94 protein-coding genes, 6 pseudogenes and 3 riboswitches (2 of these 103 running past the window's edge) are annotated in these 113,383 nt (G+C 73.6%); of the genes and pseudogenes, 62 read left to right on the plus strand and 38 right to left on the minus strand.

The window, feature by feature from the left end; translation table 11 throughout:
• The 3 genes from ACGFXC_RS02425 to ACGFXC_RS02435 all read left to right on the plus strand — a co-directional run.
• On the plus strand, positions 1-1,450 hold the 3' portion of the coding sequence (locus ACGFXC_RS02425) for a cation-translocating P-type ATPase (protein ID WP_393708665.1). Its footprint begins 1,124 nt before the window's first position; the window shows 1,450 of its 2,574 coding nt (coding positions 1,125-2,574); its start codon lies beyond the left edge, outside the window; it ends in the stop codon at positions 1,448-1,450.
• A complete protein-coding gene (locus ACGFXC_RS02430; protein ID WP_393708667.1) occupies positions 1,447-1,731 on the plus strand; it encodes a DUF1918 domain-containing protein in 285 nt (94 codons plus the stop codon). The genes ACGFXC_RS02425 and ACGFXC_RS02430 overlap by 4 nt, the downstream gene beginning before the upstream one ends.
• Positions 1,732-1,806: 75 nt before the next feature.
• Positions 1,807-3,537, plus strand: coding sequence for a GAF domain-containing protein (locus ACGFXC_RS02435; RefSeq protein WP_393708669.1), 1,731 nt, complete (start codon positions 1,807-1,809; stop codon positions 3,535-3,537).
• 15 nt (positions 3,538-3,552) lie between these two features.
• Here the strand turns inward: ACGFXC_RS02435 and ACGFXC_RS02440 are convergent, their stop codons facing one another.
• The 3 genes from ACGFXC_RS02440 to ACGFXC_RS02450 form a co-directional block, all read right to left on the minus strand.
• Complete coding sequence (locus ACGFXC_RS02440; RefSeq protein WP_393708671.1) at positions 3,553-4,251, minus strand: response regulator; 699 nt, start codon at positions 4,249-4,251, stop codon at positions 3,553-3,555.
• Between the two features lie 88 nt (positions 4,252-4,339).
• On the minus strand, positions 4,340-4,978 hold the full coding sequence (locus tag ACGFXC_RS02445; protein WP_393708673.1) for a CBS domain-containing protein: 639 nt from the start codon (positions 4,976-4,978) through the stop codon (positions 4,340-4,342).
• Positions 4,979-5,004: 26 nt separating this feature from the next.
• Positions 5,005-5,469, minus strand: a complete 465-nt coding sequence (locus tag ACGFXC_RS02450; RefSeq protein WP_393708674.1) for a Crp/Fnr family transcriptional regulator — start codon at positions 5,467-5,469, stop codon at positions 5,005-5,007.
• A gap of 273 nt (positions 5,470-5,742) precedes the next feature.
• On the opposite strand from ACGFXC_RS02450, the gene ACGFXC_RS02455 reads away from it, so the two are divergent.
• Both ACGFXC_RS02455 and ACGFXC_RS02460 read left to right on the plus strand, forming a co-directional pair.
• Positions 5,743-6,213, plus strand: a complete 471-nt coding sequence (locus ACGFXC_RS02455) for a pyridoxamine 5'-phosphate oxidase family protein (protein ID WP_393708676.1) — start codon at positions 5,743-5,745, stop codon at positions 6,211-6,213.
• An 87-nt stretch (positions 6,214-6,300) separates the two neighbouring features.
• Positions 6,301-8,004, plus strand: coding sequence for a SulP family inorganic anion transporter (locus tag ACGFXC_RS02460; protein ID WP_393708677.1), 1,704 nt, complete (start codon positions 6,301-6,303; stop codon positions 8,002-8,004).
• 504 nt (positions 8,005-8,508) lie between these two features.
• Here the strand turns inward: ACGFXC_RS02460 and ACGFXC_RS02465 are convergent.
• Complete coding sequence (locus ACGFXC_RS02465) at positions 8,509-9,663, minus strand: hypothetical protein (RefSeq protein ID WP_393709623.1); 1,155 nt, start codon at positions 9,661-9,663, stop codon at positions 8,509-8,511.
• Positions 9,664-9,821: 158 nt separating this feature from the next.
• Positions 9,822-10,049: pseudogene (locus ACGFXC_RS02470) on the minus strand (DUF6221 family protein); the annotation flags it as partial.
• Positions 10,050-10,144: 95 nt separating this feature from the next.
• On the opposite strand from ACGFXC_RS02470, the pseudogene ACGFXC_RS02475 reads away from it, so the two are divergent.
• Positions 10,145-10,911, plus strand: a pseudogene (locus tag ACGFXC_RS02475) (transposase).
• 185 nt (positions 10,912-11,096) lie between these two features.
• On the opposite strand, the gene ACGFXC_RS02480 reads toward ACGFXC_RS02475, so the two are convergent.
• The 3 genes and pseudogenes from ACGFXC_RS02480 to ACGFXC_RS02490 form a co-directional block, all read right to left on the minus strand.
• Positions 11,097-12,344, minus strand: coding sequence for a multidrug effflux MFS transporter (locus ACGFXC_RS02480; RefSeq protein ID WP_393708679.1), 1,248 nt, complete (start codon positions 12,342-12,344; stop codon positions 11,097-11,099).
• 985 nt (positions 12,345-13,329) lie between these two features.
• Positions 13,330-13,845 (minus strand): annotated as a pseudogene (locus ACGFXC_RS02485) (ECF transporter S component); the annotation flags it as partial.
• A 158-nt stretch (positions 13,846-14,003) separates the two neighbouring features.
• A riboswitch (cobalamin riboswitch) is annotated at positions 14,004-14,078 on the minus strand.
• Between the two features lie 155 nt (positions 14,079-14,233).
• On the minus strand, positions 14,234-15,154 hold the full coding sequence (locus ACGFXC_RS02490; protein WP_393708681.1) for a cobalamin-binding protein: 921 nt from the start codon (positions 15,152-15,154) through the stop codon (positions 14,234-14,236).
• Positions 15,155-15,202: 48 nt separating this feature from the next.
• Positions 15,203-15,388, plus strand: a riboswitch (cobalamin riboswitch).
• Between the two features lie 191 nt (positions 15,389-15,579).
• On the opposite strand from ACGFXC_RS02490, the gene ACGFXC_RS02495 reads away from it, so the two are divergent.
• The 5 genes from ACGFXC_RS02495 to ACGFXC_RS02515 are packed head-to-tail and all read left to right on the plus strand — an operon-like array spanning position 15,580 to position 20,984.
• Entirely contained in the window at positions 15,580-17,079 is a 1,500-nt protein-coding gene (locus ACGFXC_RS02495; RefSeq protein WP_393708683.1) for a CoA-acylating methylmalonate-semialdehyde dehydrogenase, read from the plus strand.
• A 5-nt stretch (positions 17,080-17,084) separates the two neighbouring features.
• Positions 17,085-18,230, plus strand: coding sequence for an acyl-CoA dehydrogenase family protein (locus ACGFXC_RS02500; protein WP_393708685.1), 1,146 nt, complete (start codon positions 17,085-17,087; stop codon positions 18,228-18,230).
• On the plus strand, positions 18,227-19,312 hold the full coding sequence (locus tag ACGFXC_RS02505; RefSeq protein ID WP_393708687.1) for an enoyl-CoA hydratase/isomerase family protein: 1,086 nt from the start codon (positions 18,227-18,229) through the stop codon (positions 19,310-19,312). Before ACGFXC_RS02500 ends, ACGFXC_RS02505 begins: the two co-directional genes overlap by 4 nt.
• Positions 19,309-20,211, plus strand: coding sequence for a 3-hydroxyisobutyrate dehydrogenase (gene mmsB / locus ACGFXC_RS02510; RefSeq protein WP_393708688.1), 903 nt, complete (start codon positions 19,309-19,311; stop codon positions 20,209-20,211). The genes ACGFXC_RS02505 and mmsB overlap by 4 nt, the downstream gene beginning before the upstream one ends.
• A complete protein-coding gene (locus tag ACGFXC_RS02515) occupies positions 20,208-20,984 on the plus strand; it encodes an enoyl-CoA hydratase (protein WP_393708690.1) in 777 nt (258 codons plus the stop codon). The genes mmsB and ACGFXC_RS02515 overlap by 4 nt, the downstream gene beginning before the upstream one ends.
• A gap of 54 nt (positions 20,985-21,038) precedes the next feature.
• Here the strand turns inward: ACGFXC_RS02515 and ACGFXC_RS02520 are convergent, their stop codons facing one another.
• Complete coding sequence (locus ACGFXC_RS02520) at positions 21,039-21,713, minus strand: S1 RNA-binding domain-containing protein (protein WP_393708692.1); 675 nt, start codon at positions 21,711-21,713, stop codon at positions 21,039-21,041.
• 317 nt (positions 21,714-22,030) lie between these two features.
• Here ACGFXC_RS02520 and ACGFXC_RS02525 point away from each other — a divergent pair, with 317 nt between their 5' ends.
• Positions 22,031-22,258 carry a CbtB-domain containing protein gene (locus ACGFXC_RS02525; RefSeq protein WP_030963071.1) on the plus strand — a complete coding sequence of 76 codons (228 nt, stop codon included), beginning with the start codon at positions 22,031-22,033 and terminating at the stop codon, positions 22,256-22,258.
• Between the two features lie 15 nt (positions 22,259-22,273).
• The gene (locus ACGFXC_RS02530; RefSeq protein ID WP_393708694.1) at positions 22,274-23,101 is read left to right on the plus strand and encodes a CbtA family protein; all 828 of its coding nucleotides are present in this window, start codon (positions 22,274-22,276) and stop codon (positions 23,099-23,101) included.
• Positions 23,102-23,167: 66 nt separating this feature from the next.
• Here ACGFXC_RS02530 and ACGFXC_RS02535 read toward each other — a convergent pair.
• A pseudogene (locus ACGFXC_RS02535) lies at positions 23,168-23,317 on the minus strand (citrate/2-methylcitrate synthase); the annotation flags it as partial.
• Here ACGFXC_RS02535 and ACGFXC_RS02540 point away from each other — a divergent pair.
• Positions 23,302-23,478: pseudogene (locus tag ACGFXC_RS02540) on the plus strand (short-chain fatty acyl-CoA regulator family protein); the annotation flags it as partial. The pseudogenes ACGFXC_RS02535 and ACGFXC_RS02540 sit on opposite strands and share 16 nt — an antisense overlap.
• A 429-nt stretch (positions 23,479-23,907) precedes the next feature.
• Here ACGFXC_RS02540 and ACGFXC_RS02545 read toward each other — a convergent pair.
• Positions 23,908-25,323, minus strand: coding sequence for a short-chain fatty acyl-CoA regulator family protein (locus tag ACGFXC_RS02545; protein WP_393708696.1), 1,416 nt, complete (start codon positions 25,321-25,323; stop codon positions 23,908-23,910).
• Between the two features lie 378 nt (positions 25,324-25,701).
• Here ACGFXC_RS02545 and aceA point away from each other — a divergent pair, with 378 nt between their 5' ends.
• The 3 genes from aceA to ACGFXC_RS02560 all read left to right on the plus strand — a co-directional run bounded on the left by aceA (position 25,702) and on the right by ACGFXC_RS02560 (position 29,586).
• On the plus strand, positions 25,702-26,988 hold the full coding sequence (aceA, locus tag ACGFXC_RS02550; protein WP_393708698.1) for an isocitrate lyase: 1,287 nt from the start codon (positions 25,702-25,704) through the stop codon (positions 26,986-26,988).
• A gap of 118 nt (positions 26,989-27,106) precedes the next feature.
• The gene (gene aceB / locus ACGFXC_RS02555) at positions 27,107-28,705 is read left to right on the plus strand and encodes a malate synthase A (RefSeq protein WP_393708700.1); all 1,599 of its coding nucleotides are present in this window, start codon (positions 27,107-27,109) and stop codon (positions 28,703-28,705) included.
• Positions 28,702-29,586 carry a 3-hydroxybutyryl-CoA dehydrogenase gene (locus ACGFXC_RS02560; protein WP_393708702.1) on the plus strand — a complete coding sequence of 295 codons (885 nt, stop codon included), beginning with the start codon at positions 28,702-28,704 and terminating at the stop codon, positions 29,584-29,586. Before aceB ends, ACGFXC_RS02560 begins: the two co-directional genes overlap by 4 nt.
• A 114-nt stretch (positions 29,587-29,700) precedes the next feature.
• On the opposite strand, the gene metE is transcribed toward ACGFXC_RS02560, so the two are convergent.
• Positions 29,701-32,025, minus strand: coding sequence for a 5-methyltetrahydropteroyltriglutamate--homocysteine S-methyltransferase (gene metE / locus ACGFXC_RS02565; protein WP_393708703.1), 2,325 nt, complete (start codon positions 32,023-32,025; stop codon positions 29,701-29,703).
• A 190-nt stretch (positions 32,026-32,215) separates the two neighbouring features.
• A riboswitch (cobalamin riboswitch) is annotated at positions 32,216-32,375 on the minus strand.
• Between the two features lie 265 nt (positions 32,376-32,640).
• Between metE and tsaD the strand changes: the two genes are divergently transcribed.
• Positions 32,641-33,729 carry a tRNA (adenosine(37)-N6)-threonylcarbamoyltransferase complex transferase subunit TsaD gene (gene tsaD, locus ACGFXC_RS02570; protein WP_393709595.1) on the plus strand — a complete coding sequence of 363 codons (1,089 nt, stop codon included), beginning with the start codon at positions 32,641-32,643 and terminating at the stop codon, positions 33,727-33,729.
• Here the strand turns inward: tsaD and ACGFXC_RS02575 are convergent.
• Entirely contained in the window at positions 33,695-34,378 is a 684-nt protein-coding gene (locus ACGFXC_RS02575; RefSeq protein WP_393708705.1) for a TetR/AcrR family transcriptional regulator, read from the minus strand. The genes tsaD and ACGFXC_RS02575 overlap by 35 nt on opposite strands.
• A 138-nt stretch (positions 34,379-34,516) precedes the next feature.
• On the opposite strand from ACGFXC_RS02575, the gene ACGFXC_RS02580 reads away from it, so the two are divergent.
• Together ACGFXC_RS02580 and ACGFXC_RS02585 are read left to right on the plus strand one after the other, a co-directional pair.
• Positions 34,517-36,253: an amidase gene (locus ACGFXC_RS02580; RefSeq protein WP_393708707.1), complete on the plus strand. Its 1,737-nt coding sequence runs from the start codon at positions 34,517-34,519 to the stop codon at positions 36,251-36,253.
• A 203-nt stretch (positions 36,254-36,456) separates the two neighbouring features.
• Positions 36,457-37,767 (plus strand): hypothetical protein, encoded by a 1,311-nt coding sequence (locus ACGFXC_RS02585; RefSeq protein WP_393708709.1) that lies wholly within the window; start codon positions 36,457-36,459, stop codon positions 37,765-37,767.
• 45 nt (positions 37,768-37,812) lie between these two features.
• On the opposite strand, the gene ACGFXC_RS02590 is transcribed toward ACGFXC_RS02585, so the two are convergent.
• Both ACGFXC_RS02590 and ACGFXC_RS02595 read right to left on the minus strand, forming a co-directional pair.
• Positions 37,813-39,204 (minus strand): nucleobase:cation symporter-2 family protein, encoded by a 1,392-nt coding sequence (locus ACGFXC_RS02590; RefSeq protein WP_393708711.1) that lies wholly within the window; start codon positions 39,202-39,204, stop codon positions 37,813-37,815.
• A 509-nt stretch (positions 39,205-39,713) separates the two neighbouring features.
• The gene (locus tag ACGFXC_RS02595) at positions 39,714-41,510 is read right to left on the minus strand and encodes a cytochrome c biogenesis protein DipZ (protein WP_393708713.1); all 1,797 of its coding nucleotides are present in this window, start codon (positions 41,508-41,510) and stop codon (positions 39,714-39,716) included.
• A gap of 218 nt (positions 41,511-41,728) precedes the next feature.
• Here ACGFXC_RS02595 and ACGFXC_RS02600 point away from each other — a divergent pair, with 218 nt between their 5' ends.
• Positions 41,729-42,463 carry an SDR family oxidoreductase gene (locus ACGFXC_RS02600; RefSeq protein WP_393708715.1) on the plus strand — a complete coding sequence of 245 codons (735 nt, stop codon included), beginning with the start codon at positions 41,729-41,731 and terminating at the stop codon, positions 42,461-42,463.
• A 63-nt stretch (positions 42,464-42,526) separates the two neighbouring features.
• Here the strand turns inward: ACGFXC_RS02600 and ACGFXC_RS02605 are convergent, their stop codons facing one another.
• A complete protein-coding gene (locus tag ACGFXC_RS02605; RefSeq protein WP_393708717.1) occupies positions 42,527-43,381 on the minus strand; it encodes an NAD(P)H-binding protein in 855 nt (284 codons plus the stop codon).
• Positions 43,378-43,848, minus strand: coding sequence for a nuclear transport factor 2 family protein (locus ACGFXC_RS02610; protein WP_393708719.1), 471 nt, complete (start codon positions 43,846-43,848; stop codon positions 43,378-43,380). Before ACGFXC_RS02610 ends, ACGFXC_RS02605 begins: the two co-directional genes overlap by 4 nt.
• A 95-nt stretch (positions 43,849-43,943) precedes the next feature.
• Between ACGFXC_RS02610 and ACGFXC_RS02615 the strand changes: the two genes are divergently transcribed.
• Complete coding sequence (locus ACGFXC_RS02615; RefSeq protein ID WP_393708720.1) at positions 43,944-44,582, plus strand: TetR/AcrR family transcriptional regulator; 639 nt, start codon at positions 43,944-43,946, stop codon at positions 44,580-44,582.
• Between the two features lie 81 nt (positions 44,583-44,663).
• On the opposite strand, the pseudogene xdhC reads toward ACGFXC_RS02615, so the two are convergent.
• The 3 genes and pseudogenes from xdhC to ACGFXC_RS02630 form a co-directional block, all read right to left on the minus strand.
• Positions 44,664-45,464 (minus strand): annotated as a pseudogene (gene xdhC / locus ACGFXC_RS02620) (xanthine dehydrogenase accessory protein XdhC); the annotation flags it as partial.
• A 1-nt stretch (position 45,465) separates the two neighbouring features.
• Positions 45,466-47,865: a xanthine dehydrogenase molybdopterin binding subunit gene (xdhB, locus tag ACGFXC_RS02625; protein ID WP_393708721.1), complete on the minus strand. Its 2,400-nt coding sequence runs from the start codon at positions 47,863-47,865 to the stop codon at positions 45,466-45,468.
• Complete coding sequence (locus ACGFXC_RS02630; protein WP_393708723.1) at positions 47,862-49,352, minus strand: xanthine dehydrogenase small subunit; 1,491 nt, start codon at positions 49,350-49,352, stop codon at positions 47,862-47,864. The genes xdhB and ACGFXC_RS02630 overlap by 4 nt, the downstream gene beginning before the upstream one ends.
• A gap of 511 nt (positions 49,353-49,863) precedes the next feature.
• On the opposite strand from ACGFXC_RS02630, the gene ACGFXC_RS02635 reads away from it, so the two are divergent.
• The 6 genes from ACGFXC_RS02635 to ACGFXC_RS02660 all read left to right on the plus strand — a co-directional run bounded on the left by ACGFXC_RS02635 (position 49,864) and on the right by ACGFXC_RS02660 (position 56,237).
• On the plus strand, positions 49,864-50,094 hold the full coding sequence (locus ACGFXC_RS02635) for a DUF5133 domain-containing protein (RefSeq protein WP_393708725.1): 231 nt from the start codon (positions 49,864-49,866) through the stop codon (positions 50,092-50,094).
• A gap of 59 nt (positions 50,095-50,153) precedes the next feature.
• Positions 50,154-51,251, plus strand: coding sequence for a glutamate--cysteine ligase (locus ACGFXC_RS02640; RefSeq protein ID WP_393708727.1), 1,098 nt, complete (start codon positions 50,154-50,156; stop codon positions 51,249-51,251).
• A 56-nt stretch (positions 51,252-51,307) separates the two neighbouring features.
• A complete protein-coding gene (locus tag ACGFXC_RS02645; protein WP_393708729.1) occupies positions 51,308-51,619 on the plus strand; it encodes a hypothetical protein in 312 nt (103 codons plus the stop codon).
• A 276-nt stretch (positions 51,620-51,895) separates the two neighbouring features.
• Positions 51,896-53,677 (plus strand): N-acetylglutaminylglutamine amidotransferase, encoded by a 1,782-nt coding sequence (locus tag ACGFXC_RS02650; protein ID WP_393708731.1) that lies wholly within the window; start codon positions 51,896-51,898, stop codon positions 53,675-53,677.
• A 65-nt stretch (positions 53,678-53,742) separates the two neighbouring features.
• The gene (locus ACGFXC_RS02655) at positions 53,743-55,833 is read left to right on the plus strand and encodes a S9 family peptidase (RefSeq protein WP_393708733.1); all 2,091 of its coding nucleotides are present in this window, start codon (positions 53,743-53,745) and stop codon (positions 55,831-55,833) included.
• 158 nt (positions 55,834-55,991) lie between these two features.
• Positions 55,992-56,237 (plus strand): hypothetical protein, encoded by a 246-nt coding sequence (locus tag ACGFXC_RS02660; RefSeq protein ID WP_393708734.1) that lies wholly within the window; start codon positions 55,992-55,994, stop codon positions 56,235-56,237.
• A gap of 30 nt (positions 56,238-56,267) precedes the next feature.
• Here ACGFXC_RS02660 and ACGFXC_RS02665 read toward each other — a convergent pair whose 3' ends face one another.
• The gene (locus ACGFXC_RS02665) at positions 56,268-57,194 is read right to left on the minus strand and encodes a SigB/SigF/SigG family RNA polymerase sigma factor (protein ID WP_393708736.1); all 927 of its coding nucleotides are present in this window, start codon (positions 57,192-57,194) and stop codon (positions 56,268-56,270) included.
• Between the two features lie 207 nt (positions 57,195-57,401).
• Between ACGFXC_RS02665 and ACGFXC_RS02670 the strand changes: the two genes are divergently transcribed.
• Positions 57,402-57,614, plus strand: coding sequence for a hypothetical protein (locus ACGFXC_RS02670; protein ID WP_393708737.1), 213 nt, complete (start codon positions 57,402-57,404; stop codon positions 57,612-57,614).
• The gene (locus tag ACGFXC_RS02675; protein ID WP_393708739.1) at positions 57,611-58,489 is read left to right on the plus strand and encodes a hypothetical protein; all 879 of its coding nucleotides are present in this window, start codon (positions 57,611-57,613) and stop codon (positions 58,487-58,489) included. Before ACGFXC_RS02670 ends, ACGFXC_RS02675 begins: the two co-directional genes overlap by 4 nt.
• Before the next feature lie 9 nt (positions 58,490-58,498).
• Here the strand turns inward: ACGFXC_RS02675 and ACGFXC_RS02680 are convergent, their stop codons facing one another.
• From ACGFXC_RS02680 to ACGFXC_RS02690, 3 genes are all read right to left on the minus strand, one after another.
• On the minus strand, positions 58,499-59,977 hold the full coding sequence (locus ACGFXC_RS02680) for a branched-chain amino acid ABC transporter substrate-binding protein (RefSeq protein WP_393708741.1): 1,479 nt from the start codon (positions 59,975-59,977) through the stop codon (positions 58,499-58,501).
• 4 nt (positions 59,978-59,981) lie between these two features.
• Positions 59,982-61,964, minus strand: a complete 1,983-nt coding sequence (locus ACGFXC_RS02685; protein WP_393708743.1) for a hypothetical protein — start codon at positions 61,962-61,964, stop codon at positions 59,982-59,984.
• Between the two features lie 147 nt (positions 61,965-62,111).
• Positions 62,112-66,332, minus strand: a complete 4,221-nt coding sequence (locus tag ACGFXC_RS02690; protein WP_393708745.1) for a molybdopterin-dependent oxidoreductase — start codon at positions 66,330-66,332, stop codon at positions 62,112-62,114.
• A 342-nt stretch (positions 66,333-66,674) separates the two neighbouring features.
• Here ACGFXC_RS02690 and ACGFXC_RS02695 point away from each other — a divergent pair, with 342 nt between their 5' ends.
• Positions 66,675-67,910 (plus strand): ROK family protein, encoded by a 1,236-nt coding sequence (locus tag ACGFXC_RS02695; protein ID WP_393708747.1) that lies wholly within the window; start codon positions 66,675-66,677, stop codon positions 67,908-67,910.
• A 27-nt stretch (positions 67,911-67,937) separates the two neighbouring features.
• Here the strand turns inward: ACGFXC_RS02695 and ACGFXC_RS02700 are convergent, their stop codons facing one another.
• A complete protein-coding gene (locus tag ACGFXC_RS02700; RefSeq protein WP_393708748.1) occupies positions 67,938-68,966 on the minus strand; it encodes a medium chain dehydrogenase/reductase family protein in 1,029 nt (342 codons plus the stop codon).
• Positions 68,967-69,096: 130 nt separating this feature from the next.
• Between ACGFXC_RS02700 and ACGFXC_RS02705 the strand changes: the two genes are divergently transcribed.
• Both ACGFXC_RS02705 and ACGFXC_RS02710 read left to right on the plus strand, forming a co-directional pair.
• On the plus strand, positions 69,097-69,774 hold the full coding sequence (locus tag ACGFXC_RS02705) for a TetR/AcrR family transcriptional regulator (protein WP_393708750.1): 678 nt from the start codon (positions 69,097-69,099) through the stop codon (positions 69,772-69,774).
• Positions 69,775-69,884: 110 nt separating this feature from the next.
• On the plus strand, positions 69,885-70,175 hold the full coding sequence (locus ACGFXC_RS02710) for a hypothetical protein (protein WP_393708752.1): 291 nt from the start codon (positions 69,885-69,887) through the stop codon (positions 70,173-70,175).
• A 22-nt stretch (positions 70,176-70,197) separates the two neighbouring features.
• Here ACGFXC_RS02710 and ACGFXC_RS02715 read toward each other — a convergent pair whose 3' ends face one another.
• Complete coding sequence (locus tag ACGFXC_RS02715) at positions 70,198-70,530, minus strand: three-helix bundle dimerization domain-containing protein (protein WP_393708754.1); 333 nt, start codon at positions 70,528-70,530, stop codon at positions 70,198-70,200.
• Positions 70,531-70,956: 426 nt separating this feature from the next.
• Here ACGFXC_RS02715 and ACGFXC_RS02720 point away from each other — a divergent pair, with 426 nt between their 5' ends.
• On the plus strand, positions 70,957-71,673 hold the full coding sequence (locus ACGFXC_RS02720) for an IclR family transcriptional regulator (RefSeq protein ID WP_393709597.1): 717 nt from the start codon (positions 70,957-70,959) through the stop codon (positions 71,671-71,673).
• Here ACGFXC_RS02720 and ACGFXC_RS02725 read toward each other — a convergent pair.
• Both ACGFXC_RS02725 and ACGFXC_RS02730 read right to left on the minus strand, forming a co-directional pair.
• The gene (locus ACGFXC_RS02725) at positions 71,654-72,595 is read right to left on the minus strand and encodes a class I SAM-dependent methyltransferase (protein ID WP_393708755.1); all 942 of its coding nucleotides are present in this window, start codon (positions 72,593-72,595) and stop codon (positions 71,654-71,656) included. The genes ACGFXC_RS02720 and ACGFXC_RS02725 overlap by 20 nt on opposite strands.
• An 86-nt stretch (positions 72,596-72,681) precedes the next feature.
• A complete protein-coding gene (locus ACGFXC_RS02730; protein ID WP_393708757.1) occupies positions 72,682-73,995 on the minus strand; it encodes an aspartate aminotransferase family protein in 1,314 nt (437 codons plus the stop codon).
• Between the two features lie 218 nt (positions 73,996-74,213).
• Between ACGFXC_RS02730 and ACGFXC_RS02735 the strand changes: the two genes are divergently transcribed.
• The 14 genes from ACGFXC_RS02735 to ACGFXC_RS02800 all read left to right on the plus strand — a co-directional run bounded on the left by ACGFXC_RS02735 (position 74,214) and on the right by ACGFXC_RS02800 (position 87,568).
• Positions 74,214-75,278 carry a hypothetical protein gene (locus ACGFXC_RS02735; protein ID WP_393708759.1) on the plus strand — a complete coding sequence of 355 codons (1,065 nt, stop codon included), beginning with the start codon at positions 74,214-74,216 and terminating at the stop codon, positions 75,276-75,278.
• Complete coding sequence (locus ACGFXC_RS02740) at positions 75,275-75,847, plus strand: hypothetical protein (protein WP_393708760.1); 573 nt, start codon at positions 75,275-75,277, stop codon at positions 75,845-75,847. Before ACGFXC_RS02735 ends, ACGFXC_RS02740 begins: the two co-directional genes overlap by 4 nt.
• Positions 75,837-76,835, plus strand: a complete 999-nt coding sequence (locus ACGFXC_RS02745) for an ABC transporter ATP-binding protein (protein WP_393708762.1) — start codon at positions 75,837-75,839, stop codon at positions 76,833-76,835. The genes ACGFXC_RS02740 and ACGFXC_RS02745 overlap by 11 nt, the downstream gene beginning before the upstream one ends.
• Positions 76,828-77,610 carry an ABC transporter permease gene (locus ACGFXC_RS02750; RefSeq protein ID WP_393708764.1) on the plus strand — a complete coding sequence of 261 codons (783 nt, stop codon included), beginning with the start codon at positions 76,828-76,830 and terminating at the stop codon, positions 77,608-77,610. The genes ACGFXC_RS02745 and ACGFXC_RS02750 overlap by 8 nt, the downstream gene beginning before the upstream one ends.
• 61 nt (positions 77,611-77,671) lie before the next feature.
• Positions 77,672-78,328, plus strand: coding sequence for an HAD family hydrolase (locus tag ACGFXC_RS02755; RefSeq protein WP_393708765.1), 657 nt, complete (start codon positions 77,672-77,674; stop codon positions 78,326-78,328).
• Between the two features lie 292 nt (positions 78,329-78,620).
• Positions 78,621-79,772: an acyl-CoA dehydrogenase family protein gene (locus ACGFXC_RS02760; RefSeq protein WP_393708766.1), complete on the plus strand. Its 1,152-nt coding sequence runs from the start codon at positions 78,621-78,623 to the stop codon at positions 79,770-79,772.
• 78 nt (positions 79,773-79,850) lie between these two features.
• Positions 79,851-80,294, plus strand: a complete 444-nt coding sequence (locus ACGFXC_RS02765; protein WP_393708768.1) for a type II toxin-antitoxin system RatA family toxin — start codon at positions 79,851-79,853, stop codon at positions 80,292-80,294.
• Positions 80,291-81,307: an NAD-dependent epimerase/dehydratase family protein gene (locus tag ACGFXC_RS02770; protein WP_393708770.1), complete on the plus strand. Its 1,017-nt coding sequence runs from the start codon at positions 80,291-80,293 to the stop codon at positions 81,305-81,307. Before ACGFXC_RS02765 ends, ACGFXC_RS02770 begins: the two co-directional genes overlap by 4 nt.
• A 138-nt stretch (positions 81,308-81,445) precedes the next feature.
• A complete protein-coding gene (locus ACGFXC_RS02775) occupies positions 81,446-82,513 on the plus strand; it encodes a hypothetical protein (protein ID WP_393708771.1) in 1,068 nt (355 codons plus the stop codon).
• Between the two features lie 31 nt (positions 82,514-82,544).
• Positions 82,545-83,735, plus strand: coding sequence for a methionine adenosyltransferase (locus ACGFXC_RS02780; protein WP_393708773.1), 1,191 nt, complete (start codon positions 82,545-82,547; stop codon positions 83,733-83,735).
• Positions 83,732-84,763, plus strand: coding sequence for a hypothetical protein (locus tag ACGFXC_RS02785; RefSeq protein ID WP_393708775.1), 1,032 nt, complete (start codon positions 83,732-83,734; stop codon positions 84,761-84,763). The genes ACGFXC_RS02780 and ACGFXC_RS02785 overlap by 4 nt, the downstream gene beginning before the upstream one ends.
• The gene (locus ACGFXC_RS02790; protein WP_393708776.1) at positions 84,760-85,548 is read left to right on the plus strand and encodes an SDR family NAD(P)-dependent oxidoreductase; all 789 of its coding nucleotides are present in this window, start codon (positions 84,760-84,762) and stop codon (positions 85,546-85,548) included. The genes ACGFXC_RS02785 and ACGFXC_RS02790 overlap by 4 nt, the downstream gene beginning before the upstream one ends.
• 4 nt (positions 85,549-85,552) lie before the next feature.
• Positions 85,553-86,362 (plus strand): histidinol-phosphatase, encoded by an 810-nt coding sequence (locus ACGFXC_RS02795; RefSeq protein WP_393708778.1) that lies wholly within the window; start codon positions 85,553-85,555, stop codon positions 86,360-86,362.
• A gap of 63 nt (positions 86,363-86,425) precedes the next feature.
• Positions 86,426-87,568 (plus strand): hypothetical protein, encoded by a 1,143-nt coding sequence (locus ACGFXC_RS02800; RefSeq protein ID WP_393708779.1) that lies wholly within the window; start codon positions 86,426-86,428, stop codon positions 87,566-87,568.
• A 6-nt stretch (positions 87,569-87,574) separates the two neighbouring features.
• Here ACGFXC_RS02800 and ACGFXC_RS02805 read toward each other — a convergent pair whose 3' ends face one another.
• Both ACGFXC_RS02805 and ACGFXC_RS02810 read right to left on the minus strand, forming a co-directional pair.
• On the minus strand, positions 87,575-88,534 hold the full coding sequence (locus ACGFXC_RS02805; protein ID WP_393708781.1) for a phosphotransferase: 960 nt from the start codon (positions 88,532-88,534) through the stop codon (positions 87,575-87,577).
• A 62-nt stretch (positions 88,535-88,596) separates the two neighbouring features.
• Positions 88,597-89,184, minus strand: coding sequence for a hypothetical protein (locus tag ACGFXC_RS02810; protein ID WP_393708783.1), 588 nt, complete (start codon positions 89,182-89,184; stop codon positions 88,597-88,599).
• 180 nt (positions 89,185-89,364) lie between these two features.
• Here ACGFXC_RS02810 and ACGFXC_RS02815 point away from each other — a divergent pair, with 180 nt between their 5' ends.
• The gene (locus ACGFXC_RS02815; RefSeq protein ID WP_393708785.1) at positions 89,365-90,108 is read left to right on the plus strand and encodes an SDR family NAD(P)-dependent oxidoreductase; all 744 of its coding nucleotides are present in this window, start codon (positions 89,365-89,367) and stop codon (positions 90,106-90,108) included.
• A 155-nt stretch (positions 90,109-90,263) separates the two neighbouring features.
• Entirely contained in the window at positions 90,264-91,295 is a 1,032-nt protein-coding gene (locus tag ACGFXC_RS02820) for a hypothetical protein (RefSeq protein WP_393708787.1), read from the plus strand.
• A 49-nt stretch (positions 91,296-91,344) separates the two neighbouring features.
• On the opposite strand, the gene ACGFXC_RS02825 is transcribed toward ACGFXC_RS02820, so the two are convergent.
• Positions 91,345-91,842, minus strand: a complete 498-nt coding sequence (locus tag ACGFXC_RS02825) for an NUDIX domain-containing protein (protein ID WP_393708789.1) — start codon at positions 91,840-91,842, stop codon at positions 91,345-91,347.
• 158 nt (positions 91,843-92,000) lie between these two features.
• Here ACGFXC_RS02825 and ACGFXC_RS02830 point away from each other — a divergent pair, with 158 nt between their 5' ends.
• The 4 genes from ACGFXC_RS02830 (at position 92,001) to ACGFXC_RS02845 (ending at position 96,212) form a co-directional block, all read left to right on the plus strand.
• Positions 92,001-93,110: a hypothetical protein gene (locus ACGFXC_RS02830; protein WP_393708791.1), complete on the plus strand. Its 1,110-nt coding sequence runs from the start codon at positions 92,001-92,003 to the stop codon at positions 93,108-93,110.
• A 10-nt stretch (positions 93,111-93,120) separates the two neighbouring features.
• The gene (gene asnB / locus ACGFXC_RS02835) at positions 93,121-94,893 is read left to right on the plus strand and encodes an asparagine synthase (glutamine-hydrolyzing) (protein ID WP_393708793.1); all 1,773 of its coding nucleotides are present in this window, start codon (positions 93,121-93,123) and stop codon (positions 94,891-94,893) included.
• A gap of 26 nt (positions 94,894-94,919) precedes the next feature.
• On the plus strand, positions 94,920-95,555 hold the full coding sequence (locus ACGFXC_RS02840) for a histidine phosphatase family protein (RefSeq protein ID WP_393708795.1): 636 nt from the start codon (positions 94,920-94,922) through the stop codon (positions 95,553-95,555).
• Between the two features lie 111 nt (positions 95,556-95,666).
• Positions 95,667-96,212 carry a DM13 domain-containing protein gene (locus tag ACGFXC_RS02845; protein ID WP_393708797.1) on the plus strand — a complete coding sequence of 182 codons (546 nt, stop codon included), beginning with the start codon at positions 95,667-95,669 and terminating at the stop codon, positions 96,210-96,212.
• 25 nt (positions 96,213-96,237) lie between these two features.
• Here the strand turns inward: ACGFXC_RS02845 and katG are convergent, their stop codons facing one another.
• Positions 96,238-98,469, minus strand: a complete 2,232-nt coding sequence (katG, locus tag ACGFXC_RS02850) for a catalase/peroxidase HPI (RefSeq protein ID WP_393708799.1) — start codon at positions 98,467-98,469, stop codon at positions 96,238-96,240.
• Positions 98,470-98,747: 278 nt separating this feature from the next.
• On the opposite strand from katG, the gene ACGFXC_RS02855 reads away from it, so the two are divergent.
• Positions 98,748-99,164 carry a Fur family transcriptional regulator gene (locus ACGFXC_RS02855; RefSeq protein ID WP_393708801.1) on the plus strand — a complete coding sequence of 139 codons (417 nt, stop codon included), beginning with the start codon at positions 98,748-98,750 and terminating at the stop codon, positions 99,162-99,164.
• Between the two features lie 73 nt (positions 99,165-99,237).
• Here ACGFXC_RS02855 and ACGFXC_RS02860 read toward each other — a convergent pair whose 3' ends face one another.
• The 3 genes from ACGFXC_RS02860 to ACGFXC_RS02870 form a co-directional block, all read right to left on the minus strand.
• Positions 99,238-100,470 carry a VWA-like domain-containing protein gene (locus ACGFXC_RS02860; RefSeq protein ID WP_393708803.1) on the minus strand — a complete coding sequence of 411 codons (1,233 nt, stop codon included), beginning with the start codon at positions 100,468-100,470 and terminating at the stop codon, positions 99,238-99,240.
• Positions 100,467-101,759 (minus strand): AAA family ATPase, encoded by a 1,293-nt coding sequence (locus tag ACGFXC_RS02865; RefSeq protein WP_393708805.1) that lies wholly within the window; start codon positions 101,757-101,759, stop codon positions 100,467-100,469. The genes ACGFXC_RS02860 and ACGFXC_RS02865 overlap by 4 nt, the downstream gene beginning before the upstream one ends.
• A gap of 101 nt (positions 101,760-101,860) precedes the next feature.
• Entirely contained in the window at positions 101,861-103,270 is a 1,410-nt protein-coding gene (locus ACGFXC_RS02870) for a hypothetical protein (protein WP_393708807.1), read from the minus strand.
• 423 nt (positions 103,271-103,693) lie between these two features.
• Between ACGFXC_RS02870 and ACGFXC_RS02875 the strand changes: the two genes are divergently transcribed.
• The 6 genes from ACGFXC_RS02875 to ACGFXC_RS02900 all read left to right on the plus strand — a co-directional run bounded on the left by ACGFXC_RS02875 (position 103,694) and on the right by ACGFXC_RS02900 (position 109,725).
• The gene (locus tag ACGFXC_RS02875; protein ID WP_393708809.1) at positions 103,694-104,485 is read left to right on the plus strand and encodes a serine/threonine protein kinase; all 792 of its coding nucleotides are present in this window, start codon (positions 103,694-103,696) and stop codon (positions 104,483-104,485) included.
• The gene (locus ACGFXC_RS02880) at positions 104,454-105,917 is read left to right on the plus strand and encodes a serine/threonine-protein kinase (RefSeq protein ID WP_393708811.1); all 1,464 of its coding nucleotides are present in this window, start codon (positions 104,454-104,456) and stop codon (positions 105,915-105,917) included. Before ACGFXC_RS02875 ends, ACGFXC_RS02880 begins: the two co-directional genes overlap by 32 nt.
• 159 nt (positions 105,918-106,076) lie before the next feature.
• A complete protein-coding gene (locus ACGFXC_RS02885) occupies positions 106,077-106,559 on the plus strand; it encodes an RICIN domain-containing protein (protein ID WP_393708812.1) in 483 nt (160 codons plus the stop codon).
• 96 nt (positions 106,560-106,655) lie between these two features.
• Positions 106,656-107,642 (plus strand): LGFP repeat-containing protein, encoded by a 987-nt coding sequence (locus tag ACGFXC_RS02890; protein WP_393708814.1) that lies wholly within the window; start codon positions 106,656-106,658, stop codon positions 107,640-107,642.
• Positions 107,643-107,655: 13 nt separating this feature from the next.
• On the plus strand, positions 107,656-108,711 hold the full coding sequence (locus tag ACGFXC_RS02895; RefSeq protein WP_393708816.1) for an LGFP repeat-containing protein: 1,056 nt from the start codon (positions 107,656-107,658) through the stop codon (positions 108,709-108,711).
• Positions 108,712-108,744: 33 nt separating this feature from the next.
• Entirely contained in the window at positions 108,745-109,725 is a 981-nt protein-coding gene (locus ACGFXC_RS02900) for an alpha/beta hydrolase (RefSeq protein WP_393708817.1), read from the plus strand.
• Positions 109,726-109,795: 70 nt separating this feature from the next.
• Here ACGFXC_RS02900 and ACGFXC_RS02905 read toward each other — a convergent pair whose 3' ends face one another.
• The 3 genes from ACGFXC_RS02905 to ACGFXC_RS02915 all read right to left on the minus strand — a co-directional run bounded on the left by ACGFXC_RS02905 (position 109,796) and on the right by ACGFXC_RS02915 (position 113,124).
• Positions 109,796-111,106 carry an MFS transporter gene (locus tag ACGFXC_RS02905; protein WP_393708819.1) on the minus strand — a complete coding sequence of 437 codons (1,311 nt, stop codon included), beginning with the start codon at positions 111,104-111,106 and terminating at the stop codon, positions 109,796-109,798.
• A complete protein-coding gene (locus ACGFXC_RS02910; protein ID WP_393708821.1) occupies positions 111,106-112,200 on the minus strand; it encodes a PLP-dependent cysteine synthase family protein in 1,095 nt (364 codons plus the stop codon). Before ACGFXC_RS02910 ends, ACGFXC_RS02905 begins: the two co-directional genes overlap by 1 nt.
• Before the next feature lie 528 nt (positions 112,201-112,728).
• A complete protein-coding gene (locus tag ACGFXC_RS02915; protein WP_393708823.1) occupies positions 112,729-113,124 on the minus strand; it encodes a hypothetical protein in 396 nt (131 codons plus the stop codon).
• Between the two features lie 187 nt (positions 113,125-113,311).
• Between ACGFXC_RS02915 and ACGFXC_RS02920 the strand changes: the two genes are divergently transcribed.
• Positions 113,312-113,383, plus strand: the beginning of a protein-coding gene (locus tag ACGFXC_RS02920) for a DoxX family membrane protein (protein ID WP_393708824.1). The gene runs 459 nt beyond the window's last position; the window shows 72 of its 531 coding nt (coding positions 1-72); it begins with the start codon at positions 113,312-113,314; its stop codon lies off the right edge, out of view.

Here is a 113,383-nt window from a genome sequence, read left to right on the forward strand (position 1 = left end):
CCAGGGCGGATCCGGCGTGTGGACGGCCGTGGGCGACCCCATGGAGGCCGCCCTGCTGGCAGCCGCTGCCAAGGCGGGCTGTCCCGACCCGGCCGAGCTGCACAGAGCCTGTCCCCGGATCGGCGAGGCGCCGTTCGACAGCCTCCGCAAACGGATGACGACCCTCCACCATCTGCCCGACGGCAACGTCCTGGTCTGCCTCAAAGGGGCGCCCGAGGCCGTCCTGGCTCCCACGGTGCTCGCCGAGCCGCCCGAGGTCCTGGGCCAGGCCCGCCAACGGGCAGCCGAGCTGGCCGCGCACGGATTCAGGGTCCTGGCAGTGGCAGGCACCGAACGGCTCCAGTGGAGCCGACCCGCCGCCGAGGCGGAACACGGACTGAGCCTTCTCGGCCTGATCGCCATCAGCGATCCCCCGAAAGCGGCGGCAGCGGCCACCTTGGCAGCCTGCCGCGCCGCCGGCATCACCCCGGTCATGATCACCGGCGACCACCCGGCGACAGCCCGCGCCATCGCCGTACGCATCGGACTCATCGAGGACGGCCGGGCCGACGCGGTCGTCACCGGACCAGAGCTGGCCGCAGCGCCGGACACCGACCTGACCGCGGTCCGGGTCTTCGCCCGGACCGATCCACAGCAGAAGCTGGACATCGTCCACGCCTGGCGGGCCCGCGGCGCGGTCACGGCCATGACCGGGGACGGCGTCAACGACGGCCCCGCCCTCCGCCAGGCCGACATCGGCGTCGCCATGGGGGCCCGCGGCACGGAGGTGGCCCGCCAGGCCGCCGACCTCGTCCTCACGGACGACGAGCTCTCCACCGTGGTCACGGCCGTCGAGGAAGGCCGCCGCGTCTACGACGACATCCGGCGCTTCCTCGTCTACGCCATGGCCGGTGGAGCGGCCGAGATCCTCGTGATGCTGGCAGGTCCCCTGCTCGGCCTGGCCCTCCCGCTCAGGGCGGGACAGATCCTGTGGATCAACCTTCTCACCCACGGCCTCACCGGCGTGGCGATGGGCGCCGAGCCGGCAGCACCCACGGCGATGCGGCGGCCGCCCCGGCCGCCGGGACAGCACATTCTGGCCGCAGGAGTGTGGCAACGCCTCCTCGTCCTCGCCGCTGCCGTGACGGCGTTCAGCCTGACCGCCGCCATCGGCGCGCGTGGCATGGGCCTGCCCTGGCAGAGCGTGCTCTTCCTGTCCCTGCTCGGAGCCCAGCTGGGCGTGTCCCTGGGGCTGAGGTCCCGTTTGCTCACCACCCAGAACCCCTTCCTCCCCGCCGCCGTGGCGGCCTCCGCCCTCCTCGCGATGGCTGCTCTGTACGTTCCCGCCCTCCAGTCGCTGCTGGACACCCGGCCGGTGGGCTGGCCCGGCGCGGCACTCGCCACTGCGGCAGCCCTCGCAGCATTCGTCACCGCCCGGCTCCTGCGCAGCGCATTCCACAGAAAGGCATGACCATGAACACGTATTCACCCGCGGACGCGCACGGCATCCATGCCGCAGTGGGCGATCAGATCGTCGTCGGCGGCCCCACCCTCGGAAAGCCCGGCCGTGACGGCGAAGTCGTCGCCCTGCACCACGACGACGGCACCCCGCCCTATGACGTGCGCTGGTCCGATACCGGCCGCACCAGCGTGTTCTTCCCCGGCCCCGACGCCCACGTCCGGCACCTGCACGACGAAACCGGCCCGCCGCGGCACGAGGAGAGGCCGAACGGCGCAACGGCCTCTTGCTGACTGGGAACGCCCTCCGGCCGGAGATACCGTGGAAGCGCTGGCCCTCTCATCATTGCTGCCGTACGGAGGTGGGGCGTGAGCGCTGGTGACGTGCCCGCCCGAAGCGGTGTCCCGCGGCTGCGGCTCGACGAGCTGCTCGACGAGCTCCAGGTACGCATCGACGAGGTCAGAGGTACCCGGGACAGGCTGAACGGCCTCCTGGAGGCCGTCATGTCGGTGGGTCGGGAACTCGACCTGCCGCAGGTCCTGCGCGGCATCGTCGAGGCGGCGGTCGTACTCGTGGACGCCCAATACGGAGCCCTAGGGGTCATCGGGGACGGCAAGAAGCTGGACGAGTTCCTGCCCGTCGGCATCAGCGACGGCCTCCGGGCGCAGATCGGGGACCTGCCGTCGGGCCACGGCATCCTCGGTGAGCTGATTCGCCACCCCGAACCACTGCGGCTGTCGGAGCTGTCCGAGCATCCCGCCTCGTACGGGTTCCCGGAGCACCACCCGCCGATGCACTCCTTCCTCGGTGTCCCGATCCGGGTCCGCGAGGAGGTCTTCGGCAACCTCTATCTGACCGAGAAGCGCGGCGGAGCAGAATTCGACGCCGAGGACGAAGCGGTCCTGTCCACCCTCGCCGTCGCGGCCGGCATCGCCATCGAGAACGCCCGTCTGTTCGCGGAGGTCCGGCTGCGCGAGCGCTGGCTGGAGGCCAGCTCGGACATCACCAGCGCCCTGCTCTCCGGAGCGCCGGAGGACGAGGTCCTCGAGGGCATGCTGGACCGGGCCAAGGACATCACCGGCGCGGACATGGGTGTCTTCTACCTGCTCGGCTCCGCTGGGGAACTGCGGGGCTCCCTTGCCCTGGGGGAGGGAGCGGAAGCGCACCGCGGGATCGTCCTGCCCAGCACCCGGGGCACTCTCGCAGAAGCCGCGCTGGCCCGCGACGGACTCATCGCGGTCCCCGACGTGGCGGCCGATGAGCGCGTCACCGTCCAGCCCGAGCGGTGGACCGGCTTCGGCCCGGCCGTGGCGGTCACCGTCGGCACGAAGGAGAAGCTCAGCGGCGTCCTGATGCTCGCCCGCCGGCACGGCCGCCCCGGCTTCGCCGGCTCGGAGATCGCCGCGCTGCCGGGGTTCGCCGGCCAGGCCGCCCTCGCACTGGAGCTGGCCGACCGGCGCCGCGACGCCGAGCAGATGAGCCTGCTGGAAGACCACGACCGCATCGCCCGCGACCTGCACGACCTCGCCATCCAGCGGCTCTTCGCCACTGGCATGACCCTCCAGAGCGCCCAGCGCTTCGTCGACCACCCCCAGGCGTCCGAACGCCTGGCGCGCGCCGTGGACGACCTGGACGCCACCATCAAGATCATCCGGTCCACCATCTTCGGACTCCGTGAGCACGAGACCCCCGGGCAGACGTCCAAGCTGCGATCCCGCCTGGTCCAAGCCATGGACGAGGCATCAGCGGCTCTCGGATTCCCCCCGGCCCTGCGAATGGAGGGCCTGATCGACACCGACGTACCGTCGGCGGTCGCGGACGAGGCCCTCGCAGCGGTGGGGGAGGCACTCGCCAACGTCGCCCGACACGCCGAGGCCACGCGGGCGGAGGTCTCGATCGTCGCATCGGCCGGAAACCTGACCGTCACCGTGGCCGACGACGGTGTCGGCCTGCCCGAGAGCGGTCGGCGCAGCGGACTGCGAAACCTCGCAGAACGCGCCGAGAGGCTGAACGGCCGGATGAAGGCCGCAGCGCGGGACGACGGAATGGGAGGCACGCGCCTGGAGTGGCAGGTGCCCCTGGTTCCACCACGGCAGTGACTGACTCCGGCGTCACTACTGCTTCGCCGTCCCGGTATCGTGCTCGTGCACCTGGGCGGCGATCACGGCCGCCTGGACCCTCCGCTCCACGCCGAGCTTCCCCAGCAGCCGCGAGATGTGGTTCTTGACCGTCTTCTCGGACAGGTAGAGCTGTTTGGCGATCTGCCGGTTGGTGAGGCCGTCTCCGATGAGTTCCAGGACGGCCCGCTCGCGTTCGGAAAGAGCCGCCAGCCGGGCGTCCTCCGGCTCCTTCGCCGCCGCAGGATCCCGCAGGGAGTGCATCAGACGCGCGGTGGTGGCCGGGTCGAGCATGGACTGCCCGGTCGCCACCGTCCGTACGGCGGAGACCAGGTCGGAGCCCTTGATCTGCTTCAGCACGTACCCGGCGGCGCCCGCCATGATCGCGTCCAGCAGCGCGTCCTCGTCATCGAAGGACGTCAGCATCAGGCAGGCCAGGCCTGGCATGCGCGAGCGCAGCTCGCGGCAGACGGTGATGCCGTCGCTGTCGGGCAGCCGCACGTCGAGCACGGCCACGTCCGGGCGCAGCGCAGGCCCGCGAGCCAGTGCCTGCTCGGCCGTGCCGGCCTCGCCCACGACGGTGATGTCCGGCTCGGCGTCCAGGAGGTCCCGCAGCCCGCGCCGGACCACCTCGTGGTCGTCGAGGAGGAACACCTTGATCGGAGCTCCGGCGGAGGCATTCGGATCGTCGGACATGATCGCCCCTGGTGCAGTGCCAATGACGCATTTCCCATCGAATTGTCTCAGGAAGGCGCACAAAACACCCCGTAATCGTGAGGCGGCACTATGCGGCCACGGCGCCGTCCAGCTCCATCCGGACGTCCACGACACCTTCGACCGCGCGGATCGCCCGTGCGAGCAGGGGCACCAGGGCCCGGTCCCGCAGCGGGCCGCGCAGGGTGACGACGCCGTCCCGGACGCCGAAGTCCGCGTTCACGCCGGGTGCCAGCTGGCTGAGCACGCCCTGGCGGATCTCCTCCGCGAGCTCCTCGTCGGGCCGCAGAAACACCTTCAGGAGGTCACTGCGGCTGACCACGCCCTCCAGCATGCCGAGCGCGTTCACCACGGGGAGGCGCTTGACGTGCTTGCGCGCCATGATCCTGGCAGCTTCGGCGACGGGCGCGTCGGGGTGCACGGTGATCGCCGGGCTCGACATCAGCTCCTCGGCCAGCACCCCGCCGGCCTTCGACGCCTCCTCCAGCTGATCAGGAAGGGTGGGGTCCGTACGCCGGAACTCCTCCTTCGGCAGCAGATCCGCTTCAGAGACGACTCCGACGACCCGCCCCTCGCCTTCCAGGACGGGGACCGCGCTGACCTTCCACTGGTGCATCAGCTCGACGATCTCCTTGTAGGACGCCTCGCGGCCGATGGCGACGGCGGTGTGCGTCATGACGTCACTGACGGTGTAGCGGGATGCGGGCATGACCGGCTCCTTCGGCGTACGGACGATCAGAGGAAGCTGCCGCTGCCGTAGGGCGCGTACAGATCGAGAAGGCGCACCCGGGAGGCCTGCAGCCGGTTGGCGAGGACCTGCCCGACCCAGTGGCCCAAGGCAGAACCGAAGGCAGGGTCGGCGTCCATCAGCGCCCGCACGCGCTCCGCGTCGAACTCGTACGCGCGGACGGGCGTCATCGCTTCGGCGCCCAGGCGCCAGGAGTAGGGCTTGAAGAGCCACGAGCAGCCGACCAGCTGGCCGGCGCCGAGGCTCTCGATGACCGCGGCGCGCCGCCCGGGTACACGGACGTCCAAGGTCACGGTGCCGGAGCGGACGATCCAGAACCGGTCGGCGTGGCCGCCCTCGCGGAAGAGGTGGGCCCCTTCTGCGAAGTTGACCTCTCGGGCCAGCTCCATCAGGCGGGAGCGGCAGTCTGCGGGGAGTGCCTCGGAGATACGGGTGGGTGAAGGGGCGCTCATGGACGGCCTCCTGTATGAGTCCGTCTTCAGTCTTGGTCTTCCCGCCGGTCCCGAGCATGGGCCCTGTGGTCCCGTCCAGGGGCCGATCGGCCCCTGTCCGAGACCGGCGTGCGCGGAGAACCTTGCAGCAGACGGTCCGTTCACGCCTTCACCCCTGTTCGACTGGCAGGCGCGCGACATGCGGGAACGGGCACGGCACGGCCAGCCGGGGTGTCTCCCCCACCATGCCGTCGATTCGGATCCCGCCTGCTCGTTCGACGAAGGGCGCCCACGATGAAGAGCCACCCGGCCGGTGCGACCACCGCTTCGCCTGCCGACAGCGTGCCGGGACGACAGATGGAAGAGCTCGGGACTGACGAGGCGCTGCAGCTGCTCGGCACAGCCGAAATGGGCAGGATCGTCTTCACCCGTCACGCACTGCCGGCGGTACGCCCGGTGAACCACGTCCTCGACGCCGGCGACATCATCGTCCGCGTCCAGGACGGATCGACGCTGGCGGCGCTGCTCGCGACCCAGCAGGATGCGGGCGTGGTCGTTGCCTACGAGGCCGACGACATCGACCCGGGTGAACATCTGGGCTGGAGCGTGGTCGCCACCGGCTACGCCACCGCTGTCACCGACCCGGACGAGATCGAACGTTACGTGCGCCTCCTGGAGCCCTGGGCCGTGGCCGGCGCATCGCGCGCGATCCGGATCCGCCCCGACCTGATCACGGGCTTCCGCTTGCGCGAGGGCAGTCCGTAACGTCGCCCGCACGCGCGCTTCGCCTCCACACCGCCCTCCGCACGTCACGATGGTGCGGCACACGCCCGCAGGAATTCCGGAGGTGTCATGCCGAAGCGCGGATGGACCGTGGCGGTCCCGCCTGCTTTCCGCGGCTACCGTTCGTCCTGGCTCCGGGGTGACGTGCTGGCAGGCATCACGGTCGCCGCGTATCTCGTGCCACAGGTGATGGCCTACGCCGGCGTTGCCGGCCTCCCGCCGGTCATCGGGCTCTGGGCCGCCCTCCCCGCCATGGTCCTCTACGCCCTCAGCGGGTCCTCCCGCTTGCTGTCCGTGGGGCCGGAATCGACCACCGCCCTCATGACCGCCGTGGCCGTGGGCCCGCTGGCGGCCGGCGACCCCGCGCGCTACGCGCTGCTCTCGGCGGCCCTGGCCGTCGTGGTCGGCCTGCTCAGTCTCGTCGCCTGGGCCGTGAGGCTGGGCTTCCTCGCGGATCTCCTCTCCCGCCCGGTGCTCGTCGGCTACCTGGCCGGCGTCGCCCTGATCATGATCGTGGACCAGCTTCCCCGCCTGACCGGAACCACCGGTAGCGGATCGGACTTCTTTCCCCACCTGTTCTCGTTCCTCCACCATCTCGGTGACGTGCACTGGCCCACGGCCCTGCTCGCCGGCGGATGCCTCGCCCTTCTGTTCGTTCTGCCCCTGTTGTGCCGACCGCTGCCCGGACCCCTCGTCGTGCTGGCGCTCGCCACGGCAGCGGTGGCGGGCTTCGCCCTCGACGAAAACCACGGAATCAACGTCATCGGAGCAGTCCCGACCGGCCTCCCGGGCTTCGCCCTGCCCGATCCGTCCGACTACGCCGACTTGGTCCTACCGGCAGTCGGAGTGCTCCTCGTCGGATATTCGGACGTCGTCCTGACCGCGCGCGCCTTCGCCCGGCACGACGATCCGCACCCCTTGGCCGCCAACCGAGAACTGCTGGCGCTCGGCGTGTCCAACGTGGGCGCCGGCGTCCTGCACGGCTTCCCTGTCAGCAGCAGCGCCAGCCGCACCGCTCTCGCCGACTCCGCCGGCGCCCGCACCCAGGCGTACTCCCTCGTCGGCGCCGTCTGCGTGGCCGCCGTACTGCTCTTCCTCGGCCCACTGCTGGCCCACACCCCGTCCGCCGCCCTCGGCGCCATCGTCGTCTACGCCGCCGTACGCCTGATCGAGGTGGGCGAGTTCCGCAGGCTTGCGGCCTTCCGCAGGCGCGAATTGCTCCTGGCCATCGGCTGCACCTTCGGCGTGCTCGTCCTGGGCATCCTGTACGGCGTCCTGATAGCGGTGGCCCTGTCCGTCATCGACCTGCTCGCAAGAGTGGCCCGCCCGCACGATGCCGTCCTGGGGATCGTTCCGGGCCTGGCCGGCATGCATGACATCGACGACTATCCGACCGCCCGCACCATTCCCGGCCTGCTCATCTACCGCTACGACTCGCCTCTGTTCTTCGCGAACGCCGAAGACTTCCGCCGACGCGCCATGGCGGCCGTCGATGAGCAGCACGGACCGGTCCACTGGTTCGTCCTGAACACCGAGGCCAACGTCGAGGTCGACATCACGGCCCTTGACGCCGTCGAGGCGCTACGCGCCGAACTCGTCCAGCGGGACGTCGTGTTCGCCTTCGCCCGCGTCAAACAGGAGCTCCGCGAACCCCTCGACGCCTACGGCCTTACGGCAGCGGTCGGCGCGGGCCGCATCTACCCGACCCTGCCGACAGCCATCGCCGGCTACCACGCCTGGCAGCGTGCCGCCAGCCGAAAGTCCGGCCCATGACGAGCGAACGGAGCTCAGGTCTCTCCACAGGAGGACAGCTTCGACGTCTATGCGCGAGACCAGTTGCCGAGAACACGCATCCGCAGTGGGCCTGTCCGAAGTGATGCTCCGGAGCCAGACTGGGCATGGTGCCACGAGCAACTCGCAGGCGCAGCCGCTGTCACCAGGGTGGGGGCCTCGTCAAATGCCGCGCTACAGCTTGAGCCGCTTTGACTGCCGCCAGCTGGCGGGGCGGCCGGCCTCTTCGTGTGCCTGGCGGATCCGGTCGGCGGAACGCGGCGTGGACCTCAGGCTTTCCCCTGCGGCGACGCCCGAAGGCATCGCCGACGACGGTGTAGACCGAGAAGTCCTGATCTTCCAGGTGTCGCCAGGACAGGTGGTTCGGAGACTCCACTGGAAAGAGGTCGTAGCAACTCGCTATGTAGCAATTCTACGTGAGGGTGGCTCGTTTCCGGGGATCGTCGAGACCGACGACCTGGGCACGTACGTCATGAAGTCCCCCAGTTAGGGTCGGCTAACCTGTTCCCGATGACGGAACACGTGGAAGCTCGTGCGGCGAATCCTGATGCAGGTCATCGGGATTCGCCGCCCCGCTCGCCCGGGCAGTGGTGTCCGGGCGTTGTCGGTTCTAGCGCCGCGATGGCCGGTCCGGACATGGTCATTTGCGTGGCTGGGCGGTGTAGGTCTAGCGACTTGCTCCGGTACGTGGCCAGGGAGCCATTGCGCCAGCAGGTATGCCAGCAGGTATTCGGCGGTGGCAGCATTGCCATGTGTGCCCAGGGGCTTGACTGGCATCGTGGACGATGCCGTCGTAGTCAGTTGTTCTGCGATGAGGTGAGGTACGAGCAGGGCGGCAGAGCCAGCGCTGGGATTGAAGGCGACCTGATAAGTGGCGATGACCGCGGATTCCCAGGCGGTGAGAAGGTCCTGGGCGCGCTCGCCGAAGCGCGTGTAAGGGAGTGCCGGCACCTTGACGCCGACGAGTCGCCAGGGTGTCTTCGTGCGCCGGTCCACTTCTGCGCGGGCCTGGGAGGTCCACTCTGCTGCGAGCTCGCCGAAGGACTTCAGTGCCTCGGCCAGCCCTTTGCGTCGGCGGCCGAAGGCATCTCGCACGAGGAATGAAACGGTGAAGTCGTGTTCTTCCAGGCGGCTCCACGACCACGTGGCCCTGCGGCTCCAGTCGAACCAGACACGCTGGAACGTACGCCGTGCATCGACGCCCAAACCAGCGTAATCGGGCTCGGCAGTGAATTCTGGCTTGGGTAGGAGCCGTACGGCTGAGGCTTCGAGCAGAGAGGTGGGCTGGACCAGGGCGGCGAAGGCGCGCCGTTCCGCTTCGAGGGCGGGGAGAAAGCGCCGCTGCAGATCCGCAGCCCAAGGGGCGAGGAACGGGAACTCGGAGACTGCCTTGTTGCTCTCCACCAGGTAGGTGTGGAGTCGACGCCAGTGCTCGTATCGGTGGGTGCGAATCCCACAGGTACGTTCGTAGCGTTCGAACTTGTCGTTCTGGTCGTCCTCGCTGACGCCGTCGTCATCCGACGCGGGCGACAGGAACTCACCGGTCGCGAGCGCCGCTGCGGCATCGCGCTCTTCGTTGATGTCTTCCTGTGAATCGTCTTCGAGGTCGGCCCAAAGGGCGAGGGTCGAGACCGTGGCCACGGCTGCTCCCAGGGGAAGGACGGGGCTGTCAACGGGTAGCGGCCAGCGGCAGTGGGTGCAGAGCCGCTGCGCGGCTTCATGGAATGGGAGCAGTCATCGCGGTTGTCCCACGGTAGTTCGGGGTCGCCCGTGGCAGGACTGAGTGCATGTGCATGGCGGGCGAGCACGCGCCGCTTGGCTTCAACCTTCCGCAGCATGCGAGCCGGGTCGTGCAGCGCGACGTGCAGGGCGATCGTGGGATGGAAGCCGGAGAGTTCTACTTGGCAGAAGTCGACGGTGTGCCTGTGAGCGGTCCACTCCCCGCAGTCGTCATCGTCGCAGTGTCGGGCCAGGTCTGCCTCCTCGTCCAGCCGTGCGTGGAGGAAGGTCATAAGGTCTTGGCTCATGGGGTCTTCCTGGATGATGCGCCAGGCCCGGTCGCCTGATTTCCGTGCTGAGGGCAGGACCCGGGCGGCAGGCGGGCGACTGGGATGACCTTGCTGTGGCTGGTGTGATCACGGCGTCGGAGCCGTCTTGGATATCCCCGTTCACCGGGCTGAGCTCGCGGCAGTTCGGGAAGCTGGTGACGGTGCTGCGGCGCGAGGGGGCGGACGCGGTCCGCAGGGGCCGGCGTGGAGTCTTCCGCTGGAGGACCGGGCCCTGTTGGTCGCGGCCTGCTGGCGCACGAACCTGACCATGCGGCAGCTCGCCCCGCTGTTCGGGGTGTCGAAGTCGGCGGCGGACCGCATCATCGACGACCTCGGGCCGATGCTCGCGCTCCAGCCCCGCAAGCGGTTCGCGAAGGACACCGTGCTCATCGTGGACGGCACCCTGGTTCCCACCCGGGACCACACCATTGCCGCGCAGTCCAGGAACTACAGGTACTCCACCAACCACCAGGTCGTCATCGACGCCGACACGCGCCTGGTCGTTGCGGTCGGCCGGCCGCTGGCCGGCAACCGCAACGATTGCAGGGCATGGGAGGAATCCGGCGCCAAAGCCGCCGTCGGCAAAACTATGACGATCGCCGACGGCGGCTATCCGGGCACCGGACTTGTCATGCCCCACCGACGCTGCAAAGGCGAAGAACTGCCCGAGTGGAAGCAGGCGCACAACAAGTCCCACAAGCAGGTCCGCGCCCGCGTCGAGCACGTCTTCGCCCGCATGAAGACCTGGAAGATCCTCCGCGACTGCCTCCTCAAAGGCGACGGCGTCCATCACGCCATGCTCGGCAGCGACCGCATGCACAACCTCGCACTCGCCGGATAGGGCAGCGGGCACAGCGGCCAACCATGTCTGAGGCGGCCAGAAGATCAGGTGCGGGACAACCCTTGGGGCGTGTTGCGAAATCGGCGTTTGCGCGCTGCTGCCGGACGTTTGTTGTGCGATGGCGTGGGCCCCGGCAGATGCCGGGGCCCACGGGTGTCGGTTTTTCGTCGTGTCGCTGGGGTGGCCTACTTCGGCTCGGGTGTGTGGTGGCCTCGGGTGAGAGTGGTGAAGCAGGTGAGGGCGAGTGCTGCTGTGAGGGTCTGGATGAGGGCCATGGGGGCGGCGCTGGTGGTGAGGCCGGCCAGGGGGGAGACGAGGGCGCCGATGAGGAAGCTGGAGGAGCCCAGGAGGGCGGAGGCGGCGCCGGCGGCGTGTGCGGTGCGGTTCATGGCCAGGGCGTTGGCGTTGCCGATGAGCAGGCCGAGGCTGGAGACGAGGAGGAACAGCACCGCGCAGACGGCCGGGAGACCAGGGTGCCCGAGCAGGCCGGTGGCGAGGGCGAGCATCGCAAGGCTCGCCAGCAGCAGGAGGCCGAGTCCGGCGGTGACGATGGTGTGGACGGGGAAGCGGCGGACCAGGATGCGGCCGTTGAGCTGGCCGGTGGCGACCATGCCGGCGGCGTTCAGGCCGAAGAGCAGGGCGTAGGTCTGGGGGCTGGCGCCGTAGAGGTCCTGCAGGACGAAGGGGGAGGCGGCGAGGTAGGCGAAGAACGCGCCGAACGCGCCGCCGGCGGCGATCAGGCAGCCGGTGAAGACGCGGTCGGCCAGCAGGCCCCTCATCTGTGCCAGGCCCATGCCCCGGGTGCGGCGCGCGGCTGCGGGAAGGGTCTCGGGCAGGCCGAACGCGATCGCGGCGGCGACCACCAGGCCGAGGACGGCGAGAACGGCGAAGATGCCGCGCCAGTCGGTGACGTGCAGGAGCTGGGCGCCGAAGAGCGGGGCGACGACCGGGGCGACGCCGGAGATGAGCATGAGCGTGGAGAAGACCTGGGCGATCTTCACGCCCTGGTAGAGGTCGCGGATGATTGCGCGGGCTATCACGATGCCGGCGGCGCCGGCCACGCCCTGAACGAAGCGCAGTCCGACCAGCGCGCCTGCGCTGGGAGCCAGCGCGCAGGCGATTGAGGCGGCGGTGTAGAGGGCCATCCCGGCTAGGAGGGGGCGGCGGCGGCCGAGGCGGTCGGAGAGGGGGCCGACGACGAGCTGGCCGAGTGCCATGCCGATCAGGCAGGAGGTAAGGGTGAGCTGGACGACGACCGCGGTGGTGGTGAAGGTGCCGGCCACATCGGGGAGAGCAGGCAGGTAGATGTCGGACGACAGTGACGGCAGGGCGGTCAGCGCGGCCAGGACCAGGAAGATCAGCGGGCGCGTTGAGGACGTCGCGGAAGCGCTGTCGGTGGCGGGAACAGCCGCTTTCTGCGCAGGGCTGGGCAAGGATCACTCCTTGGTGGAAGAGGGTGGGGGCGACATCGAATCTAGTGCTGTTTGCCCAGCTCAGGCGCCTTCCAGGGGCTCGCGCAAGCCCTCGGCGGCGCCCTGGAGCCGTAGGCCGCCGAAGGCCGACGGAGACCCCTGACCGGCGGACGCAAAGACGTCAGAGGAGCTGCCAGCGGCCCGGACGGACCCCCGAGTGACTCGCCGGCCTCACTTTCTCGTCCTCGCGGAACCAGAAACCCGTGAAGCCCTGAGTAGACACCTAAGAGCCTATCGACGCATCCAAGTAGGGGGGATAGGCCTTTTGTCACCTGGGGCGCCAGAAGGGCCCTCAGGGCCGCCTGCGCTCACTCATCCAAACAGATCGATACCGCGTCGAGCTAGAGCCACTCTTCGAGAGCGGCGATGAGAACAATTGCTTCATGGCGGACCGCTGGCTTGTCGGAGCGTGGCGACGCTGCGGTTCCCCTTCAGCCGGTTGATGCCGCACTCGACTGCGTGACGCTGACGGTGGTCGACGGGATCGAAGCTCGGTGGTCGGCCACCCCGCGCGCCTCGCTTCCGGCGGTTGTCGGCCTGGGCGGCCTTGTCGGTACTGGTGCAGCGGATACCGCGGCGGCGTAGGTAGGCGCGGTTCCTGCGGCAGGCGTGTGCCTTGTCCGCGCGGACCCGGTCGGGACGGACACGTGGTCGGCCCGGTCCGGGCCGGGGCACCCGGACCTTTTCCCAGCACCGGTTCGAACTGCGGCGAGTCCCCGCGCTGCACCCGGCTGCCTATTTCGCGGGCCGCGTGCCGGCGGGAACCACCTGGCTCTACCGACGCGCAGACGATGGCCAGGACCGGCTCGTCTTCCGTGGTTGCGCCTGTGGGACAGCAGGACGGGCAACGTGCAGGGCGGACGGGGCCGGTGAGGTGCGGCCGAGGGGGCCGATTCGGTGGGGCGGTTCGCGAAGGGGGACCGGGCGGCGTGCCCGGTCCATCCGGTGTCTTTGTGCCTGGGGCCTGATCCGCCGCTCTACGGGGAGCGAAGCGGACCGGGGCCTGGAAGCGGGCTTTGCGGGCGGCGCGGCGGAGGACAGTGAGGACGGCCGGGCCGGCCAGACAGATGCAGATGAGGTTGGTGACGGCGCGGCCGGTGTCCCAGCCGAGGGAGGTGGCCAGGTCGAAGGCGAGGTAGCGGTGGAACTGCTCGGTGAAGGGGAGGCCGGGGAGGTAGGCGATGGAGCTGTTGGGGTCGAGGGAGAAGGGCCAGAAGGAGAGGCTGAGGAGGAAGCCGAAGAGGTAGCCGGAGAGGGAGCCGTAGACGGCGAGGAGAGCGACCTCCTTGCGGCCGGAGGCCTTCGGGAGGAAGTCGGCGAGCATGCCGACGAAGGCGCAGCCGAACATCTGGTACGGCATCCAGGGCCCGACCCCGCCCGTGATGAGGGAGGAAGCGAAGAGGGAGGTGCAGCCCAGGGTGAAGCCGAAGCCGGGGCCGTAGACGCGGCCGGCGAGGACGAGGCTTCCGGAGAGGAGCGACGGGTCCGAGCCGACGGTCCCTCCGCGCACGCACCCCGTCCCCTGCTCGTTTCCATAGGAAAGGGGCAGGGGACTCAGACCCGGCGTGGAGGCTTCGCGCTGCAGACCATGACAGTGAGAAGCAGTACGCATCGCACACCGGGTACTCCGACTCACGGTGCCGTTCGGCCCCGCTCACGGTTGCAGGTCAGCGCCGGATTCCCACCGGCTTCCCCCAGTTGTGCGCGCATTCGGTTGTGGGCCCCGCCGTACGGGCCGGAGCAGAACGCATCGTACGGTCTGGTCGGCATGCGCCGGAAGCGGATCGCGCAAGCTGACCGGGCGACCCACCCGCTGCGTTCCGGCGGGCCGTGTGGCACGGGAAGCACTGCTACGTCCGGCCCAGGCGGCGCGCCTCCGCCTCGGTCACCGGGTCTCCGGCCGGCGCCCCGTGCAGCACGTGGGCGAGGACTTCGGCACCCCGGACCACGCGCGGGCCCGGCCGGTTGAAGTAGGCCGGGCCGTCCAGCACCCACACCTCGCCCGCCCGTACGGCGGGCAGTTCCTCCCACCCCGGGAGTGCGGTGAGCAGGCTGATTTCGGTCAGGGTCCGTGCGGGCGGGAAGCCGCACGGCAGCACCAGGAGGACGTCCGGGCGCGCGGCGCGCACCGCGTCCCACGTCATCGGCTCGGTGTGCTCCCCGGGCGCGGCCAGCAGCGGGTTCCCGCCTGCGTGCGTGATCTGCTCCGGTACCCAGTGGCCGGCCGGCCACAGCGGGTCGAGCCACTCGACGGCCACCACCCGCGGCCTCGGTCGGCCGGCCACGGCGCGCCGGACCCGGGCGAGCCGGCCGAGCAGCTCCGCGCGCCGTCGCTCGGCCGTTTCCCGGACTCCCAGCAGGGCGCCCACGGTGACGAGGCAGTCCAGCACGTCGTCCAGGGTCTTCGGTTCCAGGCTCAGGACGCGGGGTCCGGCGTCCGTGACGCGCACGGCCCGGGTGACGCTCTCGTAGGAGACGGCGCAGACCCGGCAGAGGTCCTGGGTGAGCAGGACGTCAGGTGCGAGCGCGGCCAGTGCCTCCGTGTCCAGGGTGTAGAGCGATGAGCCGCTGTGCGCCGCGCCACCGACCGCGGCGGAGATCTCCCGGCTGCTGAGTGCGTCCGCGTCGAATTCGGCGCGGGTGACGACGGGTACGGAGGCGACGACGGCCGGCGGCCAGTCGCATTCGTGAGTGCGTCCGACCAGGTCGGCGGCGAGTCCGAGGTCCGCCACGATGTCCGTGGCCGCCGGGAGCAGGGAGACGATGCGCATACGGCGACTCTAGGCCCGCCCGAGCGACGGGTCTGGACTTACTAGGACGTCCAACTATATGTTCGTGGCACAAGGTCCGCGGTGCAGGGAAGCCGGTGTGAAACCGGCACGGTCCCGCCACTGTGACCGGGGAGTGTGCTGCCATCCACACGCCACCGACGAGGGCTGTCGGGAAGGCGGGCGGCGCGCGGGGATCCGGGAGTCAGGATACCGGCCGCGGATTGTTCCGTGTTGTCCACGAGGATGGAGCAGACACGCATGGCACCGGTTTGTACCCACGACCCTGGTGATCCGGCGGAGCACGCGCACACCACTTCCGCGCGCTCGTAGTTCTCACGGTTTCCGCAGCGGCGCACCCCCACCCGGGTGCCGTCCGCCGGTTCGCCGTGCCATCCCCGGATCCAACCTGACGAGAGCAGGCACCCATGGTCCGTGAACTCACCCATTTCATCGGCGGAAAACACACCACCGGCACGTCCGGGCTCTTCGCCGACGTGTACGACCCCAACACCGGCGCGGTGCAGGCCCGGGTCCCCCTTGCGGGGCGCGCCGACACCGAAGCCGCCATCGCCAACGCCGAGGAGGCACAGGCCGATTGGGGGCAGTGGAACCCGCAGCGCCGGGCCCGCGTACTGCTGCGCTTCCTCCGGCTCGTCGAGGGTGAGCGGGAGGACCTGGCCCGCATGCTGTCCGCCGAGCACGGCAAGACCGTCGCCGACGCCCACGGCGACCTCCAACGCGGGCTGGAAGTCGTCGAGTTCGCCGCCGGGATCCCGCACCTGCTCAAGGGCGAGTTCACCGACAACGCCGGCACCGGCATCGACGTCCACTCGCTGCGCTCGCCGCTCGGCGTGGTCGCCGGGATCACCCCTTTCAACTTCCCCGCGATGATCCCGCTCTGGCAGGCCGCACCGGCCCTGGCCTGCGGAAACGCGTTCATCCTCAAGCCGTCCGAACGCGATCCCTCCGTACCGCTGCGCCTTGCGGAACTGTTCCTGGAGGCCGGGCTGCCGCCGGGCGTACTGAACGTCGTCAACGGCGGCAAGGAGTCCGTCGACACCCTCCTCGAAGACCCCCGCGTGCAGGCGCTCGGCTTCGTCGGCTCGACGCCGATCGCCGCGCACATCTACGCGACCGCCGCGGCCCACGGCAAGCGCGCCCAGTGCTTCGGCGGTGCCAAGAACCACATGATCGTGATGCCCGACGCCGACATCGACCAGGCCGTCGAGGCGCTCATCGGCGCTGGCTACGGCTCGGCGGGCGAGCGCTGCATGGCCATCGCCGTCGCCGTACCCGTGGGCGAGGAGACGGGCGACCGGCTGGTCGCCGCGCTCAAGGAGCGCATCGGCACGCTGAGGATCGGCCGCTGCGACGACCCCGAGGCCGACTTCGGCCCCCTGGTCAGCCAGGACGCCCTCGACCGGGTCCGCCGCTACGTCGACATCGGCGCGAGCGAGGGAGCCGAACTCGTCGTCGACGGACGCGGCTTCACCCTGGAGGGCCACGAGAACGGCTTCTTCGCCGGCGCCACCCTCTTCGACCGCGTCTCCCCGCAGATGCGGATCTACCGCGAGGAGATCTTCGGCCCCGTCCTGTCGGTGGTCCGCGCCGCGGACTTCGAGGAGGCGCTGCGCCTGCCCACCGAGCACCCGTACGGCAACGGCGTGGCCATCTTCACCCGCGACGGAGACACGGCCCGCGAGTTCACCCGCCGGGTGGGCGCCGGCATGGTCGGCGTCAACGTGCCCATCCCGGTGCCCGTCGCCTACCACACCTTCGGCGGCTGGAAGCGTTCCGGCTTCGGCGACCTGGGCCAGCACGGCCCGGACTCGATCCGCTTCTACACCCGCACCAAGACCGTCACCTCGCGCTGGCCCTCCGGGGTCAAGGAGGGCGCGAGCTTCACCATCCCGACGATGGGGTGAGCGCCGTGACCACCACCCTCACCGCGGACCAGCTCGCCCTCGCCGAGGTCACCCTCGACTTCGCCCAGGAGCAGCTCGCCCCCCATGCCCTGGCCTGGGACCAGGACAAGCACTTCCCCGTCGACGTCATCCGCCGGGCGGCCGCACTCGGTCTCGCCGGCGTGTACGTCCGGGAGGAACACGGCGGTTCCGGCCTCTCCCGCAGCGACGGCGTGCTCGTCTTCGAGACCCTCGCCACCGGCTGCCCGTCCATCGCCGGCTACCTCTCCATCCACAACATGGTCGCCTGGATGATCGACCGGTACGGGGACGAGGGCCAGCGCGCCCGCTGGCTGCCCGGCCTCTGCTCGGCGGCGACCCTGGGCAGTTACTGCCTGACCGAACCGGGCGCGGGCTCGGACGCCGCCGCGCTGCGCACCCGCGCCGAACGCCAGGGCGACCACTACGTGCTCTCCGGGGTCAAGCAGTTCATCTCCGGTGCCGGCGCCTCGGACGTGTACGTGGTCATGGCCCGGACCGGCGATCCGGGCCCGGGCGGGGTCTCGGCCTTCGTCGTCCGGCGCGAGGACCCGGGAGTCTCCTTCGGGCCCAACGAGCGGAAGATGGGCTGGAACGCCCAGCCCACCCGCCAGGTGGTCCTCGACGGGGTCCGCGTCCCCGCCGACCGGCGGCTCGGCGCGGAAGGCGACGGCTTCCGCATCGCCATGAACGGCCTCAACGGCGGCCGGCTCGGCATCGCCGCCTGCTCGCTCGGCGGAGCGCGGAGCGCCCTCGACCGCAGCCTGTCGTACCTCGCCACGCGCGAGGCCTTCGGCACCCGGCTGCTGGACGCCCAGGCCCTCCAGTTCCGGCTCGCCGACATGGCCACCGAGCTGGCCGCCGCGCGCGCACTGGTGCGGCAGGCGGCGGAAGCCCTGGACACGGGCGATCCGCTGGCCCCGCAGCTCTGCGCGATGGCCAAGCGCTTCGCCACCGACACCGGGTACGCGGTGGCCGACGCGGCCCTCCAGCTCCACGGAGGCTACGGCTACCTGAGCGAGTACGGCATCGAGAAGATCGTCCGGGACCTGCGGGTCCACCAGATCCTGGAAGGCACGAACGAGGTCATGCGCGTGATCGTCGCGCGCGGACTCACGGAGACCCTGCGATGAGCAACGAAACCCCCGAAGAGCGAGACCACGTCCTCCTGCGCACCGAGGGCCACGCCGCGTACATCACCCTCAACCGCCCCAGGGCGCTGAACGCCCTCAGCCACCCGATGGTGCTCCGTATCGAGCAGGCCCTGACGGCCTGGGCCGAGGATCCCGCCGTCGACGTGGTCGTCATCGACGGCGCCGGTGGCCGGGGCCTGTGCGCGGGCGGCGACATCCGCGCGATCCACGAGGACGCCCGCACCGGCGGCACCGCCTCGGCGGACTTCTGGCGGGACGAGTACCGGCTCAACGCGCTGATCGCCCGCTACCCCAAGCCGTACGTCGCCCTCATGGACGGCATCGTCATGGGCGGCGGAGTCGGCGTCTCCGCCCACGGCAGCGTCCGGGTCGTCACCGAACGCTCCGAGGTCGCCATGCCCGAGACCGGCATCGGCTTCGTCCCCGACGTCGGCGGTACGTACCTGCTCGCCCTGGCCCCGGGGGAACTCGGCACCCACCTGGCGCTCACCGGCGCCCCCGTCGGCGCCGCCGACGCGCTGCTGTGCGGGCTCGCCGACCACTTCGTACCGGCGTCGGCGCTGCCCGCCCTGGCCCGGGACCTGGCCGTGGACTCCGTACGCACCGCCCTGGAACGGCACGTGGCAGAGCCACCGGCCGGGAGCCTGGCTTCCGCCGGGGAGTGGATCGACCACTGCTACGCCGCCGACTCCGCCGAGGAGATCGTCGCGCGGCTGCTGGCGGCGGGGGTACCCACCGCGAAGGACGCCGCGGACACCCTGCTCGCCAAGTCCCCGACCGCCGTCAAGGTCACCCTGGCCGCGCTGCGCCGGGTCCGCCGGCTCGGACCGCTGGAGCGGGTGCTGGAACAGGAGTACCGCGTCTCCTGCGCGGCCCTGTCCTCTCCCGACCTGGTCGAGGGCATCCGCGCCCAGGTCATCGACAAGGACCGCGATCCGCACTGGTCCCCGGCCACGCTGGAGGACGTCACCGACGCGGACGTGGACCGGTTCTTCGCCCCGCGGGGCGCGAACGGGCTCCGGCTCGTCGCGCCCGCATCGTCACAGGAGGTCGTCTGGTGAGCAGTACCGTCGCATTCATCGGGCTCGGCCACATGGGCGGGCCGATGGCCGCCAGCCTCGTCAGGGCCGGCCACCGCGTCCTCGGCTTCGACCTCGTCCCCGACCTGCTCGCGGCCTCGGTCCGCGCCGGGGCCGAGGCGGCGGCCTCCGCGGCCGAGGCGGCCGCGGAAGCCGACGTGGTCGTCACCATGCTGCCCGCGGGCCGCCACGTCCTGGCCCTCTACGGCGAGCAGGGCCTGCTGGCCGCAGCCCGTCCCGGGACCCTGTTCATCGACTGCTCCACCATCGACGTGGCCGACGCCCGTACCGCGCACGAGGCAGTCGTCGCGGCCGGCCACCGGGCGCTGGACGCGCCGGTCTCCGGCGGGGTGGTGGGGGCCGAGGCCGCCACGCTCACCTTCATGGCGGGCGGCGGAGAGGCCGAATTCGCCGCCGCGGAGCCGCTCCTCGGCGCCATGGGCAAGAAGGCCGTGCACTGCGGCGGGCCGGGCGCCGGGCAGGCCGCGAAGATCTGCAACAACATGATCCTCGCCGTCTCGATGATCGGCGTCAGCGAGGCGTTCGTCCTCGCCGAGAGCCTGGGCCTGGACCACCAGGCGCTCTACGACGTCGCCTCCACCGCCTCCGGCCAGTGCTGGGCCCTCACCGTCAACTGCCCCGTACCCGGACCGGTTCCGGCCAGCCCCGCCAACCGCGACTACCGGCCGGGCTTCGCCGCCCCGCTCATGGCCAAGGACCTCGGCCTCGCCGCCAACGCCCTGCGCACCGGCGGCGTGGACGCCCCGCTCGGACTCAAGGCAGCGGACATGTACGCCGCCTTCGCCGCCGCCGAGGGCGCGGACCTCGACTTCTCCGCGATCGTCCGCACCCTCCGACCGCAGAACGGAAACCCCGCATGACCGCCTTCGAGACCATCCTGCTGGAGCGCAAGGGCCGCGTCGCCGTCCTCACCCTCAACCGGCCCGAGGCGCTCAACGCGCTCAACCTCCGGGTGATGACGGAGGTCGTGGCCGCCACGGAGGAACTGGACCGGGACCCGGACGTCGGCTGCATCGTCCTGACCGGCTCCGCCAAGGCCTTCGCGGCGGGCGCGGACATCAAGGAGATGCGCCCGCGGAGCTACATGGACATGTACCTCTCCGACTGGTTCACGGCCTGGGACCGGCTCGGCGAAGTCCGCACCCCCACCCTCGCCGCGGTCTCCGGCTACGCGCTCGGCGGCGGCTGTGAACTGGCCATGCTCTGCGACATCCTCCTCGCCGCCGACACCGCGAAGTTCGGCCAGCCCGAGATCAAGCTGGGCGTCATCCCCGGCATCGGCGGCTCCCAGCGCCTGGCCCGGGCCGTCGGCAAGGCCAAGGCCATGGAGCTCTGCCTCACCGGCCGCACCATGGACGCCACCGAGGCCGAGCGCGCCGGACTGGTCTCCCGCATCGTCCCGGCCGACGAACTGCTCGCCGAGGCCCTCGCCGTGGCCACGACGGTCGCCGAGATGTCCAAGCCGGTCGCCATGATGGCCAAGGAGGCCGTGAACCGGGCCTTCGAAACCACCCTCGCCGAAGGCGTCCGCTTCGAACGCCGCCTCTTCCACGCCGTGTTCGCCACCGCCGACCAGAAGGAAGGCATGTCCGCATTCGTGGACAAGCGCCCGCCGCACTTCACCCACGGCTGACCGGATCCGGGCCGGGGGCAGGCCAGATCCCGCCTTTCCCCGGCTCCGGAGTCCTCAGGTGTGGTGCGGGTCCCGGGCCGACAGGGAGATCCGATTGCGCTCCAGGTCGACGTCGACGATCCGTACGGCGATCTCATCGCCCTCACTGACGACGAGCCCCGGATCGTCCACGGGCTCGTCCGTCAACTCCGTGTTGTGTACCAGACCTTGCACGTCACCGGCCAGGCTGACGAGGGCCCCGAACGGCACCAGCCCGGTGACCCGCGCCAGCACGGTCTGGCCGACTCTGTCGACGAAGGTCGCGAGAGGCTGCGGCTGGAGCGCCTTGAGGGACAACTGGACCTGCCCCCGCCACGTGTCGACGTCGAGCACCTCCGCCACGACACGCTGGCCGACCGTGACCACGTCCTCCGGCCGGCGGTCCCAGGACCAGGTCAGCTCGGGCACCCGGATGAACCCCGTGGACACACCCTCCGGCTCGCCGTCGAGGTCCACGAACACGCCGAACGTGCGCACGCCGCGCACACGGCCCGCCTTGACCTCTCCTCGTCGCAGGCCCAGGAGGAAGGCTCGCAGCGCCGGGTCCTCGCAGGCGGTGACCGAACCGCATACGCCCGCTTGCTCGTGGTCGACGGAGAACGCCTCGCCGGTGAGCCGCTGTCGGATCTCTTCCAGTTCGCAGGCATGGCGAGACTCCCCGGCCTCCTGCTGCGATGGGGAATCGGTCACGACGATCACCTTACGGCGGGCGCGCGTCGAGGGCGGCCGGGTTTCGGTCGGGTGTGCGGCGGCCGACCTGCGCGCCTCGCGCACCCGCTGTGATCAGGGACTCACGGTCTTGGCCGCGTGGCCGCCACGCGGTAGCGTCAGCGCGACATAAAGAAATAGCGACGACGGCGAGACGGAAGTCCGGTGTGAATCCGGCATGGTCGCGCCACTGTGTGCTGCGGTGAATCCCCCCCGGGGGGCGTCGTGGCGAGTCAGACCCGAGGACCGTCGTCCCGCACCACCGTATGGGACGCGTTGTTCCCCGAGGAGGTTCCATCATGGCCGAGGCCGTCGCTTCCGCTGCCATACCCACCCCCGCCGTCTCCCCGTCGGCACCGCTGCCCGTGAAGGCCGTCCTGCCCTGGGCGCTGTTCGTCGGCCTGCTGATGCTCGTGGCCCTGTACTTCGTCGGAGCCGAGCAGGGCGCCACCGCCGTGTTCGCGGGCGAAGGTGTGCACGAGTGGGTGCACGACGGTCGTCACCTGCTCGGCTTCCCCTGCCACTGAGAGGCTGCGCACATCATGTATGCCTCCACTGTCAGAGGTCTGCTGGTCCGCGGCATGCTCGCGGGCCTGATCGCCGGACTGTTCGCCTTCGCCGTCGCCTACGTGGTGGGTGAGCCGCCGGTACGGGGTTCCATCGCCGTCGAGGAGGCCGCGGCCGCCAAGGAAGCCGCCCCCGCCGCCGGTCACGCCGGTCACGGCGGCGACGCCGCTCCCGCCGCCGCCGAGGAGGAAGAGCTCGTCAGCCGCCCGGTCCAGTCCACCGTCGGTCTTGCCACCGGTGTCCTGGTCTACGGGGTCGCGCTGGGCGGCATTGCCTCCCTCGCCTTCTCGTTCGCGCTCGGCCGGGCCGGCCGGTTCGGCCCTCGGGCGACGGCGGCCCTCACGGCCGCCGGAGCGTTCGCCCTGGTCTACCTGGTGCCGTTCCTGAAGTACCCGGCCACGCCGCCGGCGGTCGGCAACCCGGACACGATCGGGCAGCGCACCACGCTGTTCTTCCTGATGATCCTGCTGAGCGTGCTGCTCGGCGTGGGCGCGATCATCCTCGGGCGCCGGCTGGCACCGCGCCTGGGCAACTGGAACGCCACCCTGACCGCGGGGGCGGGCTTTGTCGTCGCCACCGCGCTGGCCTTCCTCGTCCTTCCGGACAACGCCGACGCGGTCAAGCCCGAGTTCCCCGCCGCGCTGCTGTGGGACTTCCGGGTCGCGTCCATCTCCGTGCAGATCGTGCTGTGGACGGTGTTCGCCGTCGTCTTCGGAGTTCTGGCCCAGCGACTCCTGGCCCACCGCACCGATCCGGCGGGCACGGAGGCGGCGGTTGCCCGGCCGTCGTCGGTTCCCAGCTGATCGAGGAACCCGCAGCCAGCCCCGGAGCCCTGTCCTCCCGCACACGCGGGGGACAGGGCTCCGGTGTTCGGTGATGTGGGCGGTCCACCCGGTGACCCTGCTCATGACGAACAGCGGAGTGAACATGGGTACGTCGAAGCCCATCAGGTGGTAGGCGAGGGCGGCCGGGTGGTCCAGGTTCGGGTGGATGCCCTTGCGGCCGATCATTCCGGATCGCCCGCACCGTGACCCGCGGGGGCTACGGCCGTCGTGCCCGCCGGGCCGAGTTCGCCGTCGCGTTGGGCTGCGAGCGCCGCCACGCGTCCCGGCTCGGCTACGCCGAGGGTCTCGCGGTGGTGGAGCAGTCGGCCGCCACCCCGATCGGGCTCGACGTACGTTCCCCACCCGGTGTTCAAGAGCGGGCGATCCGGCGCCCCGGACGGTTTCACTCCCCGCCCAGTGCCTGCGCGTACTCTGCGAGCGCACCCTCCTGGTCCCAGGTCAGCCGCCGGACCTCCCTCGTCCCAATGCGCCGAGGGTCGAGGCCGCCTTGCACACACCGGACATCAGGCACATCACCTTCGCCGACCCGGGCCAGTTCAGGTTACGGAGCGCGAGCATCCGCAGGAGGAGCGAGCAAGGCGTGAGCGTGCCCGGCGGCGCGGTCATGGACCGTGCGCAGCAGCTGCCGCTGCCGGTCCGTTCCGCCAGGTCGTCGGGGAACTCATCGGGCGGAGGGGGTTCGGGATATGTCGAGGGTTCCATGACCACCACGGCTGGTAGGGGCTGCGGGGCGGGTCCGCGCTGCCTGGCCGACCCCAGGTGAATCAGCTGCGAGGCGACGAGGACGCGCCCGTGACGGGGTACGGGACGAACGTACTGCTGTTCTCGTCCACGGCGAGGGCACGCCCGAGCGGGGGGACCGCCCGCTGCGGGCAGTCGAGGCGCTCGCAGAGGCGACAGCCCATGCCGATCGGGGTGGCGGCCGCCGTGTTGTCGAGGTCGAGCCCGTCGGCGTACACGAGGCGGGAGGCGTGCCGGATCTCGCAGCCGAGGCCGATGGCGAAGGTCTTGCCGGGTTCCCCCCAGCCGCCGCGGTGGCGGGTGACGGCGCGGGCGGTCCACAGGTACCGCTGTCCGTCGGGCATGGCGGCGACCTGGACGTGGATGCGGCCGGGCACGGCGAAGGCCTCGTAGACGTTCCAGAGCGGGCAGGTGCCGCCCGCGCGGGAGAAGTGGAATCCGCTGGCGGACTGCCGCTTGGACATGTTGCCGGCCCGGTCCACGCGTACGAAGGAGAACGGTACGCCGCGCAGCCTGGGGCGTTGGAGGGTGCTGAGGCGGTGGCAGACGGTCTCGTAGCCGAGGCCGAAGTGGTCGGTGAGCCGCTCGATGTCGTAGCGGAATTCCTCCGCGGCCGTGTGGAAGGCCGTGTACGGCAGGATCAGCGCGGCGGCGAAGTAGTTGGCTATGCCGATCCGCGCCAGGGGGCGTGCCTCGGTCCCGGCCGGGAAGTCCTCGGCGGCCAGCCGGTCGATCTCGTCTCCGTACTCGAGGAGGGCGAGCTGGGTGGCCATCCGGAAGGCCTGCTGGCCGGGGCGGAGCCTGCTCGACAGGTGCAGGGCGCGGCCGTCGGCGTCGTAGTGGTGCAGCCTGTCGGAGTCCGCGCTGATCCTCACCCCGTGCCGGTCGGCGAGGCGGTGCGTCAGGGCGCGGATGACGTCCCCGGGGCGGATGCCGATCTCGCGGGCCAGGTCCTCGGCGGCGAGGTCGGTGTCGTGGAGGTAGTTCTGCCGCCGGTAGAAGAACTCGCGGATCTCCTCGTGGGGAGAGCGCGGGGCCGCCGGCGGGCCGCCGCGCCCTTCGGCCGCGTCGGCGAGCCGCTCCGCCAGGAGCTGGCCTCGTCGCCCGAGGTCCAGCAGGACCGCGGCGACGGCAGGCATCCGGGTGGCCAGCTCGGCCAGGTCGGACGAGGAGACACGGGCCTCGGCGACTTCGTTGGCCAGCGCCTCGCGGAGGTCGGCGACCATGCGGCTGGTGTCGCGCTCCGAGAAGAACCCGGGGTCCACCCCGAACGCCTCGGTGAGGCGCAGCAGCACCGGGACGGTGAGCGGGCGGGAGTCGTGCTCCATCTGGTTCAGGTAGCTGGGCGAGATGCCCAGCACCCTGGCCAGGTCGGCCTGCGTCATGCGCCGCTCCTCACGCAGCCGCCGCAGCCGTGCTCCCGCGTAGGTCTTGCTCACCGGACTCCTCCACCGTCGGACGGGCCTCGTCAGCATACGGCGGACTGACTCGTCGGTAACCTTCGCAACCTTGGCAATTTCAGCCTCGAAGATTCGCAAACCTTGGCAGACGTACCTCCTTGATGGCACCCAGTGCCAGTGCCAGAGTCAGTCCTGCGGCCAGCCGGAACCGGTGGCCGGGAAGGACCCCAGAACGTCGATTCATGCCCTGATCTCGGTGGTCTGGCCGTCCGCTCCTGGCAGATCGGCAGCATTGCTCAGCTCCGGCCCGCGGGCGGGTTCGGTGGCCGCACCTTCTTCATTGGGCACAGAGTGCCAATGCACGGCTCCCTGTCTGGGGCATTGGCAAGACAAGCGACGACGGAAACGGTGACGGTCATGGCAGAGGCGAACACGACGGCGGCGGCCGAACAGCTGGGGCAGCGCTGGGCCAAGGACCCGCGCTGGGCGGGGATCGAGCGGACGTACTCCGCCGAGGACGTGGTCCGCCTGTCGGGCAGCGTCCGCGAGGAGCACACCCTGGCCCGGCGCGGCGCCGAACGCCTGTGGCGACAGCTCCACGAGCAGGACTACATCCACGCCCTCGGCGCCCTCACCGGCGGCCAGGCCGTCCAGCAGGTCCGGGCCGGCCTCCAGGCCATCTATCTCTCCGGCTGGCAGGTCGCCGCCGACGCCAACCAGGCCGGCCACACCTACCCCGACCAGAGCCTCTACCCGGTCAACTCCGTTCCCCAGGTGGTCCGTCGGATCAACAACGCGCTGCTGCGCGCCGACCAGATCGCCACCGCCGAGGGCGGCACCGACACGACCGACTGGCTCGCACCGATCGTCGCCGACGCCGAGGCCGGCTTCGGCGGCCCCCTCAACGCCTTCGAGCTGACCAAGGCGATGATCGCGGCGGGCGCGGCCGGCATCCACTACGAGGACCAGCTGGCCTCCGAGAAGAAGTGCGGCCACCTCGGCGGCAAGGTCCTCGTCCCCACCTCCCAGCACATCCGCACCCTGAACGCGGCCCGCCTGGCCGCCGACATCGCGGACACCCCGACCCTGATCATCGCCCGCACCGACGCCCTCGCCGCCACGCTGCTGACCAGCGACGTCGACGAGCGCGACGCGGAGTTCTGCACGGGCGAGCGCACCGCCGAAGGCTTCTACCACGTACGGAACGGCATGGCCCCGGTCATCGCCCGCGGCCTGGCGTACGCCCCGTACGCCGACCTCATCTGGGTCGAGACGGGCACCCCGGACCTGGAGCAGGCCCGCGAGTTCGCCGAGGCGATCCACGCGCAGTACCCCGACCAGATGCTGGCCTACAACTGCTCGCCGTCCTTCAACTGGAAGGCCGCGCTGGACGACGACCAGATCGCCAAGTTCCAGCGGGAGCTGGGCGCCATGGGCTACCGCTTCCAGTTCATCACCCTCGCCGGTTTCCACTCCCTCAACCACGGGATGTTCGACCTGGCCCGCGGCTACGCCGAGCACGGCATGACGGCGTACGTCGACCTCCAGGAGCGCGAATTCGCAGCCCAGGCGCAGGGCTTCACCGCCGTCAAGCACCAGCGCGAGGTCGGCACCGGCTACTTCGACCTGGTCTCCACCGCCGTCAACCCGGCCTCCTCCACCACCGCCCTCTCCGGCTCCACCGAGGAAGAGCAGTTCCACTAGGAGTCTCGGCTCCGGGGCCGTTCGGGTCCGGCCCGGCGCTCCACCGCTCGTCGTCCGACGGCGCCCGAGGGTTTCGCCCCTCGGGCGCCCGCCGCCCCACGCTGAGGAGAAGAACCTCATGTCACCCATGCCCCTGATCAGCAGCGTCCGGGTGCTCGGCGCGCCGGCTGAGCGCCACGAGGAGATACTGACTCCCGAGGCTCTGGAGTTCATCGGCCGGCTCGACGCAGCCTTCGCCGACCGCCGTCTGGAAATCCTCAAGGAACGCCGCCGCCGCTCCGCCCACTTGGCGTCCGGAACGCCGCTGGACTTCTCCCGCGCCACCTCCGCCGTCCGCGCCCGCCCCGACTGGCGCGCGGCCCCGCCCGCCCCCGGGCTGACCGACCGCCGAGTGGAGATCACCGGCCCGCCGGAGCGCCGTATGACCATCAACGCACTGAACTCCGGCGCGAAGGTCTGGATGGCCGACTTCGAGGACGCCACCGCACCCACCTGGAACAACGTCATCGGCGGTCAGCTCAACCTGCTCGACGCCATAGAGCGACGCATCGACTTCACCACCACCGGGGGCAAGGCGTACCGCCTCGGCGCGGACCTCGCGACCATCATGGTCCGCCCGCGCGGCTGGCACCTCACCGAGGAGCACCTGGAGATCGACGGCCGCCCCGTGTCCGCCTCGCTCGTGGACTTCGGCCTGTACTTCTTCCACTGCGCGCAGCGGCAGATCGACGCCGGGTACGGCCCGTACTTCTACCTCCCGAAGCTGGAGAACCGTACCGAGGCCCGCCTGTGGAACGACGTCTTCGTCTTCGCCCAGGACCTCCTCGGCATCCCCCGCGGCACGGTCCGCGCCACGGTCCTGATCGAGACGATCACCGCCGCGTTCGAGATGGAGGAGATCCTCTACGAACTGCGCGAGCACAGCGCCGGCCTCAACGCCGGCCGCTGGGACTACCTCTTCAGCCTCATCAAGACCTTCGGCCACCGCACCGACTTCCAACTGCCCGACCGGGCCTCGGTCACCATGACCGCCCCGTTCATGCGCGCGTACACCGAACTCCTCGTCCGCACCTGCCACAAGCGCGGCGCCCACGCCATCGGCGGCATGGCCGCCCACGTCCCCGGCAAGGATCCGGACGTGAACGCCGCCGCGTTCGCGAAGGTCCGGCTCGACAAGGAACGCGAGGCCGAGGACGGATTCGACGGATCCTGGGTCGCCCACCCCGGCCTCGTCCCCCTCTGCCACGAGGTCTTCGACGGCGTCCTCGGGGACCGCCCGAACCAGCTGGAGCGCACGCGCGAGGACGTCGAGGTCACGCCCGCCGACCTGCTGTCCGTCCGCAGGATCGCCGCCCCGCCGACTTCCGAGGGCATCCGCTCCAATGTGGCCGTGGCCCTGCGCTACTTCGACGCCTGGCTGCGCGGCAGCGGCGCCGTCGCGCTGAACGGCCTGATGGAGGACGCCGCCACCGCCGAGATCGCCCGCGTCCAGATCTGGCAGTGGCTGCGCCACGACAAGGTGGACCGGAGTACGGTCATCGACCTCCTCGACGCCGAACGCGCGGTACTGGAGGCCGAGGACCCGCAGGCGCTCGCCCTCGAAGCCCGGGAGATCTTCGTGGACTGCGCACTCCCGGTGCGGCTCCCGCCGTTCTTCACGCCCGACGCTTACACCCGTCACCTGGTCCGCCGCGCCCCCGCGCAGGTGAACGCGTGAACGCCCGCCCGCAGCCCGCCGGCATCCGGCGAGTCGGTGTCGTCGGCGGCGGCCAGATGGGCTCGGGCATCGCCGAGGTGTGCGCCCGCGCCGGACTCGACACCGTCGTCGCCGAAGCGGACGCCGCCGCCGCCCGAGCGGCCGGGCAGCGCGTGGCCGTCTCCCTGGAGCGAGCGGTGCAGCGCGGCAAGCTCGACCGCCTCTCCGCCGAGGACGCCCTGGCCCGGCTCGTTTTCACCGGGGACCTGGAAGACCTCGGCGACCGGCAGCTCGTCATCGAGGCCGTGACCGAGAACCCCGGAGCCAAGACGGAGATCTTCACGGCCCTCGACAAGATCGTCGCGGATCCGGCGGCGATCCTCGCCACGAACACCTCGGCCATCCCGATCATGCGGCTGGGCATGGCCACCGGCCGCGCCGACCGGGTCGTGGGACTCCACTTCTTCAACCCCGCACCCGTCCTCCCCCTGGTCGAGGTGGTCTCCTCCCTCCACACCTCGGCGGACACCCTCGTCACGGTCGAGACGTTCGCCCGCGAGGCTCTCGGGAAGACCACGGTGCGCTCCCGGGACCGGGCAGGTTTCGTGGTCAACGCGCTGCTGATCCCGTACCTGCTCGCCGCCGTCCGCATGGCCGAATCAGGGTTCGCGAGCGCCGCCGACGTGGACGCCGGCATGGAGCTGGGCTGTGCCACTCCGATGGGCCCGCTCAGACTCGCCGACCTGATCGGCCTGGACACCGTCGCGGCCATCGCGGAGTCGCTGTACGAGGAGTTCAAGGAACCGCTCTACGCCCCGCCCCCGCTGCTCCGGCGGATGGTGCAGGCGGGGCTGCTCGGCCGCAAGAGCGGCTGCGGGTTCCACACGTACGGCCGGGACTGAGGTCCCGGCACGACTCCGGAGCTGAGGGTGCACCGGAGGTACGCGGGAACGGTGGGGGTGTGGCGAGTGGTGTCGCCCCACCCCCACCGTTCCTCATGCCCGGACCGTGCGGCGTCAGGCGTCGCCGGCCGCCAGCTCCGCCCTGACCTCGTGGGCGGCGGCGACGAGGTTCTCCAGTGAGGCACGGGTCTCGGGCCAGCCACGCGTCTTCAGACCGCAGTCGGGATTCACCCACAGTCGCTCGGCGGGGATGGCGGCCAGCCCCTTGCGCAGGAGTCCCGCGGCCTCGTCGGTGCTCGGGATGCGCGGGGAGTGGATGTCCCAGACGCCCGGGCCGGCCTCACGGGGGTATCCGTGCTCGGCGAGCTCGTCCGCGACCTGCATGTGGGAGCGGGCGGCCTCCAGGCTGATGACGTCGGCGTCGAGTTCGTCGATGGCCCGGACGATGTCGCCGAACTCGGCGTAGCACATGTGCGTGTGGATCTGGGTGTCCGGCCGCACACCGCTGGTGCTGAGCCGGAACGACTCGGTCGCCCAGGCCAGGTACTCGGCATGATCCGCGGCCCGCAGGGGCAGGGTCTCGCGCAGCGCCGGCTCGTCGACCTGGATGACCGAAGTACCCGCCGCCTCCAGGTCGTTCACCTCGTCGCGCAGGGCGAGCGCCACCTGGCGGGCGGTGTCCCCGAGCGGCTGGTCGTCGCGTACGAAGGACCAGGCGAGCATGGTGACGGGACCGGTGAGCATGCCCTTGACCGGCTTCGGCGTCTGCGCCTGCGCGAAGGTGGTCCAGCGGACGGTCATCGGCTCCGGCCGGGAGATGTCACCGGCCAGTACGGGCGGCCGGACGTAGCGGGTGCCGTAGGACTGCACCCAGCCGTGCCGGGTGGCGACGTAGCCGGTCAGCTGCTCCGCGAAGTACTGCACCATGTCGTTGCGTTCGGGCTCGCCGTGCACCAGCACGTCGACGCCGGTCTTCTCCTGGAACGAGATCACCTCGCGGATCTCGTTCCCGATCCGCTCCTCGTACCCGGCCGCGTCGATGCGGCCGGCGCGCAGGTCGGCGCGGGCCACGCGCAGTTCGTCGGTCTGCGGGAACGAGCCGATGGTGGTGGTGGGCAGTACGGGCAGCCCCAGGTGGGCGCGCTGCGCGGCCGTGCGCCGCGCGTAGGGCTGGGAGCGGCAGCCGTCCTCGTCGGTGACGGCGGCGGTGCGGGAGCGCACGGCAGGGTCGTGGGTGAGGGCGGAACGGGCGCGCGAGGCCAGGTCGGCCCGGTTGGCGGCCAGCTCCGCGGCGATCACGTCGGTGCCCTGGGCGAGGCCGCGGGCGAGGGTGCTGATCTCGGTGGTCTTCTGCCGGGCGAAGGCGAGCCAGCGCCGGACCTGCGGGTCGATGTCCCGTTCGGCGTTGGCGTCGAGCGGGACGTGCAGCAGGGAGCAGGACGCGGCGACATCGACCCGTTCGGCGAGGCCCAGGAGCGTACCGAGGGTGGCCAGGGACTTCTGGTAGTCGTTGATCCAGATGTTGCGACCGTTGACGACGCCCGCGACCAGGCGCTTGCCCGGCAGCCCGCCGACCGCGGCGAGGGCGTCGAGGTTCGGGGCGGCGGAGTCGGTGAAATCGAGGGCAAGACCCTCGACGGGGGCGGCGGCGAGGACCTGGAGGGCGTCGCCGAGCCGGCCGAAGTAGGAGGCCACGAGCAGCTTGGGCCGGTCGGTGGCACCGCCCAGCTCGCGGTAGGCGCGGGCGGCGGCGTTCAGGTCGGCCGGGGTGCGGTCCTGGACCAGGGCGGGCTCGTCCAGCTGTACCCACTCGGCGCCGGCGGCGCGCAGGTCGGCCAGGACCTGGGCGTAGACGGGCAGCAGCCGGTCGAGCAGGGTGATCGGCTGGAAGTCGGCGGCGACGCCGGGGGCGGGCTTGGCCAGGAGCAGGTAGGTGACGGGGCCGACGAGGACGGGCCGGGCCGGGTGCCCGAGCGCGAGGGCCTCCGTCAGCTCGGCGACCTGCTTCGTGGAATCGGCGGTGAAGACGGTGTCGGGGCCGAGCTCGGGGACCAGGTAGTGGTAGTTGGTGTCGAACCACTTGGTCATCTCCAGGGGAGCCACGTCCTGCGTGCCCCGCGCCATCGCGAAGTAGCCGTCGAGGGCATCCGCGGCGATGGCCTCCCGGTGCCGCTCGGGCACGGCGCCGACCATCACACTGGTGTCCAGGACGTGGTCGTAGTACGAGAAGTCGCCGGTCGGCACCTCGTGGATGCCGGCGTCGGCCAGCTGCTGCCAGTTCGAACGGCGCAGGTCGGCGGCGGTCCGGCGGAGGGCGTCGGCGGTGACGCGGCCCTTCCAGTAGCCCTCGATCGCCTTCTTCAGTTCGCGGTTCTGACCCTGGCGGGGGTAGCCGTACACGGTGGCTCGTACTGCCGCGGCTGCGGGCTTCGCTGTCACGGAACTCTCCTTCGCGAGATGTGTCCAGAACATCCCGGACGACGGGACGCGGACGCGAAGGGACGACAGAACGTGCGGTTCACGCCGCGGGAGGGAACACCGCACCGGCCGCTCGCTGTGTACGCCGACCCGCCCACGAGGTCACCGGGATTGTCCGCATGCGGAATACGTCCGCGTGCGGGCAACGGGCAGGTCTTCGGACTCGCGGGCACGCCTGCCGGGCATCGCTCCCGGCGGGCTCCTACTGGCCGTCGCTTCCCAGGACCGTTGTCCGGTCCCAGTGCGTATGACGGCGGTCGTTCCCGCTCACCGCTGCGGGGCAGTCCCGGATTTCCACCGGGTTCCCTCTTGCGACGCATCCCGCCTGGCGGACGGGGCGAACCAGCTGCACCGGCCACCCTAGGGGCCCGGATCGCGCAGCGACGACTGGAGTCCAGTATGCGGACGGTGGAATGAGACGCCCGGGCAGGGGGCCGGCCAGGGCCTGCTGGGCGGACAGCGTCGAGGGGCTGCCCTGTCCCGCGGCGGCGCGGGCCCGCCTCCGGACGGCGTACCTTATTGCGAAGAGTTTGCAACTACTGGACCAGTGCGAAAGGGGCCGTCGTGGGCTCTCCCGTGGTGCTCGGCATCGAATCGTCGTGCGATGAGACCGGGGCCGGCATCGTGTCCGGCGGCCGGCTGCTGGCACACGTGGTGGCATCGAGCATGGACGAGCACGCACGGTTCGGCGGGGTGGTGCCGGAGATCGCCGCCCGCGCCCACCTCCAGTCCTTCAACCCGGTCGTCCGCGAGGCCCTGGACCAGGCCGGACTGCGGGTCAAGGACATCGACGCGGTCGCCGTGACCACCGGGCCCGGGCTGTCGGGCGCGCTGCAGGTCGGGCTGGCCGGCGCGAAGACCCTGGCCTACGCGGCCGGCGTGCCGCTGTACGGGGTGCACCACCTGGCCGGGCACGTCGCCGCCGACACCCTGGAGCACGGGCCGCTCCCCAACCCGTGCATGGTGCTGATCGTGTCGGGCGGGCACACCTCGCTGCTGTTCGTGCGGGACCTCGTGCGCGATCCGATCCTGCACCTCGGGGACACCGTCGACGACGCCGCCGGGGAGTGCTTCGACAAGGTGGCCCGGGTCTTCGGACTGCCCTACCCGGGCGGACCCGCCATCGACCGGGCGGCCCGCGGCGGCGACGGCCGCGCGGTGGCGTTCCCGCGCCCCCTCACCCGCCCGGGTGACGCCCCGTACGCCTTCTCCTTCTCCGGGCTGAAGACCGCCGCCGCCCGCTGGGCCGAACAGCACCGCATCCGCGGCGAGGAGATCCCCCTCGCCGACGGCGCCGCCTCCCTCCAGGAGGCCGTCGCCGACGTGCTCACGCGCAAGGCGCTCGCCGCCTGCGAGGAGTACGGGGTGCGGACCCTCGTCGTGGTCGGGGGCGTGGCCGCGAACTCGCGGGTGCGTGCCCTGGCCGAGGAACGCTGCGCCGCCGCCGGGGTCGAGCTGCGGGTGCCGGCCATGACCCTGTGCACCGACAACGGGGCGATGATCGCGGCCGTCGGCGACCTCCTGGTGCGGGCGGGTTCGCCGCCGGCCCGGCTGGACGTGTCGATCGACCCGTCGGCGCCGCTGGAACGCGCGGCCCTGCACCCCGTCGCCCGCCCCGCCGCCCGCGCCGTCACGGCTGACCGGGCGGGCGCAGTTCGCGGGTGAGGGCGGACAGGGCGAAGGCGTGTGCGGAGGTGCGCTCCCAGCGCGACCGTCCGAACATCACCTCCTCGGAGATGCCGCTCAGCATGGCCACCGACCGGATGACGAAGTCGGGAAGGTCCACCTCGGCGAACTGCTCCAGGGCCGCGCCCTCCCGGAGGATGGCCTCCAGCCGCTCCTCCCAGGCGTCCAGCAGGGCCGTGAGGACGCGCCGGCCTTCGGCGTCGTGGCGCTGCGCCAGTACCTGCGTCCACAGCGCGTAGCGTTCGTCGCCGGGGTGGCCGGGCAGGTAGAAGCGGACGTACAGCGCGAGCTTCTCGGCGGGCGAGGCGGCCTCCCGCGCGGCCTGCTGGAACCGGGTGCCGAGGTCCGCTTCGCTCCAGGCGAGGACCTCGAGCAGGAGCCGGTCCTTCTTGCCGAAGTGGTACAGGATGTGCCCGGTGCTCATGCCGGCCCGCGCGGCGATGTCCGACATCCGGACGGCTGCGGTCCCCTTCTCGGCGATGACGCTGATGGCGGCCCGCATCGCCCGCCCCCGCGCCCCGTCCCCGCTGGGCTGGCGCCTGCGGGTGCCCGACGACCGGACCGCAGGATGCGCCGAGGCGCCCGGCTCCGCGCTCGTCGGCCCGTCGGGCCCGGTCTCCCGTGTCATGGATCACCCTTGGTTCGCTCGGTTAGAACGCTAGTCTAGACTGAAAATCAAGTCAGTATCGCGAAGGGTGAGGCACCCGTGCCCCGCCCCGGCGTCCAGCGGTCGCCCGTACCGCCCCGACCACCAGGAGACACCCGCATGACGCGCGGATTCGATGTTGTGGAGACCTGTATCGCCGACCTGCGGGCCGCGCTGGAGAAGGGTGAGGTCACGGCGGTGGGGCTGCTCGACGCCTACCTCGCGCGGATCGACGCGTACGACCGGCCCGGTACCCCCACCGCGCTCAACGCGATGGTCGTGATGAACCCGGACGCGCGCGCGGACGCGGAGGCCTCCGACGCGCGCCGCGCGCGCGGCGAGACCCTCGGTCCGCTGGACGGCATCCCGTACACCGCGAAGGACAGCTACCTCGCGAAGGGGCTGACGGCCGCTTCCGGCTCCCCGGCGTTCGAGCACCTCGTCGCCCAGCGCGATGCCTTCGCCATCGAGCGGCTCCGCGCGGGTGGCGCCGTCCTCATCGGGCTGACCAACATGCCGCCCATGGCGAACGGCGGCATGCAGCGCGGCGTGTACGGCCGTGCGGAGAGCCCGTACAGCGCCGACTGGCTCACCAGCGCCTACGGCTCCGGCTCCTCCAACGGCTCCGGCACGGCGACGGCGGCGTCGTTCGGCGCGTTCGGCCTCGGCGAGGAGACCTGGTCCTCGGGCCGGGCACCCGCGTCGAACAACGCGCTGTGCGCCTACACGCCCAGCCGCGGCGTGATCTCGGTCCGCGGCAACTGGCCGCTCGTACCGACCATGGACGTCGTGGTCCCGCACACCCGCTCCATGGCGGACCTGCTCGAACTGCTCGACGTCGTCGTGGCGGACGACCAGCACACGCGCGGTGACCTCTGGCGCGCACAGCCGTGGCTGGAACTGCCGTCGGCGTCGCAGGTGCGCCCCGCCTCGTACCCGGCCCTGGCACCCGCCGACGTCCCGGCCGCGCGCGACGCCCTCGCGGGCAAGCGCGTCGGGGTACCCCGGATGTACATCAACGCCGACCCCGACGCCGGAACGAACCCCGACGGAGGCATCGGCGGCCAGACCGGTCAGCGCGTCGACACGCGCCCCTCGGTCATCGCCCTGTGGGAAGCCGCCCGCCGCGACCTGGAGGCCGCGGGCGCCGAAGTCGTCGAGGTCGACTTCCCCGTCGTGTCGAACTACGAGTCCGACCGCCCCGGTACGCCCTCGCTGTTCACCCGCGGACTCGTCAGCCGCGCCTACCTCACCTTCGAGATCGAAGACCTGTCCGCCTGGGCCTGGGACGACTTCCTGCGCGCCAACGGCGACCCGGCGCTCCCCACCCTGGCCGAGGTCGACGGCACCCGCATCTGGCCCAAGCGGGAAGGCGAACTGCCCGACCGCTACGACGGCTTCGACGACACGATCGGCGACTACCCGCGCCTCGTGCGCGAGCGCCCGTACGCGGCCCTCACCGACATGCCGTACGTCGAGGAGGGGCTGCGGGGCCTGGAGGAGACGCGCCGCGTCGACCTGGAGCAGTGGATGGACGGGCTGGGGCTGGACGCGGTGGTCTTCCCCGCGGTCGCGGACGTGGGTCCCGCGGACATGGACGTCCGTGAGGCGTCCGCCGACCTCGGCTGGCGCAACGGCGTCTGGGTCGCGAACGGCAACCTGGTTCCCCGCCACCTCGGCATCCCGACGGTGACCGTCCCGATGGGCACGATGGCGGACACCGGCATGCCGGTCGGGCTGACCTTCGCGGGCCGCGCCTACGACGACAACGCCCTGCTGGTCCTCGCCGCGGCCTTCGAGAAGACCGGCAACCGCCGCACGCTCCCGCCGCGCACGCCGCAGCTGCCGGCCCGGTGACGAACAGCCGCCCCCGGTAGGGGAGACGCCGCAGCGCGGGGCGGGGCGCGACGACACCACTCGTCACGCCCTGCCCCTTCCACGGCGCCCGACGCGGAACGCCCCGGCCCGGTCTCCCGCACCGTCCCCGCTGCCGGACCGCCCCACGCCGTCCCGGGTGTGGTGCCGGACGTAGGCTGCTGCCGGAGAACGAGGGGGAGACGATGACCGACGACCGCAAGACGACCGTGCCCGTGTGGACGCTGGCGACCGCCGATGTCCGAGTGCCGGGATTGACCGCGGGCGAGTCGATGACGGCCGAGCGTCTGGCCGAACTGCGCGGCGTGCTGGCCGTGCTGGCCGACGAGCCGGTCGTCACGCTCGAGGCACATCCGCTCCCCGCCGGGATCGACCGGTCCCGTGGCCTCCCGCTCGACGCCGTGAGCCCCCTGGCGCAGCACCTGTCGCGGTTCATCACGCAGTCGTCGCGGAGTTCCCTCACCGTGGCCAGGGCGACCGCCTCCGGCGAGGGGCTGTACCGCATGGTGGTCCCGGCCAAGGTCGCCGACCAGCTCGGCCGGGGCATCGTGCGCCCGATGGCGGCCAAGGGGGCGGGGGCCGGCGTCTACGGCGACCTCGTGAACTCGACGGGCAGGATCGCCGCCAAGGCGAGGTTCGTGCCGGTCGGAGGAGCGGCAGCGGCGGGGACGGCCGGCGGGGCCGGGGCGACCGCCGGTGTCGCGGCCGCCGGCGGCACGGCGCTCACCGTTGCCGCTCCGCTCGTGCTCATGGCCGTGGCGGTGGGGGTGAGCGCGCATGCCGACCAGAGGCGCCGGCAGGCCATCGAGCACATCACCACAGTGCTGGAGGAACTCCGGGAGGAGAAGCTGGAGGACGAGCACAGCGAACTCGACGGCTGCCGGGACGCCATCGACAAAGCCACCGCCGTCCTGCTCGACCAGGGCACGCCCGGCCTGTCGCTGGGCCTCGACTCGGCGGTCCACGCCGTCAACACGGCCCTGGGCAGGGCCGACCGCCGTCTCGCCCGATGGCAGAGCGCGCTCGATGGACTGCCCGAGGGCGAAGCCGTCGAACTCGGCACGCTGACCAAGGCGTTCCCCGGCATCGGCGACAGCGGCGGCACGTTCCGCGCCCACCTCGCACTCGCCTCACTGGCCGTCGCGCTGAAGCGGCGCGTGGTGGTGCTCCAGGCCGTTGAGCACGCCCAGGGCGACTTTGGCAATCCGTTCGGCACCTTCACGCGCGCGCTCAAGCGAGATCAGCAGCGCCTCGACGATCTGGAGTCGGGCATCGCCGGTGTCCTCGTACGCCTGTCGGCACTGGAACTGGTGCGCCCCAGCGGTCTGCTGCGCGTCTTCACGACCGGTGAGGTCGACCGCCTCATGAGCGCGGCCCACCGCATCCACAGGTTGGGCGACGGTGTCACGGTCAACAGCCGCACGACGGACGTGGCCATCGAGATCGCCCGCGCCGAGGACGGCTCGGTGGTGGTGTTCCCGGCCCGGCCCGCATAGGTGCCCGCCGCGGGCACGGCGCGGCGCGGCGGGGACCCGGGCGGGTCAGTGGGCGGGCTGGGGGGCGGGGTCGGCCGGGGCGGGGGCCGGGGTGCGGCCCAGGTGGTTGAAGGCGAGGTTGAGGAGGACGGCGGTCACGCAGCCCGTGCTGATCCCGGAGTCGAGGATGATGCGCAGGCTCTCGGGGAACGCGTGGTAGAAGTCCGGGGCGGCCATGGGGATGATGCCCGCGCCCAGGGAGATGGCGACGATGAGGAGATTGTCGCCGTGTTCCAGTGAGGCCTTGGTGAGGGTCTGGACGCCGCTGGCCGCGATGGTGCCGAACAGGGTGATGCCGACGCCGCCCAGGACGGGCTGGGGGATGAGGGCGACGAACGACGCCAGCATGGGGCAGAGCCCGAGCAGGATGAGTATGCCGCCCGCCGCGGCGACGACGAAGCGGCTGCGGATCCTGGTGATGGCGACGAGGCCGACGTTCTGGGCGAAGGCGCTGGCGGCGAACCCGTTGAAGACGGGGCTGAGGGCGGTGCCGAGGCCGTCCGCGCGCAGGGCGGCGGCCAGCGTCTTCTCGTCGGCCGGCCGGTCGACGATCTCGCCGAGCGCGAGGACGTCCGCCGTGGTCTCGGTCATGATCACGAGCATCACGATGCACATGGAGATGATCGAGGCGGCCGCGAACTGCGGGGCCCCGAAGTGGAAGGGGGTGGGGAAGCCGATGACGTCGGCGTCGGTGACGCCGCTGAAGTCGGCGACGCCGAGCGGCAGGGAGATCAGGGTCCCGGCGATCAGCCCGAACAGGATCGAGAGCTGCTTGAGGAAGCCGCGCAGGACGCGGCGGAGCACGACGGTGATCAGCAGGCTCGCGACGGCCAGGCCGATGTGGGTGAGGCTGCCGTAGTCGGCGGCCTTGCGGTTGCCGCCCTGGGCCCAGTTGAAGGCGACGGGCAGGAGGGAGACCCCGATGAGGGTGATGACCGTCCCGGTGACGATCGGCGGGAAGAAGCGGACCAGCTTGCAGAACCAGGGTGCCAGGAGGAAGCCGAAGACCCCGGCGACGAGGACGGCGCCGTAGATGACGGGAAGGGCGTCCTCGGGGCTCTGCGCCTTGGCGATGGCCAGCATCGGTGCGACGCCCGCGAAGGAGACCCCGTTGACGAACGGCAGCCGGGAGCCGACCTTCCAGAAGCCGAGGGTCTGCAGCAGCGTCGCGATTCCGGAGGCGAACAGGCTCGCGCTCATCAGGAAGGCGATGTCGGCGGTGGACAGGCCGACGCCTATCCCGACGACGAGGGGCGGGGCGACGACGCCCGCGTACATCGCGGCCACGTGTTGCAGCCCGGCTCCGAACAGCTTGACCGGCGGCAGGGTCCGGTCGACGGGGTGTACGGCGCTCTCGGCGTGTACGGCGGTCTCGGCGGTCTCGGCGGTTTCGCTCATGGTGGGGTCACTCCTGGACTGTTCTGGGCAGGGCTGACGGCACGGCCGGCGCCCCGCACGCGGCCGGGGCGTGCGCGAGGAGCCGGCCGCGCGGTGCGCGGTCGGATGGCGGGGCACGGACGAGGGCGCGTCGGGGCGGCCGGGCGTGCCGGTGGGATGGTCCGGGTGGGGCGGGTCGGGCCGGTGGCCGCGCGACGCGCGGGGGGTGCCGGCAGGTCTCCCTGGCCGGAGGCCCCGGCGGGGCCTGGTGCAGCGGGGAGTCCGACGCGAGCGGCGGTGATGCGGGTCGGCGTCCGGGGCGGGGATGGTGTCCCGGGGTGGTAACGCCGATCGCCCGGGATGCCGTCCTGCCGTGGTGTCCACGTCACGGAAGTCGGCACCCGGGATCACCGAGCCGAGTCAGTTCCTCACGGTTTCATGATTCTGTCAAGGACCGTCCATATCCAGCCGGTTCGGCGGATTGCGGACCCGCGCAGGCCCCTGCGGACCCGCGCGGTCCGTCGTGTCCGTCAGCCGAAGGTGAACGCGAAGGCCTGGAGGCCGGGGGTGAGGCGCAGTTCGAGGTGTGCCTCGCGGGCGGTCTTCTCGTCAGCCAGGCGGTAGAGGGTCGGGGCGCCGTGGACCGGGACGGTCTTGGTCTCCTTGCCGTCGATCAGGACGGTGACGGTGCCCTCGCCCGCCAGGACCAGGTTGGCGTTCTTGGCGCGGTAGGTGAGGGCGAGGCGGGCGCCCTGGCCGGCGGTGAACTGTTCGTAGCCGGCGGTCCAGGTGCCGGCCAGGGCGAGCCCGCCGAGCGGGACGCCCGCGGGCGGGAAGGCGTAAGCGGTGGCCTTGTCCTTGGCGAGTGCCGGGGTGCCGGTGTAGCCGCGCAGGCGGGAGGTGCTCAGATACGTCTCGGGGGTGCGGTCGGCGGTGAGGTCGTCGTTGGCCTGGCCGGTGACGGGCGGGAGCCGGACGCCGGGGTCGGCCTGGCGCAGGAGGTCGCGGATGAGGTCCTCGGTCTGGGCGTAGCGGCCCTCGCCGAAGGTGAAGTAGCGGACGGTGCCCTGGGCGTCGATGAGGTACTTGGCGGGCCAGAAGCGGTTGCGGTAGTTGTTCCAGGTGTCGAGGTCGTTGTCGAGGGCGACGGGGTAGCGGACGCCGAGCTTGCGGGCCTGGTCGGCGACGTTCCCGGCGTCCTTCTCGAAGGCGAACTCGGGGGAGTGGACGCCGATGACGGTCAGGCCCTTGTCGCGGTAGGCGCGGTCCCAGGCCTGGACGTGCGGGAGGCTGCGCTGGCAGTTGATGCAGGAGTAGGTCCAGAAGTCGATCAGGACCACCCGCCCGCGCAGCGAGGCGAGGTCGACCGGGGCGCCGCCGGGGGTGTTCAGCCACTTGGCGATGCCGGCGAGCTGCGGCGCGGGGCCGCAGGACCGGAGCTCGTCCACGCCGTCCTCGCAGCGGGCGAGGTCCTTGTTCGAGTCGTCGTAGAGGCCGGAGAGCTTCTGCCGGGCCGTGTCGTTGTCCTCGACCCGCTTCTGGGCGGCCGCCGTGTAGTCGGGCAGGGCCCGCTGCAGGGCGGTGGTGACGTCGAAGGCGAGGGCGAAGGCCAGCACGATCATCAGGAGGCCCGCCATGACGCGCAGGGTACGGGCGCGGGTGCGGAAGGCGGCGACGCGCTCGGCGACGCGGCGGCCGGCGAGGGCGAAGACCAGCAGGGGGATCGCGGTGCCGACGGCGAAGGACAGCGTGAGGGCCACGATGTCGGCGTTGATCTCGCCCCGGGCGCCCGCGACGGTGATGGCGGCGAGTACCGGTCCGGCGCAGGGGACGTAGAGCAGACCCAGCCCGAGGCCGAGCACGAAGGCGCTGCCCTCCTTGTTGACCTGGCGCTGCGGGATGCGGGCGAAGGGCTTCTCCAGCAGCCGCTCGACGGCCGGGAAGATCAGGCCGAGGCCGATGAGGACGAGGAGCGCGAGGCCGATGTAGCGCAGGACGTCCTGCGGCAGCCCGAGCGCCGAGATGATCGTGACCCCGAGCAGCGTGAAGAAGCTGAAGCTGAGGACCAGCCCGGCGACCACGGCGTACGGGCGGCCGTTGCGCGGCCGCTCGCGCGCTGTCCGGGGCGGGGCTTCGAGGAGCACCCCGCCGCCCGCTGCCGGTCCGGCGGCCGTACGCGTGCCGCCCGCGGGGGGTGGGCCGGGGGGCCCGGCGGGCCCGTTGCCCGGGCCTCCCGCCAGGAAGACCACCGGCAGGACGGGCAGGATGCAGGGCGAGACCGCTGTGATCAGCCCCCCGAGCAATCCGATCAGAACCAGGGTGAGCATCGCGACCGCCTCTGCCGGTGGAACGCCGGGCGCGTCCCCTCACCCGCTCTTCGGACCAGGTCGAGGTCCGGATGGGCGCCGGGCGCCGGGGGAGCGGGGCGGGGGGAGCGGGCGGGGCGGTGCGTTGCCAGGGTGTGACACGTCCTGGCCGGCGCGGTGCGGCGCGCGCAGACTCGGCCGGGCGGAGTCGTCCGCATCGAACGAGGAGCGGGACAGGTATGAGGAACGAAGCCAAGGTCGTGGCCGTCACCGGAGCCAGCAGCGGGATCGGGGAGGCGACGGCCCGGCGGCTCGCCGCCGACGGCCACCGGCTGTTCCTGGGCGCACGGCGCACCGAGCGGCTCGAAGCGCTCGCCCGGGAGATCGGAGCGGCGGGCGGCACGGCCGCCTTCCGGCACGTGGACGTCACCGACGCCGCCGGGGTACGGGACTTCGTGGCCGCCGCGCGGGAACGGTACGGCCGGCTGGACGTACTGGTCAACAACGCCGGGGTGATGCCACTGTCGCCGCTGGACGCCCTGAAGGTCGACGAGTGGGACCGGATGATCGACGTGAACGTGCGGGGCGTGTTGCACGGGATCGCCGCCGCGCTGCCCGTGATGCGCGCGCAGGGCGGCGGGCACTTCGTGAACGTCGCCTCCGTCGGCGCGTACGAGGTGTCGCCCACCGCGGCCGTCTACTGCGCCACCAAGTTCGCCGTCCGCGCCCTGTCCGAGGGGCTGCGCCAGGAGTCGGACGGCTCCGTCCGGGTCACCCTGGTCTCTCCCGGCGTGACCGAGTCCGAACTCGCCGACGGGATCTCCGATCCCGCCGCGCGGGAGGCCATGAAGGCCTATCGCGCGGTGGCACTGCCGGCGTCCGCCGTCGCCGGGGCCATCGCGTACGCCGTCGCCCAGCCGGCCGGGGTCGACGTCAACGAGATCGTGGTCCGGCCCGCCGCGAGTGCGCAGTGACCCCGCCCCGGCGGCGTTCCGGTCCGTCCGGTCCGGCTCGGCGCCGGGCGGAGCCGGGCGCGGTCACGCGTCCGGCGACGACCGCAGTTCGCGTTCCGCGACCACCCGGAACGGGGCCGGCGGGCGGCCGGTGAGGCGCTCGACGGTGTCGGTGGTGCGGTCCTCGGCCCCCTCGGCGATGGCGCGGTCCATGCCGGCCAGCAGGGCGGCGAACTCTGCCGGGATCAGCACGGCCAGCCGGTCGCGGAGCTCCTCGTAGGTGAGCCGCTGGTGGACCACGGGGCGGCCGGTGACGCGGGCGAGGACGGCCGCGACCTCGTCGTGGCCGAGTGCCTCCGGCCCGGTCAGGACCAGGTCGCCGTCGGGCGCCCGGTCGTCCGTCAGGGCGCGTACGGCGACGGCCGCGATGTCGTCGGCGTCGACGAACCCCACCCGGCCGGAGCCGGCCGCCGTCCGGATGACCCCTTCCGTGCGGATGCTGTCGGCGTGGGCGTGCGCACCGGTGAAGTTCTGCATGAACCAGGAGGGCCGCAGCACCGCCCACTCGTCGAACAGGCCGGGCAGCTCCCGGTGCACCGCCCCGACCGCCGGGCCGCCCTCGGGGATGGCCGAGGAACCGAGCAGGACGGCGCGGCGGACTCCGCCGGTCCGGGCCTGCCGGAGGAAGGGCAGCATGACGGCGGCCGGGTCCGGGTCGCCGACCGGCGGGACGAGGTAGACGCGGTCGGCTCCGTCGAGCGCGCCGCCGAAGGTGGCGGGGTCGTACCAGTCGAAGCGGACCGGCTCCGCGCCCGCGAGCGGGGTGGCCCGGCGGCTCGCGGCCCTGACGCGGTGGCCCGCGGCGACGAGCTGCGCGGACGTGCGGCTGCCGGTGGTGCCGGTGGCCCCGATGACCAGGGTGGTGGCGGTGGGGTTCATCGGGCGGAGCTCCCCGCGAAGTCCGCCCCGGCGGCCGTGGCGGCGAGGGGGTTCCAGTAGTCGCGGTAGGAGGTGAAGCGCCCGTCCCGGACGGTCACCACGGCGATGTAGGTCATGTCGAACGGGCCGCCGGTGGCGACGAGCCGGCCCACGCCGCGCATCTCGACCACGATGGTCCCGGGGTCGGTGCTCTCGTGGATCCGTACCTCGGGGAAGTCGTGCAGGTCGATGTGGTCCGGGTAGTTCCGCATGTAGGCGGCGACGGCCGCCCGGCCGTCCAGGCGTCCGGGCCACCCCGGGGGAGCGAAGGGGAACTCCATGACGCCGTCGTCGGCCCACAGGCCGACCCAGCCGGGAACGTCCTTGGCCAGGAGCAGGCGCAGCCCGTGGCGGAACACCTGTGCGGCCGGACCCGCGGCCGGGCTCTCGGGCGGCGCGGGTGCGGGGACAGGGGGGATCGAGGGCATGAGGAACTCCGTCCCGTAGGATGCGGACCAGCGGTCCGCTTCTTCCGTGTGAACGATACGGACCGCCGGTCCGCATCGCAACCGGAGGTTCCCCGATGACCGAACGCAGCCCGCGCAAGGACGCGACCCGCAACCGGGCCGCCGTGTTCGCCGCCGCCGACGACCTCTTCGCCCACTGCCGCAGTCCCGAGGACGTGACGATGGCCGACATCGCGGCCGCGGCGGGCGTGGGCAAGGGGACGCTCTTCCGGGCGTTCGGGGACCGCACCGGGCTGATCGGCGCCCTGTACGCGGCACGCCTCGAACCGCTGGCGAACGCCGCCCTGGCCGGCCCGCCGCCGCTGGGGCCCGGCACCCCGCCGCTCCGGCGCGTGCCCGCCCTGCTGGACGCCCTCCTGTGCTTCAAGCTGGACAACCGCCACCTCGCCCTCGCGCTGGAGGGGACCGGTGCGGACAGCCCCTACCGGGCGGCGCACTACGAGCGGTGGCACACCCTGCTCCGGGACCTGCTGGCCGAGGTGCCCGGCACGGCGGACGCCGGCTTCACCGCCCACGCCCTGCTCGCCGCCACCCGGGCCGACCTCGTCGCCCACCTGGCGGGCGACGAGGCCGTATCCCGCGAGGAACTACGCGAGCAGCTGGCGGAGTTCACCGCCGGGGTCCTCGACGCCCGTACCCGTACCCGTACCGGTCCCCGTACCCGCGCCGACGGCGGACCGGGCGGCGAACGCTGACGCCAGCGGCACGGGGGCGACCGCGTCCGCGTCCGGCACGGCGGCGACCGCGACCGCGTCCGGCGCCGCGCCCCACAGGCGGTCCCGCTCGAAGGTCCGGAGCAGGTCCGCCGCGACGCTCACCGCGATCGTGGCGGGCTCCTTGCCGGTGATCCCCGTCATGCCGATCGGGGTCTTGATCCGGTCGATGGCGGCGGCGTCGTGCCCGCCCTCGAGCGCCAGGCGGCTCCGGAACCGCGACCACTTCGCGGACGAGCCGATCAGCCCGATCGAGCCGAGACCGGCCGTGCGCAGGGCGGCGTCGCACAGCGCGGCGTCCTCGGCGTGGTCATGGGTCATGATCAGGACGTGGGTGCCGGGCGGCAGTTCCGCGAGCACCTCCTCGGGGAGCAGCGGAGTGTGGTGGGTGTGGACCTGCGCCACCGGGTCCGCCAGCACGCCGAGCCGTTCGGCGGTGAGCATGTCGGGGCGCGTGTCGATCAGGTGCAGGTCGAGGTTGTGGCGGGCCAGGATGCGCGCCAGTTCCAGCCCGACGTGCCCGACGCCGAAGACCGCCACCGCCTCGACCACCGGCAGCGGTTCGAGCAGTACGGTGACCGCCCCGCCGCAGCACTGCACGCCGTGCGGGCCGTTGACCTTGTCGTTGAGGGCGAACTCCATCATCTCCGGCTCGGGATCGGCCGTGGCGTTCAGCTCGCGCGCCCGGTCGATGGCGACGGCCTCGATGTTGCCGCCGCCGATGGACCCCCAGGTGTCGCTCCGGCCCACGACGAGCTTGGCGCCGGCCCGCCGGGGCGCGTGGCCGCGCACGGTCGCGACGGTCACGAGCACGCCGGGCTCCCGGCGCGCCCGCAACCGCGCGACCGCGGCCACCCAGCTCATGTCAGGCATGACTCAAAGCGCTTGCGTCGGCCGGGACATCACTGCCTCCGGACGGGTGAGCGCCCTCCCGCGCACCGCCGGCGCGGGCCGACTCGACCGCCCAGTACACCGCCTCGGGCGTCGCGGGCGAGGCGAGTTCGACGCAGGCCCCGGCGGGCCCGAACGCGGCGGCCGCCTGCCGCAGCGCCTCCCGCACCGAGAAGGCCAGCATCAGCGGCGGCTCGCCGACCGCCTTGGACCCGTAGACCGCCCCCTCCTCGGTGGCGTTCTCCAGCAGCCTGACGTTGAACTCCTCGGGCATCTCCGAGAAGCTCGGCAGCTTGTACGTGCTCGCCGCCTGCGTCAGCAGTCTGCCGCGGCCGGGTCCGTCACCCGCGTCCCACCGCAGGTCCTCCAGCGTCAGCCAGCCCGCGCCCTGGACGAAACCGCCCTCGACCTGACCGATGTCGATCATCGGGGAGAGGCTGTCGCCGACGTCGTGCACGATGTCCACCCGCCGGATCCGGTACGCGCCGGTGAACCCGTCCACCTCCACCTCGGCCGCGGCCGCGCCGTAGGAGAAGTACTTGAACGGGGAGCCCTGGAAGGCCTTCGCGTCCCAGTGCAGTCCTTCGGTCCGGTAGAAACCCGCCGCCGACAGCTGCACCCGCTGGAAGTACGCGGTGCGCACCAGGTCGTCCCAGGGCAGTTCCCGGTCGCTGCCGAGCACCCGCGCCACGCCGTCGACGATCCGCACGTCCGAGGCGTTCGCGCCGAGCTGGGAGCCGGCCACCGTCAGCAGCCGCTCGCGGATCTGCTCGCAGGCGTTCTTGACCGCCGCGCCGTTGAGGTCCGCCCCTGCGCTGGCGGCGGTGGCGGAGGTGTTGGGCACCTTGTCCGTGCGCGTCGGGGCCAGCCGCACCTTGTGCAGCGGGATGCCCAGGGTGGTCGCGGCCACCTGGAGCATCTTCGTGTGGAGACCCTGACCCATCTCGGTGCCGCCGTGGTTGATCAGGACCGAGCCGTCCTTGTAGACGAGCACCAGCGCGCCCGCCTGGTTGAAGGCGGTGAGGTTGAAGGAGATCCCGAACTTGATCCCGGTGAGGGCGAGTCCGCGCTTGGTGTGCGGGTGTGCGGCGTTGAAGGCCTCGATGCCGCGCAGGCGCTCGGCGACGGCGGCGTCCTCCTTGACCTGCCGCCAGACGACCGAGATGCGCTCGGGGTGCGGGACCGGCTGCCCGTAGGGCGTCGACTGGCCCTGCCGGTAGAAGTTGCGCTCGCGCAGTTCCATCGGATCCAGGCCCAGCAGCGGCGCGCACCGCCCCATGATGTCCTCGATCACCAGCATGCCCTGCGGTCCGCCGAAGCCGCGGAAGGCGGTGTTGGAGACCTTGTTGGTCTTGGCGATGCGGCCGGCGATGCGGGCGTGGGGAATCCAGTACGTGTTGTCGATGTGGCACAGGGCGCGGGCCACCACGGGCTCGGACAGGTCCAGGCTCCAGCCGCCGTCCGCGGTCAAGGTGGCGTCCAGGGCCTGGATGCGGCCCTCGGCGTCGAAGCCGATCTTCCAGCCGGCGTGGAAGCCGTGGCGCTTGCCGGACATGGTCAGGTCCTGGGTCCGGTTGAGCCGCACCCGCACCGGACGGCCGGTCAGCAGGGCGCCGAGCGCGGCGATGGCCGCGAAGCCGTGCGGCTGCATCTCCTTGCCGCCGAAGCCGCCGCCCATCCGCAGGCACTGCACGGTCACCTCGTGGCTGTGCAGGCCGAGGACGTGCGCGACGATCTCCTGGGTCTCCGAGGGGTGCTGGGTGCTGCTCTGGACGAACATCTGCCCGTTCTCGTCGACGTGGGCCAGCGCCGCGTGCGTCTCCAGGTAGAAGTGTTCCTGGTCGGAGAACTGGAACTCCCCGCTGAACACGTGGGCGGAGTCCTCGAACCCGGCGTCGACGTCACCGGTCAGCATCAGGGGGCGGGCGCCGTGGAAGCTCCCGGCCGCCATCGCCTCCCGCAGCGTGATCACCGAGGGGAGTTCGTCGAGTTCCACCTCGACGGCCGCGGCGCCGAGCCTGGCCGCCTCCAGGGTCTCGCCGAGCACCCAGGCGACCGCGTGGCCGTGGAACATGACCGCGTCGGGGAACAGGGGTTCGTCGTGCTTCATCCCCGCGTCGTTGACGCCGGGCACGTCGGCGCCGGTCAGGACGCGGACCACACCGGGCACCGCGAGCGCGGGTGCGGTGCGCAGCGCGGTGATCGTGCCGTGGGCCTTCATGACCTGCACCGGGTAGGCGTGCAGGACGTCCCTGGTGCGGTGGATCAGGTCGTCGGTGTAGAGCGCGGCGCCGGTGACGTGCAGTCCGGCGCTCTCGTGCGGCATCGACCGGCCGACGACGGGGTTCTCGGGACGCTGGGACAGATGACTCATGACGACACCGCCTCGGTGGTTCGCGCGTACAGCTTGAGCAGGCTCTGGCCGAGCATCGCGGAGCGGTAGCCGGCGCTGGCGCGGTGGTCGTCCATCGGGGTGCCCTGGGCGCACAGCACCCGGGCCGCGGCTTCCACGGTCCCCGCCGTCCACGGCGCGCCCTCCAGGGCCGCCTCGGTGGCGAGCGCCCGGATCGGGGTGGCGGCAACGCCGCCCAGACCGATGCGGGCCTTGCGCACGATCCCGTCCTCGATGTCGAGCGCGAAGGCGACCGCGACGCTGGAGATGTCGTCGAAGCGCCGTTTGGCGATCTTGTGGAAGGCCGTGACGGGGGAGAGCGGCAGCGGGACGCGCACGGCCCGGATCAGCTCGCCGGGGCGGCGCACGCTCTGCCGGTAGCCGGTGAAGTAGTCGGACAGGGGGACCTCGCGCTCACCGTCGGCGCCCGCGAGGACGAGGGACGCCTCCAGTGCGAGCAGCACCGGCGGGCTGTCGCCGATGGGGGAGCCGGTGCCCAGGTTCCCGCCGAGGGTCGCGCTGTTGCGGATGAGCCGGGACGCGAACTGCGGGAACAGCTCGGCCAGCAGCGGGACGCGGCCGTCGAGCCGGCGTTCGATCTCCGTGAGCGTCTGTGCCGCCCCGATCTCGATGTGGCCGGACGTCTCGCGCAGCTCCCGCAGTTCGGGAAGACGGTCGACGGCGACCACGCAACCGGCGCGGCGGGAGCGGATGTTGACCTCCACGCCCCAGTCGGTGCTGCCCGCGACCACCACTGCGTCGGGCCGGTCGCGCAACAGCCGCAGGGCCTCGGACAGGCTGCCCGGCCGCAGGAAGGTGCTGTCGTCCACGGCGTAGGCGGTGGCGGCCGGTTCGGGCGGGGACTGCTCGCGGCGCCGTGCCAGGGGGTCGCCCTCGGCGGGACTGCCGACGGCGAACGCGGCGTCCCGGATCGGGCGGTAGCCGGTGCAGCGGCACAGGTTCCCGCTCAGCGCGTGCAGGTCGAACCCGTTGGGACCGTGCTCCCCGTCGGCGTCCGCTGCGGACCCGGCGTCCGGTGCGGCGGCGTCCGGTCCGGGGTGGGCGCAGCGGCCGGGCCGGTAGTACTCGGAGGCCATGCTGCAGATGAACCCCGGTGTGCAGTAGCCGCATTGGGAGCCGCCGCGTACGGCCATCTCCTCCTGCACCGGGTGCAGGGCGGCCGGGGTGCCGGGTTCCCCGACGGTGGCGAGGCCCTCGGAGGTGATGACCTCCTGGCCGTCGAGCGCCGCGACGGGCACCAGACAGGCGTTGACGGCCACCCAGTCGGTGGGCTTGTGCACCCCGGGCCGGGCCACCAGGACGGAGCAGGCTCCGCACTCACCCTCGGCGCAGCCCTCCTTGGTGCCCGTGAGGCCGCGCTCGCGCAGGAAGTCCAGCACGGTGGTGTGGGCGGGGGCCGGTGCGATCGGGGTCTCTTTCCCGTTGACCGTGATGCGCGCCGCTACCATGGCAGGCCCTCGTTCCGGCGCGTGGTCGAGCTGACAGTCGTAGTCGCCATTTCAGGTCTTTCTCTTGCAGTGGCGCGGCGCGATGACCCGCGGCGCGACACATCGGCACAGGCAGACGTGCCGTGAACGGTGACGAAAAGAGTGATGAAAAAAGGGGGGAAGGTACCGGGGCCGCGATCGGGCACGCCGGTGAGAAGAGGGCTGCTCAGCAGCCGTGTGCGACACGACCGGGAGTCCAGGCGATCTGGTGCGCGAGGCGAAGTATTCCGGAGATGGTCGACATCCGACTTCGCCCCCTTCCAGTTGCTCCCGAGCCGGTCCGGTCGAAACTACGTGCCGCGGGTTCGCCGGTCAAGCGTTCGTCGGTCGATTCCACGAAGGCGGACCGCTTTCCGGGGGCCGCCCTCGTACGCGCATCCAGCGGACCGCCCCGCGACTTCCGACGGGATTCAACGGTGATCGGCGGGGTACCCGACGGGCTGATCGTTCCGCTGGAGAAAGGCACCCACCCATGCTGATGGCGCACCCGGCCGTGCTCCCCGGTCTCGTCGACCGCTACTGGGCGCTGTCCGTACTCGATGCCACGGGCGAGGGCTCGCCCGTGCGCAAGGAGATCGAGGACGTGGAACGGGCCCTGTGCGTGGCCACCGGAACGACGGACGTGCACGCCGCCCTGATCGCCGCCCGGCACCAGCTGCCGGGGGCGGGCACCCTGGACGATTCCGTCCTCGCCCCCGGCTGACGGGAGCCCGGCCGCCCGGCCGCAGGGGTGATCATGGTGCGGCCGGGTAGTCGCCATCAGTGATCACCCTGGGAGTGGAAGAGGAATATCTGCTGGTCGACCCGGTCTCCGGCCTGCCGCGACCGCTCGTGGAGGACGTGCGGCGCACGGCCGGCCTCGGGTCCGTGGCCGGGCAGGACGAGGTGCAGGACGAGCTGCTCCAGGCGCAGATCGAGGTGGCCACCCCGGTGTGCTGGACGCTCGACGAGGTCGGCGGCCACCTGCTCCGGCTGCGTCACGCCCTGGCCTCGGCGGCCGAGGCCAACGGCTGCCGCCTCGCGGCGACCGGCGCCGCGCCCCTGCGCGTCCCCCTGTCCGTCCCGGTGACCCGTACGCCCCGGTACCTGCGGATGGCGGGGGCGGCCCGGCAACTGGTCGACGAGCAGCTGATCTGCGGGATGCACGTACACGTGGGGGTCCCCGACGCGGAGACGGGCGTCGCGGTGCTGAACCGGATGCGCCCCTGGCTGCCGGCCCTGCTGGCCATGTCGGGCAACTCGCCGCTGTGGGACGGCCGGGACACCGGGTTCGAGAGCTGGCGCACCATCGTCTTCGGGCGGTGGCCCGTCAGCGGTCCGCCGCCCCACTTCGACGGCCCCGGCGACTACGAACGCAGGCTGACGGCCCTGGTGGACTCCGGAGTGATCGCGGACCGGGCCCAGGTCTACTGGCAGGCCAGACTGTCCGACCGCTACCCGACCGTCGAGCTGCGCTGCCTGGACGTACAACTGCGGGCCGAGGACGCCGTGATGTTCGCCGGCGTCGTCCGCGCGCTGGTCGCCACGGCGATCGCCGAGGAGAAGGCGGGCCTGCCCCCGGTCCCGCCGGCCCCGCCCGAGGCGGCGGCGGCCCGGAACTGGCACGCGGCCCGGTACGGGCTCGACAGCGCCCTGCTCGATCCGCGGGGGCGGGCCCGCGGCGGCCACGACGTCCTGAGCTCGTTGCTGCGCCACCTCACGCCGGCCCTGGAAGAGGCCGGCGACCTCCGCGAGGTGGGCGCACTGACGCACCGGCTGCGGCGGGAGGGAACCCCCGCCGGGCGGCAGCGCCGCGCCATGGCGGACGGCGGCCTGCCCGCCCTGCTCGACCTGATCACCGGCGCCGTGACGGCCGGCTGAGGCCTCCGGCGCGCGGTGCGGGGGTTGAACGGGCCCGGCGCGGGCAGCCGCAGGCGGTGAGCACGAAATCCGGGCCGCCGCTCACCCCCGACGGGCACCACGTCGTCATCGGCGGCCGCCGCTGGCGGGCCACCGACCCCGCCCTCCCGGCCGATGCCGGGGCCCGGCTGCGCGTCCACCTGATGGCGGCCCGCAGGGCGGTCGCCGCCGCCCGCCGGGCCGACGACCCGCGGGCCGAGCGCGCCGCCCGGGACCGGGTGCAGACGGCCAAGGTGGCGCTCGGGGAGCGCGGCGTCCCCTGGTGGGAGCAGAGCACGGCCGAGCGGCGCACCCGCTGGCGCGAGGGCCTCGCGGCCCTCGACGCCTGAGCGCCGCCCCGGCCCCGCGCGGGGGCGCCCCCGTTTGCGGGCGCCCGCGGATCGGGGTCCGCTGGAGGGGCCGGCCGGTTAGCCAGCCGCCCGGCGGGCAGGCGCCCCGCATGTCGACCGCCGCCCGGTGGTCCGGCCCGCGCGGTGCGGGCCCGGCCGGGCGTAGGAGTGGAAGAACATGACGCACGTGGCCGAGACCTCCCCGACGAGCATGCCGAGCGGGGCCGTACGACGACGGCCGCGCGAGGGCGCCGTACGACCCCGGACGGGTGCGCCGTGTGCGGTCTGAGCGGGGAAGTGCGCCGGGACGGGCGGCGTCCCGACCTGGCCGCAGTCGAACGCATGACGGACGCGATGGAGCCGCGGGGGCCCGACGGCAGGGGCGCGTGGTCCCAGGGAGCGGTGGCCCTCGGCCACCGCCGCCTGAAGGTCATCGACCTCTCGGAGCGCGGAGCCCAGCCCATGACCGACGCCCGGCTCGGTCTCACGGCCGTCTTCAACGGCTGCGTCTACAACCACCGCGAGCTGCGCGCCCGCCTGGAGGGGCTCGGGCACCAGTTCTTCTCCGACTCCGACACCGAGGTCGTCGTCAAGGCGTACGCCCAGTGGGGCCGGGCCTGCGTGGAGTTCCTGACCGGCATGTTCGCCTTCGCCGTGGTCGAGCACCACACGGGACGCGTCGTCCTGGTGCGCGACCGGCTGGGCATCAAACCGCTGTACGTCACCCAGGACGACGACCGGCTCCGGTTCGCCTCCACCCTGCCCGCCCTGCTGGCGGGCGGCGGCGTCGACACCTCCCTCGACCCGGTGGCCCTCCACCAGTACCTGAGCTGGCACGGCACGGTGCCCGCGCCCCGCACCGTGCTGAACGGCGTGCGCAAGATCCCGCCGGCCACCGTGCGCGTCGTCGAGCCGGACGGCACCCAGCACGACCACCTCTACTGGCAACCCTCCTACACCCGCCGCCGCGACCTCGGCGAGGACCCGGCGGCGTGGCGGGAGGCGGTGCACGACGCCGTGCGCACCGCGGTGCGGCGGCGCACCGTCGCGGACGTGCCCGTGGGCGTGCTGCTGTCGGGCGGGCTGGACTCCAGCCTGATCGTGGCCCTGCTCGCCGAGGACGGCCGTGAGGACCTGGCGACCTTCGCCATGGGCTTCGAGGCGGAGAACGGCGAGGAGGGCGACGAGTTCCACTACTCCGACCTGGTCGCCCGCCGGTACGGCACCGACCACCACCAGTTCCTGATCCCCTCCGACCGGCTGCCCGCCGCGCTGGAGGACGCGATCGGCGCCATGAGCGAGCCGATGGTCAGCCACGACGCGGTGGCCTTCCACCTGCTGGCGGAGCAGGTCGCCAAGGAGGTCAAGGTGGTGCTGTGCGGCCAGGGCGCGGACGAGGTGTTCGCCGGCTACCACTGGTACCCGCAGATCGCGGCGGCCGGCCGCGCGGGCGCGGCCGCAGCCTACGCGGACGCCTACTTCGACCGGACGCACCACGAGATCACCGCCCTCCTCGGCCCCGGGGCCGCCCCCGCCCACGATGCCTCGACGGAGTTCGTGCGCGCCCACATGGCCGCGCCGGGGGCGCGGACGGCCCTCGACGCCGCCCTGCGCATGGACGTCCACGCCCTCATGCCGGACGACCCGGTCAAACGCGTCGACAACATGACGATGGCCTGGGGCCTGGAGGCCCGGGTGCCGTTCCTGGACCACGAGCTCGTCGAGCTCGCGGCCGCCTGCCCCCCGGAGCTCAAGCTCGCGCAGGGCGGCAAGGCCGTGCTCAAGGACGTCGGCCGGACGGTGTTGCCGAGGGAGATCGTCGACCGGCCGAAGGGCTACTTCCCGGTCCCGGCGGTCCGGCACATGGCGCCCCCCGTCCTGGCCCGCGTACGGGAGGCCCTGACGGCCCCCGAAGCCCGGCGGCGCGGCACATTCGACCCCCGCCGGGTGGCGGAGCTGCTGTCGGCGCCCGACCGGCACCGGACGAAACGCGGGGCCAATGCCCTGTGGCAGGTGGCGACCCTGGAAATCTGGCTCCAGACCCACGGCATCGACTGAGCCCCCGCCACCCCCGCCACCCCCGCCCCGCCCTCCCCGCAACCGGCAGCCCCCGGAAGGAGCCCATGTCCCCGGAATCCGCGCGGCCGGCCCCCGGACCGGTCCGGCTGGCCGACCACGGCGGCGGCGATCCGCCGACCCTCCTCACCGCCCACGGGTGCTGGTACCCCAGCGCCGACCCCACGGGCGAAAACGTGGCGTACGTCTGCGACCGCGCCGGGGTCCCGCAGCTGTGGAGCGGGCCCGCGCGGGGCGCGCAGGCCCACGCCCTCGACGCGGGCCCGGACCCGGTCACCGAGGTGGCCTGGTCGCCCGACGGCCGCTGGATCGCCTACACCACCGCGCCGGGGGGCGGCGAGCACACCCGGGTCCTGGCCGTGCGCCCGGACGGCACCGGACGCCGGGTCCTCGCCGGATCGGAACCGGGCAGCTCGGCCCACCTGGGGTGCTGGACCCGGGACGGCACCGCCCTCGCCGTCACCGTCGCCCAGCCCTCCGTCACCGGTGCCGGTCACGCCGGCCCCGGGCACCTGGCGGCCGACGCGGGCGCACGGCCGGGGGAGCCCGGGGCCGCCCCCGGCGCCGCCCCGCCCGGCCGCGACGGGCCCGCGACCCTGCTCGCGGACCCCGGCGCACCCGCCGCCCCCGAGGCCGCGCCGGAGCCGGAACCCGGCCCGGACGGCGGTGGCGGCGGCGCGCTGGCCGCCTACCTGATCGACCCCGACGGCACGCACGCGCCCGTCCTGCTCCTCGCCGAGGCCGGGGCCGCCTCCCTGCGGGTGTGCGACGTCAGCGCCGAAGGCCGCCTCGCGCTGGTGCGCCGCGGCCCCCGCGGCCACCGCGAGGCACTCGTCCTCGACATCGCCTCGGGCCGCACCACCTTCGCGCTGCACGTCGCCGACGGAGACCCCTGGATCGGCCGCTTCTCCGCCGACGCGCGCACGCTGTGGCTGCGCAGCGACGCGGAGCGCGAGTTCGCGGCGCTCCTGCGGGTCCGGCTCGACGCGGACGGGGCGGGCCGGCACCTGTCCGTCGCCGCCGGACGCGAGGACGCGGGCCTCGACCTGCTGTCCGTCCCCGCCCACGGGCGCTGGGCCTTCCTCGCCTGGAACGAGCAGGGCACCACCCGGCTGGAGAGCGTGGGCCTGCCGGCCGCCGCCGGGGAGGGGGCCGGGCCGCGCCACCGCTCCGTCCTGCCCCACGAGGTCGTGACCCGCATCGCCCCGCTGGAGCAGGGCGGCCTGTACGCCGCCCTGTCCGGTTCGCGGCGCCGGCCCGGCATCTGGGAACTGGACCGCGGGCTCGTCCCGGCGCGCACCGGCTGGACGGCCCGCGACGCCGACGCGGTCCCGCCCGGGCGGCCCCCCGTACGGCCGGTGCCCCTGCGCTGCCGGGCCCGCGACGGGCTGGTGCTCGGCGGCTGGTACTACCGGGCGCCCGGCCCCGGCCCGGGCCGGCCGGCCCCCTGCGTGATCCACCTCCACGGCGGCCCCGAGGAACAGGAGCGGCCGGTGTTCGATCCGCTCTACCACGAGCTGCTGGGCCGTGGCCTGGACGTGTTCGCCCCCGACGTCCGCGGTTCGTCCGGCTGGGGACGCTCCTTCGTGGACGCCGACCTCGGCGCGGGCCGCTTCGCCGCCATCGACGACGTCGCCGACTGCGCCGCGCACGTCGTGGAACTCGGCTACGCGGACCCGCTGCGCCTGGGCGTGATGGGCCGCTCCTACGGCGGCTACCTCACCATGGCCTCCCTGGTGTGGCACCCGCACCTCTTCCGCGCCGGGGTCGCCGTCTGCGGGATGTCGGACCTCGGCACGTTCTTCGCGGGGACCGAGCCGTGGATCGCGCGGTCCGCGGCCGCCAAGTACGGCCACCCGGAACACGACCGGGAACTGCTGCGCGCGCTGTCCCCGATGAGCCGCGTCGACCGGCTGCGGGCGCCCGTCCTGGCCGTCCACGGCGAACACGACACCAACGTGCCGCCCACGGAGTCGGAGCAGTTCGTCCGCGCGGCGCGCGAGCGGGGGGTGCCCGCGCGGCAGCTGACGCTGCGCGACGAGGGGCACGAGTTCCTGCGGGCGGACAACCGCAGGCTCTACCGGCGCACGGCCGCGGACTGGCTGGAGCGCCACCTCGGCCCCGGCCCGGCCGGCTGACGGCCCGGCCGGAGGTCCGGACGGCGCTGCCGCCGTGCCGGGCGGCGGCGGATCTGGGAGCGTGTACGGCACGGGGCGGACCGCCCCGTGGTCGGCCGGGGGAAGCCCGCGCGGGGGAAGCCCGCCCGAGGAGAACCGGAAGCGGAGGCGAGCTGCGCATGACCGAGAGCGCAAGTCCCTATCTGGCAGCGGCCCGCATCATCGTCCTGGGCGTGCAGCACGGCGACCCGCCGTTTCGGATCGTGGAGGTCGACGGCGAGTTCGTGGGAACCGCCCGGTCCATGACGGACGTGCTGCTGATCGCGACCGCCGCCGGGATCACCGTGCACGACCTGGACGACCCGGACGAGGTCCACTGGGTCGGCGGCGGCAAGTTCCACTGGCGGCCCGGCGAAGGCTCCTGACCGTACGGCACGGGCGGACGCACGGGGCGATCAGGAGTCGAGCAGGGCGCTGCGCAGGCCGGTGAGGACGCGCGTCAGGAGGCGGGAGACCTGCATCTGGCTGACCCCGAGTTCGGCGCCGATCTCCGACTGGGACATCTCCCGGCCGAACCGCAGGTGCAGGAGCTCCCGGTCCCGTGGGGAGAGCCGCTCCAGCAGCGGGCCGAGGGCGTGCAGGTTCTCGAACAGTTCGATGGCCCGGGGGGTGTCCTCCGCGACCGGCTGCCGCTGGAGGCCGCGGGCGGGGGAGTGCTCCTCCCCGGCCGGGGCCGGCGGATCGAGGCTCTCCGTCGCGTAGCCGTTGGCCGCGACGAGCCCCTCGATGACCTCCTCCTCGTCCAGGCCCAGCCGGTCGGCCAGCTCCCTGACGGTGGGCGCGCGTCCCTGCGCCGCGGTGATGGCGTCGCGGGCCTTCGCGAGTTCGACGCGCAGTTCCTGGAGCCGGCGCGGGACGCGCACCGCCCAGGTGGTGTCCCTGAAGTGCCGCTTGATCTCCCCGGTGATGTAGGGGAGGGCCAGGGAGGAGAACTCGACGCCGCGGTCGGGTTCGAAGCGGTCGATCGCCTTGATCAGCCCGATGGTTCCGGCCTGGATCACGTCCTCCATCTCCGTGCCGGCGCCCGCCGGGCTCCCGGCCCGGCCGCGGAAGCCGCGGGCGGCGAAGTGCACCAGCGTCGTGTTCATCTCGATGAGCGTGTTGCGGACGTACTGGTGCTCCGGCGTCCCCTCGGCGAGGCCCGCCAGCCGGGCGAAGAAGACCCGGGAGAGCTCCTTGGCGTGGTGCGCCGGGAGCCGCCCGGGCCGCCGCACCACGGGCAGCCCGGGATACCCGTCCGGAAAGGCGCTCGGGGCCGCGGTCCCCGGCGGCTCGTTCCGGATGGCGGAGCCGGTGGTGGCGTCGGCCGCTGTGGAGCGCACGGGCACGGCGGTTCCCTTCTGTCGTCTGAACGGGCCGGAACCCTGTTCCTGCCCGCCCGCCGGGCCCCGGCCCCGGGCCCTCCGCCCCCTTCCCGGGGGACCTACGGCCCGGACCCGGCCCTCCCCGGCGCCGGTTCTCGCGTACGGGTCGTCCAGCGGCGCGGGACTGCCTACGATGGGGGGCTCCTCCTCGGGATGTGGGATGCGATGGCGATGAACTCGGCCGACCGGCGACGCGTCTGGCTCGCCGCGCTGGCGACCCTGGCGACCCTCGCCGGGGTCCTCGCGACGCTGTGGGCGACGGACACCATCGGCGGTGACCGCAACGAGTGCCGCAACCAGTCGGTGTGCGGCCACGACAACCGGACCGACTTCGGCGGAACGGCCCCGTCGACGCCGCCGGCGGGGGCGGGCCGGTGAAGTGGACCGGAGCCGCCACCACGCTGGCGCTGGGCGCGGGACTCCTGCTGGCGGGCTGCTCCACGAACGAGTGCTCCGCCGGTTCGGTGTGCGGCAACAGCAACGCGGTCGGCCGGACGGCGACGACGGGCGCGCCCGCGCCCGGGCCCTCCGGCGAGACACCCCTGACGTACACCGTGGAGGAGGTCAACCCCTGGGACTCGTGCGACGGCGGCCGTGGGGTGGTGTTCATGAAACCGCCCGCCCTCGACGAGGCAGCCGCCGAACTCGGCCGGAACAAGTCGGTCACCAACGCGGAGGAGAACACCGCGTTCCAGAAGCGTCTGGAGGCCTTCGGCACCACCCACGAGGCGGCCCCCGCCGACGTCACGACCCTGCGCCTGAACGTGCAGGGCAAGACGGGGCGGGCCGTCACGCTGAAGAACATCACCGTCAAGCCGCAGGGGACCCAGCCACTGCCGAAGGAGAGCCTGCGGCTGCGCTACGAAGCCGGCTGCGGTGACGGCAACGTGAGCCGCTTCTCGGTGAACCTGGACAAGCGGACGCCCACGCTCGAATTCAAGGAGGGGCAGAGCGACACGGGGACGATGCGGGTCCGCGGCTTCCCCGTCAAGGTGTCCGAGAGCGACCCCGAGAACTTCGAGATCGTCGCGTTCACCTCCGCCGGCCTGCACCGCTTCACCCTCTCCATCGAGTGGTCGGCCGACGGAGTGCCCGGTACGACCGAGGTGAAGCGGAACGACAAGAAGGACTTCGCGGTGGCCTCCGGCAACGGGGGGCCGCAGTACTCCTACGGCCAGGACGGCCGGTTCACCGCCCTCACCACCCGGATGAACCCCGAGGACCCCTTCGCGGAGCCCGCACCGGGCTCCTGAAGGGGCGCGTCACTGCTCCGTGGGCGGTTTGCCCTCGGCCGCGGAGACCTCGACGAATTCGACCTGGCCCTTCCCGTTGAGGCGCAGGACCGGGACGGCCTTGTTGCGCGGGTTCCCGTTGTTCTGGAACGAGATGAAGCCGCTGGCCCCGGCCACCTGCTGGGTGCCGTCCATCTGGTGGAACATCCGGGCCACCGCGTCGCCGACGACCTGGCCCTGCCAGCGGGCGGCCATCTGGATGCCGTGGGCCGCGGCCAGGACCGCGTCGTGGCCCATCAGGGCCCCGCCGTCCTCGCGGGGGTCGTGCGGGAACCACTGGTCCAGCAGCCCGCCCGGCTGGAAGTTCTTCGCCGACGGCACGGACACCGCCTGCGGCGCCGTGCGGTACATGTCGGGGTGCGCCAGGCCGGTGTAGAGCACCTCGATGCCCGTCTCGGCGGCGTGGGCGAGCTGCTCCGGGGTCAGGTTGGTGGTGTCGTCCCCGGTGAACACGGTGAACTGCTGGTCGGTGCAACTGCGGTTGGAGAGCGCGTCGAGGAAGTGCGTGAGGTGCTGGCCGCGGCCCGCGAAGTAGACGAGCTGCGGATGCTGCTGACACAACTGCCCAGGCATGTAGCGCAGTTCGTTCTGCCAGGCGCTGCTGACGGACGAGTCGTAGGTCATCCGCTCGGCGACGAGCCGGTGCTTGTCCCCGTCCTGGAAGGCCTTGGTGAAGGCGGTGCCGAGGGTGGCGGCGTAGAGGTCCCCCTGGGCCACGTCCTGGATGACGACCGCGGTGGAGACGCCCCGCCGCTTGAGGTAGGCGGCGCCCGCGTAGGCCTCGTCCTCGTTCGTCGGCGCGATCCGCACGAAATTGCCGATGCCCTGGATGTCGGTGGCGGTCACGGTGGCCCCGACCATGGCGATGCCGTGGTCGGACAGGCGCCGTATGGCCGCGAGGTTCTCGTTGTTGCTGGGGCCGAGCCCGGCCACCGCGACGAGCCGGTCCGGCGCGTCCTTGCGGGTGATCAGCTCGTCGACGGTGTGCTTCCACTGCGTGGACTTGCTGCCCGGGTTCGCGATGAGCAGCCGGATCTTGGGAGTGGCGGCCAGGTCGCCCCGGTTGTGCCGGTATTGGGCCAGGTAAGCGCCCTGGAGTTCGTGCCGGACGCCCTCGGCGGAGTTGCTGTCGTCGGCGGTCCCGGTGAAGGAGGTGAAGTAGGCGACGCTGACGTACGGATCCTTGTCCGCGTCGGCGAGGACCCGGCGGTTCTCCTCCTCGATCTTGCGGGTCACGGCGTCCAGGTGCGGTGCGAAGACGTAGGCGCCGTCGGTCACGCCCACGCACTCGTCGTCCGGACCCGTCTCCACGACCCCGTCCGCACACCTGGCGTTGCGGTCCTGCAGCCAGCCGACACCGAACCAGAGCGCGGCGGCCAGGACGACGGCGGCCGCGGTGGCGAGGACCACGCGGCGCACGACGTGCAGCGGCCATTCGAGTCTCGGCACGGGGTCAGCCCTCCCAGCCGGCGGTCTGGGGGTCGCGCCAGCGGCGGTAGCGTTCCGCCTCGTTGAACAGGGCCACGATGTCGTTCCTCCGCAGTTGGGACAGCTGGGTGTAGCCGTCGGCGATGATGCCGCCCAGACGCATGGCGGGATCGGCGAGCGGATCGCTCCACACCCACCGGGTGGTCACCAGCGTGTGGATCACGGACTCGGTGTCCCGCACGCCCCCGGGCCGGCGCGGCACGAGCCCGCCGAGGAGCTCCAGCGGCCCGCAGTCGGACGGGAGCCGGTTCGGCGCGGCGGTGACCGCGTCGAACTCGGAGATCCACTGCGCGGCCGGAACGGCGGTGAAGCGCCGCGTCAGGTGGGCGGTGACCTCCTCGGTCCGCCCGCGGGCGAGCTGGTGGTACATCTGCGCCGCCGGCCTGCCCTCGGCGCGGTAGTACTCCGCGAGGAGTTCGTGGACGGCGTCCCACCGCTCCGGGCGGGCCGCCAGCCGCCACAGGAGCAGCCGCCGCAGCCACGGGTGGAGTACGGGGACCACGGCGACGGGCCCCGTCAGCAGCCAGCGCGAGCGGATCTCGCCGAACAGGGAGTCGTCCGGGCTGAGCAGGCGGGTGGCGACGGAGAAGTCCCGGGTGGCGGCGCATTCGGTGAGGACGGCGCGCTGGGCCCCGTCGAAGTCGCGCAGCAGGTGGCCCAGCGCGGTGTCGGCGAGGCCGGCGGACTCCTCCCCGCTGCGCAGCGGACGGTCGGGCAGGGTGCGCAGCCAGCGGTCCTGCTGGGGGCCGGAGTCCGGGGGCGGCCCGGCCTGGCGCAGCACGTCGAGCACCTGGTGCACGGCGCGCGGCAGTCCGCCGGTGAGCCGGTGCACGAAGGGGGTGAGCCGGGTCAGCGGGGCCAGGTCGCTGTTCCCGCCGAGCTGGAGCTCTATCCGGATCCGCACCTCGTCCAGGTTGAGGTCGCGCAGCCGCAGCGGGTACCACCAGGTGTCCTCGCTGTCCCGCGTCGGCCGGTGGGTGTCCCAGTCGGCCAGGGAGGCCCGGTCGGGGCCGCGCAGCTGCCAGGGCCAGGCGTCGCCGGTGGCCGGGCCCCAGCGGGGCAGCCAGCGGTTGGAGCTGGCGACGACGGTCAGCGGGTCGCTGGCGTGCCCGGCCACGACCGTCTCGTCGTGCCGGGAGCGCAACAGCAGGTCCAGGAAGCGGCGCCCGTACTCGGTGTGGGAGTTGTCGAGGAGCAGCAGGTAGGAGCGGGGCATGAAGTTGCGGGCGGTGTTGCGTCTGAGGTCCTCCAGGAAGGCCGAGAACAGGAGGAGGTCGAGCCGCTCCTGCGCGTTCTCGTCCCCCTCGTGGCGCCAGAGGTTGAGCTCCACCAGGGCTTCCCAGGGGTCCGCGCTGCGGGTCACGGGATGGCGCCCGTACCAGTGGGCCCCGGCGGTCAGCCGGTTGCCGAGCCTTCCGCCGAACAGGCCGGGCACGGTGCGCCGGCCCCGCCGCAGGGCGTCCTGGAAGAGGGCGAGCGCGGCGGTCGAGGCCCCTTCGGGCATGCCGACCGCGCCCATGCCCACTTCGAAGAAGGCGGCCAGGTAGTCCCCGTGCCGGGCCTCGTTCTCCTCCTGGAAGCGGTCGAGCTGGCGCTGCACCGCGCGCCGCCCCTCGGCGAGGCTGTGCATGCGCAGTTCCTGGTCGGAGGCGAGCAGGCCGAGGCTGAGCAGGGGGAAGTGGGAGCGCCCGTAGCGGGGCAGTTTGCGTTCGAGCTGGCGGGCCAGCAGCCCGAGCGCGTAGCGCGGCAGCAGGGACTGGGCCCCGCCGAAGTTGACGAAGGCGAAGGGGTAGTCGGGCCCGAAGCGCTCCATGAGCGCGCTGTGCGCCTCGCTGGCCCCGCTGCCGGCCGGCCCGAGGAGCATGGTCAGGGGCCGTTCGGCCGCCGGGTCCTCCTTCAGGCAGGTGCCGACCAGCGACAGGATGCCGCTGCGGCCCCGAAGGCCCATGCCCGTTCCCGGCTCCATCACGTGTGATCCCCCCCAGGACGACGTATCCGAGGACTAGAGACTGCCACTCGCGGCCGCCGTCAGACAGGGGTTTGCCCACCTTGGTCGCGCAGCGCGGTGCGCGGCGGGGGCCGCTCAGGGGGCCGGTCAGTAGACGTCGCGGACGTAGCGCTTGTCGGAGGCCAGCCGGCGCACGTACGAGGCGGCCGCTTCGGCGGTCATGGCGCCGTGCGCGGCGACGATCTCGTGCAGCGCCCGGTCGACGTCCTTCGCCATCCGTCCGGCGTCGCCGCACACGTAGAGGTGGGCGCCGTCCTGGAGCCACCGCCACAGGCGGGGGCCGTGCTCGCGCATCCGGTCCTGGACGTACACCTTGTTGCGCTGGTCGCGCGAGAAGGCGACGTCGAGGCGGTCCAGGTGGCCGGAGGCGAGGAAGGCCTCCAGCTCCTCGCGGTAGTAGAAGTCGGTGGCCGCGCGCTGCTCCCCGAAGAACAGCCAGTTGGCCCCGGTGTGCCCCCTGGCGCGCCGGTCCTCCAGGAACCCGATGAACGGCGCGACACCGGTGCCCGGGCCGATCATGACCGCCGGGGTGGCGGAGTCCGCGGGCGGACGGAAGTGCGGCGAGCGCTGGACGAACACCTGGACCGGGCCGTCGTCGGCGCAGTCCGCCAGGTACGTGGAACAGACGCCCTTGCGGCCGCGGCCCAGGTGGTTGGTGTAGCGGACGACGGACACCGTCAGGCGGACCTCGCCGGGGTGCGCGAGGGGGCTGGAGGAGATGGAGTACAGGCGGGGCTGGAGCCGTTTGAGGACGGTGGCCCACTCGGCGGCGGCGGCCCGGACGGGGAAGGCCCCGATGACGTCGGCGGCCTGCCGCCCCCAGCTCCACTTGGCCAGCTCGCCCTTGTTGTCGGGTCGCAGCAGCCGCTGGAGGCCGCGGTCGCCGGTGCGGGCGACGACGAACTTGAGGAGGTCCGGGGTGATGCGGGCCAGGTCGAAGCGGGTCCGCAGGGCCTCGCCGAGGGCGATGGCGGCGCCGTCGGGCAGGGCGAGCGGCTCGTCGGGGTCGAGGCCGGTGAGGGCGAGCCATTCCGCCACGAGGGCCGTGCCGTTGGCCGGCCACACGCCGAGGGCGTCCCCGGCCTCGTACGCGAGCTCGCCCCCGCGGGTGTCGAAGGCGAACCGGCGTATCTCCTTCTGCGATCCGGGCAGGCTCAGCAGGCGGTTCCCGACGAGCAGGGTCGCGAACGGCGCGGCCTTGGAGTGGCCGCCGGGCGCGGCCGGCCGCGCCGCTGTCGTGGCGGGGGCCGCCGCCGGAGCCGCAACCACGGCCGCGTCCTGCCCGGGAGCCGGTCCGGGAGCCGGTCCGGCGAGGGCGGCGGCGACCCGGTCGAGCCACCGCGCGGCGGCCTCGGCGTAGTCGGGCTCGCAGTCGGTACGGGGGTGCAGGCGGGTGGCGCCGAGTTCGGCGAGGCGTTCGTCCAGGCGGCGCCCGTGCCCGCAGAAGTCCTCGTAGGCGGAGTCGCCGAAGGCCAGCACGCAGTAGCGCAGTCCGTCCAGCCGGGCGGCGCCGGGGGCGCTGAGGCCCTGCCAGAAGCCGGCGCCGTTGTCGGGGCTGTCGCCGTCGCCGAAGGTACTGGTGACGATCAGCAGGTCGGTGGCGGCGGTGAGCCGGGCGGGGCTGGTGTCGGCCATGGCGAGCAGGGCCGGGGCACGGCCGTCCTCGGCGAGCCGGGCGGCCGCGGCGGCGGCGAACTCCTCCGCGTTGCCGGTCTGCGAGGCCCACAGCACGATCAGCTGCCGGGCGGGGGCGGCCGACGCGGGGGCGGCCGGCGCGGGACCGGCCGGCGCGGGGCTGCCCGGAGCGGTACGGGAGAACATCCCGGCCAGCACCCCGTCCACCCACTGCGCCGTCGCGGGGGCGAAGGGCGCGTCGGCGGGGAGCACGGGAACGCCCCCGGGCGGTGCCTGCGCGACCCCGGACAGGTACCCGGACAGGTAGCGGCGCTCCGGCTCCGCCAGCGCCGGGGCCGCGAGGTCGCTCAGACCGAAGAGCCCGGCGAGCACGGAGACGGCCCCGGCCACCCCGCCACCCCGCGCGTCGGCCGGGGCGGGGGCGTGGGCGGGGGCCGTGGTGGTGGGGACGGGGGTGGGAGCGGGCACCGGAACGGCCTCCTTGACCACGCGCAGCGCCACGGCGCACGCTTTGAACCCGGGCTGGAACGAGAGCGGGTCGACGCCGTCGTGGGTGACGGCGTTGATGCTGAGGTACTCCCCGAACAGGTCGTTCCAGTGGAACGGAGCGAAGCAGTTCCCGGGCCGCACCCGGTCGGTGACGACGGCGGGCAGCACGGCGCGCCCGCGCCGGGAGGCGATTTCGACGGGATCCCCGTCCTCGGCGCCCAGGGCGGCGGCGTCGTCCGGATGGAGCTCGACGAACGGCCCCGGGTTCAGCTTCGTCAGCCTGGCGACCTTGCCCGTCTTGGTGAGGGTGTGCCACTGGTGCTGGAGGCGTCCTGTGTTCAGGACGAACGGGTAGTCGTCGTCGGGGAGTTCGGCGGCGGGCAGGTGCGGGCGGGCGAAGAAGCGGGCCCGGCCGGAGGGGGTGGGGAACGCCAGCCGGGGCCGGGTGCCGTCCGCCCGCTCCAGCAGGGTCTGGCTGATGCCGTCGTTGAGGTACCGGATCGGGCTGCGGTCACCGGTGCCGGGGGCCCGGGCCCCGGCCGGGGCCGGCCACTGCACCGGGGTCTCGCGCAACCGCTCGTAGGTGATGCCCCGCAGGTCCCAGCCGGTCTGCGGGTTCCACGCCCGCTTGAGCTCCTCGAAGACCTCCTCGGCGCTCGCGTAGGCGAAGGCGTCGGCGAAGCCCATCGCCCCCGCGACGCGGGCGATGAGCTGCCAGTCGGGCAGGGCCTGGCCGGGCGGATCGACGACGCCCCGTACCAGGGTCAGGTTCCGCTCGGAGTTGATCATGACGCCGTCCGATTCGGCCCACAGGGTGGCGGGCAGCACGACGTCGGCGTAGGCGTTCGTCTCCGTCTCGGCGAACACGTCCTGGGTGACCACCAGCTCGGCCGCCTCCAGGCCCGCGATCACGGTCTTGCGGTTGGCGACGGAGGCGACCGGGTTGGTGCAGATGATCCAGCACGCCTTGATGTCCCCGGCGGCCATCGCCTCGAACATCTCCACCGTCCCGCGTCCGGACTCGGTGCGCAGGCTCCCCGCCCCTATGCCCCACAGGTCCTCGATGAACGCGCGGTCCTCCGCGACGAGGAGCGAGCGCTGTCCGGGCAGTCCCGGGCCCATGTAGCCCATCTCCCGGCCGCCCATCGCGTTGGGCTGGCCGGTCAGGGAGAAGGGGCCGGAGCCGGGACGGCAGATCGCTCCCGTGGCCAGGTGCAGGTTGACCAGGGCGTTGGTGTTCCAGGTGCCGTGGACCGACTGGTTGAGCCCCATGGTCCAGCAGCTCATCCACTCGCCCGCCTCGCCGATCCACCGGGCGGCCCGCCGGATGTCCGCCTCGGGGACGCCGGTGATCTCGGCCACCCGCGCCGGCGGGTAGTCCGCGAGGAGGGCGGGCATCTCCTCCCAGCCCTCGGTGAACTCGGCGACGAACGCCTCGTCGGCGTGCCCGTTCTCCACCAGGAGGTGCAGCAGGCCGTTCAGCAGGGCGAGGTCCGTGCCCGGCTCGATCTGGAGGAACAGGTCGGCCTTGTCGGCGGTCGCGGTGCGCCGCGGATCGACGACGACGAGCTTGGCTCCCGCGGACCTGACCCGGTCCATCATCCGCAGGAACAGGATCGGATGGCAGTCGGCCATGTTCGCGCCGATCACGAGGAAGGCGTCGGCCCGGTCGAAGTCCCGATAGGAACCGGGCGGCCCGTCCGCGCCCAGCGAGAGCTTGTAGCCGGAGCCCGCGCTGGCCATGCACAGCCGGGAGTTGGACTCGATCCGGGAGGTGCGGACGAAGCCCTTGGCGAGCTTGTTCGCCAGGTACTGCGCCTCCAGGGACATCTGTCCGGAGACGTAGAAGGCGAGGGCGTCGGGGCCGTGCTCGTCCAGGACCGCGCGCAGCCGCCCGGCGACGGCCTCGACCGCCGAGTCCACGTCCGTCGCGGCCGGCTCGCCGCCGCGTTCGGAGCGGATCAGGGCGGTGGCGGCGCGCCCGGGGGCGGCCATCATGTCCGCGCTCGTGGACCCCTTGGTGCAGAGCCGCCCGGAGTTCGCCGGATGCCGCTTGTCGCCGGAGACCCGGGTGGCGGTCCTGCGGCCGGTGACGGCGTCCCGGCCGATGTCGAGCACCACGCCGCAGCCGACGCCGCAGTAGGAGCAGACCGTACGCACGCTCTCCGCATCCGGCGTCGTCACCGAGACTCCCTCCGCGGGCCACAGGCTTCGCCCCGCGCGCCCCGGGCGGAGCGCGGCGGGAGTGGGGGTGCCCCACGCCCGAGACGGTAGGAAGCCCGCATTACCGGGCCGTCACGCCCCGCGGACACCCCGTGTAAACCGCACCGCACACCAGCCCCCCTCCAGCTGTGAGCGCCAACGCCACCCGCCCGGCGCCGCGCACCGGCCCGTCGGCCCGCGGCCCCCGCCTCTCTCCCCGGGATCCCGAAGTGCCGGGCAGGGGTGGCGTGTCGGTCACGCTCGGTAGCATGGCGGGGAGAAGGTCACTGACGCGGGACGAGGGCGCGGGGTACTCGGGTGAGCATGAGGAACGGACCGGGACCCGGCGTGCCCCGGGTGCTGCGGACGATCAACGACCGGGCGGCTTTGGAGGTCCTGCTGGAGCGGGGTCCGCTCTCCCGGGCGCAGATCGGCCGGCTGACCGGCGTGTCCAAGCCGACGGCCTCCCTCATGCTCTCCCGCCTGGAGGCCGACGGCCTCGTGGTGGCCGCGGGCACCACCGCCCCGGGCCCGGGCCCGGCCGGGCTGCTGTACGCCGTCAACCCGGCGGCGGCGCACGTCGCGGGCCTCGACGTGACGCCCGGCCTGATCCGGGCCGCGGTGGCGGACCTCACCGGCCGCACGACCGGCACGTACGACCTGACGGAGCCGGAGCGGTACGGCGACGAGACCGACCAGGTCGCCGCGGCCGTCGACGGGGCCGCGCGCGCGGCCGGCCTCGCTCCGGACGCCCTCCACCGGGTCGTCATCGGCGCCCCGCTGGCCTTCGACCACGCCCAGGACCGGCTCCGCTACCCCAGCCACCTGCGGGGCTGGCGCTCCCCCGACCTGCTCCGGCGGCTGGCGGCGCGGCTGCCGATGGCCGTCGCCTGCGAGAACGACGTCAACCTCGTGGCCATCGCCGAGCGGCGGCTCGGAGCGGCCCGCGGGTACGAGGACTTCTTCCTGCTGTGGAACGAGGAGGGCGTCGGGGCCGCCCTGATGTTCGGCGGACGCCTGCACCGGGGGCGGACCGGCGGATCGGGGGAGGTCGGCCTCATGCCCGTCCCCGGCACACCGCTGGTGCGCGACCCCGAGGCGGCGCAGACCGGCGGGTACCAGGACCTGGCGGGCTTCCAGGCCGTGCCCGCGCTCGCCCGCCGTCTGGGCATCGGCGGGGCGGAGGAGGCGGGGGAGGTCCCCGGAGCCGATCCGGACCTCGCGACGGCCCTGGCCCTGCTGCGCCGCGCCGCGCAGCACGCCGACGGCCCCTACCGCAGGCTGCTGGAGGTGTTCGCGACCGGCGTGGCCACCGGCCTGGCCGCGGTGGCCGCCGTCCTCGACCCCGAGATCGTGGTCCTGGCGGGCGGCGTCTTCACCGCGGGCGGCGAGGCCCTCCGCCGCCTGGTCGAAGCCGAACTGGCGGAGCTCTCCGCCTGCCGGCCCCCGCTGGTGCTCGGTGAGGTCCACGAGCACCCGGTCCTGCGCGGGGCCCTGGAAAGCGCCCTGGCCGCCACCCGGGACGAGGTGTTCGACACCTCCCGCCAGGGCCCGTCGTGACGCGCCCGCACCGCCCGTGACACCCGGTCAGGGGACCAGGACGACCTTGCCCGCGACCGTGCCCGACTCGGCCAGCCGCATCGCCTCGGCGGCGCGCGCCAGCGGGATCTCGGCCGCGACCCGGGCGTTGATCTCGCCGCGCTCCAGGGCGGTGAACACCTCGGTGAGGTCGGCGCGCAGGCGGGCCCGGAAGCGGTCCTTGGCGTAGGCGCGCCCCGCCCAGACGTTGAAGAAGTACGCGCTCCGGCCGTTGGGCAGCGCGTTCCACAGCCACACCCGGCCCAGCAGCCGCAGCACCGGCCACGTGCCCGAGCCCTCGTCGTCGCGGGTGGCGGCGCTGCCGTACGAGACGAGGGTGCCGCCGCGGGCCAGCAGCCGCCAGGAGCCGGTGATCCCCTCCCCGCCGACGTGGTCGAAGACGGCGTCGACGCCGCCGGGCGCGATCTCCCGTACCCGGGCGGTCACGTCGTCGCGGTAGTCGACCGGGCTCACTCCGAGGGCGCGCAGCGCGTCGTGGTGGCGGGGGGAGGAGGTGCCGATGACGCGGGCCCCGGCGGCGAGCGCCAGCTGGACCAGGACCGATCCGACCCCGCCGTTGGCGCCGTGGACCAGGACGGTCTGTCCGGCGCGCACCCGGGCCTTGCGGTGGAGCATCTGCCAGGCGGTGATCCCGTTGACGACCGCGGTCTCCGCGGCCACCGCGCCCACGCCGTCGGGGACCTCGACGACGTCGGCGGCGTCGAGGAGCACGTGGCTCGCCCAGCCGCCCGTCTTGGTCATGGCCGCCACCCGCTTGCCGAGCAGGCCGGGGCGGACGCCCGCACCGGTGTCCCGCACGGTGCCGACCAGGTCGTAGCCGGGGACGAAGGGGAACGCGGGCTGGTCGTAGTACCGGCCGCGCCGCATCTGCTGTTCGGCGAAGGACACCCCGGTCGCCTCCATCTCCACGACGACCTGTCCGGCAGCCGCCACCGGTACGGGCCCGCGGTGCAGCTCCAGGCCCTCCGGCTCGACCTTACCGGGCAGGACGATCTCGACGCGCTCGACGGTGTCCATGAGGACCTCCGATAGTTTCTAGGTCTTGTGTTCGTTAGAAGGTGTAACCAGAGTGCGCGCCGACGGTGCGCGTGTCAAGGGGCTGTGCATTCTCTGTGAGTGCCCTTGCCGATGGTGATAACCTCTCACCATGCCTACGACGGACAGTACGACGACCCCCCGCGAGCGGTACCGGCAGCAGGTCCGCGCGGAGGTCAAGGAGAAGGCCTGGCAGCAGATCGCCGGATCCGGCGCCTCCGCCCTGTCGCTCAACGCGATCGCCAAGCAGATGGGCCTGAGCGGGCCCGCCCTCTACCGCTACTTCGCCAACCGGGACGAGCTGATCACCGAGCTCATCAGGGACGCCTACCGCAGCCTCGCGGACGCCTTCGCGGGCGCGGCGGACCCGGGCCCCGGCCCCGCGCGGCTCCTCGGGCTGGCGCGGGTGCTGCGCGCCTGGGCGCTGGCGGACCCGCACCGCTACTTCCTCGTCTACGGCACCCCGGTGCCCGGCTACGAGGCTCCGCAGGACACCACCGCGATCACCTCGGAGATCATGTCCACCCTGCTCGACGCCTGCGTCGCCGCCACGCCCCGTCCGGCGGCGCACGACGGGCGGGCGCGGGCGTTCGAGGAGCACCTGACGGACCACCGCGACTGGGCGGCCGGCCACCCGGACGCCTCCCCGGAGGCGCTCGGACTGGCCCTCTCCTTCTGGACCCGGCTGCACGGCGCGCTCTCCCTGGAGCTGGCGGGCCACTTCACCGGCATGGGCCTGGACCCGGCCCTGCTCTACACGGCCGAGGCGACCTCCCTGACCGCCGGATGAGGTGAACGGCCGGCGGGTCCGGCGGCCGGGCCCCGAGGTTTCCCGGTTGCCCGGCCGGGCACGCGCCAGGCGAACGGAAAACGGGCGACCGGGAAGGAAAGGGACACGCCATGGACGACCAAGGTGGCGCGGGCGGCGTACCCCTGCACGGACACGGCAACGAGCACGGCAACGAACACGGTCACGAACGCGGCCGCGCGCGTGACGACGGCGCGACGCGCCGGCGGGAGCGCCGCGCGCGGGACGGGGAGAAGGGCGCGGCGCGGGGCGCGGAGCGCGGAGCCGAGGCCCCGGCGACCACGAGGGCCGCCGACACCGATGAGGCCAGCCGCCTGGACCGCCCGGTGCGGTCGCCCGCTCCGGGCGCCCCGCCGAGCCGCTGGAAGGGCCCGCACGACTGACGGCGCAGGGCCTGCCCCGCCCTCAGTCGCCCTCGTGGAGCGCGAGCAGGTCGCGGGCCCGGCGCTCCATCAGGACCGGCAGATAGGCCCGCACCCGGGCGTACTTGAGCTCCTCGTACGCGGTCTGCGTGGCCTGACGGACCAGCACCTCGTCGAGGGCGGGGTGCGCCCGCATCAGCCGATCCGTCACATGGCGGACGACGAGGGGATCTTGCGGCTCCGCCGTCATGAACCTCACCCTTCGCCGCGGTGGGCCGCCCATCGTATCCCGCGGCCCGCAACCCCCTCGACACCCGCGCGTCGCCCCGCGGTCAAGTCGCCCGAAGATGGCCGATTCGCCGTGATCCGGTCCCATCGGCCCCCAATTCCCCCCGATAGGGGAATGTGAATCTCCCGCATTCAGGCATCGGAATCGGTTTCCGGAGTTTCAAACCCCGGTTTGTCGTCGCGTCCGCAATGGCTTGATGTCTGCGGAGTGCGGGAATCGGCAATCGCGCACGCTGATAGAGTTTTCTTCCGTTCGCCGGTACCGGCGGGGCCGGTGGTCGGCGGGGGTTCAGCGAGAGTGGTGAGGCGTGCGTCCGAACAGCTCCGTGCTGCTCCGCAGAGCTTCGCGCTCCGTATGCCGGTGATCGCTCCAACGGGTTCCCGTCCGCGCGCATCACCATAACGTTTCGGCACGTCAGGGGCTTGACTGCGCTGACGGGCCGCCCCGCTCCCGTCTCCCCGAACTCGCTCGACGGAGGTGCCGTTGTCCGTGTCGAAAAGCTCCTCTCGTTCCATGCTCTCCCGTGGCCTCAGTATTCTGCGATGTTTTCGTCCGGGAGACCAGGAGCTTCAGCTGTCCGAATTGGCCCGCCGGGCCGACATGCCCAAAGCCACCGCCCACCGCATCGTCGTGGAACTCGTGAAAGAAGGCATGCTGGAGCGCGGCGAGAACGGCCTGCGGCTCGGCGTCGCCCTATTCGTTCTCGGCGCGCGGGTGCCGCGCCAGCTCGAACTGCGCGACCTCGCCCTGCCGTACGCGGAACAGCTGCGCCACCTCACCCGGGGGAGCGCGTTCGTCTTCATCACGGACGCGGGCGGCTCCGAAGCGGCCCTGGTGGACGCGGTGCGCCGCGGGCACGGCGGGGCGGACGCGCACGGCGCCGAGGACGAGGTACGGGCCTCCGCCCTCGCCGCGACCCGGCTCTTCCACGCCTACGGCGCCCGGGCGGCCCTCCCGCCGGCCCGGCGCGCACCCGCCGAGGACCCGGCCCGGGTACAGGCGCAGGGGTTCGTCGTCGTCCGCAGCAGGACCGGCGCCGTCAGCATCGCCGCCCCGGTGCTGAACGCGTCGAGCACGGCCGTCGGGGCGCTGGCCGTCGCGGGACCCGACGGCCGGGTGCAGCCGGTCAAGGCCGCCTGGTACCTCCAGGCGGCGTGCGCCGCCGTCGCCCGGTCCCTGCGGCGGACCCCGGAACTCGCGGGCTGCCACGTCAGGCCCGCCGTGCCGTGAACAACGTGGGCAGCAGACGGCCCGCCAGGTATTCCTCGCGGGCCGTCGTGAGGGTGCTCCGGATCAGTTCCGCCGCGGCGTCGCCGTAGATCCCGGCGACACTGCCCCGGAAGATCCGCAGCACCTTCAGCCGCTCGGCGAGCAGCGCGGCGGCCCACTCCGTCAGATCCCGGCGCCGCACGCCGGTGAACCCCGCGCGGTCCAGCTGGCCCAGGCGCTCGCGGAGCGGCGTGGTGAAGAAGACGCCGGGCGGGTGGACCGAGCGGAAGGCCGCCGAGGGGCCCTCCCCGCCGGGCGTCAGGCTCACCTCCTCCGTCAGGACGAACAGGCCGCCCGGCCGCAGCAGCCGCGCGGCCTCCCGGACCACCGCGGCCGGCTCGGGGAAGTGCGGCATCGACCCCGTCACCACCACCAGGTCCAGGGACGCGGCGCGCAGCGGCACGGCGGCGGCGGACGCGCAGATCTCCGCCACGGCGGTCCGCTCCTGCGCCCGGCTGATGCGCCGGCTCACCGCACAGTGCTCGGCGACGAGGTCGATGCCGTACGCGCCCCGTACGCCGATGCCGCGCGCGGCCAGCCGGTCGAGCGTGTACCGCAGCGCGCCGCCGAAGCCGCTGCCCAGCTCGCACAGGACGAGCGGGCCCCCGCGGACGGCGCCCGGCCAGACGGTGCCCCGGGCGAGGGGACCGTCCGGCCCACCGGCGACGGCCGCGGCGACCGCGTCGGCGACGAGATCGCAGCCGTGGGGCCCGAAGTGGCCCATCTGGTCGAGGCCGAGCAGCCCCTCGGGGCCGTCCCCGCCGGTGAACGCCACGATGGAGCGCTCGGTGCGTTCCCAGTCGTGGAGGGCGGGGAACAGCTCGCGGTGGTAGCGGTACTGGAGGCCGCGCTGGCCACAGGGGCCGGGCGGCACCGGGCTCACCACGGCCTCGGACGCGGGTCGGTGTGCGGCACGTCGGTGCTCCTCGATCGGTGCGGCCGGGGCCGGGCGACGGCCCGGGAGCCCGCTCAGGACACGGCGGGCGGGGCGGGCGCCGTGGGCGCGGCGGGCGCGGCGGGCGCGGCGGGCGCGCGCCGGAACTCCTCGGGCACCGCCGCGCAGGCCCCGTCCAGGACGGCCAGCGCCTCCTCGGCCTCCTCGTCGGTGGCGACCAGCGGCGGCAGCAGCCGCAGCACCTCCGGCCGCCCCAGGCAGGGGGAGACCACCAGGCCGCGCCGCCCCAGCTCCAGCAGGACGTCGCCCGCCGCGGCCGCGCCGGAGAACTCCACCCCCCACATGAGCCCCCGCCCGCGCACGCCCGCGATCAGCCCGGAATGCCGCCGGGCCAGCCTGGCCAGCCCGGAGAACAGCAGTGCGGACAGCCGCTCGCCCCGCGCGGCCAGCTCCTCCACCGCCGCGAGGGCGGCGACCCCGGCGGCGGCCCCCAAGGGATGCCCGGAGAAGGTCGTCGTGTGCACGAACGGGTCGGCGGTGAGCGGCGCGTACAGCTCCTCCGTGGCCAGGACGGCCGACAGCGGCTGCACGCCCCCGCCGAGCGCCTTGCCGAGCAGCACCGCGTCGGGCCGCAGTCCGGCGTCCGTACTGACCAGCCGGGGCCCGCAGCGGCGCAGGCCCGTCTGGATCTCGTCGGCGATCAGGAAGGCGCCGTGCTCCCGCGCCGCCCGCGCCAGCGCCCGCAGGAAAGCGGGCTCCAACGGCCGTACGCCGCCCTCGCCCTGGACGGGTTCGACGATGACGGCGGCCACCTCCTCGCCCGCGAACGCCCCGGGCACCGCGGCGACGTCCGGCGCCAGGTGGTCCACGCCCCCCAGCAGCGGGCCGAGCGAGCCCCGGTAGCGCGTGCTCCAGGTCGCCGCGAGGGCGCCGAGGGACTTGCCGTGGTAGCCGCCCTCCACGGCCAGCACCCGGGTACGGCCCGTCGCGAGGCGGGCCAGCTTCAGCGCGGCCTCGACGGCGTCGCAGCCGTTCAGCCCCAGCCACACCCGCGTCAGCCGCTCCGGGTCGGCGTACGCCGCCAGGGCCTCGCCGAGCGCCGCCGTCGTGCCGTTGCCCAGCACGCGGGTGGACACCGGCAGCGCGTCCAGCTCGCGCCGGACCGCCGCCACCACGCCGGGATGGCGCTGCCCGAGCAGGGTCACGGCGTAGCTGCCGAAGTCCAGGGCGGTGCGGCCGTCGGAGAGCCGCACCCGGGCCCCCTCGCCGGTCATCTCGATGGCGCCGGAGCCGTTCATGCCGTAGACGAGGGCCAGCGGCGGGGAGAAGCGTCTGCGCAGCGCGTCGAGGGTGTCCCGGGCCGGGTCCTGCCGGGTGGTCGCGCTCATCGGGACCGTCCTCTCCGCGTCCGCCGCTCGGCGACAGGGGGCACCACCGTTCGGTCAACGGTTCTACCGGGCCGTGCGCGCCGCGGAGAAGCCGTGTTCCGGCTGACGGAACGGCCGTTGATCCGCGGCGGCGCTCCTTGCGAGGCTCTGCCGGGGCGGAGCACGGCCGCGATCCCGCCGCGCCGTCGCCGACCCCTTCCGGAGGTGCACCGACCGCCATGGAGACCACGTCAGCCAGTACCGCCAGTACCGCCGCCAGTACCGCCGCGCATCCCGGGACCGCCGTCCTGGAGCAGCGGCTGGACGCCTTCCTGAAGCAGCGAGGACTCCACCGGGACGCGGTGCGCGCGGAAGCGGACCAGGGCGTGGGCCGGCCGGTTCTCGCCGTCGCGTCCGGTTCCGTGCTCGCGGGGTTCGGCAACCACCGCAGCGACCTCGACCTCATGGTGCTCGTGGAGAGCGACCGGCTCACCCGCTTCCCCGTCCAGTCGCACGAGCACGGCACCCTGATCGACGTCAACATCCGCCGGGCCGGCTCCGTGCGCGAGACCACCGCCGCCCTGGCCGCCGAGCCCTGGCCGCGCTTCGACACCGTCACCGAGGACGCCTGGAACCACCGCCGCCGGGCCCTGAACACCGTGAACCGGCTCGCCCTGGGCCTGCCCCTGCTGGCCTCTGCGCCCTGGGACGCCTGGCAAGCCGCTCTGCGCGGCGCCTGGCACGCCGAGGCGGTCGGGCAGTGGTGGGCGGTGGAGGCGCACCGTCTCGCGCAGGCGGCGCGCTGGCTGCTCGACGCCCGTCCCATGACGGCGGCCGTCCGCGCCCGCGAGGCCGTCGTCGCCGCGCTCAACGCACGGGCCGCGGCGGGCGGACAGACGTACTTCCCGGCGAAGTGGGTGGGGGAGAAGCTCAAGGCCCTGGGCGACGCCGAGGGCCTGGCCGTCCTCCGCGCGGCGCTCCGCGCCCCGGTCGAACCCCGCGAACAGGTCCCGCAGCGGCTCGCCGACGCCGAGCGGCTGGCCGGGGACCCCGCCGGTCTGCACGCGGTGCTGCGCTGGTCCACCGGGGTGGGCACCACCGAGCTGGAGGACCGTACGGTCGTGGACCGCTGGCAGCTGCGCGCCGTTGAGAGCGCTCGCAGGGACCTGCCGCCCGCGGGCGCCGACACCGTCGTCTGGTCCGGTCCGCTCGGCGCGCCGCCCCCGGCCGACCTCCTGCCCCTGTTCGTCCACGACATGGTGTGGCTCGGCGTGGCGCACCCCGACCCGGAGGGGCCCGCATGACGCAGCCCGACCCGCACGCGGCCGCCGCCCCGGCCCCGGTCGCCGCGACGACGCCCGGCACGCCCCCGCCCGACCTGCGGCGGCTGCTCGCCTTCCGCGCCCACGGGGCGGCCCGGCTGCTCCTGGGCTGCCGGGCCCGTCTGGAGGACATCGAGGGAGCCGTCGCCGCGGACCAGCCCGAGGTCGCCGTCCTCATGGCCTACGAGCTGGTGCAGTTCTCCCTGTCCGTACGGGGCCTGCGCACCGAGGGCGAACTGAGCTACGGGCGCGACGAGGTGGCCTTCGACCCCTTCGCCGGGGTCCCCGCCGAAGAGGCCGAGGCCGCCCTCCTCCTCGCCGAGGAGGGCGCCGGGGCCACCGGCCCGGGCGCGGAGGACTGGCTGGAGCGGCTGCGCGCGCACCTGCGGGACACCGAGCAACTCCTGGGTTACACCGAGCCGTTGCCGGACGTCCGCTCCGCGAGCGGCCTGATGAAGGGCTTCCGGCTCGCCCGCACCTGGCAGCCGCACCTGGACCGGGTGGGCCTGCCCGGCCTGCTGCCGAGCGCCTGGACGCGCCGTGCCGACTGACCGGGACGGGCGGGCCGCCGGCTCCGCCCCCGCGCTGCGGCTGCGCGCGGTCACCAAGCGGTACGGCGACACCACGGCCCTCGACGGGGTCGGGTTCGACGTGGCCGAGGGCGAGGTCACCGGACTCCTCGGCCACAACGGCGCCGGGAAGACCACCCTGATGTCCCTGGTCGCCGGGCTCCTGCGGCCCGACGGGGGCGGCATCGAGGTCCTCGGCGTCCCGCTGGAGCGCGACCCGCGCCGGGCGCGCCGACTGCTCGGCCTGGCTCCCCAGGAACTGGGCGTCTACCCGCCGCTGACCGTCCGGCAGAACCTCCGGTTCTTCGCCGAACTGGCCGGGCTGCGCGGCGCCGCCCTGCGCCGGCGCACCGAGGAGGTCGCCGAACCGCTCGCGCTGACCGGCCTGCTGGAGCGCCGCGTCGCCCACCTCTCCGGGGGGGAGCAGCGGCGCGTGCACACCGCGATGGCCCTGCTGCACCGGCCGCGGCTGCTGCTGCTCGACGAACCCACCGCGGGCGTGGACGTGGAGACCCGGGCCCGGCTCGTCGACTTCGTCCGGCAGCTGGCCGCCGACGGCACGGCCGTCTGCTACTCCACGCACTACCTCGCCGAGGTCGAGGCCCTCGACGCGAGCGTGGCCGTCCTGGACCACGGGCGGCTGCTCGCCCGGGGCACCCTCGCGGAACTCGTCGACCGCCACGGGGAGAGCGCCGTGGAGCTGACCTTCGGCGAGGGGCCGCCGCCCGCGCCGCTGCCCTGGCCCACGACCTGGGAGGCCGGGGTGCTGCGCGTGCGCGTGGAGCAGCCGCACCTGGCCGTCCCCGAGGTGCTCGCGGCCCTGGGCGCGGCCGTGTCCGGCCTGGTCAACCTGCGGGTGGTGCGGCCGGGGCTGGAGAGCGCCTTCCTGCGCCTGACCGGCCGTCCGGACCGGGGCGCGCCCGGGCGGGCCGGCGCGACGACGGCTCCCCGGACGGGGCGCGATGGGTGACGGGGCGTTCGGCCGGATCGCCGCCCTCGTCCGCCACGACGCCCGGCTGCTGGCGCGCGATCCGGCCCCGCTGATCGTGCGCACCGTCATGCCGCTGCTCCTGATGGGCTTCATGCAGCCGCTGTTCCGTGCGGCGCTGCGGGCCGGCGACCTCCCGGAAGCGACCGGCGCCGAGCAGGCCGTGCCCGGGATGGCGGTCATGTTCCTGTTCTTCCTGGTCACCGTCGTCGGGTTCGGGGTGTTCCGGGAGCACGGCTGGCACACCTGGGACCGGCTCCGGGCGGGCCCGGCGCGGCCGTCCGAGCTCGTCGCGGGCCGGATCGTGGTGCCGCTCGCCGTCGCCCTCGTCCAGCTGGCCGTGGTCTTCGCGGCGGGGGGGCTGCTGTTCGGGCTGCGCGTGCGCGGCTCCGCCCTGGGGCTGGTCGTCGTGGGCGCGCCCCTCGCGCTGTGCGTGGTGATGGTGGGCATGGCGCTGGTCGCGCTGTGCCGGACCATCTCGCAGCTGTCGGTCTTCGCCAACCTCGTCGCGCTGGTCCTGGCCGGGCTGGGCGGGGCCCTGACCCCGCTGTCCGCCCTGCCCGGCTGGGCGCGCCCGCTCGCTCCCGGGGTGCCCAGCTACTGGGCGATGCGCGGTTTCACCACCGTCATCGTCGACGGCGGCGGCGCGGGCGCAGTGCTCCTGCCCGCCGGCGTCCTGTGTGCCTTCGCGGCCGGGCTGACCGCCGTGACCCTGCTGTTCTTCCGCAGCGACCACCGCAAGGTGTCCTGGTCCTGACGGGGCCGCCGCGCCCCGGATCCGCCCCCGGCGCCACCGCCGTACCGCAGAGAGGAGAACCGTGCCGGCCGTCGTCGTCTTCGACTGCTTCGACACCCTCGTCACCTCCCGGCGCCCCTTCCCGGGCCCCGAGGAGATCACCGCCCGGCTGGCCGGAGCACTGGCCCTGGACGAACGTGCCGCCGCCGGGACCGTCCGTACGGTGCTCGGCGCCGTCCTGGCGGCGATGGAGGACCCGGGCGCCCTCCAGCCGCCGACCCTCGCCCTCCTGGACACGGCCCTGCGCGCACACGGCGCTCCGCGGGGCCGGGCCGAGCTGGAACGGGCGCTGTGGCACGCCCTCGGAGCCGTGGACGAGGACCGGTACGCGCTCTGCGAGCCCGTGGCGCGGGCCATGGGCCGGATCGCCGCGGCCGGGCACACCGTACGGCTGCTCTCCAACTGCTTCCTGCCGGGCCCGCTGATGCGCCGGCTCCTGCAGCGGCTGAAGGTGCCCGAGGTGTGGGACCGGGCCCTGTTCACGGCCGACGGCGGCCCGAAGAAGCCCGACGCGCGGGCCTTCCACCTGATCGCGGAGGGAGCCTTCGACCGCCGGGTGATGGTCGGCGACAGCCCGCGGACCGACCTCGAACCGGCCGCCGCGCTCGGCTGGGACACCGTACGGGTGGACCCCGCCCGCCCCCGACTCGGCAGCCTCATAGACCTGTTCGGCCGGTGAGGGGAGCGAGGGCGCGGCCGGGCCCGGCCGCTCGCGCGGTCCGATCCGGTGTTCCGCACAGAGGAACGCGCACCGCATTGCGCCGACCGGTCTGCCTACAGTTGTCCAGGGCCGCCCGACAGGTGATCGATCACGTCGATTACCCCGGTTCCGCCCGCTCTCCCCGCGTTGCCTCCCCGTCCCCCCACCGCCGCCGTGCGTGCGGAAGGAGTCGCTCCGTGCAGTCACCCATGCCGGCCCGTCGCATACCGGGGCCCGTCGAGGATCCCGCGCGGCGCCGGAAGGCGCACGCGTGAGCCCGGCCGACGGCGCCGGGGAGGAGCCCGCGCACCGGACCCTGCTGGAGGCCGGCTGGAGCACGGCGTGGCGGCCCGCGCCCGCTCGTGCGGGCACCACCGGCGCCGAGCGCATACGGGACCTCGCCGCGGGCGGCTACGCGGCGCTGCCCGTCCCGGCCGAGTTCGGCGGTGCGGGCGCGGGCCTCGTGGAAGTCGCCTCCGCCCAGCGGGCGTTGGGCGCGGCCGACCCGTCGGCCGCGGTGGCCCTGAACATGCACGCCTTCACGGTGGGGCTCATGGCCGACTACTGGCGCAGGCACCGGGACACGAGCTGGATGCTGCTGGAGGGGATCGCCCGGTCCGGCGCCCTGGTCGCGTCGGCGTTCGCCGAACCCGGCGGCAGCCCCAACTTCATGAGCAGCTGCTCCCGGGCCGTCCCGCACGGCAAGGGCTACCGCGTCTCGGGGGTGAAGTACCCCTGCTCGCTCGCCACGACGGCGACCCTGGTGTGCCTGACGGCCCGCGTCACCGGAACCGACGAGATCATCCTCGCCCTGTGTCCGCGCTCCTCCCCGGGCCTGACGGCCGACGGGGAGTGGCCCTCGCTCGGGATGACGCGGTCCGACACCGCCCGGCTGGTCCTCGAAGACGTCGAACTCGACGACCGGCTCGTCTTCCACCGCGGACCCGCCGACGTCATCGACGAGAACGTGATCTCCGGCATGGTGTGGTTCGCCGTCCTGCTGACCGCCACCTACCACGGGGTCCTGGGCGGGCTGCTGGACACCGCCTACGAAGGGGTCCTGCGCTCCCGCGCCTTCGGGGCGCGCACGGCCCTGCTCGGCCGCGCCACCCGTGAACTGCTGCTGCTCGGCGGCGCCTGCCGCCAGCTCGGCGCGGACTTCGACACGGGCGCGATCGGCGGCCGGGCGGCGCTCGCCGCCGCGGTGGGACTGCGCGCCTCCCTCAGCGACACCCGCGACCGGGTGCTCACGGCGCTCACCCCGGTCATCGGCAGCCGCCTCTACGGACGGGGCCAGCCGGCCGCCGCTCTCCTCGTCGACTCCCTCGCCGTGCACCACCATCCGCCGTCCCTGCTGACCTGCGACGAGGCCGTCGGCGCCTACTGCACGGGCCGGGACATGAGCTTCGACCCGGCCGGCTGAGCGCCCGCCGCCCGGCCCGCGCGCCCGCCGGACAGCCCGGGCGGCGCCCCCTCCCGTCCCGCTCAAGGAGACCCCGTCATGCCGCACGTCGAAGTGAACCTGCCGATCGAAGCGCCCGCGGCCGCCGCCTGGCGGGCCGTCACCCGGCTCGAGGACTACGCCGGATTCATGGAGAACGTCGAATCGGTGACCGTGCTCGGACAGGGCGCGGACGGCACACGCACCAGCGCCTGGTCGGTCCTGCTCAAGGGCTCCGTCCTGGAATGGACCGAGGAGGACGAGCTCGACGAGGAACAGCGGATCATGTCGTTCCATCAGGTCTCCGGAGACCTGGACGAGTTCACCGGGTTCTGGCGCGTGGAGGACGCCGGGGACGGCACCTCGGTCGTCACCTTCTCCGTCGACTTCGAGATCGGCATACCCCTGCTCGCCGACATGCTCAACCCCGTCGCCACCAAGGCGCTGCGGGAGAACTCCGAGCACATGCTCCGCGCCATCGAGCGCCGGATCACGGTCGCGTGACACCGCCCGCGCGCATCCTGGTCACCGGCGCCACCGGCGCCGTGGGCAGCGCCGTCGTCCGGGCCCTGGACGCGGCGGGCCACGAGACGCACGGAGTGAGCCGCCGCGGCGGCGCCGGACCGCGCCGGCACGCCTGGAGCATCGGAGCGCAGGAGCCGCCCGCCACCCTGCGCGGCCCCTGGCACGCCGTGGTGCACTGCGCTGGGGACACCCGCTGGAACCTGCCCGCCGAGCGGGCCGAAGCGGCCAACGTCGGCCCCCTGAAGGCCCTGCTGACGGCCACCGGCGCCGCGACCCACTTCGTCCACCTGTCGTCCTCGTACGTCACGGGCCTGCGCGGCGACACCGTCTCCGAGGTGCCCGACGACTACCGCAACTCCTACGAATGGTCCAAGGCCGCGGCCGAACGCCTGGTGCACGCCCTGCGCGACAGCGCCGACATCGTCCGCTTCCCCATCGTGATGGGGGCCCGCGCCGACGGCTTCCTGGACCGCTACAGCGGCTTCTTCTGGCTGCCGTCCGCGCTGTGCAGCGGCGCCGTGCCCGCCCTGGTCGCCGAGGAGAAGGGGGTGATGGACATGGTCAGCACCGACGACGTCGCCGCACACGTCGTACGCCTCCTCGCGGACGGCCCGCCGGCCGGCCGCCGGCTCACCGTCCTGGGCCGCGGAGACCGGGCCCGGCGCGTCGACGAAACCTTCGACACCGTCAGGAACGCCCTCAACTCCTGGCGCGCCGAGCACGGCGTGCCCGCGCTGGACCGGCTCCCGTACGTGGCGCCCGAGCAGTGGAACCGCTTCTACCTGCCGTTCGCCGAGGAACACCTGGACCGCGGCCAGCTGACCCGGATCACCGCCCTGCGCGCCTACCAGGGCTACCTCTCCGTCACCGAACCCTTCGAGGTCACCGACCGGGTCCCGGACACCGCGCTGGTCCTGCACCGCTCGATCCGCCGGTGGGCCGAAACCCACGAGGCCTCGGCCCGCCGCGTCCCCCGCCCCTGGGGCACCTGAGGCGGCCCGCGCACCGCGCGGGCCCCAGCGCACCACCCGCACCACCCGTACGTCCTGCCCCGCCCGGGGGGACACCGGCACGCGTACGCCGGGCCGCCGCGTCGGAGTTGGCAGTCGCAGAGGAAGGAACCCCTGTCCATGGAACCGATCCGTGTCGCGCTCGCCGGCGCCGGGAACTGCGCTTGGAGCTTCAGCCAGTTCACGGCCCTGGCCCAGGCGAACCCCGAGGCCCGGCTGCCCGGGCTCATGTCCCACACGGTGGGCGGCTACCGGCTCGCCGACGTCACCATCGTCGCCGCCTTCGACGTGGACGCGGCGAAGGTCGGGCTCCCGCTGGCCGAGGCGTTCACCGCACCCGCGATCTCCGCGACCGCCTTCACCGCCCTCGGCGCCGACCGGGACGCCCCGGTCCTCGCGGCGCCCCTGCTCGACGGGCTGGAAGGCCCGCTCGGCGCCGTCGTACGGCCCGCCGACGCGGCCCGCGACGCCACCCCGGAACACGTCGCGAAGGCCCTCGTCGAGCACGACGTCGACGTCCTGGTCATCGCCCTGCCCACCGGCTCCTCCCGCGCCATCCGGATGTTCGCCCACGCCGCCCTCGCCGCCGGGGTGGCCGTCGTCAACTGCACCCCCGAGGAACTCGCCCGGGACGGCGCACTGCGCCGCCGGTTCGCCGACGCGGGCGTCGTCCTCCTCGGCGACGACCTGCGCAGTCACTTCGGCGCCACCACCCTGCACACCGCGCTCATCGAACTGCTCCTGAGCCGCGGAGTGGTGCTCGGCGACACCTACCAGCTCAACATCGGCGGAAACACCGACTTCCTGAACCTCGCCGACGCCCGCCGCTCGGCCGGGAAGTTCGCCTCCAAGGCCAATGCCCTGCGCGCCGCCGGAATGACGCACGTCGACGGGGTCGCCGGACCCACCGGCCACATCGGCCACCTCGCCGACACCAAGGTGTGCTTCGCCAGCATCAAGGCCACCTCCGTCCTCGGCTCCGGCATCGAGATCGACCTGAAACTCACCGTGGAGGACAGCCCCAACGCCGCGGGCGTGATCGCCAACGCGGTCCGTGTCGGCAAGACCGCCGCCGACCGCGGCCTGAGCGGCGTCCTCGACGACGTCACCGCCCTGCTCTTCAAGAGCCCGCCGCACGGCCTGCCCGAATCCGAGGCCAGGGCCGCCTTCCTCGGCTTCGCCTCCTGACCCCCGCCGCACCCCAGCAGAAGGACGGTCCATGCTGTCGATCCAACGCGACGCCCTCTCGGTCGAAGACCTCCCGTACGAACTCGTCGAACGCAAGGGCGTGGGACACCCCGACACCATGTGCGACGCCATCGCGGAGCGCATGTCCCGCTACTACTCCCTGCACTGCCTGGGGGAGTTCGGGGCGATAGCCCACCACTGGTTCGACAAGGTGACCCTGTACGGCGGCGGGGCCGACATCGACTACGGGCGGGGCGAGCTGACCTCCCCCTACCGGGTCGCCTACTTCGGCAAGGCGGCCTTCCGGGTCGGCTCCGCCGAGATCCCGGTGGAGGAGCTGATGTTCCGCGCCGCCGCCGACGTGCTCGCCGAGGTGACCACCGGATTCGACCCCGGCCGCCACCTGGTCGTCGAATCCGGGGTCGTCGACCACCGGGGCTCGGGCCGCGGCGCCTCCCGCTACCAGCCCGCCACCACCGCCGACCTGGTCCCGCTGCGCGCCCCCGGGCTGGTCTCCAACGACACCAACCTGCTGCACGGCCACGCCCCGCTGTCCCGGCTGGAGAACGCAGTGCTGGGCCTGGAACGCCTGGTCAACGGGGCCGCGTTCAAGGAACGGCACCCCGACAGCGGCTGGGACGTCAAGGTGTTCGGCAGCCGCCGCGGGGAAGCGTTCAGCCTCGTCGTCAACATGCCGTTCCTGGCGGCCCACATCACCTCCATGGACCACTACCTCGCCCGCAAGGCCGTCATCCAGGCGGAACTGGAGGAGGCCGTCGGCCGGCTCGGCATCGGCGACCTCCGGATGCTGATGAACGCCACCGACCGCAACGGGCGCCCCTACCTGACGGCCCTGGGCTCCGTCGCCGACACCGGGGACGTCGGCGTCGTGGGCCGCGGCAACCGGGTCAACGGACTCATCACGCCCATGCGGCCCATGAGCATCGAGGCGCCGGCGGGCAAGAACCCGCTCGACCACACCGGCAAGATCTACAACGTGCTCGCCGCCCGGCTCGCCCGGCAGGTGCACGAGGAGTTCGGGGGCCCCGCCCAGGTCCACGTCTTCACCTCGAAGGAAGCCCCGCTGGAGCGTCCCGACGAGGTCGTCGTGACCAGCCCGCGCGCCGACGAGGACGCCCTCGCCGCGCTGGTGGACAAGGCCGTGGCCGCCACCGGGGACCTGACCGCCGAATTCGTCGAGACGGGCATCACCCTGTGGTGAACGACCCCGTGGTGAACGCCCCCGGCGCACGGACCCTGGTGGCCGCCGCCCACGCCACCGGACGCCGGCAGGACACCGGAGCGGCGCCCCGTCCCGCACCCGACGGCGGCAGCCACTTCACCGTGCTGGTCAAGCCCGAGGTGCTCACCCCCGGCGCCGCGGCCGACGCCCTCGCGCAGACCCTGCGGGTGCTCGACGCGGGCGGGGTCCGGGTCCTGCGCCTCGTCCTGACCCCGGCCGCGGACTTCGCCGTACGGGGCCACCTGCACCTGCACTACCCGCGCCTGCACCGGGTCGCCGCCGACGGGGCCCCCGCCCTGACCTCGGGGGCCCGGCGGGAACTGGCCGCGCTCACGGACGCCACCGGGGCCGAAGAGGCGCTCGGCGCCCTGGACGCCATGAGCAGGGACCCGGAGCTCACCCCGCCCGAACTGGAGGAACGCTGCCGGAAGGCCGGCATCCACAAGCTCGGCTCCGGCTCCTACGCCTCGGTGACGGAGCTGCACGGGCGCCCCGTCGCCGTACTGAACGGCTTCCTGCCCGCCCTGGCCGGCGGCTACGCGGAGCCCGGGGCCCTGGCCGCCCTCGTCGAATGCCACAGCTCCCGGGAGATCGCCGACCTGCGCGAACACCTCCTGGGCGCCCTCCACCCGGACGCCGCGGACCCCGCCACCCTGCGCGGGACCCTCGCCGACCGCATAGGCCGGCGGCACGGCATCCTGCTCTCCGAAGGCCGCAACGGCGTCCACCTGTCGGCCGGCCACCTGGAGGGCATGTTCCAGGCCTGGCGCCACTTCGCCGCCCCCGACGGCCACGGCATCGACAGCACGCCGCTGGGCCGGGCCCTGGCCCGCGCCGGGGTACCCCTCGCGGCCGTCCGGCACCTGGCCGCCGACCCCGACCTCGCCGGGGACCGCGGCGGGACACTGGCCCCGCACGGAGCCACCGAGGGCCTGCGCCGCGACGAGGTCCTCGACCGGGTCCGGCAGTGGGCCGGGACCCTCACCGGGAAGGGAGAACGGCCGTGAGCGGATCCGTACGCGGGCTCGCCGGACGCACCGCGGTGGTCACCGGCGGCGCCCAGGGCATCGGCGCGGCGGTCACCGAACGGCTGTGCGCCGAGGGCTGCCGCGTCGTGGTGTTCGACAAGAGCGAGGGCCACGGCCTCGACGCCGCCGCGGCCCGGCGCGAAGAGGGCCACGAGGTCCACCTGGCCGTCGGCGACGTCAGCGACCCGGCCGCCGTCCGGCAGGCCTTCGCCGGACTTCCCGGGGGCTGGCCCCCCGCGACGCTGCTGGTGAACCTCGCCGCGGGCTTCGTCTTCAAGGGGCTGGAGGCGACGCCCGCGCAGTGGCACGCCGCCCTCGACCCCACCATCGTCGGACTCTCCCTGGTCACGGCGGAGTTCGTCGCCGCACTGCCCGAGGACGGCGCCGACGCCGCCATCGTGAACATGGCGTCGATCTCGGCCCACATCGCGCAGAGCGGCTACCTCACCTACAACACCGGCAAGGCGGCCGTCCTCGGCTTCACCCGCTGCGCCGCCCAGGACCTGGCTCCGCGCGGCATCCGGGTCAACTCGGTGAGTCCGGGGACCGTGTGGAACGCCAACAACGAGCGGTACCACCGCGAGGCCCTCGGCCTCGACCGGACGGCGGCCGAGGCCGCCCCCGAACACGGCGGGAAGTTCCTGCTGCGGCGCTTCGCCGATCCGGCGGAGGTCGCGGCACCCATCGTGTTCCTGCTCTCCGCTGAGGCGAGCTTCATCACGGGCACCGACCTCGCGGTCGACGGCGGATATCTGGCGGTGTGACACGGTGATCGATCTCCACACCCAGCACGACCGGTGCGGCCACGCCACCGGATCCCTGCGGGACTACGTCACGGCGGCCCTCGACCGGGGCGTCCACGTCCTGGGCCTGTCCGACCACGCCCCCATGTTCGCCTCGGAGGAGGACCAGGCGCTGCCCCGGGTGGCCATGCCCAAATCGGAGTTCCCGGCCTACCTCGCCGAAGCCCTCGCCCTCAAGGCGGAGTTCGAGGGCCGCATCGAGATCCTCGTCTCCGCCGAGGCCGACTACCTCCCCGGCGCGACGGAGCCCTACCGCCGGGCGCTGAGCGGCCTGCCGCTGGACTACGTCATCGGTTCGGTCCACATGTTCGAGGGCCGGGACATCTTCGACACCACCCGCTGGGAGGGCGTCGAGGAGGCCGAACTGCCGCTCGTCAAGGCGCGGTTCTTCCGCCAGGTGGCCGCCTCGGCGCGGTCCGGGATCTTCCACGTCATGGGTCACGTGGACGCCCTCAAGGGCAACCACCCCGTCCTGGGCGCCGTACCCGCGCCCGCCGCCACCGACGAGATGCTCCGCGCGATCCGGGACCACGGGGTCGTGATGGAGCTCAACACCTCCGGCGTCACCAAGAAGTGCGGCGGCTGGTACCCCGAGCCGGAAGTGCTGGAACGGGCACACCACTTCGGGGTGCCGATCACCTTCGGCTCCGACGCGCACGTCCCCGAACGCGTCGCCGACCAGTACGAGGAGGCCGTCGAGGTGCTGCGCGCCATCGGCTTCCGCACCTGGACGGTGTTCCGCCGGGGGATCCCGCGCACCCTGCCCCTGGCGTGACCGACCCGCCGCCCTCCGCCCGCACCCCCGACCGCGCACCCCCGACCGTTCCCTGGAGCCCGCATGCAGGCCCTCGCCCTCGCCGCCCACGACCCCGTCGCCGCGACCACCCGCTTCCTGCGAGTCCGCGGCCACCCCCTGAAGATCGTCACCGATTCGCCCGGCGCCGACGGCCTGGTCTCGGAGACCTTCTCCCCCCAGGGCATGCTGGGCGTCCTCGACTCCCCGTACGAACCCGGCCCGGACCTCACCGTCGTCGACCTCGCGCGCGAGCCCGCCGAGATCGACGCACTGCTGGGCGAGAGCGCCACGGCCGCCGTCCGGGGGGAGTACGAACTCACCCGCGGCTACCGGCTGCCCCGGTACACCGCCGCCACCCACACCGTCTTCACCCTGCGCGACGTGAACGCCGACGAGACGGCGGCACTGGTGCGCACCGAGGGCCGCGTCACCATCGTGCGGCCCCCCTCGAACCTGGGCGACCGGTGGCTCACCCGCATCATCCGCGACGTGGCCACCCGCATCGCCAAGGCCGAGGGCTCCCTCGTCCTGCACTCCTCGGCGTTCGTCCACGAGGGCGGCGCCCACCTGGTCGTCGGCGACTCCGGAGCGGGCAAGTCCACCACCGCCGTCGCGCTCGCCCGCCTGCTCCCCTCGGCCGGCTGGATGGGCAACGACCGCATGCACCTGGACCGGCGCGAGGGCGCGTACCAGGTGACGGCCTGCCCGCTGCCGCTCGCCATCAACAAGGGCTCCCTCGACGTCATGGGCGTCACCGGCTTCGAGGACTGGTCCGTACGGGCCGGGTTCCCGCCGCCGGACTCGGACTGGGACCGCTTCCAGGGCGAGGAGAAGCTGAAGCTGAGCTCCCGCGAGGTGCACCGCCACCTCGGCGTGGACGTGGTGCCCGCGGCCCCGCTCGCCGGTGTCGTCCTGCCGCGCGTCGACCTCACGGCGGGCTTCTCCCTGGAACCGGCGGACCCCGGCCACACGGCCGAGGTGATCGGCCGCAACTGCTTCTCGCTCGACGACAACCTCTACGGCGAGGACTGGCTGGAGGTACCCGTCCGGCACCCCGGCCCGCCCCCGTCGCTGGACGACTTCCTGGCACACCTCGCGAAGCTGCCCGTCCTGCGCTGCACCCTGGGCGGCGCGGCCGACGTGGCGCGGCTGGCGCGGGGATTGCGGGCCGCCGCGCGGAGGTGACGCCGCTCAGCGCGCGGGGCGGGGGCGGCGGCCGGACGGCAGGGCCGCCGCCACCCGGGCCACCCGTTCCAGGTTGCCGGGGAAGCGCGCCCAGAACCGCGCCACCCAGTCGAGGTACCACGGCACCAGGTCCGGGCCGCGCTCGCCCAGCAGCCGCAGGTGCTCCTCGCGCGGGAGGAACCACAGGGCGCCCAGCCGGGCCAGGTCCGCCGCGCCGGAGCACGGCAGGCCCGGCCCGGTGCGCAGCTGCTCCAGGAAGGCCCGCACGGCGGCCGGATCGAGCACGAAGTCGCCCCGCCCGGCGCGGCAGGTGAGCCACAGCGCCTTGGCCGCGTCGGCCGGGCGGCGGGAGAAGCCCGCCTCGTCCCAGTCGATGACGGTCAGCGGGCCGCGCGTGCCGGCGCCGCGGATCAGGTTGCGGCCGTGCAGATCGCCGTGGTGGACCACCACCGCGTCCGTACGCGTCAACCGGGCGGCCCCCGCCAGCAGTTCGCCCAGCCGGAGCTCCGCGGTCCGGGCCAGGGGCGCCCACCGTCCGGTCAGGAAGGGGGCGGCGAGGGCCCGTTCCCGTTCCCCGTCGGCCAGCCACGCCGACGCGTAGTCCCCCACGGTGTCCTCCGCGACGGCGCGCCCGGCCGCCCGCCCCGCCAGCTCGGCGAGGACCCCGGCCAGCGCGGCGGCGTGCTCCCGCGCGTCTTCGGAGGCCGCCCCGGGCACGAACGGCCGGACCACCACCAGCCGCGGCCGGCCGCCCGGGTGCAGCCCGAGGTCCAGCACCGGCGGGTACCAGGAGCAGCCGCGCAGCGCCGCGTCCACGGCGCTGACGCGGCGCAGTTCCACGGCCCGGGAGCGCTCCGGGCAGTGCACCTTCACCGACAGCTCCCGGTCCCCGTCGGCGAGCCGGTACGAGGCGTTGACGCCCCGCCCCTCCAGGGCCCCGGCGCGCCCGTCCGCGATGAGCTCCATCACCCGTGCGACGCCCGGCCCCCCGGTCGCCGCGCCGGATCCCGGGCCGCCGCCCGGCGCGCTCACGCCGCGCCGCCGTCCCCGCTCCCGGCCGCGTCCCGGTACCCGGCGTCGCACCACGCGTCGACCGCGGCCGCCATCCGGGACACCGGCTCGGAGCTGTCCAGCCGCAGCACCGGGCACGGCCGCTCGGCCAGCCAGCGGTCGTCCACGTCCCGGCTCCGGCCGGTGACCGCGCTCTCGTCCCAGCCCCGCGCCCAGTCCAGGAACTCCCGGTGCGCGCCCTCCAGCAGGCCGCCCCGCGCGATCGTGTCCCCGTACCGGACCACCTCGCGGCGCATCAGCCGGTCCATGCGGCGGTCCCCTTCCAGGGACAGGTACACGACCGCGTCGACGCGCGCGATGACCCCGTCGCCCCAGCCCCGCAGCGAGCCCGACAGGACCCACGCGTCACGCGGCACGAACAGGGCCTCCATCAGCGCCAGCCGTTCCCCGGCGGGGCGCTTGTGGGTGTAGGGCGGGGAGGTCGGCAGCCACAGGTAATCGTCCACGTCCGCGTGCGGGACGGCCCAGCGGGAGGCCAGCGCACGGCCCAGGGTGGTGGTCCCCGTACCGCTCGGCCCGGTGACCAGCAGGCGGCGCCGGCGCATGTACGGTCTCCCCTCGTCGTGCCCGGGCGCACCCGTGCGCGCCCGGCCGCCGCGCCCCGCCGCCGACCCGGCCGGGGGGCCCGTCCGCCTCCGATCCTAGGGGCCGCAGCGCGCCCGCCGGGGCGGACGGCCGGATTGCGACCGCAGACAGATCCCGCCGGCGCGGATACTGTCGCCCGCATGCCGACCGCGCTCGTGACCGGTGTCTCCCGCGGCCTGGGCGCCCACCTGTGCCGCGCGCTCAAGGCCGGCGGGTACCGCGTGCTGGGCGTGGGCCTGGCCGCGGCCGGCGGACACGACGCGCTCGACGACTACCGGCCGGTGGACCTGCGCGAGCCGCTCCCGCGGGACCTGTTCGCCGCCGAGGACGTCGACGTCCTCGTCAACAACGCCGGCGTGTACCTGGACGACCCGCGCCGGGGCTACGGCGACCTCTTCGCGCTCTCCCACGACGACCTGCGCGACACCTTCGAGGTCAACCTCTTCGGCGCGGCCCGGCTGGTCCTGCGGTACGCGCCGCAGATGCGGGCGCGGGGCGCCGGGCGGATCGTCTGCGTGTCCTCCGGCATGGGACGGCTCCAGGACGCCGACGGGGCCTCCTTCGCCTACCGCTCCTCGAAGCTGGCGGCCAACTCCCTGGTCCTCGCCGTGGCCCGGCACTTCGCGGCGGGACCGGGGGACCTGTCGGCCTTCTCCTACTGCCCCGGCTGGATCCGTACGGGCATGGGCACGTCGGCCGCCCCGCACGAACCCGCCCCGGCCGCCGCCGACCTGGTCCGGCTGCTCGGCGCGCCCGCCGGGGACTCCAACGGCCGCTTCTTCCGGGGCCTGCGGGAACTGGGCTGGGACACCCGCGGACCCTGGGTCGGGGACGGGCCCGCGCCGCCCGAGGCGCCCTTGTCACCGACCGACCCGCCGACCTAGGCTCGCGGCGGACATATCACCTGGCCGGACCGGACGGTACCGGGGGGAACCACCCCCACGCGGTTCGCCGCCACCACGCCGAGCCACCACGCCGAGCCACCACGCCGACGCCGCCCGTCCGCGCGCGGACCCACACCCCGGGGTGATGCACCGAGATGACCGCTCCCGCCGCCACGCACCACTACGTCGTCCGTTCCCCCTTCGCCCGTACCGGCCTCAGCTGCCCGCGCCCCGTCGCCGAGCACATCGACCGCCTCGCCGCCCCCTACCTGACCCTCGCCCCCGGCCCCCGGGAGCCCGGCGTGTGGCGGACCATCGCGGACGGGGCGCCCCCGGGGGAAGCCGTCGCGGAATCGGTCGCCGCCCAGGGCGAGAGCGCCGTGGACTACGCCGTCGACCATCCGCGCAAGGAGCTGTACCACCTCGCCCCCCGCGGGGAGGCGTGGGTCACCCAGTCGCTGCTGCGCGCCACGCGCGCCATCCACCGCTGCGCGGCGAGCCGTCAGGGGGTCCTGTTCCTGCACGCCGGCCTGGTCCGGCTCGGCGGCCTGGGCGTCGCCGTGGTCGGCGGGAGCCGGGCCGGGAAGACCTCGTTCGTCATGGCCGCCGTCCTCGGCGGCGCGGGCGTCATGGTCTGCAACGACGACGTCAGCCTGACCGCGGACCGGGACGGCACGGTGACCGGCGCGGGCTGGCCCCGGTCCGTCTCCGTCCGCCTCGACACGCTCGACCTGCTGTTCGGCGCGCGGCGCGCCCGGGCCGTGCGGGACTCGCTGACCCATCCGGCCAACGAGACCCTGCTCAGCCTGCGCGACGCGGGTGTGGAGCGGCACGGGACCGCCCTGATCTACCCCTGGGAGTACGCGGACCTGCTGGGAAGCGGGATCGGCAGTTCGGCCCGCGTCGACGTGATCGTCCACCTGAGCCTGGCGGACGACCCGTCGGAGGCAGACCTCGCCCCCGTGGCGGCCGCCGACCGGGCCGCGCTGCTCGACCGGCACGTCCTCGCGCTGCCCAACAAGCACCTCAACATCTTCGGCCACGAGCCCGACCCCGACCGGCTGGACCGCACCCGGCACGCCCTGACCGCACTGCCGACCTTCCGCTTCCGCTACGAGTTCCGGGACGTCCGCCGCCAGGTCGACCGGCTCGCCCGCCACCTCCACGCCCGCATCGCGACGCCGTGACGTCCCGGCCCGGGCCGGGACCCGGCCCCGGCCTCCGCCCCGGTCCCGCTCAGAGGCCGAGGCGCACGGGCCGCCGCGGAACCCCGTCGCGGAGCAGCGCCGTCAGCGGGGTCGCCAGGTCGCGCGGCGAGAAGAGGTCCGGGCCTTCGTACTCCACCACCTCCCGCAGCGGCCACCAGCGCAGACCGTGCATGTTCTCGGCGGCCAGGGCCGCGTCGTCCAGCCGTCCGCGCGGGGCGAACGGCCCGGTCCGGACCAGGAAGTAGTCGTTGACGACCCCGTCGTGCCCGCGGCTGATCCCGGGATCGAGGATCTCCTGGTGCCAGACGTGCGGCGGCGCGCCGGTGACGGCCAGGCCCACCTCCTCGTCCAACTCCCGTGCCAGGGCGCCCAGGAGGGTCTCACCCGGCTCGACACCGCCCCCGGGGGCGGCCCACACCACGAACGGCCCGGCGGGGCCCGGGAGCACGAAACGGCAGAGCAGCAGGCGGTCGGCCGGGTCCAGGACGAGCGCGCGCACCGCATGCCGGAGGTTCACCTCGGTCATCGGGCCACGGTACCCACGGATGGCGATACAGGAGTCATATCCGGACACCACGCGCCCGCGCAGCGGCCGGAATCGCGGCCTTGATCCCCCGATCACCCCTCTTCTACGGTGAGCCGCGCCCACCACCCCACCCCGACCCGCCCATCGAGAGGGGACCCGTGGTCCTGCCTTCCTTCCGTACGCACATCTCCGCCGTCCACGGCATGGACGGCTTCGACGAGGCCGAGGTGCTGGAGAAGATCCACCTGACCGACGCGGACGTCCTGATGCTGTCGGGCTCGCTCGTCGACGGCTCGGGCACCCCGTCGTCCGACTTCGACTTCTCCGTCATCGCCCCCGCGCGGGACGAGCGGTTCCACCGGGACACCTTCCCCCGCGATCAGCACATGCGGTACTACACCAGCGGCGACCGGGTGCGGGCGAGCTTCGACTACCTCCCGCACAGTTTGCTCGGCGTCGACGTCGAGTACTGGACCGCGCCCGAGATCACCGACATGCTCGCCGCGCACGGCCGCCTCTACGCCCACCTGCGCGGACGCGCCCGCAAGTCCTCCGCCTTCGCCGCCTCCGCCGTCGACTTCCGGCTGCTGTCCCGGCTGACGTACGGCGTCCCGCTGACCAACCCGGCCGCGTACGAGGAGATCACCGCCGGCCTGCGCCCGGGCGAGGTCTGCTACACCGCCTTCCGCACCGCCGTCGGCAGCTACCCCGACTTCCGCGACCTGGCGGGCATGTGGGCCCAGGGCGACCACGCGTGCGCGCTGGGCGCCGCCCGCAAACTCGGCGCCGACACCTTCCGGGGGCTCACGCACGTCCACGGCAACACCAACCGCAACCCCAAGTACCTGCCGAGGTTCCTCTCCCGGCTCCCCGAACCGCTCACCGCGCTCGCCGACCGCTACCGGCGGCTGAGCACCCTGGGACCGGCCTCGCCCGACGCCGTCGGCGCCACCGTGCTGGAATGGCTCGACCTCATCGACCTCGCCTTCGCCGCGATCCGCGCCGCCCGCGACGGCGCCGAGGCCTTCGTGGGGCGCGAGGAGTTCCTCGGAGTGCTCGGCGGCGAACTCCACCGGACGATGAGCTGGAACGCGGAGATCTCCAACGAGTACGCCTTCCGTGCCCGCGAGGCCACCGACGACGTACCCACGCTGCGCGAGCTGCTCACCGCCCTGGAGAAGCGGGCCGAAGCCGCGCACGGACTTCCGCTGCGCCAGTGGGCCGCCGCCCGCACGGCGCCCGCCGGCGAGAACACCCCATCGCACTGAGGAGTCCCACGTGTGCCGCATCTACGGCTACTTCGGGCTCGACCTCGGCGTGGACGCCCTCGACGCCGCCCGGGACGCCCAGCTCCCGGGCGGCCCCGACCAGCAGCGCCACGTCCGGGGCGAGCACTGGGGCCTCGGCTGCAACCGGCTCTCCATCCAGGACCCGGACCACGGCCGCCAGCCGTTCACCAACGCCGACGCCACCGTCCACGCCGTCTTCAACGGGGAGATCTACAACTTCCGCGCCATCAGGGAGGAACTCGCCCGGCACGGCGTCCACGTCGAGGGGGACAGCGACGGCTCCGTCCTCGTCCCCTACTACGAACTCCACGGCGACCGCTTCGTGGACCGCCTCGAAGGCATGTACGCCATCGCCCTCGTCGACCGGCGCACCGGACCGCCCCGGCTGGGGCTCTGGTGCGACCCGCTCGCCGTCAAGAGCCTCTACTACGCCGCCACCGACCGCGGCGTCGCCTTCTCCTCGGAACTCTCCGGGCTCGCCCCGCTGCTGCGCCGCCCCCCGGCCGTCGACGAACTCGCCGTCGACCACTACATGAACTGGCAGTGCCTGCCCGACGGTTCCTCCTGGTACGCCGGAGTGTCCTCACTGCGCCCCGGCGAACACCTGGTCCACGACGGCCGCGCCGCCCGGCGCGCGCTGCCCGGCGACCCGGACCCGCGCGAGGCGGACGCGTACGCCGTGGACCCGGGAGCCGCGGACGCGGAACACGGCCCGGCCCGGCTGACCGCCCTGCTGGCCGGCGAGGTCGCCCGGATGACCCTCCAGGAAGCCCCCGTCGCCGTACAGGTCTCGGGCGGGCTCGACTCCGCCGTCCTCGCCACCCTCCTGGGCCGGCTGCGCCCCGACGTCACCGGCTTCCACGTCACCCACGAGGGACGCCACGACTCCGACGAGGAGCACTACGCCCGCCGCGCCGCCGCCCACGCCGGCATCCCGCTCGACGTGGTCGAGATCCGGGAGGCCGAACTCCCCACCCTGGTACCCGAGATGGTGCGCGCGCTCGGCGCGCCCAACGCCACCCCGCACGCCCTCAGCGCCTACGTCCTGTTCCGGCGGATCGCCGGCCGCGGCCTGCGGGTCTGCTTCACCGGCGACGGCGCCGACGAGCAGTTCGGCGGCTACCGCCGCTACACCACCGCTCTCGCCGCCACCGACGGCGCCTGGCGCCGGCGCTACCTCGACCGGCTCTCGCTGGTCCCCGAAGCCGAGTACCGGGGCCTGTACACCCCCGAGTACCGGGCCCTGCTCGACGCGCGGGGGAGCAGCCGGCAGCGGTCCCTGGAACTGCTGGAGCGGCCTGCCCCCTCGCGGCTGGAACAGGTCCTCGCCTTCGACCGGCTGCACAAGCTGCCCGGGCTCAACCTGCGCAAGCTCGACCACCTCGCCATGGCGCACGCCGTCGAGGGCCGGGTGCCCTACTGCCAGCCCGCCGTCACCCGCTTCGCGCGGCGCACCCGGGACGCCTGGAAGGTCGACGGCCCGCGCCGCAAGCGGATCCTGTGGGACGCCGGAGCGCCCCTGGTGCCCGAGGCCGTCCGCACCCGAGACAAGCAGCCGTTCACCTTCCCCGTACGGGCCTTCATGGCACCCGGCACCGCACTGTGGGACTTCGCCGCCGCCACCCTGGCCCGGCCCCGCCTGTGCGCCGCCGGGTTCCTGGACGCGGCGGCCGTGCGGGCCGTCCTCACCGAGCACGGGCGCGGCCGCGACCACGCCCGCCTGCTGTGGGGTCTGATGGTCCTGGAACTCTCCCTCCCCTGACCCGTCCCACCGGAAAGGCGTCCCCCGTGCGCACCCTCCACGTCGTCACCCACCCGGAAGCCACCCACCATGTCGAGGGGCTGGTCGGGGGGTGGCACGACTCCGACCTCACCCCCACGGGCCTGCGCGAGGCCGCCGCCATCGCCCGGGCGCTGCGCGCCGCCGTCCCCGAGGGGGCGCAGGTGGAGCTGATCTCCTCGGACCTGCTGCGGACCCGGCGCACCGCCGAGGAGGTGGGCGCCCTGTTCGACGTGAAGCCCGTCCTGGACGAGCGGCTGCGCGAGAAGTCCTACGGCGAGGCCGAGGGCAGGCAGCAGGCCTGGCTGGACGAACGCTTCCTGCCGCCGCCCGCCGTGGGCGACCGGATGGAGCACCGGGAGGGGATCGAGGGAGCCGAGACCAAGGCCGACTTCGCCCGCCGGGTCTACGCGGTCATGGACGAACTCCTGGACCGCCCCCGCGAACACCAGATCGTGGTGACCCACGGCTACGCGCTGACCTTCGTCGTGGCCGCCTGGATCGGCATGCCCGCCGAGTCGCTGGGCTACGTCAACTTCCGCGCGCCCTCGGGCAGCATCACCACGCTGCGCGAGGACGATTTCTTCCACAACCGCCAGGTCGTCCGCCTCGGCGACACCGGCCACCTCGACGGCCCCGCCTGACGCCGGTCCGCCCGGCTCCGTAAGACTTCCGTCATCGCGGCGTGCCTGGTCACGGGGGACGCGGCCCCGTTGAATGGCGGGGCATACGGACGACGGGGAAGGGCGGCGGCAGTGGGTACGAAGAAGCGCGGCAGGGGACCGGTGGCGGCGGGGGCGGCCGTCGCGGCGACGGCGGCGCTGGGCGCCGGACTGTACTGGTTCCAGCCGTGGAAGCTGTGGGCGGACGACACCGTCCGCGAGGCCCTGCCCTCCGCCGCGGCCGCCCCGGTCTCCCCGGCGGGCCCGCCGTCCGCGGCCGCCGGTCCCCGTACCGTCGCCGAGGGCGCGCTGATCAGCCACGAGCACACCACGACGGGCACGGCCAAGGTGATCCGGCTCCCCGACGGCAGCCACACCCTGCGCCTGGAGGGCCTGGACACCAGCAGCGGCCCGGACCTGCGGGTCTGGCTCACGGACGCGCCGGTGAAGGAGGGCGTGGCGGGCTGGCGCGTCTTCGACGACGGCGAGCACCTCAGCCTCGGCAAGCTCAAGGGGAACAAGGGCGACCAGAACTACGCCCTGCCGGCGGGCGTGGACCCCGCCGGGTACCGCAGCGTCACGATCTGGTGCGACCGCTTCGACGTCTCCTTCGGCGCGGCGCCCCTGACCGCCGTGTGACCACGGCGGTCAGGGGGCGTCACGGTCAGACGAGGTCGAACCGGTCCAGGTTCATGACCTTGTCCCACGCGGCGACGAAGTCCTTGACGAACTTCTCCTTCGCGTCGTCGGAGGCGTAGACCTCGGCGAGCGCGCGCAGCTCGGAGTTCGAGCCGAAGACGAGGTCGGCACGGGTGCCGGTCCACTTGACCTCGCCGGTGGCGGCGTCGCGGCCCTCGAAGGTGTTCTGGTCCCCGGCGGCGGCCGACCACGTGGTGCCCAGGTCGAGCAGGTTGACGAAGAAGTCGTTCGTCAGGGTGCCGGGCGCCGTGGTCAGCACGCCGTGCCGGGACTGCTGGTGGTTGGCGCCCAGCACGCGCAGGCCGCCGACGAGGACGGTCAGCTCGGGCGCGCTCAGGTTCAGCAGGTTGGCCCGGTCGACGAGCAGGTACTCGGCGGGCAGCCGGCTGCCCTTGCCGAGGTAGTTGCGGAAGCCGTCGGCGGCGGGCTCCAGCGCGGCGAAGGACTCCACGTCGGTCTGCTCCTGCGCGGCGTCCACGCGGCCCGGGGCGAACGGGACCGTGACGGGGGAGCCCGCGTCCTTCGCGGCCTGCTCCACGGCGGCGCCGCCGGCCAGCACGATCAGGTCGGCGAGCGAGATCCGCTTCTCGCCGCTCTGGGCGGAGTTGAAGGACTCCTGGATGCCGCCCAGGGTCCGCAGCACCTGCGCGAGCTGGTCGGGCTCGTTGACCTCCCAGCCGCTCTGCGGCTGCAGGCGCACGCGCGCGCCGTTGGCGCCGCCGCGCTTGTCGCTGCCGCGGAAGGAGGCCGCGGAGGCCCAGGCGGCGGAGACCAGCTGGGACACCGACAGGTCGGAGGCCAGCACCTGCTCCTTGAGGGCGGCGACGTCGGCGGCGTCGACCGGCTCGTGCGTCAGCTCCGGCAGCGGGTCCTGCCACAGCAGGGTCTCGGCGGGCACCTCGGAGCCGAGGTAGCGCACGGCCGGTCCCATGTCGCGGTGGGTCAGCTTGAACCAGGCGCGCGCGAAGGCGTCGGCGAAGTCCGCCGGGTTCTCGTGGAAGCGCCGCGAGATCTGCTCGTACGCCGGGTCGAAGCGCAGCGAGAGGTCCGTCGTCAGCATGGTCGGCGCGTGCTTCTTCGCCGGGTCGTGGGCGTCGGGCACGGTGCCGGCGCCGGCGCCGTCCTTCGGCCGCCACTGGTTGGCGCCGGCCGGGCTCTGGAAGAGCTCCCACTCGTAGCCGAAGAGGATGTCGAAGAAGCTGTTGTCCCAGGTGATCGGGGTGTCCGTCCAGATCCCCTCCAGACCACTGGTGATCGCGTCAGCGCCCTTGCCGGTGCCGAAGGAGTTCTTCCAGCCCAGGCCCTGCTGCTCGATCGAGGCGGCCTCGGGGTCGTTGCCGACGCTGTCCGCCGGGCCCGCGCCGTGGGTCTTGCCGAAGGTGTGGCCGCCCGCGATCAGGGCGACGGTCTCCTCGTCGTTCATCGCCATCCGGCGGAAGGTCTCACGGATGTCGCGGGCCGCCGCGATCGGGTCCGGGTTGCCGTTGGGGCCTTCCGGGTTGACGTAGATGAGGCCCATCTGGACCGCGCCGAGCGGGTTCTCCAGCTCGCGGTCGCCGCTGTAGCGCTCGTCGTCGAGCCAGGTGGTCTCGGGACCCCAGTAGACGTCCTCGTCGGGCTCCCACACGTCGGCGCGGCCGCCGGCGAAGCCGAAGGTCTCGAAGCCCATCTGCTCCAGGGCGACGTTGCCGGTGAGGATCATCAGGTCGGCCCAGGACAGGCTCTGGCCGTACTTCTTCTTGACGGGCCACAGCAGGCGGCGGGCCTTGTCCAGGTTGCCGTTGTCCGGCCAGCTGTTGAGGGGCGCGAAGCGCTGCTGCCCGGCCCCGGCGCCGCCGCGGCCGTCGCTGATGCGGTAGGTGCCGGCGCTGTGCCACGCCATGCGGACCATGAACGGGCCGTAGTGGCCGAAGTCGGCGGGCCACCAGTCCTGCGAGGTGGTCAGCACCTCGGCGATGTCCTGCTTCACGGCGGGCAGGTCCAGGCTCTGGAAGGCCGCCGCGTAGTCGAACGCCTCGCCGAGCGGGTTGGCCACGGCGGGGTTCTTCGCAAGGATCTTCAGGTTCAGCCGCTCGGGCCACCACTGACGGTTGCCGCCGCCCTGGGTCGGGTGCGGGGCGCGCTCGTGTGCGACCGGGCAGCCGCCCCCACCCTCCGATTTGGCGTCTACGACGATTGCATCATGGTTCTCAGACATGGGAATCCTTCCGGACCTGGTGGATCACACAACGCTCAGGAACTGCGTGCGGGTGTAAAGGGAGGGGTCGGGCAGCGGGGCTCTCCGGAACGGTGGCGGGTCGTCTCGACTCCGTCTCCTGCCGCTCCGGAGGCTTCCTGTCTCTTGGCTATCCAGGAAACCGATCCTACGATGGACAGAATCCAAGTCAAGATGGAGACCAAGTTCCTGTCCCCTCGGATTCTGGACGCGGGCCGGTAAGCTCCGTGCATCCCGCCGAACTGAATGGGTGAGCCGACATGAGTGACCTGCTGGAGCGACTGCGAGGACGCGGCTGGCGCATGACGTCCCAGCGGCGCGTCGTCGCCGAGGTCCTCGACGGCGACCACGTCCACCTCACGGCGGACGAGGTCCACGCCAGGGCGGCGGAGCGGCTGCCCGAGATCTCCCGGGCCACCGTCTACAACGCCCTCGGCGAGCTGGTCTCCCTCGGCGAGGTCGTGGAGGTCTCCACCGACGGCCGCGCCAAGCGGTACGACCCCAACGCGCACCACGCGCACGAGCACCTGGTCTGCTCCGGCTGCGGCCTGATCCGCGACGTCCACATGACGGGCGACCCGCTGGCCCACCTCCCCGTCGACGAACGCTTCGGCTTCACCGTATCCGGGGTCCAGGTCACCTACCGCGGACTCTGCCCCGCCTGCGCCGGGGCCTGAGCGGCCCTCCAGCGCCGCGCGAGGCCCCGGCCGGACCGGGGCGGATGCCCGCCCGGGCCCTGCCCGAACTCCGCTACCCGATCTCCACCACCCGCGCCCACGCGGGCGGTGCGTCCGGCACGTAGTCGGGATCGTCCTCCCGGTAGGCGGGCGCCCGGGGGAACAGCCCCACCACCGTCCGGCACGCCGGCCGCGTCGCGGGCCACGGGGTCTGGCCGTCCGTCAGCACCACGATCACGTCCGGCCGGGCCCCCGTGCGCAGCGCCCGTGCGAAGCCCTCGCGCAGGTCCGTACCCCCGCCACCGAGCAGGGTGATCCCCTCGGCGGCGCACAGCGGGTGCGCCACCCGGGCCGCCGCGTCGCACGACACCACCGAGACCAGGTCCCGGCGGCCGCCCACGGCACGCGAGATCGCGGCGACCTCCAGCAGGGCGCTGCCCAGTTCCGCGTCGCTCACCGACGCCGAGGTGTCGATGACCACGCACACCCGGGGCGGCCTGCGCCGCAGGCTGGGCAGGACGGCGCCGGGCACCCCCGCCGAACGCCGCGACGGGCGGCCGTAGCTGTAGTCCTCGCCCGCCCCGGAACCGGCGGCCGCCGACCGGACCGCGGCCCCCAGCAGCGCCCGCCAGGGCTGCGGCGGATGGAACGCCTCGCGCGCCCACCGCTGCCACGCCCGGGGCGCGTCGCCGGGGCGGCCGGCGATGCCCTGGGCGACCCGGAAGCGGACCGCGTCCTTCTCCTGCTCCGTGAGGCCGTCCGCGCCGTCCGGCCCCAGGTCCCATTCCCGTTCCAGCCCGTCGGAGCCGCTGCCGCAGTCCAGCCAGCCCAGATGGGTGGTGGCCGCCCCCAGCGTGAAGCGGGGCAGGTACTCCTCCATCAGCAGGCCGGGCGGCAGTCCGAGGTCGCCGGGCAGGAGGGCCCCCTCGGGCCGGGTCAGACCGTCGCCGAAGGCGTCGTCGTTGATCTCGAAGTCCGCGGCGATGTTCATCCGCAGCCGGTCCCCCGCGGAGGTCAGCCCCTGCTGCCGGGCCAGCCGCTCCCCGCGCCCGTGGTGGTCGCGCAACAGGTGCGACACCTCGTGGACCCACACCCCGGCCAGTTCCTCCACCGGCGTGCGGTCCACGAACCCGGGCGAGACGTAGCAGCGCCAGTGGCGGTCGACGGCCATCGTGGGCACCCGCCGCGACGCGACGGCGTGCAGCGCGAACAGGGCCGTGGCCAGGTACGGCCGGGCCCGGGCCGCGTGCAGCCGGGCGGCGAAGAGCTTGCCGGTGTCCAGCTCCGCGGCGGCACTCCCGCTCATGCGGACGCCCCCGCGCCGGCCCGGGCCGCGACCCGGTCCGCCGCCCGGTCCGCGCGCCGCGACACGCTCACCGCCCCCGCCAGCCGCTCGATCGCCTCCGGCACCTCCCAGTCCTCCCGGCGCAGCGAGGCCAGGGTGGTGGCGGGGACCACCACCAGGTCCGGGGCGCCCGTCTCCAGCGCCCGGACCAGCAGCGCCCACGCCGCGTCCCAGCGGGACTTCTCCGGGCGGGCCCGTACCGCGGCCACGACCCCGTCCAGCGCGGCCTGGCGCAGGTCACCCCGCTGCGGCAGTTCGCCGCCGGCCGGATCCGCCAGCAGCGTCTCGGGGTCCGGCAGGTCCATCCGGTCCAGCCAGGCCAGCAGTTCGAGCCCCGGGCCGTCCCCGACGGTGCCCCGCACCAGCAGCGAGAGCACCTCCCGGGAGGAGCCGGCGGCGGTCGCGAAGGCGGTGAGGCACAGGGCCATCTCCCAGCTGCGCGGCGACGGCCACGGACCGCCCCGGCGGGCTTCGCCGCCGGGCAGCAGGTGGACGAGCGTCGGCCGGGCGGCGAGCAGCCCGCACACCGCGCGCCGCCCGAACGCGACGGCCTCCGGCAGCCGTCCGGGGTCCAGTTCGGGCAGGGTGGCGCGGGGCCAGGTCCCGCCGAGGCCGCGTACGACGACCTCGTGGTCGTGCGTCCACTGGAGGTGGACGAACCGGTTGGCCAGGGGAGGGCTCAGCTCCCAGCCGTCGGCCGCCGAGGAGCGGGGGTTGGCGGCGGCCACGATCCGCACCCCGGACGGCAGCCGCAGCGAGCCGATCCGCCGCTCCAGCACGAGGCGGAGCAGGGCGGCCTGCACGGCGGGCGGGGCGGTGGACAGCTCGTCCAGGAACAGCAGCCCCCGGCCCGCCCGCACCAGGCGCACGGCCCAGTCCGGCGGGGCCATCGGCACGCCCTGCTCGGCGGGATCGTCCCCGATGACGGGCAGTCCGGAGAAGTCGGACGGCTCGTGGACGCTGGCGATGACCGTGGTCAGGGGAAGGTCCAGCGCGGTGGCGAGCTGGGTCAGCGCGGCGCTCTTCCCGATCCCCGGTTCGCCCCACAGGAGCACCGGCAGGTCGGCGGCCACGGCCAGGGTCAGGGCTTCCAGCTGTGCGTCGGGACGCGGTTCGGTGGTGCTCTCGCGCAGCAGGGCCAGCAGGTCCGTGGCGACGTCGAGCCGGGAGGGCGGGGCGGCTGCGCGCGCGCCGCCGGGGGCGGGGACGGGCGAAGAGGGCGCGGAGGGCACGGAGGGCACGGAAGACATGGGTGATCACCTTGGGGTTCGAGGGGGCGAAAGGCAGGGGGGATCCGGTCCGGCGCGGGCCGGGCGCGGGGGAGGTCAGGGCGGAGGGGGAGCCGGGCAGGTCAGCGGGTGGCCGCGGGCCGCGCGGGACGGGGGCGCCGGGGGCGGGCGGGCACCGGACCGAGCCGCCGGCCCGGCCCGCGCCCGATCAGCCCCGCCCGGAACATCCCGTACGTGACGCGCCGCGCCGCGGCCGCTGCCAGCTCGTCGCGCAGGGCGCCCTCGCGGAGCACCGCGGCTGGCCCGAGGAGGCCCTCGACGACGGCCAGCGCACCGGCGGTGTCCCCGTGGACGAGGCGTTCGCGGACCCCGGAGAGGCAGTCGGGACGCCGGTGCGCCTCGTCGATGGCCCGCAGACAGGGCAGGGGAGGGCCGCCCAGCGCGACCAATAGGTCCTCGCGCCGGAGCTCGCCCGGGTCGTGGTCCAGCGGGACCAGCACCCCGTCCACCAGGCCGATCCGGTGCACGGCCCCCCGGCACTCCACGAGCCGCGGCCCGCCCGGCGGGTCCGGGGGCGGCGCGGCCGCGGCCGGATGGTCCGGAGCCAGGGCGCGGGCGACCAGCGGGTGCAGCCGGCCGGCCGTGATCAGGCCGCCGCGCAGCAGTTCGAGGTCGGGCGGCACCCGGGTCGCCGCATCGGGCAGCACGGGCAGGCCCGCCACGGCCCCGTCCGCCACCGCCCCGTCCGCCACGACGGCGGTCCGCGCCGGACGCCCGGGCCCGTCCGCCCCCACCTCCAGGACCAGCCGGTGCCCGGTCCCGTACCGCACGGCGACCCGGCCCTCGGGCCGCCCCGCGTCGGCGCGGAGCAGGAGCTCCGCCTCCGCCGCCCAGCGGTCCACGGCCCAGCCGCCCCCGGGCGGCCCGGCCCCCGCCGGGAGGCCGTCCACGAGGGCGCGGGCACCGGCGCCGGGCGGCCCGCCGGCCCCGGAGCGCTCGCGCAGCTCGTCGCTGCGGCGCGCGTCCCACAGGTGGCGATGCAGGTCGAAGCGGTGGCGCCGGTCCGGACGCGGATGCGGGTGGCGGAGGTCGGCGGGCCCGGGGCGGGAGCGGTCCCACAGCGCGAGTTCGAACCGCTGCCCGGAGTCCGCCCACGCCGGCGGGGTGCGGACCACGAGGTGGACCGGGCCCGAGCCGTCGTACCCGGCTCCCTCGTACCGGGCCAGGGCGAGGGTCAGCCCCGGCCGCAGCAGCCCGTCGGGGGCCACCCTCGGCAGGTGCCAGCGCAGCAGGTCGGGAGCCAGGTGACGCAGGTCTGAGCGGACCCGCGAGGCGAGTTCGCGGCCGTGGGTGCGCGCCACCGTACGCAGGTCGAAGCCGACGTCGACACCGGAGGCGGCGCAGGCCGCCGACCAGTCCCCGCCGTGGCGGCGGGCGGTGGCGGTCTCGATCATGGAGGGCGGCACGGCGAACTCGCGGACGCGCAGCCAGAGGGAAAGGCGGGAATCGCCGTTCGCGGGGTGAGGGAGCATCAGCGCTCACCTTGCGCGGACGGGACCCCCGATCTGTGAATGCGGTGAGTGGTCATCGCGGTGATCATAGGGGCGGCGAGCGGCTCCCGCCACGGATTAACCGGCGCACCCGTCCGGTCCGGCCCGCGGCGGGGCACGGGTGTGATGCCGCCCAATCCGGCCAACCCGTACGGACGCGGACTCCGGTCCGCCGACGGCCTCCCCGCCCCCGCGCCGCCCCCTCCCCGCCCCCGCCCCGGCGGCCCCCGGCGGCCTCCGGCCGCCGGCACGGAGACCGCGGGCCCGGCCGTCCGCTCCCGCGGAGCGGGCCCACGAGGGCTACGGAAACAGCCAAAGCGCCCCGGGCGGTGCCCGGGAGGCCTGTGTACCCTTCGCCGCGTGACGGTCTGTCACACGGGGCGGGGATGGGGCGAGGGGCGGGACGTGAGCGGGGTAGTGATCCACCTGCCGCGGGGGAGCGGCGACGCGGTGACCCTGCGGCTCGGGCCGGGGGAAACGGCGCGCTTCGGGCGGGGCTCGGAAACGACGCCGGTCGAACTGCTCCTCGTCGACGCGGCGATCTCCCGGCTGGCGGGGGAGATCAGGGTGACCGACGACCACTGGCAGCTCAGCAACCACAGCGCGACCCAGACCTACCTGGTGGAGAACCCGGAGGGCGCGGGCGAGTACCTGAGGGTGCCGCCGAGACGGGCCGGGGCGCCCATCCCCTTCGAGTTCTCCCGCGTCGTGCTGCCCACCCGCGGCGACACGACCGTCTCCTTCCAGGTGTTCGCGCCGGACCACGTCTACCTGGACCCGGAGGGCGCCGGCGGCCCCTGGGGGAGCCGCACCCTGACCGCGTACTCCCTCGACGAGACCGCCATCTACTTCCTGGTGCTGGTCGCCCTCTGCGAACCGCGGCTGCGCGACGAGTCGCCCGTCGCCGTGCCGACCACCCCCGAGATCGTCGAACGGCTCGGCGCCGTCCCCGGCTGCGCGCAGCTGACGGCCCGCGCGGTCAGCTCCCACATCGACTACCTCGCCGACGAGAAGATGCGGATCAGCGTCCCCGCCGACACCGGAACCGGCCGCGGCCCCCGGCGCAACGGCAAGCGCGAGTCGCTCGTCGGCCTCTCGCTGCGCTTCGGCCTCGTGCGCGAGGAGCACCTCGCGCTGCTGCCGCCCCGGGCCCGAGGAGCAGAGGGTGCAGCGCCCGGCCGACGCCTCGGGAGGTGACCGCCTCGCCGGTCTCCCGCCGGGCCACCACGTCGGCCGCTGGGAGGTCACCGGACCGATCGGGGCCGGCGGCTGGGGCACCGTCCACGCGGCCCGCCCCGCCGACGGGGACGCGGGGGCCGGTCCCCGGGACGTCGCCCTCAAACTGCTGCCCACTGGCGGACTCGGCCCGCTCCAGGCCCGCCGGGTGGCGGAGTCCGCCCGCCGCGAGGCCGAACTCGGGCGCCGGGCCCCGCACCCGAGGCTGATCCGGCTGCTGGACTCCTTCGTCCTGAGCGAACCGGACCACCCGCACCTCGACGGCGCGATCGTGCTGGTCATGGAACGGGCCGAGCACAGCCTGCGCGACCTGCTCGGATCCGCCCTCCCCGCAGCCGAGGGCGCCCGGCTGATCGAGGAGATCTGCGAGGGCCTGGCCCACCTGCACCGCAGCGGCTGGGTGCACGGGGACCTCACACCGGACAACGTCCTGATCATGGCGGACGGTTCGGTCAGGCTGGCCGACTTCGGGCTGGCCGCCGAACTGACCGGCACGCACGGCACCCACGGGTACGCGCCCCCGATGGGCACCCCGGACTACCTCCCGCCCGAGCGCTGGCGGGCCCCGCTCGGCGAGCTCGGCGTACGGGTCCGGCCCAGCGCCGACGTCTGGGCGCTCGGCGTCCTGGTCCACGAGGTGTTCGCGGGCGGCGCCGCGCCCTTCCCGGGTGCCACCGCGCTCTCGCGCCAAGCCGCCGTCCAGGAGTACGCCGACGGCCGCGTCCCGCTGCGCATGGACCACGCCGTCCCGCCGTTCTGGCGGGAGCTGGCAGCCGACTGCCTGGCTCCGACCCACGCCGCGCGCGCCCCGCACACCGCCGAGAGCCTCCTCGCCCGCATCGCGGCCCGGCCGGACCGGGCGGCGGCGGAGGGGGTGGGTGCGGCGCCGCCGGGTCCGGCGGGGCGGCCGGTGACGGCCCGGCGCCGCACGGCCCGCGCCGCCCTCGCGGCGGTTGCCGCGTGCGGGGCGGCGGCGGGCCTGTGGTCGTACGCCGTCCCGGGCGGTGCGGCGGGCGGGGCCGCGGGCGGGGAGCCCGGAGCGGGCGCCCGGGCCCCGGGCCGGATCAGGGTGTTCAACGCCGAGAAGAGCTGCCGCGAGCCCGGCGCCCGCGAGGCGCAGTGCAGTCTCGGCCTCGCGGTCGACCCCCTCAAGGCGTACGCCCCCGACAACGTCGTCCCCACCCGGGTCTGGCACGGAGAGGTCCTCGCCGTCGACTGCCTGCTGCCCCGGGGGATGCCCATCGTCGACGAATCGGACGCCGTCTCGCTGGAGTGGTACCGCGTCCGGCTGCCCGAGGGCGCCGCCCGCGCCACGGCCTGGCTGCCGGCCGTCCGTACGAAGGACCGCCCGGCCGTACCCGAGTGCCCGCGCCCCACCGCCACCGGACACTGACGGGCCGACGGCCCGCGGGCGGCCCGGCGGGAGTTCCCCGAGTCTGCCCGGCGGCGCCCGGCACCGCACTCCGGAGCGTTCCGGATGCCCGCGCCCCGTACGCCGCCGCTAGCTTGCGGTCTGCCCGTCCTCCCCCACGGCAGGAAGAGACCCCGGCAGATGCGTACCACGCGAACGACCCCGCCCGGCAGGGCTCTTGCCCTCGCCTCCCTCGCGCCCCTGGCCTCCCTCGCCCTGCTGGCGGCGGGCACCTCCGCGACGGCGGCCCCGGCCCGCCCGGCCGACGCCGTCCAGAGCTTCCGCAACCAGGCGACCGACCGCTGCATCGACGACACCTCCAACGGGTTCCGCACCTGGAGCTGCAACGGCAGCGGTCCGCAGCAGTGGAACGTGCACGTCTGGGGCGACGGCACCCGGCAGCTGCGCAGCGTCAACACGGGCCGCTGCGTCGAGGACACCGACAACGGCTTCCGCACCGTCGGGACCTGCAACTCCAGCCCCGAACAGAGCTGGTGGGTGAAGGTCTGGGGCGACGGCAGCGTCCGCCTCCAGAACCAGGCCACCGGACGCTGCATCGACGACAGCTCCCTGGGCTTCCGGACCTGGGCGTGCAACGACACCCCGTTCCAGAGCTGGTTCTGACACCCCCCCCCGCGACGAAGGAGCAGACAGGTGCGTGGCGCAGCCGCAACACCCCCACGGCCAGGAGCGGGACGACGTACGAGAGGGCGGATCGCGGTGCTCCTGGCCCTGGCCGCCGTGACCGCCCTGGCCCGGCCGGCCTGGGCCCGGGAGGCGCCGGTCGTGCCGGGTCCGCTCGGGCATCCCGCGACCGCCGAGATGTTCTGCGCGATACCCGCCGAACGGGACATCGCCGTCACCCGCACGGTGTACGAGGTCGGCCAGCGGCGCGGAGTCTCCGAGAAGGTGATGCTCGCCGGATTCGAGACCGGCTGGGTCGAATCCCGCATGAACAACCTGAACTGCGGTGACCGCGACTCGCTGGGCGTGTTCCAGCAGCGCCCCTCGCAGGGCTGGGGATCGCCGGAGCAGATCATGGACGTCGACTACGCGGCGAACAAGTTCTTCGAAGTGGCCCAGCAGATGGAGCCCGGCATGGAGGGCGCCAGCGCCGGCGAACTCGCGCAGGCCGTCCAGCGCTCCGCCTACCCGGAGCGCTACCCCCAGGCGGAGGGCGTCGCCCGGCAGATGCGGGACGAGGCCTTCTGGCCGTACGGCTCGATCGGAGCCAAGTACGGCGCCCTGGGCGGCCCCGACGGCCCCCTGGGCCCGCCGGTCCGCGCCGAGGAGGACGCCATGCTCGGCGGGCGGTTCCAGGCGTTCCGCAACGGGATCGTGATCTGGCGTCCGGATGCGGCGTTCGCGGTGTACGGGGAGATCCTGGCGCGGTTCTGGGCGACGGACGCGGAGCGGCGGTGGGGGTTCCCGACGATGGACGAGGCGGAGGCGGGTCTGTCGCCGGGTGGCAGCCGGGGGCGGTACCAGTTGTTCGAGCGGGGGTTGTTCCTGTGGTCGCAGCAGACGGGTGCGCATGTGGTGCACGGGGCGATCCAGGACGCGTTCCGCTCCAACGGCAATGAGCGTGCGCTCGGTTATCCGGTGACGGACGAGGCGGACGAGGGCGGCGACGGCAAGGTCCAGAAGTTCCAGAACGCGACGATCCACTGGAACCCCTCCCGGGGCACCTGGATCACCACCAACTGACCGGGAGGCAGCCATGAGAGCGCCGAACCTCCAGCGCGTGATCGGGGCGGCGGCACTGGCCCTGGCCGCCCTGGCGATGTCCCTCTCCGCACCGCAGACGGCGAGCGCCGCCGTGCCCGCCGGATCCGGTGCGGCCATCGCGTCCGGTGCGGCCATCGCGTCCGGTGCGATGATCGGCCGGGGCGAGGTGATGGACCGGGCCTGGTCGTGGATCGCGGAACAGGTGCCGTACGGCCAGAGCGGCTGTCACGAGAACCGGTTCGGCTGCTACCGGCCGGACTGCTCCGGATACGTCTCGATGGCCTGGAACCTCGACTCGTCCCTGACCACCTGGACCCTGTGGAACGTCACCTCCGACATACCCGTCGGCGAACTCCAGCCGGGCGACGCCCTGTTGCGCGACTCGGGAGGTACGGACCACGTCGCGCTCTTCGTCCGCTGGGCCGACGAGGCGCACACGCGGCCGGTGGTGCGCGAGACGTACGACTTCGGACACGTCCCCGAGGAACGGGTCTGGAACGACGGACTGCGGGGGTTCACCCCCCGCCGCTACGACCAGCTGGACGACCTGATGCCCTACGGCTCGATCGGCGCGAAGTACGACTCCCTCGGCGGCGTCGGCGGCCCCCTGGGGCCGCCCGTGTCCGGCGAACGCGATTCGATGATGGGCGGGCGGTTCCAGGCGTTCCGCAACGGGATCGTGATCTGGCGTCCGGATGCGGCGTTCGCGGTGTACGGGGAGATCCTGGCGCGGTTCTGGGCGACGGACGCGGAGCGGCGGTGGGGGTTCCCGACGATGGACGAGGCGGAGGCGGGTCTGTCGCCGGGTGGCAGCCGGGGGCGGTACCAGTTGTTCGAGCGGGGGTTGTTCCTGTGGTCGCAGCAGACGGGTGCGCATGTGGTGCACGGGGCGATCCAGGACGCGTTCCGCTCCAACGGCAATGAGCGTTCGCTCGGTTATCCGGTGACGGACGAGGCGGACGAGGGCGGCGACGGCAAGGTCCAGAAGTTCCAGAACGCGACGATCCACTGGAACCCCTCCCGGGGCACCTGGATCACCACCGGCTGATGGCCGGCAGATGACCGACCGATGGAGGAATTCGTGAGCGAGCACCACCCCACCCGCAGGAGCGTCCTCAGGTCCGTCGGCGGGCTCTCCGCCGCGCTGGCCCTCGGGGCCGGAGGCGTCCTCGCCTCCGCCGCTTCCGCCGCCGCGGTCGGCGACGCCGCCGGGCTGCACATCGTCGACCGCGGCGAGGGCGACCCCCGCATGTGGTACTACCGCTTCGCCACCAACGAGATCGGCTGGCAGCCCGCCGTCAACGTCCTGCTGCCCGACGACTACCACTACAGCGGGCGCACCTACCCCGTCCTCTACCTCCTGCACGGCGGGCTCCAGGACTTCATCACCTTCGACGTCGCCGGGGTCCGCGCCTGGACCGCGGGCAAGCCGATCATCGTGGTGATGCCCGACGGCGGACAGGCGGGCTGGTACTCCAACCCCGTCAGCTCCAACGTGGGCCCGCGCAACTGGGAGAGCTTCCACATCAACCAGCTGATCCCGTGGGTGGAGGCGAACTTCCGGACGTTCGCCGAGTACGACGGCCGCGCCGTCTCCGGCTTCTCGATGGGCGGCTTCGGCGCGCTGAAGTACGCGGCCAAGTACTGGGGCCACTTCGCCTCCGTCAGCTCCCACTCGGGCCCGGCCAGCGTGCGCCGCGACGGCGGTGCGGTGGTCCACTGGGCCAACCTCTCGTCCGCGGTCAAGGACCTGTCGGGCGGGACGGTCTACGGTGCGCCCTGGGACCAGGCCCGGGTGACGGCGGACAACCCGGTCGAGCGGCTCGAAAGCTACCGCAACAAGCGGATTTTCCTGGTCGCGGGCACCAGCCCGGACCGCACCAACGCGTTCGACACCTTCAACGAGACCCAAGTGCTGGCCGGACAGCGGGAGTTCCGCGGACTCCTCGACCGTGCGGGCATCCCGCACGAGTCGTACGAGGAGTCCGGGGGACACATCATCCGCGACTACATGTTCATCCGTGACATCGACGGCATCATCGGGCGCCTGCGCAAGGCCTGACCCGCCGGCCGGTCCCGCCCGGGGCCCCGCCCGCCCCCCGGCGGGCGGGGCCCCGGACGGCCGCTCGAGGTCAGCCGGTCAGGGCCCCGGTCCGGGGTGCGGGCCGGGCGGGCGGCGGGGCGAGGCGGCCCGTGCGGTGGAGTCCGTACAGCGCGGCCGAGCAGCCGAGGCCGAGGGCGACGAGCGCCAGCCAGGGGAGCGCTGACATCCCGGCCGACCGGGCCGCGTCCAGCGCGGCCCCCGTCAGCAGGTTGCCGAGCGCGATCCCCACCCCGCACACCGTGTTGTAGAGCCCGTAGTGGGTGGCGACGAGCCGGTCCCCGCACAGCCGGACGATGGTGTCCATCTCGAAGGGGTACGCGACCATCGTCCCCACCGCGAGCAGCAGCGCGGACAGCGCCGGGGGCCCGACGGCCAGCAGCCGCGCCACCGGTCCCGGGTCCGCCGCCGGCAGTGCGGTGGCGGCCAGCAGCGGCACGAACGCCACGCCCATGGCCAGCAGCCCCCAGGTCAGCGCCCGGCCCGGCGCCATCCGGGCCTTGCACCAGGCGGTGACCCGCGTCTGGAACAGGATCGTGCTGAGCCCCGAGACGGCGAAGAGCACCGCCACCGAGGCCGTGCCGAAGGCGCCCTCCCCGCCCAGCCGCCGGACCTCCAGCGGCAGCGCCAGGTACACCTGGAAGGTCAGCACGTACGAGCCGATCATGGCGAGCGAGAACAGCAGGAACGGCCGGTTGGCCAGGATCCGCCGCCACTGCGCGAACACGCCCTCGCGCGGGCCCGCCTGGGCCTGGCCGGCGTCGTTGCCCCGCCGCGCGGGCAGGACGCGGACCTGCACCGCGCTCAGGACGGCGAAGGTCCCCGCCGCCACCAGGCACGTGACGCGGAAGTCCACCCCCGTGAGCACCATGCCCACCAGCGGCCCCAGCAGGATGCCCGCCTGGTAGAAGACGTTGAACAGGGCGAAGGCCTCCACGCGGCGCTCGCCCGCGTCGGCCGCCAGGTACGCCCGGGTGGCCGGGTTGAACAGGGCCCCGGCCAGGCCCGTCGCGGCGGACGCGGCCAGCAGCGCGGGCACCGAGTCGACCAGCCCCAGCGTCGCGAACCCGGCGACGCGCAGCACCAGCCCGGCGATGATCATCGGCTTGTAACCGAGCCGGTCGGCGAGCGTACCGCCGATCAGGAACATGCCCTGCTGGCTGAAGTTGCGCACCCCGAGGATCAGCCCGACCGTCCATCCGGCCAGCCCCAGCGGGCCGGCCAGGTGCGTGGCCAGGTAGGGCATGAGCATGTAGAAGCCGAGATTGATGGTGAACTGGTTCACCATCAGCAGCTGGACGCTGCGCTCGTACGTACGGACCTGCGCGATCGTGCCCCTCATCAGGCCCGCCCCCGCGCCCCGAGCCGGTCCAGCGGATCCACCACGGCCGCGCACCGGGTCCAGCGGGTGACCTCCCGCTCGTCCAGCCGGCCGATCTCGTCCGGTTCGTCGGCGGGCGGGGCGTCCAGCAGCCCGTGCGCCGCGCAGTAGTCGTCGTCGTAGACGGTGCCGAGGTAGCGCTGCGGACCGTCCGGGAAGACCGCCGCGATCCGGGTGTCCGCGGGCAGCGTGCGGGCCAGCCAGCCGGCCACCAGGGCGACCGCGCCCACGCTCCAGCCACCGGCGGCGTAGTGCGAGGCGGCCAGCTGGCGGCAGGCCCACACGGACTCGCCGGGCGCGACCCAGTGCACCTCGGAGAACTGCTCGTAGGCGACGTTGCGCGGGTAGATGCTGGAGCCCAGGCCGCGCATCAGCCGGGTCCGGGCGGGCTGCCCGAAGATGGTGGAGCCCACGGTGTCGACCCCCACCAGCTTCAGGTCCGGGTACAGCGGGCGCAGGACGCGCGAGATGCCCGCGGAGTGCCCGCCGGTGCCCACGCTGCACACCAGGACGTCGATGTGTCCCAGCTCGGTGGCCAGTTCGAGGGCCAGCGGGGTGTACGCGGTGGTGTTGTCGGGGTTGTTGTACTGGTCCGGGCACCACGAGCCGGGATGGCGCTCCATCAGCTCGCCGACGCGGTCCCGGCGGGCCTGCTGCCAGCCGCCGGTGGGGTGGGGTTCGGTGACGAGGTCGACCCGGGCCCCGTACGCCGTCAGCAGCCGGGTCATCGACGGCTCCAGCCCGGGGTCGGTGACGAGGGTGACGGGGTGCCCGTAGACCATGCCGGCGAGGGCCAGTCCGAGGCCCAGGGTGCCGCTGGTGGACTCGATGATCCGGCCCCCCGGCCGCAGGTCCCCCCGGGCCCGGGCGCGTTCGACCATGTGCAGGCCCGGACGGTCCTTGATGCCGCCCGGGTTGAAGCCCTCCAGCTTCGCCCAGAACCCGCGCCCCGCCGGGGCGAGGGGCTGCGACACGCGCAGCACGGGGGTGTTGCCGACCAGCCCGGACAGGGTGGTGCGGGAGGAGTGGGTCACGTCGGTGGCGGGAGGATGCATCGTTGCGCTCTCGTTCGGTGGTGCGTCGGGTGGTTGATGGTGCGGATGCCGGGCCCGGGCGGGAGGGGGGCCGTCCGGTGGACGCGCGTGGGCCGTTGCGAAGGGAACTACGGGAGCGGACTAGAGCCGCCATGGACGCGCACTGGTCGGGGCGCGGCGCCCGGAACGGCCCGCCCGGGCCCCCGTGCCGCCCCCGCGACGGGTCCGGAACGCCCCCTCGTGCCCCGTACGGCCCGCGGCGGGTCGCCGCGGGCCGGGGCCGGGCGGCGGCGCGCGAAGAGCCCCGGCCCCGGCCCCGGATGCGGTGGCCCTTCAGGCTCCGTCGGCCGGGACTGCGGCGCGGCTCCAGCGCCCCGCGACCCGGTCCGGACGGCTCCGTGCCGCCCCCGCCGTGGCGGGCGGAAGGGCGGACGGGCGGACTTGAGGGAGGCGGGGAGGGGGGCCGTGCGGGGCGCGGGAGCCCGGTGTGCCCGGCAGCCCGGCGCGGTGCCGGGTGGCGCGGGTCGGGCGGGATCCGGAAGGGACGGCCTAGATCCGCAGGACCGCCGGAGCCGCCGGGCGGCCCGGAGCCGGGCGGCACGCGCCGGGCCGGTCGGGCCCGGACGGCTGGAAGTCCCCCTCGGCGGCGCGCCGGGTGACGGATCCGGACGGCGGGGCGGGCGGGGCGTCCACGACGGAGCCCTGACGGGGCGGCACGGGCGCGCACTCGTCCGCGGGCCCGCCGGCGCCGTGGCCGCTCACGGCGGCCGCCGCCGGAACGGAGACGACCGTGGCCACCGGTACGGGCGCCGCCACGGCGCCCGTCGCGTGGGCGCCGTGCGTACAGATCAGGCCCAGGAGCAGCAGGGCCAGGCCGAGCAGCTCCAGCAGACCCGCCGCGAGACGGGCCGGCGGCGGCGGATGCTGCGCGCGGGCGGTGACCACGCGCCGATCGTAGCCCGCCGGAGAGCGGGTGACGGGACCCCGACCGGGTGAACCTCGGCGGGCGGAGCAGCCCCCGGCGCCCGTACGGCGGATCTGTGCCCCGGTGCCGGGGCGGCGCCGCCGCGGGTGGATACCCATACGGAGACCATCGCGCGCCCGTTCGCCCAGCTTCCCCGGGAGACCCTCCATGACCTGCATCAACCGTCGCGACCTCGCCCTGCTGGCCCTCCGTACCGGGACGGGTGCGGTGCTCGTCGCC

The sequence above is a fragment of the Streptomyces sp. NPDC048507 genome (assembly GCF_043199995.1).
GTDB lineage: Bacteria > Actinomycetota > Actinomycetes > Streptomycetales > Streptomycetaceae > Streptomyces.

Excerpts from the sequence above, each read along its gene's own strand:
- ACGFXC_RS02495 (WP_393708683.1), top strand. The coding sequence starts at position 15,580 with ATGGTCCGTGAACTCACCCATTTCATCGGCGGAAAACACACCACCGGC.
- ACGFXC_RS02720 (WP_393709597.1), top strand. The coding sequence starts at position 70,957 with ATGCTCTCCCGTGGCCTCAGTATTCTGCGATGTTTTCGTCCGGGAGAC.
- ACGFXC_RS02430 (WP_393708667.1), top strand. The coding sequence starts at position 1,447 with ATGACCATGAACACGTATTCACCCGCGGACGCGCACGGCATCCATGCC.
- ACGFXC_RS02910 (WP_393708821.1), bottom strand. The coding sequence starts at position 112,200 with ATGCATCCTCCCGCCACCGACGTGACCCACTCCTCCCGCACCACCCTG.
- ACGFXC_RS02630 (WP_393708723.1), bottom strand. The coding sequence starts at position 49,352 with ATGGTAGCGGCGCGCATCACGGTCAACGGGAAAGAGACCCCGATCGCA.
- ACGFXC_RS02905 (WP_393708819.1), bottom strand. The coding sequence starts at position 111,106 with ATGAGGGGCACGATCGCGCAGGTCCGTACGTACGAGCGCAGCGTCCAG.
- ACGFXC_RS02575 (WP_393708705.1), bottom strand. The coding sequence starts at position 34,378 with ATGACACGGGAGACCGGGCCCGACGGGCCGACGAGCGCGGAGCCGGGC.
- ACGFXC_RS02750 (WP_393708764.1), top strand. The coding sequence starts at position 76,828 with ATGGGTGACGGGGCGTTCGGCCGGATCGCCGCCCTCGTCCGCCACGAC.
- ACGFXC_RS02710 (WP_393708752.1), top strand. The coding sequence starts at position 69,885 with ATGGACGACCAAGGTGGCGCGGGCGGCGTACCCCTGCACGGACACGGC.
- ACGFXC_RS02595 (WP_393708713.1), bottom strand. The coding sequence starts at position 41,510 with ATGCTCACCCTGGTTCTGATCGGATTGCTCGGGGGGCTGATCACAGCG.
- ACGFXC_RS02885 (WP_393708812.1), top strand. The coding sequence starts at position 106,077 with ATGCGTACCACGCGAACGACCCCGCCCGGCAGGGCTCTTGCCCTCGCC.
- ACGFXC_RS02860 (WP_393708803.1), bottom strand. The coding sequence starts at position 100,470 with ATGAGCGGGAGTGCCGCCGCGGAGCTGGACACCGGCAAGCTCTTCGCC.
- ACGFXC_RS02490 (WP_393708681.1), bottom strand. The coding sequence starts at position 15,154 with ATGCGCATCGTCTCCCTGCTCCCGGCGGCCACGGACATCGTGGCGGAC.
- ACGFXC_RS02810 (WP_393708783.1), bottom strand. The coding sequence starts at position 89,184 with ATGCGCCGGCGCCGCCTGCTGGTCACCGGGCCGAGCGGTACGGGGACC.
- ACGFXC_RS02855 (WP_393708801.1), top strand. The coding sequence starts at position 98,748 with ATGAGTGACCTGCTGGAGCGACTGCGAGGACGCGGCTGGCGCATGACG.
- katG (WP_393708799.1), bottom strand. The coding sequence starts at position 98,469 with ATGTCTGAGAACCATGATGCAATCGTCGTAGACGCCAAATCGGAGGGT.
- ACGFXC_RS02825 (WP_393708789.1), bottom strand. The coding sequence starts at position 91,842 with ATGACCGAGGTGAACCTCCGGCATGCGGTGCGCGCGCTCGTCCTGGAC.
- ACGFXC_RS02775 (WP_393708771.1), top strand. The coding sequence starts at position 81,446 with ATGGAACCGATCCGTGTCGCGCTCGCCGGCGCCGGGAACTGCGCTTGG.
- ACGFXC_RS02670 (WP_393708737.1), top strand. The coding sequence starts at position 57,402 with ATGGCGATGAACTCGGCCGACCGGCGACGCGTCTGGCTCGCCGCGCTG.
- ACGFXC_RS02780 (WP_393708773.1), top strand. The coding sequence starts at position 82,545 with ATGCTGTCGATCCAACGCGACGCCCTCTCGGTCGAAGACCTCCCGTAC.
- ACGFXC_RS02740 (WP_393708760.1), top strand. The coding sequence starts at position 75,275 with ATGACGCAGCCCGACCCGCACGCGGCCGCCGCCCCGGCCCCGGTCGCC.
- ACGFXC_RS02695 (WP_393708747.1), top strand. The coding sequence starts at position 66,675 with ATGAGGAACGGACCGGGACCCGGCGTGCCCCGGGTGCTGCGGACGATC.
- ACGFXC_RS02590 (WP_393708711.1), bottom strand. The coding sequence starts at position 39,204 with ATGAGCGAAACCGCCGAGACCGCCGAGACCGCCGTACACGCCGAGAGC.
- ACGFXC_RS02505 (WP_393708687.1), top strand. The coding sequence starts at position 18,227 with ATGAGCAACGAAACCCCCGAAGAGCGAGACCACGTCCTCCTGCGCACC.
- ACGFXC_RS02450 (WP_393708674.1), bottom strand. The coding sequence starts at position 5,469 with ATGAGCGCCCCTTCACCCACCCGTATCTCCGAGGCACTCCCCGCAGAC.
- ACGFXC_RS02865 (WP_393708805.1), bottom strand. The coding sequence starts at position 101,759 with ATGTCTTCCGTGCCCTCCGTGCCCTCCGCGCCCTCTTCGCCCGTCCCC.
- ACGFXC_RS02685 (WP_393708743.1), bottom strand. The coding sequence starts at position 61,964 with ATGGGCCTTCGGGGCCGCAGCGGCATCCTGTCGCTGGTCGGCACCTGC.
- ACGFXC_RS02585 (WP_393708709.1), top strand. The coding sequence starts at position 36,457 with ATGACCGACGACCGCAAGACGACCGTGCCCGTGTGGACGCTGGCGACC.
- ACGFXC_RS02515 (WP_393708690.1), top strand. The coding sequence starts at position 20,208 with ATGACCGCCTTCGAGACCATCCTGCTGGAGCGCAAGGGCCGCGTCGCC.
- ACGFXC_RS02580 (WP_393708707.1), top strand. The coding sequence starts at position 34,517 with ATGACGCGCGGATTCGATGTTGTGGAGACCTGTATCGCCGACCTGCGG.
- ACGFXC_RS02655 (WP_393708733.1), top strand. The coding sequence starts at position 53,743 with ATGTCCCCGGAATCCGCGCGGCCGGCCCCCGGACCGGTCCGGCTGGCC.
- ACGFXC_RS02460 (WP_393708677.1), top strand. The coding sequence starts at position 6,301 with ATGCCGAAGCGCGGATGGACCGTGGCGGTCCCGCCTGCTTTCCGCGGC.
- ACGFXC_RS02815 (WP_393708785.1), top strand. The coding sequence starts at position 89,365 with ATGCCGACCGCGCTCGTGACCGGTGTCTCCCGCGGCCTGGGCGCCCAC.
- ACGFXC_RS02530 (WP_393708694.1), top strand. The coding sequence starts at position 22,274 with ATGTATGCCTCCACTGTCAGAGGTCTGCTGGTCCGCGGCATGCTCGCG.
- ACGFXC_RS02660 (WP_393708734.1), top strand. The coding sequence starts at position 55,992 with ATGACCGAGAGCGCAAGTCCCTATCTGGCAGCGGCCCGCATCATCGTC.
- ACGFXC_RS02735 (WP_393708759.1), top strand. The coding sequence starts at position 74,214 with ATGGAGACCACGTCAGCCAGTACCGCCAGTACCGCCGCCAGTACCGCC.
- ACGFXC_RS02765 (WP_393708768.1), top strand. The coding sequence starts at position 79,851 with ATGCCGCACGTCGAAGTGAACCTGCCGATCGAAGCGCCCGCGGCCGCC.
- ACGFXC_RS02715 (WP_393708754.1), bottom strand. The coding sequence starts at position 70,530 with ATGGGACCGGATCACGGCGAATCGGCCATCTTCGGGCGACTTGACCGC.
- ACGFXC_RS02820 (WP_393708787.1), top strand. The coding sequence starts at position 90,264 with ATGACCGCTCCCGCCGCCACGCACCACTACGTCGTCCGTTCCCCCTTC.
- ACGFXC_RS02805 (WP_393708781.1), bottom strand. The coding sequence starts at position 88,534 with ATGGAGCTCATCGCGGACGGGCGCGCCGGGGCCCTGGAGGGGCGGGGC.
- ACGFXC_RS02445 (WP_393708673.1), bottom strand. The coding sequence starts at position 4,978 with ATGCCCGCATCCCGCTACACCGTCAGTGACGTCATGACGCACACCGCC.
- ACGFXC_RS02525 (WP_030963071.1), top strand. The coding sequence starts at position 22,031 with ATGGCCGAGGCCGTCGCTTCCGCTGCCATACCCACCCCCGCCGTCTCC.
- ACGFXC_RS02600 (WP_393708715.1), top strand. The coding sequence starts at position 41,729 with ATGAGGAACGAAGCCAAGGTCGTGGCCGTCACCGGAGCCAGCAGCGGG.
- ACGFXC_RS02615 (WP_393708720.1), top strand. The coding sequence starts at position 43,944 with ATGACCGAACGCAGCCCGCGCAAGGACGCGACCCGCAACCGGGCCGCC.
- ACGFXC_RS02705 (WP_393708750.1), top strand. The coding sequence starts at position 69,097 with ATGCCTACGACGGACAGTACGACGACCCCCCGCGAGCGGTACCGGCAG.
- ACGFXC_RS02895 (WP_393708816.1), top strand. The coding sequence starts at position 107,656 with ATGAGAGCGCCGAACCTCCAGCGCGTGATCGGGGCGGCGGCACTGGCC.
- aceB (WP_393708700.1), top strand. The coding sequence starts at position 27,107 with ATGTCACCCATGCCCCTGATCAGCAGCGTCCGGGTGCTCGGCGCGCCG.
- aceA (WP_393708698.1), top strand. The coding sequence starts at position 25,702 with ATGGCAGAGGCGAACACGACGGCGGCGGCCGAACAGCTGGGGCAGCGC.
- ACGFXC_RS02800 (WP_393708779.1), top strand. The coding sequence starts at position 86,426 with ATGCAGGCCCTCGCCCTCGCCGCCCACGACCCCGTCGCCGCGACCACC.
- ACGFXC_RS02605 (WP_393708717.1), bottom strand. The coding sequence starts at position 43,381 with ATGAACCCCACCGCCACCACCCTGGTCATCGGGGCCACCGGCACCACC.
- ACGFXC_RS02635 (WP_393708725.1), top strand. The coding sequence starts at position 49,864 with ATGCTGATGGCGCACCCGGCCGTGCTCCCCGGTCTCGTCGACCGCTAC.
- ACGFXC_RS02870 (WP_393708807.1), bottom strand. The coding sequence starts at position 103,270 with ATGCTCCCTCACCCCGCGAACGGCGATTCCCGCCTTTCCCTCTGGCTG.
- xdhB (WP_393708721.1), bottom strand. The coding sequence starts at position 47,865 with ATGAGTCATCTGTCCCAGCGTCCCGAGAACCCCGTCGTCGGCCGGTCG.
- ACGFXC_RS02440 (WP_393708671.1), bottom strand. The coding sequence starts at position 4,251 with ATGTCCGACGATCCGAATGCCTCCGCCGGAGCTCCGATCAAGGTGTTC.
- ACGFXC_RS02610 (WP_393708719.1), bottom strand. The coding sequence starts at position 43,848 with ATGCCCTCGATCCCCCCTGTCCCCGCACCCGCGCCGCCCGAGAGCCCG.
- ACGFXC_RS02455 (WP_393708676.1), top strand. The coding sequence starts at position 5,743 with ATGAAGAGCCACCCGGCCGGTGCGACCACCGCTTCGCCTGCCGACAGC.
- ACGFXC_RS02730 (WP_393708757.1), bottom strand. The coding sequence starts at position 73,995 with ATGAGCGCGACCACCCGGCAGGACCCGGCCCGGGACACCCTCGACGCG.
- ACGFXC_RS02700 (WP_393708748.1), bottom strand. The coding sequence starts at position 68,966 with ATGGACACCGTCGAGCGCGTCGAGATCGTCCTGCCCGGTAAGGTCGAG.